Source organism: Streptomyces venezuelae (assembly GCF_008642315.1).
GTDB lineage: Bacteria > Actinomycetota > Actinomycetes > Streptomycetales > Streptomycetaceae > Streptomyces > Streptomyces venezuelae_D.
In genome coordinates this window covers 4,832,981-4,942,794 of the sequence record NZ_CP029192.1, presented here as the reverse complement: position 1 = coordinate 4,942,794, position 109,814 = coordinate 4,832,981, and the positions used below count along the sequence as shown (strand labels likewise).

Here is a 109,814-nt window from a genome sequence, read left to right as displayed (position 1 = left end):
GTGGACCGCACCGAGCTGTCCAAGAACATCGTGCGCGGCCTGCTGGCCTACCGGGAACTCCTGGAGACCCGCCCCGAGTGGCGCGAGCGCGTCGTGCACGTCGCGTTCGCCTATCCCTCCCGGCAGGACCTGGCGGTCTACCGCGACTACACGGAGGAGGTCTCCCGTCTCGCCGCGGAGATCAACTCGACGTACGGGACGGACGGCTGGACCCCGGTGGTCCTGCACGTCAAGGACGACTTCGCGCGCTCGCTCGCCGCCTACCGCATGGCGGACGTGGCCCTGGTCAACCCCATCCGCGACGGCATGAACCTCGTCGCCAAGGAGGTCCCCGTGGTCTCCGACGACGGGTGCGCGCTGGTCCTCTCGCGGGAGGCGGGCGCCCACGAGGAGCTCGGCGAGGACGCGCTCTCCGTGAACCCGTACGACGTGACGGCCACGGCGGACGCGCTGCACACGGCGCTGCTCATGCCGTGGGACGAGCGCGCCGAACGCACCAAGCGCCTCGCGGCGGCGGCGACCGCGCTGCCGCCCGCGCAGTGGTTCCTGGACCAGCTGCGGGCGCTCACGGGCTGACGGCGGGCGGTTCCACCGGCTGACGGCGGGCAGTCCAAGCACCCCTTCCGTTTGTCCATGGGCCCGGCGCGGGGCCCGTCACTACGGTCCACGGCATGACTCCGCGTCGCACGAGCATCGTGGCAGCCGTGGTCCTGGCAGCGGCGGCGGCCCCACTGACCGCCGCCGCCCCCGCCCACGCCGGCCCGGCCGCCAAGGCCGCCACCTACTACGTCGACTGCGCCGCGGGCGACGACTCCGCGCCCGGCACCTCCACCGGGACGGCCTGGCGCACCGTGGCCAAGGCGAGCGGGCACGCCTTCGGGCCCGGCGACCGGCTCCTGCTCAAGCGGGGCACGAGCTGCACGGGGGTGCTGGCTCCCAAAGGTGCGGGTGCGGCCGGCGCCCCCGTGCGCATCGACGCGTACGGAAGCAAGCGGGCCGGCAAGCCGCACATCGAGGGCGGCGGCGCCCGCGCGGCCCTCCACCTGGCCGACACCGAGCAGTGGGAGATCCGGAACCTGGACCTCTCCAACACCGGCCCCGCCACCACCACGCGGCGCCGCGCGGGCCTCTACGTCCAGCTCACCGACTACGGCACCGCCCGCCACTTCGTCGTCGACGGTGTGGACGTGCACGACGTGAACGGCGCCGACTTCAAGGACCCCGACCCCTCCGGCGGCATCCTGTTCGTCGTCCAGGGCACCGCGAAGCCCACCCGGTTCGACGGGGTCCGCGTGGAGAACTCCACCGTGCGTCACGTCGACCGCACCGGCATCGGCGTCATGTCGACGTGGGACGGCCCCGGCAGGTTCTCGACCGGTGTGCGGTTCCGGCACAACAAGGCGTACGACGTGGGCGGCGACGGCATCGTCATCCACGAGACGAGCAGGGCGCGCGTCGAGCACAACCACGTCGACGGCTTCAACACGCGCTCCGGCGGCTACAACGCGGGCGTCTGGGCCTGGGAGTCCGAGGACGCGCTCTACCAGTACAACGAGGTGACCGGCGGACACGGGACACGCGACTCGATGGCGTACGACATCGACGGCGGCAACGTCCGCAACACCTACCGCTACAACTACAGCCACGACAACGAAGGCGGCTTCCTGCTGGTCTGCAACGGCGAGGGCAAGGTCAGCGACGGCAACCGGATCCACGACAACATCAGCGTCAACGACCGGAACACGGCCTCCCCGTACGGCGTGATCTCGGTGGTGTGCGGGGCGGCCACGGACACGCTGATCTACCGGAACACCGTCGTCACCGACCGCCCCGACACGGCCCTCGTCTCCAACAACGGGCCGACGGGCGTCACCTTCCGCGACAACGTCTTCGTCGGCGCGTCCACCGGGCCGGGCTCCCCCATCAAGGACACCGTCAGCACGTACGAGGGCAACCTGTACTGGAACACCGCGCAGCCCCGCGACCCGAAGGCCGTCAACGCCGATCCGCGCCTCGTCTCCAGCGCGCCGCGCGCCCCCGGGGACGTACGCCTGAAGGACGGATCACCGGCGCGGGGCGCGGGCACGCCGACGGCGGACGGCACCACCCACGACTACTTCGGCAACCCGATACCGGACCCGCCCAACATCGGCGCGGACCAGTCGAGGTGAGCGCGTGTCAGTGCAGCTGGGAACCGATCCACGACAGCAGCCGCACCACGCCCGCGGGCCCGTCCACCACCAGATCAGCCCGGCCGGCCAGCTCCGCGACCTCCGAACTGCCGCTGCACACGAGCAGTCCCGCCACACCGTCCGAGCGGAGCTTCTCCACGGCGCCGAAGGCGGGCAGGTCGCCCAGGTCGTCGCCCGCGTACAGGACGGACTCGGCGCCGACCTCCCGCAGGTACTCGGCGAGGGCCACCCCCTTGTCCATGCCGGGCGGGCGCAGTTCGAGGACGAGCCGGCCCGGCTCCACGATCAGGCCGTGCCGGTGCGCCAGCTCGCCGAGCGGCTCCCGCAGCGCGTCGAAGGCGGCCTGCGGGTCCTCCGCGCGGCGCGTGTGCACCGCGACGGCCCGCCCCTTCTCCTCTATCCACGTGCCGCGCCAGGCGCCGATCGCGTCCAGGAATCCGGGGAGCTCGGCGCGCACGGCCGCGACCCCGGGGTGCGGCTCGGCGGCGCGCACCGTTCCCGTGACGGCGTCCCAGCGCTCGGCGCCGTAGTGCCCGAGGACGACGAGGTGCTCCAGGCCCGGCACGCCCGCGAACCCGCCGTAGCGCACGGCGACGCCCGCCGGGCGGCCCGTGACCACGGCCGCCGACCGCAGGCGCGGGGCGAGCGCGGCGAGCACGGGCGCCGCGTCCGGGTGGGCGCGCGCCTGTTCCGGGTCGGCGACGATCGGGGCGAGCGTGCCGTCGAAGTCCAGCGCCACGACCGCCCGCTCGGGCCGCGCGAGCAGCGCGGCGAGGCCGTCGCGCCCGGCGGGCGTCACGGGCTCGGGCGGTCCGGACGGCTCGGGCCGGTCCGACTGCGAGTACGTAGGGTCACCCATGGGCCCGACCTTAGCCGCGTCAGCGCTCGTCGCGCCGGGACTCCCGCACCCGGCGCAGCCGATTGACCGTAATCGGGTCGTGGGCGAGCGCGCGGGTGTCGTCGAGAAGGGCGTTCAGGATTTGGTAGTAGCGCACCGGGACCATCCCGAGCTCCTCGCGGATGGCCCGTTCCTTGGCTCCGGGACCGGGCCACTGCCGCCGTTCGAGGGCGAGCACGGCGCGGTCGCGGGCGGAGAGCTCGACAGCTCCTGCAGGGGCGTCCGGCTCGTCCGGCTCGTGCTCGTCCGGGTCGTGAACGGTCATACCCGCACGCTACTCGGCGTTCTCCTCGGTCATCGCCCGGCTCTGGATCCGGCCGAGCACCGACTTCGGGTCGCCGCCGTCACCGACCGTCTTGCCGATGTCCTTCTTGATGTCGGCGGAGACCTGCGCCCACGACGTCTTGCCCACCGGGTACAGCTCGGACGTCGGGAGCTCTTCGAGGAACTTGCCGAGCTCCGTGTGACCGCGGTCCTTGGCCATCGCCTCGGACGCGGAGGTCGTCACCGGCAGGATGTCGTACTCGTTCGAGAACTCCAGGACGTTCTTCTTGCTGTACGCGTAGTCCAGGAACTTGCCGACCTCCTTGCGGTGGCCGTTCTGCTTGAACGCCATCATCCAGTCGGCGACACCCATCGTGGCCTGCGCCTTGCCGTTGACGCCGGGCGCCGGCACCATGCCGAACTTCACGCCCTTCTTGGCCGCCATCTTCATCAGCGTCGGGTGGCCGTTGAGCATGCCGACCTCGCCGCGCGAGAACGCCGCGAACGCCTCCGCGCGGTTCATCTTCGCGGGCGCCGTCGGGCCGGTCAGCCCCTTGCCGACGAGCTCGTCCCGCAGCCAGGCGAACGTCTTGGCGTTCTGCGGGGAGTCGATGGCGTACGAGCCGACGTTGTCGGTGTAACCGCCGCCGCCGCTGAGCATCCACATCAGCGTCTCGGCGGGCGCCTCCTCGGGGCCGAGCGGCAGCGCGTACGGGATCTTCACGCCGCGCGCCTTCAGCGCCTTCGCGTCGGACTGCAGCTCGCTCCAGCTCTGCGGCGGCGTCAGGTTCGCGTCCTTGAAGAGCTTGGTGTTGTAGAAGAGCAGGCGGGTGGAGGAGGCGAACGGCATGCCGTACTGGATGCGGTTGACCTCGCCGGCGCGCGAGAGGGGCGCCAGGAAGTCGGCCTGCGTGGCGATGGAGAGGAGCTCGTCGGCCTCGTAGAGCTTGCCCTGCGCGGCGTAGTCGGCGTACGCGCCGATCTGCGCCAGGTCGGGGGCGTCGCCCTTCTTGACCATCTCCTTGACCTCGCGGTCCACGTCGTTCCAGGAGTGAACGGTGACGTCGACCTTGATGCCGGGGTTCTCGGCCTCGAACCCCTTGACGACCTTGTCCCAGTACTTCTTGGAGCTGTTCGCCGCGGAGTCGCCGTAGTCGGCGGCCACCAGCTTGAGGGTGACGTCGCCGGAGTCGCCGGGACCGCCGCAGCCGGCGAGCACGCCCGCCATGCCCAGTGCGGCCACCGCCGCGGTCAGTCCTGTCACGCGCCGCTGCACAGCTGTCCCACCCTCATTGCTCTGCTTCTACTTGCTTTGCTTCAACGTTCGCACCTTGCCGAACTGCGATTTTCTCCCGAGTCCGGACACAAGGTCTACACCACCCGAGTCTCACTTGTGCAACGGCGTCCGCCGGGCCCTGAGCGTTGCAGGCCGCGCCGGACGACTGCTATGCACGGCACAACGGATACACCGCTCGGATTCACCGCACTGACGAGGAGCCTTGGCGCATGTCGCGTACCGCAGAAGAGATAGCCACCCAGCCCGCCTGCTGGCGCCGGGCGGTGGAAGCGGCCGCCGCCTTCGACGATCTGCCGAGGCCAGGTGAGCGGGTCGCCGTCACCGGCTGCGGGACGTCCTGGTTCATGGCCATCGCCTACGCGACGCTGCGCGAGGCGGCGGGCCTCGGCGAGACGGACGCGTTCGCGTCCTCGGAGTTCCCGGCGGGCCGCACGTACGACCGCGTCGTGGCGATCACCCGCTCCGGCACGACGACGGAGGTCCTGGACCTCCTGACGTCTCTCAAGGGCAAGGTCCCGACGCTCGCGCTCACCGCCGACCCGAAGACGCCCGTCATGGACGCGGCGGACTCCGTGGCGGTCCTGGACTGGGCGGACGAGGAATCGGTCGTCCAGACCCGCTTCGCCACGACGGCCTTCGCCTTCCTGCGCGCCGGCCTCGGCCACATCCCCGGCCTGAAAACGGTGCAGGACGCGGCGGTGGACGCGGAACTCGCGGTGACGGAGCCGCTGCCCGCGTCGGTGGTCGGCGCGGAACAGTGGACGTTCCTCGGCCGCGGCTGGACCTACGGACTCGCCCTCGAAGCAGCCCTGAAGATGCGGGAGGCGGCGGGCGCCTGGACGGAGTCCTACCCGGCGATGGAGTACCGCCACGGCCCCATCTCCATCACCGGCCCCGGCCGGGTGGCCTGGATGTTCGGCATGCTGCCGGACGGCCTCGCGGAGGACGTGGCCCGCGTCGGCGGCGAACTGGTCGCCCGCCAGGAGGTCGACCCGCTGGCCGACCTCATCCGCGCGCAGCGCCTCGCGGTGGCCCTGGCGGAATCCCGGGGCTACGACCCGGACCACCCCCGCAACCTCACGCGCAGCGTGATCCTGAGCTGAGCCCGGCAGGGGGCGCCCGCGGCCGTGCGGGCGCCCCCTCGGCCAAACGGACACGCCCCCCGAAAAGGACCTCCGTCCCGACACGGACCCCCGAAGTGGACTAGACCTCTCACGGGTGACGAGCGAGACTGTTCCCGTGAGACACGTCATCGCCCTCGATGTGGGCGGCACCGGAATGAAGGCCGCCCTGGTAGGGGCGGACGGCACCCTGCTGCACGAGGCCCGCCGCCCCACCGGCCGCACCCGCGGCGCCGACGCGGTAGTGGAGTCCATCCTCGACTTCGCCGCGGACCTGCGCGCCCACGGCATCGCCCACTACGGCGAGCCCGCGGCAGCGGCAGGAGTGGCCGTCCCCGGCATCGTCGACGCCGACCGCGGCATAGCCGTGTACGCGGCCAACCTCGGCTGGAGCGACGTCCCCCTCAGGGACCTCCTCAGCACCCGCCTGGAAGGCGTCCCCGTGGCCCTGGGCCACGACGTCCGCACGGGCGGCCTGGCCGAGGGCCGCATCGGCGCGGGCAAGGGCGCGGACCGCTTCCTGTTCGTCCCGCTGGGCACCGGCATCGCGGGCGCCATCGGCATCGGCGGCGCCATCGAACCCGGCGCGCACGGCTCGGCGGGCGAGATCGGCCACATCGTCGTGCGCCCGGGCGGCCCGCCCTGCGGCTGCGGCCAGCGCGGCTGCCTGGAGCGCCTCGCCTCCGCGTCCGCGGTCAGCAAGGCGTGGGCCGAGGCGAGCGGCGACCCCGAGGCGGACGCCGCGGACTGCGCGAAGGCCGTGGAGTCCGGCGACCCGAGGGCCGAGGAGGTCTGGCGGAACGCCGTGGACGCCCTGGCCGACGGCCTGCTCACCGCCCTCACTCTGCTGGACCCGCACACCCTGATCATCGGTGGCGGCCTGGCCGAGGCGGGGGAAACGTTGTTCACGCCGCTGCGGGCCGCCGTCGCGGCGCGCGTGGTCCAGTTCCAGACGCTGCCGGAGATCGTCCCGGCGGCGCTGGGCGACACGGCGGGATGCCTGGGAGCGGGCCTGCTGGCCTGGGACCTGGTCGACGGACAGCCCGCGAAGAGCTCCTCCCCCACCACAACCACCCACCCCACGGAGGTACCCACCTGATGGCCACTAGCAAGGTTCTCGCCGGTGCACAGGTGGTACTGCCCACCGGGACCCTCACCAACGGCCGAGTGATCGTCGAGGGCACCCGCATCAGCGGGAGCGCTCCCGCGGACGCGGAGACGATCGACCTCACCGGCCACTGGCTGGTCCCCGGCTTCGTCGACATCCACAACCACGGCGGCGGCGGCGCCTCCTTCACCTCGGGCACCGTCGAAGACGTCCTCAAGGGCATCCACACCCACCGTCTGCACGGCACCACCACGGTCGTCGCCTCCACGGTCACCGGCGAGATGGACTTCCTCGCCCAGCGCGCCGGACTGCTCTCGGAACTCGCCGAGCAGGGCGACCTCGCCGGCATCCACTTCGAGGGCCCTTTCATCTCCCCGTGCCGCAAGGGCGCCCACAGCGAGGACCTGCTCCGGCATCCCGACCCCGCCGACGTCCGCAAGCTGATGGACGCGGCCCGCGGCCACGCGAGGATGTTCACGCTCGCCACCGAACTCCCGGGCGGCATCGACTCCGTACGTCTCCTCGCCGAGCACGGCGTCATCGCGGCCATCGGCCACACGGACGCGACGTACGAGCAGACCGTCGAGGCGATCGACGCGGGCGCCACCGTCGCCACGCACCTGTTCAACGCCATGCCGGGCCTCGGCCACCGCGTCCCGGGCCCGATCGCCGCGCTCCTGGAGGACGAGCGGATCACCGTCGAGCTCATCAACGACGGCACCCACCTCCACCCGGCCTCGTTCGAGCTGGCCTTCCACCACGCGGGCGCCGCCCGCGTCGCCCTCATCACCGACGCGATGGACGCGGCCGGCTTCGGCGACGGCCGCTACATGCTCGGCCCGCTGGAGGTGGAGGTGAAGGACAGCGTCGCGCGGCTCGTCGAGGGCGGCTCGATCGCGGGCTCGACCCTCACCCAGGACCGCGCGTTCAAGCGGTCCGTGACCGTCGACGGGCTGTCCGTGGAGGACACCGTCCGCGCCATCTCCGCCAACCCGGCGAAGCTCCTCGGGCAGTACGACAAGGTGGGCTCCCTGGAGCCCGGCAAGGACGCGGACGTGGTGGTCCTGGACGCGGCCTTCGACGTCAAGGGCGTGATGCGCAAGGGCGAATGGGTGGTCGATCCCTTTTAGCCCCCTCTGGCACCCTGCTGTCACTCTCCGCTGACACCACCTGAACAGAAGGCGGTTGGCCCTCACCCCTGGGCCAACCGCCTTCTGTTTGGCATGATCAGAACCCTGGCGAGGCCCACAGCAAGCGCGAACGAACAGGCACTTCGGGGGTGGTACGAGTGATCCTCACCGTCACGCTGAACGCCGCGCTCGACATCACCTACCGCGTCCCCGCCCTCACCCCGCACGCCTCGCACCGCGTCACCGAGGTGACCGAACGCCCGGGCGGCAAGGGCCTGAACGTCGCCCGCGTGCTCGCCGCACTCGGCCACGACGTCACCGTCACCGGCTTCGCGGGCGGCGACACCGGCCGCATCCTGCACGAACGGCTCGCCGCCGAGCCGCGCGTGACGGATGCCCTCGCCCCGGTCGCGGGCGCCACCCGCCGCACCCTCGCCGTCGTCGACGCGGCGACCGGAGACACCACCCAGCTCAACGAGCCGGGCCCGGCCGTCGCCCCCGCCGAGTGGGCCGCTTTCCTGGACTCCTACGAGGAGTTGCTGCACCGCGAGGGCCTGGCCGCGGTCGCCCTCTGCGGCAGCCTCCCGCCGGGCGTCCCCGTCGGCGCGTACGCCCTCCTCGTACGGTCCGCACGCGCCGCCCGCGTCCCCGTCCTGCTCGACACGAGCGGGGAGCCGCTGCGCCGGGGCGTCGCCGCACGCCCCGACATCGTGAAGCCCAACGCGGACGAACTCGCCGAGCTCACCGGCTCCCACGAGCCCGCACAGGCCACCCGCGACGCCCGCCGCAGGGGCGCCCACGCCGTGGTCGCCTCCCTCGGCGCCGACGGCCTCCTCGCGGTCACCGCGGACGGCGGCTGGCACGCCCGCCCCCCGAAGCGGGTCCGCGGCAACCCGACCGGCGCGGGCGACTCGGCGGTCGCGGGCCTCCTCTCGGGCCTCGCCGAACACCTTCCGTGGCCGGACCGCCTGGCGCGCGCCGTGGCCCTGTCGGCGGCGACGGTGATGTCGCCGGTGGCGGGCGAGTTCGACCCTTCGACGTACAGAGATCTGTTGCCTCGTGTCGCGGTGACCGGGCAGGTCACCGCGGCCTGAACCTCCGCACCGCCTACAGCAATCGGCCCGGAGCGCCGGGCCTGGAGCAACTGGGGAGAACCGTGCCACTGGTCAGCACCGGCGAGCTCGTCTCGGGGGCCCGCGCAGCGGGTCACGGCGTCGCCGCGTTCAATGTCATCACCCTGGAGCACGCGGAGGCGGTCGCGCTGGGCGCGGAGCGGGCCGGAGCGCCCGCGATCCTGCAGATATCGGAGAACGCGGTGAAGTTCCACGGCGGCCGCCTCTCCGCGATCGCGGCGGCGACGGCGGCGGTGGCCCGCGCGTCATCCGCCCCGCTCTCGCTCCACCTGGACCACGTCACGGACCCCGAACTGCTGCGCGCCGCGCACCCGGAGGGCTTCAGCTCGGTGATGTTCGACGCGTCGAAGCTGTCGTACGGCGAGAACGTGAAGGCGACGGCGGACGCGGTCCGTTGGGGCCACGAGCGCGGCATCTGGGTCGAGGCGGAGCTCGGCGAGGTGGGCGGCAAGGAGGGTGAGGCGCCGCTGGACGCGCACGCGCCGGGTGTGCGGACGGATCCGGCGGAGGCGGTCGCGTACGTCGCGGAGACGGGCGTGGACGCCCTCGCGGTGGCGGTGGGCTCCTCGCACGCGATGACGGAGCGCACGGCGTCCCTGGACCACGAGTTGATCGCCGCCCTCGCGACCGCCGTGCCGGTCCCCCTCGTCCTGCACGGCTCAAGTGGCGTACCGGACGACGAGATCCGTCAGGCGATCACGTCCGGCATGGTGAAGATCAACGTGGGCACGGCCCTCAACACGGCGTTCACGGGCGAGGTCCGCGCCCATCTCACCGCCCACGAGACGGGCGTCGACCCCCGGAAATACCTCGCCCCGGCTCGCGAGGCGATGGCCGGGACGGTGGCGGGGTTCCTGGGGCTGCTGAAGTAGTCAGCAGCCCGAGCGGCTAACCGTTGCTTCCCTCGACGAGCCACATCTGGTCGATGTTCGCTCCGGTCGTCCCGCACAGGTCGCTCTGTGCGCAGGTGAGCGTGACGGTGTTGGTCCCCTTGGTGAGCTGGACCACTGCCCAGGTGTTGGTCCAGCCCTTCTCCCAGTTCCCTTCCTCCGCGTGGGCGAAGTTCTTCATGTTCAGGGGACGGGTCTGCTTCTTGCCGTTGACGAGGATGGTGGCGTTGGAGTCCTTGCCGGGCACTCCGTAGTTCACGCGGAGGCTGTACGACCCGGCCTTCGGAATCCCGTCGACCGTCCACGTGATCTGCGCGCCGACCTTGTCGAACCCGGCGACGTAGACCCCGCCGCCCGCCTTCGCGCCCTTCACGTCGGACGCCGTGGTCGTGCCGCCCTCCAGCTTGAGGGCCTTCGCGTCCGTCTCGGGGAGCTCCGCCTTCTTCTCGGGCTTCTTGGTCGGCTCGTCGCTCGGCTTGACGCTCTCGGCCTGCGACGGCGTGCTGCCGGCGCCCTCGTCCTTGCCCTTGTCGTCGTCGTTGCCGGTGATCAGCGCGGCGCCGATGCCGAGCGCGACGACCGCGACGACGGCGACCGCCGCGATCAGCAGACCCTTGGTGTTCGGGCCGCGGCCACGGCCGCCGCCGCCCGCGGGCGCGTACTGCGGCGACGTGACGGGCGCACCGCCGGGCTGCGCCTCGGGGGCGGTGTAGTGGGCGTTGGGCCGGCCGTAGCCCTGCTGGGGCTGCTGGGCCTGCTGGTGCGGGACCTGCTGGCCGTACGCCTGCTGGCCGCCGTAGGTCTGCTGGCCGTACGCCGGGCGCCGGTCGCCGACCGCGCGGACCTGGTTGTACGAGGACCGGGGACCCGGGTACCCGTAGCCGCCCCCGCCACTGGGCGGGGTCGCTCCGGCGGCCTGCCCGTCCTCGTACAGGTAGCCGAACGGATCGTCGTCGCCCTGCGGCGCGCTCGGCGTGTTCTCGCCGTTATTGCCGGGCGTCATTCCCTGGTCACTCCCTCACATCGCTGACGCGGGGAGCCTACCCGGTCCCATGGAGGGCAAGGGGTGGCGTCGGCCTCATCCAGGGCCCTATCCGGCCCGCCGGTGCTGTTTGGCACGGGACCGTTTCTCCACGTACATCCGCTGGTCAGCGGAGTGCAACACTTCGTCGGCGGACATCCCGCAGTGGGCCCATCCGATGCCGAAACTTGCCCCTACACGGACCGCTCTTCCGTCGACGCGGATCGGCGGGATGATCGCGTTCCGCAGCCGGACGGCGAGGTCCTGGGCGTCGGCCCGGCCGAGCCCGTCGGCGAGGACGACGAACTCGTCGCCGCCGAGCCGTGCCACGGTGTCCCCGTCCCGGACCCCGCTGGTGAGGCGGCGGGCGACCTCGATGAGGACGGCGTCGCCGGTGTGGTGGCCGAAGCGGTCGTTGATGGACTTGAAGCCGTCGAGGTCGCAGAAGAGGACCGCGAGCCCCTTCGTGCCGTCGTCCACGTCGTCGTCCCCGCCCTCGGGGGCGACGGTGTGGACGTGGTGGTCGAAGCCCTCTTCCTGCTGGTGCGAGGTGTGCCCGAAGTCAAAGCCGTGTTCATAGGCCGCGTCGAGGGAGTCCACCGCGCTGGGCTGGCCCGCGTGGGGCCTGCGACAGAGACGGGCGCTGAGGCGGGCGCGGAGCTCGGCGGAGTTGGGCAGTCCGGTGAGGGAGTCGTGGCTGGCCCGGTGGGCGAGCTGCAGCTCGCGGCGCTTGCGGTCCTCGATGTCCTCGACGTGCGTGAGGAGGAAGCGGGGCCCGTCGGCGGCGTCGGCGACGACGGAGTTGCGCAGCGACACCCACACGTACGTCCCGTCGCGGCGCGCGAGCCGCAGTTCGGCGCGGCCGCCCTCGGCGCTGGTGCGCAGCAGCGTCCCGATGTCCTCGGGGTGGACGAGGTCGGAGAACGAGTAGCGCCGCATGGCGGAGGCGGGGCGTCCGAGGAGGCGGCACAGGGCGTCGTTGGTGCGCAGGATCCGCCCGTGCTGGTCGCCGCCCATCTCGGCGATGGCCATGCCGGAGGGAGCGTACTCGAAGGCCTGCCGGAAGGACTCCTCGCTGGCCCGCAGTGCCTGCTGTTCCCTCTCCAGCCTGACGAGGGCGCGCTGCATGTTGGCGCGGAGGCGGGCGTTGCTGATCGCGATGGCGGCCTGGAACGCGTACATCTGGAGGGCCTCGCGGCCCCAGGCACCGGGCCTGCGGCCGTTGCGCGGCCGGTCCACGGAGATCACGCCGAGGAGTTCGCCGCCGGCGGCGCCGGTCGCGTACATGGGCGCGAAGAGGCGGTCGGAGGGGTGCCACTCGTCCTCGAAGCGGGGCTCGGGCCCCTCGGTGTACCACTGCGGAACGTCATCGTCATCGAGGACCCAGCCCTCGGTGTACGAGATGAAGCGCAGCGCTCCCCAGGCCTCGCCCATGGCGAGGCGGCGCTCCCAGGCGTCGCGGGAGCCGACGCGTCCGGTGATGAGGGCCTCGGCGGAGGGGTTGCCCGCGAAGGCGGCGACGACGAGGTCGCCGTCCGGGCGCACGAGATTGACGCATGCCAATTCATAGCCAAGGCCGTTGACGACGCCGTCGGCGACGGTCTGCAGCGTGTCCGCCAGGCTCCGGGCCGTGTTCAGCTCCGCTACCACCTGGTGCAGCTGCCGCAGGGTCGCAAGACGGACGTACGGCTCCGACTCGGTCTCCATGCTCGTTCTCCCCGAGACCTCGACAGCAACTCCAGGATGCGCGGCGCCCGCAGTGTTCTTCGGTGTGGACCTCTGTTGGCGGTCGGTCTTCAGCGACCTCGACCTTGTGCCTTTGTGCCCTCAGTGTCTTTCACTGTCGTCCAGTGTCTTATTGCCACCGTCACTGAATCACAGCGAGCAGCTCACTCGGTACACAGGGTCAACAAAATATGGGTCCTGTGACTCAAGTCACAGGTGAGCACCCGCCGTTGGTCCAGTCCCTTGGACTAGTCCACCGCAGGTCACGGCACTCCGTGCCACTACCGCCTCCCTTCCGCCCGCCTCCGGTCCTAGGACCCCTCTGGGCCCAGAGCCCGATGTTTCGGGTGACACGCACGGGCTAGCGTCGACGATGTGGCTCACGTACTCAAAACTCTCCCGGCCCCGCCTGCCCCAGGTTCCCCGTCATCGGATGGGCATGCTGATGGGGTGAGCAACGACGAGTTCCGCGCGGCGATGTCCCGCCTGGCCGCGGGCGTGGTCCTGGTGACGGCGCGCGAGCCCGGCCTGGACCCGGACGACCCGACCGCCCCGATGGGCGAGGACGTGGGCATGACGGCCACGGCCTTCCTCTCGGTCTCCCTCGACCCGCCCCTGGTCATGGTGAGCCTGCGCGAGGGCTCCCGGATGGACGACCTGCTGGCCGAGCAGCCGCTGTGGGCGGTGTCGGTGCTCGCCGAGAGCCAGCGCCACATCGCGGGCCGCTTCGCGATGAAGGGCCGCATCAGCGACCGCCTGCTCTTCGAGGACCTTCCCTACGTACGCGGTGCGGCGTCCGGCGCGCCGATGGTGGGCGGCGCGCTCGCGACGCTGGAGTGCCGCACGGAGCAGACGGTGGCGGCGGGCGACCACACGCTGGTCATCGGCCGCGTCCTGACGGCGTCCGCACCGGGCGGCGAGGCCGGCCCCCTCACCTACTTCCGCGGCCGCTACCGCGCCCTGGGCTAGGGGGGCGCGCCCCGTCAGGGGCGCGGAGAAGTCAGCCCCAGCCCCGCCCCGAGCGCCCCCGCTTGGTCTCACTGCGCTGCTTCTTGTTCCGCAGACGCCGCTCGTTGATGCCGCGAGGAATCTTCGTCGCGCGCCGCGGCTTGGGCGGCGGTGCGGTCGCCTCGGCGAGGAGAGAGGCGAGCCGAGTCGCCGCCATCTCCCGGTTCCGCCACTGCGACCGGTGCTCGCTCGCGCGTACGGCGATGACCCCGTCGACGAGCCGCGGCCCGAGCCGTTCGAGGGCACGCCGCTTCCACACCTCGGGCAGCGCGTCCGTGTTCGCGAGGTCGAAGCGCAGCTCGACCTGGGAGTCACTGGTGTTCACGTGCTGCCCGCCCGGCCCTGACGACCGCGAGAAGCGCCACATGAGCTCGGCCTCGGGCAGGGAGACGGAGCCGCGGATGACATGGGGACCGGACATGCCTCCATGGTCCCGCGTCTGTCGGGCTCACGTCACACGCTTTTCGCGCTTCTCTGCGGAGACGGGTAAAGAAAGTAAAGCGATGCGGAACCCTGGGGACCCTGGTCCGCGTTCTTAGGGGTGACGGTAGCTTCGTCCCCAGTACGAAGCCCGTACGTATGCAACGAGGGAAGGGACTCCCAACAATGGCAGTAAGCCTGTCCAAGGGTGGCAACGTCTCGCTCACCAAGGAGGCTCCGGGCCTGACCGCCGTCACCGTGGGCCTCGGCTGGGACGTCCGCACCACCACTGGCACCGACTTCGACCTGGACGCCTCCGCCATCGCGGTGAACACCCAGGGCAAGGTCTTCTCGGACCAGCACTTCGTCTTCTTCAACAACAAGGCGACGCCGGACCAGACCATCGTCCACACCGGTGACAACGTCACGGGCCAGGGCGAGGGCGACGACGAGCAGATCAACGTGAACCTCGAAGGCCTCCCGGCCGACATCGAGAAGATCGTCTTCCCGGTCTCGATCTACGACGCCGAGAACCGCTCGCAGAACTTCGGCCAGGTGCGGAACGCCTTCATCCGCATCATCAACCAGGCCGGCGGCACGGAGATCGCGCGCTACGACCTCTCCGAGGACGCCGCGACCGAGACAGCCATGGTCTTCGGCGAGCTGTACCGCAACGGCGCCGAGTGGAAGTTCCGCGCGGTCGGCCAGGGCTACGCCTCGGGCCTGGTCGGCATCGCCCAGGACTTCGGCGTGAACGTCTGATCCGACGTCTGACGTCTCGAAGGGCCCCGGCAGCACCGCTGCCGGGGCCCTTCGGCGTCCGCACTCCCGCTCACCGACCGCTGGCCCGGGGCGGTATTCAGATGGCGAAGCGCCATGACTCGTCAGGCGTCAGCAGATGGCTGCCCTCGGGGGAGAGTTCCGCGCGCATCGAGTGCAGAGGGAACCTGCCGTTCTCCTCCCACCTCCTGCGAACACGTTCCAGAGCATTCCAGAGCCGGCGAGGGCCACCCTGGTGCACCACGGGCGACGTACCGCCCTCGGCTCGGGCCCACGAGCCGTCCGCAGCGAGCAGCCAGACCAGGCGGTGCGAGCAACGGTCGTGACGACTCGTCCCTCGGGGCGGAGCGCGCGGAGCCACGAGGCGGGGACGGGCCGTACAGAAACCGTCGCCATGATGCGGTCGTACTCGGCATCGGCGAGTTCCCCCGTCGCGTCGACAGCTTCCGACCGAGGGGTTCGCCCGAACTCGGCGAGACGGGTACGGGCAGCCTCGACCAGGTACGGGTCCACATCCACACTCGTCACGTACTCGTCCCCGAAGCGACGCGCGAACAGACCGGCGGAGTACCCGGAGCCAGTACCCACATCGAGCACACGCTGCCCCGGCTTCACATCGAGTCGGTGGGCCATGGACACGATGAGTCCCGGCAGGGTGCTGGACGAGGTGGGGTCGCCCTTCCGGCACACCAACTTCCATTCCTGCGCTGGACTGTTCGGGATTCGCTGCCACCACCGCGGGACGAGCTGGTGGCGGGGCGTACGGCTGACGGCTTCGTGCCATTCGGGTGCGTTCGCGGTCACCTTGTCGGCGAGGGCACGAGCGGCGTCGGTCCATGCGGGCGCTTCGGTCATGCGGCCTCTCCTTGCAGCGCGTCGGCCATGGCTTCAACGAGCGGCACCCCGGGTGTGACAGCCAGTCGAGCCGCGCAGCCTTGCTGCCCGCGTGGATGGCCACGGTCAAGCGCACCTCGTACGGCTTGTCCACGCACTCTTGGAACGGCACCAAGCCCCCCGCAAGGTCCGGCATTGCGCGATTCGGGGAGCAGCACACCAGGGCCACAGACAGGAACGAGGGCCGTTCGAGATAGAAGCCGTGCGATACGTCCCCGCCCCGACCGAGCCGTTCGACAGCGGAGTTGACCAGTAGCGCCAGCCGGGTGCTGTCGCGGTCCGACTCGGAGGCGAACCGGGCCGTGTACTCGACGAGCCGTTCCCCGAGCCATTCCGCCGCCTTCTTCGGCTCCTCCCAGGTACCCCGGATCAGTTTCTCTGGCTTGATCAGCCAGTACGCCGTTTCGAGAGGCGGGAGGTCTGCGACGGGGAACTCCGCCTTCACTTCCCTGTGCCGATGGATCAGTTCCGGGTTGGCGTCCGCCGGGGGTGGGTCAGGGTGTGGAGGCCGTCTCATCGCCTCGTCGTCGAACCGTTGCTTGGGTCCGGTCCACAGGTAGCCGAGGTGGTGCAACTGTCATCCCGTTCAATGCAGGAAGAAGGGAAGAAGTCCCCAGCCGGCCCCGCCGCTCGGAGGAGCTAGCCGGGGCCGGAGGGCACCAGGAACGGCCGTCAGGCCGAGACGGTGAATCGGGCCGGGTCGATACCGGCCGCGTCCAGTTCGGCGGTAGTGAACCTCAGCGGCTCCGCACTGGGCCGCTTGCTGTCGCCCATCGCCCACGTGTCGGGGCCGATCTTCGCCAGCGTGGCGCAGGACTCGCCGTCCGGATGGGTGTTGCCTCCACACGCCTTGAGGAACGTGGCTCCGCCGATAGGCAAGCTGTACAGGTCGGTTTCGGGCATGGGTGTGCCTTCCTGTGAGGTCAGGGACAGGGGCAGGCTCAGAGCTGGTACTGCTCCGGCACAGCTATATCCTCGGACCGCAGGCATGGGGCCTCTAGCGTTATTCGCGTTGTCGGGTAAAGAGAACGGACCACTCGTTCAGGAGTTCCCGGCACTCGTCGCCGAAGACTGCGTACGACTCGTACCTCTCGAAGTCCTCGCGGTACGCGTTCACGTCGCGATGGTCCCGAAGTATCAAAGCACCGGTTCCGGTTTCCACGGTGGCCAGTCGTCGGTCGTAGACCCTGAAGGTATTCAGCGGCATTTCTGGAATGCGGCCGGCCAATGGGATGACCCCGAGCCGAACATTCGGAATCCGAGAGACCGAAGCCAGTCGGTCGAGCTGCACGGCCATGGCGAGAGGCGGCAAAAGAGGCCAACGAACGGCTTGTTCCATCAGAAGGAACGTGAACGACTTCGATGAGTCGTAGAGGACGCTTGGGCGTTCCAGTTTCTTCGCGATGGTCTTGGACTGGTCGCCAGGAACGTCCGCGATACTGGCACGCACGTAATCCGGCGTAGCCAGAAGACCTGTGATCGCCGAGAGCAGGAAGAAGCGAAACTCTGTGGCAACTGCTTCAAGCCTGCCCAGCTCGTTCTGCTTCTTGTCTAGACCCCGGCGCCGTGAAGACCAATGATCCTGCCACTCGGTATTCGCTGTGCGAACCAAGTCCAGGATCTGCGCGGCTGCCGGATCATCGACCCCAAGCGCTTCCAGTATCAGTTCGACGTCGACAACAGCGGGAGTAAGTTTCCCGCTCTCAATGTTACTGACCTTGGTTTGTGACATGCTGCAGCGGCGAGCGAGCCAGGTCTGGGTTCTCCCGGCTCGCTTCCGCAGGCTTCGCAGTGCTTCCGCTAGGTCCGACCTGGACTGACCTAGCCGCGCAGGCTCAAAGGTCAAGGCCCTTCACGTACTCCTCGAAGGGCAGAGACTCAGCTACCGCAATGCGCTGGTACTCGATGAACTGGGACACGTCGCCGCCCCCGAATACCTCGCGGTTGATCTGCTTCCCGTCCGGCTCATAGTTCATGAGCACGACTTCCGATCGATCGAACATCCAGAAGTCTTGAACCCCTTCAAGAGGGTTGGGTCGGCCGGTCACGTCGAGAATGCGGATCTGCTCCCCGGCCAAGAGGTGCGGCCGGTAGTACTGGGAGAACTCGAACCGCAGATACTGCGACAGAGGGCGAGTGACGACGTGGACGCGCCCTTGAACGCGCCCCTCCGCTGCCTGCCGACGGAGTCGGTCCGTGTACTCGTTGTGGACCGACGAGGGATCGATGCGTACGCCGTCACGGAACGCCTGGAGTTCCTCCGCTTCCTGCGGCATGAGGTACTGCGGCAGGGTCTCGAGGCGCCACGCCTCCCGCTGGAATTCCTCGAAGCGCGCGGCCCACTCATCACCAGCCAAGAGCACGGACAGCCTCCCTCAGAACGTCCTCGGGGATCTCAACAAGCCCTTCCCCCGCTGGGGGTCGGAACGCCTTGGACACGTCGCCCTGCACGACGATGGAGCCGGACGCGGTGCGGTAGACGTTCGGGCAGTCGTCCTTGCCGCACTCGCCGTTCCCGTTTCCGGTAAGCCGGGTCAGTTCCTCACGAGCCATGGTGAAACTCCCTGTCCCGCGCCCCCCATGGGGCGTCTCCACGACCGTACGGAGAGGGCGCCACCGTCGTCTATGCGGGCACGACAATATTGGCGTTGTCGCATAAATCTCCGTGATCGGGAGAGGTCAGCACCAAGTCAGCGCGATCTCCTGGCGTAGCTCAGCGACTGCCGTCGGGGCGGCGGGTCCTCTGCCAGCGGGTCAAGGCGTTCAGGCTCGCGGGCGTGGTGGCTATCACCGTGTCCGGGTCGTCGCTCTCGCGGAGGAGGAGGTGTCCGTTGACTCTGGCCAGTTCGACGCAGTTCGGACCGTCCGCACCCGAAAAGGACGACTTCTGCCACTGCGTGTCAGGCATGTCGGGACCTCTCACAGTTCTCGTACGATGCGGCGGATGAGATGGCGGGACTCCCTCTCGGACAACGAGGACTGCTCGGCCGAGTCCAGAAGCCTTCTGTACTTCGCGAGTTCAGCGGCTGCACCGATGAAAAGACCCCCCACCGGGCTGTCGATCTGCGCGGTATCCAACTGCGGCACGACGCCTCCCGCGTACAGCAGGGGGCTGGTCACCTCGATGAAGCCCTCGTTGGTGAACGGGATGACCCGGACCGTCACCGTCGGCCACTCCGAAGCCTCCAGCAAGTACTCCAACTGCCCCCTGGCGACCTCTCGGCCGCCGAAGCGCATACGCAACGCCGCCTCGTGCACGATCGCCTTGAACGGCGGCGGATCGTCCCGTTCGAAGATCCTCCGGCGCCTCATCCGGAACTCCACGCGTGCTTCGACTTCCGCAGCGGGAAACGTGGAAGCGCTGCTGCCGTGCAGCGCTCGCACGTACTCCTCGGTCTGGAGAACACCTGGCACATTCAGTGTCTGAACACTGCGTAGACACGTCGCGTGGTGCTCCAACTCCGCGATGTTCAGGAAATCCGGTGGCAGCACACCCCTGTACTCATCCCACCAGCCCTGCCCGCGCGACTCCCCCGCGATGACGCACAGCGCATCGACCAGCTTCACGTCGTCGCACGAGTAGAACACCGCAAGGCGCCGGATCCGCTCCTTCGTGACCGACGCCGTGACGCACACCGGCTCACCGACCATCGACCTGGAGACCGTGGTTCTGCACGACGGCGTGCGCGTCGTCGTGTACGACGATCACGCCGCCGCCGAACCGCTCGCCGCGCTCGACGTCTCCCGGGACAGCGAGCACGGGCGTGGATTGCTGCTCGTACAGGCCCTTGCCGACGACTGGGGCGTGGGGCCCGCCGCTCATCCGCGCGGCAAGGGCAAGAACGTCTGGTTCGAGATTCGGCGGGACGGCGGTGGGACGGGGATTTACAGAACCCCGACTATTCTGGATACTTGAATAGTCCGCGAAGCTGAAGACAGGACCTACACACCAAGGAGGGGAAGCCGTGGCCACCCCACCCACCGCCTGGACCCGCGCCGCGCTCCCCCTCTGTCTGCTCGGGATCCTCGACGGCGAGCCGAAGAGCTACGGGTACGCCCTGCTCAGCCGGCTCGGCGACGCGGGGCTCGACGGCGTGAAGCCCGCGACCCTCTACCCCGCCCTCACGCGCCTCGAAGAGGAAGGCGCCGTCGAGGTCGAGTGGGGGGCGGGCGACGGCGGACCAGGGCGGAAGTACTACCGGATCACCGAGGAGGGGCGGGCGCGACTGCGGCGTGACCAGGCCGCATGGGGGGACTTCTCCCGTACCGTCGCCTCGCTCCTGCCCGGCCGAGGGGGAAGCACATGAGCAAGTCACCCGCAGCACCCGAGATCACCTGGGCGCGCAAGGAGGACGAGGACTGGGCCGACACCGTGCTGCTGAGGCTCGCCCTCGACGAGGACGTGCCCGTCGGGTTCGCCGAGGAGGTGCTCGCCGAGGCCCGTCAGCTCGTCGAGGAGGCCGGCGAGCCTGCCCGTGAGGTGTTCGGGGACCCCGCCGCGTACGCCCGGAGCGTCGCCACCGAGCGGGTCGGCGAGACGTACCGGGCCAAGATCGACACGCGTGGACTGCGGCCCGCCGAGCGGCTCGGTGCCGCCCTCGGCTCCATGGGGTTCCTGCTGTTCGCCGTCTTCGGTCTCGTCTGGATCCAGGACGGTCTGTGGGTCGGGGTGAACTGGTCCTCGGTCGCGGGGCTCACGGGGATCGGCCTGGCCGTCGGCGCGGGATGCGTCGCCTTCGTCGCGCGTGCCGCCGGGCTGTTCCGCGGCATGTGGTGGTTCCTCGCGGGGGCGGCGGCCGCGCTCGTGGGCGCCGTCGGCCTCGCCAACACGCTCTCCGACGAGCGGCTGTTCCGCGTGCCCGCGCCGGTCCTGATGCTGGCAGGCGTGCCGTTGGCCGTCGCCGCGTTCCTGCTCCCGGAGGAGAGGATCGATCGTTGGTTCACGCCCGCCCGCCCGGCGGGCGGCCTGGACGACGAGCAGTGGCTCGCGCGTCTGGACGGGCTGCTGCGCGGGCGGCACGGCATGAAGACCGCCGAGGCGCGCGCCCACGTGGAGGAGGTGCGCCAGCATCTCGCCGCGGCCGCGGAGGAAGCGGCCACCGGAGACGGCCGCGCCGAGCACGTCTTCGGCGACGCGGAGATCTACGCCCTGCGCCTCTCCGAAGGCCCGCGCAGGCAACAGCGCGTCACGCGCCAGAAGTTCTACGCCGCCCTGGCCTCGTCCGTGCTCTTCGGCGTCCTCACCGTCGACAGCCTGCTCGACGCGCACGACCGGTCGTCGGGCTGGGCCGCCGCCTACGTGGGGGCGTTCGGCTGCGCCGCCTGGGGCGCCGTCAGCGAATGGCGCACCTTGCGCAAGCAACGCGCGGCTCACACGGACCTCGCGGACCCCGCCGCCCCCAAGCCATAGCCTGCCCCGCATGATCCTCGAACCGCTCGTCGCCGTCGACGGCGCGCTGCCCGGTCACCTCCTCACCGAGGTCACCGGGCTCTACGCGTCGAACCGCGCGTTCTTCGCGCTCAGCGGCGACTTCCCCGACCCCGACGACATCCGCGTCGAGCAGGTCGCCAAGGCCCTCGCGGACGAACTCGCGCACCCGGACGCCGAGGTGCTGCTCGCACGCTCCCGCGGCCGTCTCGTCGGTGTCGCCCTCACGCTCGCCCGCCACCCGGACCCCACCGACCCCGACCCGTGGATCGGGCTCCTCATGGTCGACGCAGGCCTGCATCGCACCCGGGTGGGGCGGGAGTTGGCGGCGCTCGTCGAGGACCGGTTCCGGGCGGCGGGGCGTGACGCCGTGCGCCTCGCGGTCCTGGAGAACAACCCGAAGGCGCTCCGCTTCTGGACCGCGCTCGGCTACCTCGTCATCGGGCACCGCGAGGACCGCGCGCGGCACCGCCCGTGCGCCGTCCTGCGCAAGCGGCTCTGACCCCCGCGTTCACGGCCGATCCGGCTTCCCGTCCCCGTACAGCCAGTCCCCCCAGATCCGGCTCACCCTCGCGCGTGCCCCGTCGCCGCCCGCGTGCTCCTCGACGTACTCCGTGAAGTCGTTCGTGTCCGCGTTCTTGTGCCGGTACGTCTTCGTCCAGCCCTGCACGATGTCGTAGAACGCGTCGTCGCCGACGGCCTGCCGGATCTTGTGGATGACCATGGCGGCCCGGTCGTAGACGGGCGGGTCGGAGATGCTCGCGGCGTCCGTGGGCCTGGCGGGCGGGAACGCCCAGATCGCTTCGTTGTCCGCCTTGTCCTCGTAGTAGTCGCCCTTGTAGAGCGCGTCGAAGGTCTTCTGGGCGCTGTCCCCGTCGTGGTCCTCGTCGTACAGCCACGTCGCGTACGTCGCGAAGCCCTCGTTGAGCCACATGTCGCGCCACGACTTGGGCGTGACGGAGTTGCCGAACCACTGGTGGGCGAGCTCGTGGACGAGGAGGTCCGTGCTGGGGGCGCCGGGGAAGACGGGGCGGTTCTGGGTCTCCAGCGCGTAGCCCGCGTCGTCCTCCCGGTCGACGATCGCGCCGGTGGAGGAGAAGGGGTAGGGGCCGAAGTTGTACTCGGACCACTCGATGACGTCCGGGATCTTCGCGAGGACCTTCTTGCTCGCCTTCGCCTGCGAGGGGTCGACGGCCGTGATGACCGGCAGCCCGTCCTTCGTCGTCGACGTCCGCATCTCGTACTCGCCGATGGCGACGGTCGCCAGATAGCTCGCCATGGGTTCGGCGCTGTGCCAGGCGAAAGTGGTGCGGCCGTTCTTCGTCGACTCGCGGGTCAACTCGCCGTTCGAGACGGCCTTCAGGCCCTTGGGGACGGTGACCTGTATGTCGTACGAGGCCTTGTCGCTCGGGTGGTGGTTGCCGGGGAACCACGCCATCGAGCCGGCCGGTTCGCCGAGGGCGAGCGCGCCGTCGTCCGTCTTGAGCCAGCCCTCCTCGGCGCCGTCGTCGTCGGTGATGGTCTCCGGGGTGCCGGAGTAGCGCACGACCGCGCGGAACGTCTCGCCCCGGTCGAGCTCGTCGGCAGGACGGACCCGCAGCTCGTGGCCCGCGCGCTGGAAGCGGGCCGCCTTGCCCTCGACGGTGATGCCGGAGACGTCCAGGCCCTTCAGGTCGAGGTTGAAGGAGCTGAGGTTCTTGGTGGCGCGTGCGGTGATCTCCGCGGTGCCTGTGAGGTGCCGGGAGTCGGGGTCGTAGCCGAGGGTCAGGCCGTAGTGCGCCACGTCGTAGCCGCCGTTGCCCAGCTTGGGGAAGTACGGGTCGCGCACGCCGTCACGGCCCGGCGTGCCGTCGACGCCCGAACCGTCGCAGCCGCCGACGGCCGCGAGCAGGGCGAGGGCACAGGTGAGGGCGGCGGCTCGGGCGGCCGTAGAGCGCAGTTCCAGTTCCACGCCGGTGATCTTATGCGGCAAATGTTCGGAGCGGGTCGGTATGGCCGCCGCCCGCTGTCGCGGCGGAGCCCCGTCAGAGCACCGCGATGCCCAACGGCCGCTCTCCCGCCGGGAGTCGGCGCACCGTCCCGTCCTCCGTGTCGACGACCGAGATGCCGTTCCAGTAGCCGTCGCGGGTGAAGCCGCCCGTGACGTACGCGGTACGGCCGTCCCCGGACACGGCGACGTCCTCGTGCGGTCCGTCCAGCGGGATCACGCGCTCCTCGCCGCCCTTCGTCCGCACCGTCAGCGAGGGCCCTTCGTCGGCGTCCGGGTCGATGGGCCCGGTGCCGACGGCATAGAGCGTGCCGTCGTCCGTGACCGTCACGCCGTGCTGGTGCGTGTTGGCGGTCATCTTCTCGACGTCGTACTCGCCGGTGCGCGGATCGAGCACGACGAGCTTCTCGCCCTCGAAGGGCAGCAGGAGCTTGCCGTCGGCGGGCCGCACGGCCGTGTAGTGCGGCTTCAGCCAGGAGCCGAGGCCGCCCTCCGTTCCGTAGGGGGCGACTTCGATGCGGCGCGGTTTCGGCTTCGACTTCGGCGAGTCGGTGCGTACGACCGTCACGTCGAAGGAGTCGTGGTCGGTCGCGTAGACCTCGCGGCCGTCCTTCGACACGTCGACGTCGAAGGGCCGCCGCCCGACGGGCACGGCGTCGGTGACCTCCCGCTCGTCCGTGTCGATGACCTCAAGGACCCCGTTGCCGTCCGGCACGTTGACGCCCACGTAGACGTGCTCGCCGTCGGGTGCGAGGGCGATGCCCATGCCGCCGCCGCGGTACTCGCCGGTCGTGACCGGGCCGGTCTCCGTCTCGTACGGGATGCGGTCGACGCGCTCGCGTGCGGCGGTGTCGACGACGGCGACGCCCTCGGCGGTCGCCACCCAGGCACGGCCGTCCTCGCCGACGGTCAGACCGTAGGGCGCCTTGCCGACCTTCACGGAGTCGACGGGGCCCTTCTCCGGGTCGACGAAGGTGACGGTGTCGGAGCCGAAGTCGGCCACGAGGAGGGTGCCTTCGGGGGTCTTGGTCGTGGTGGGGAGGGTGGCGGTGGGGCGTGCGGGTTCGGGGGTCGCGGTGGCGCGGGCCGGGTCCGGGGTGGACGCGGCGGCTCCGTCGTCGCCGGTCGCGCAGCCCGCGAGTACAGCGGCGGCGGCGACCACGGCCGTCGTGGCGGCGAAGACCCGCCGGACCGCCGCGCGCCCCGTCACGGCACGCCCTTCAATGACACGCCCCTTCACGGCACGCCCCTTTCCGCCGCTCCCCTTCACCGCGCGCTCCGCAGCAGCGCCGCGATGCGGTCGAAGCCGCGCCGCTCGGCGTGCGCGAGCGGTGTGACGCCGTCCCGGTCCGCGAGGTCCGGCGTCGCGCCCGCGGCGAGGAGCAGCTCGACGATCTCCTGGTGCGCGCGGCCGCCGTCGCCGAGGATCACGGCCTCCAGGAGGGCGGTCCAGCCGAGGTCGTTGACGTGGTCGACGTCGATGTCGGTGACGCGCAGCACTTCCCGTACGTACGCGACATGGCCGCGCTCCGACGCGGGGATCACGGAGATCCCGCCGAAGCGGTTGCGCAGCTTCAGGTCGGGCCCGGCGGGCAGCAGCGCGTGCAGCATGGCGACGCTGCCCGTCACTCCCGTGACCAGCCAGGGGCTGTCGGAACGGTGGTCCTGCGCGTCGACGTCGGCCCCTGCCGCGACGAGCACGCGGGCCGCCTCGACGTGGTCGCCGATCGCGGCGAGCAGCAGCGGGCTGCGCAGTTCGGTGTCGCGTGCCTCGACGCGGGCGCCCTCGTCGAGGGCTGCGGTCACTTCGGCGGCGTTCCCGGTGCCGGCGGCGTCGAGCAGGCGCCGGTCGGCGGCGGTGGTGTTCATGGCGGATCTCCTCGTCGTGCGGGCCCCCGCGCGGACGGGCGCGGGGGCCGGGAAAAGCCTGTGCATGAAGGAGATCAGCGGTTGAGCGCCGCCACGCCCGCCTTCGCGAACTTCTCGTCCAGGTCGCCGCTCGGGGCGCCGGCGACACCGATGCCCGCGACGGGCGCGCCCTTGGCCGTGACCGGCGCGCCGCCCGCGAGGAACAGGGTGCCGGGGATGTCCTTCAGGTTCGGGGCCTGCTCCAGGCGCTTGGTCAGCTCGGAGGTGGGCGCGTTCCAGGACACGGCGGTGTACGCCTTCTTCACGGCGGACTCGGGGGACTGCGGGCCCGCGCCGTCGCCGCGCAGCTCGACGATGGTGTTGCCGTTGCGGTCGACGACGGCGACGGAGACGCGCTGGTTCTCCTTCTTCGCGGCGTCGAGGGTGGCCTGCGCGGCCTTGGTGGCGGCGGCGACGGTGAGGTGCGTGGACTGCGTCAGGTTCTTGTTGCCCGCGTCGGCGGTGACGGCGGCCTTGGAAGCGGCGTCGGGGGTGCCGGCGGTGGCGGAGACGGCGCCGAAGGTGCCGGCGCCGAGGACGGCGGCGGTGGCGGCGACGGTGAGGACGCGGGTGCGGCGGGAGAGCTTCTGCATCGGGGGCTCCTGGGGTGGTGGTCTCGTGAGGTGGTGGTCTCGTGAGGCGGTCGAGGGAGGGGTTCTTGCCTCTGCCCTCAATGCTGTGGCCGCACCCGGGGCCCACCCCTCCACGTACCGGCTCGCTGCCGCGCGCGACTCGGCCGACACCAGGGTCAACCGATCGGTTGACCCCTGTGGGGTCCCGGCGGGTCACAATGAGGTTGTTTGCCCAGTTCAGGATGGCTGTACGAGCCGTATGAGACATGCGAGACGTACGAGCCGTACGAGAAGGAGGCCCCGCCGTGGGACAGCGCACGCCGGGCCCCACCCCCCGCACTCCCGGCCTCGACCCCCGCACGCCGCCCGACCCGGACGCCCGCTGGCTCGCGGCCGTCATGCACACCGCGTTCTTCCTGCTCCTCGGGTCGTCACTGGCCCGCTTCCTGATGCGGCACCCCGGTGAGCCCCGCACCCCGTGGATCATCGCGCTCTCCGTCTCCCTCGCGCTCCTCTACGTGCTCGGCCCCACCGTCGGCGCCCGCCCCACCGCACCGCGCCGCCTGATCTGGCTGAGCCTCGTCGTGGCCGTCTGGGTCGTGATCGTCATACTCGCGCCGAGTTTCGCGTGGTGCGCGGTGCCGCTCTTCTACACCGGACTCCGTACGCTGCCGCCGCGCGCCGCCCTCTTCCTGGTGGCCGTGCTGACCGCGTTCGTGGTCGTCGCGCAGCTGAAACTCGCGGGCGCCTTCGACCCGATACTGCTGTTCGCGCCGCCCGCGTGGGCGGCGGTCGCGGCGGCCGTGTTCCTGTACATGCAGCGGCAGGCCGCCCGCCAGCGCGAACTCATCGACGACCTCATCCGTACGCGCCGCGAACTGGCCGCCACGGAGCGCCGCGAGGGCACCCTCGCCGAGCGCCAGCGCCTGTCCATGGAGATCCACGACACCCTCGCGCAGGGCCTGTCCAGCCAGCAGATGCTGCTGCAGGCCGCCGACCGCGTCTGGGACACGGACCCGGCGAAGGCCCGCACGCACGTCCGCACCGCGGAGTCGATCACCGAGCACGGACTCGCGGAGGCCCGCCGTTTCGTGCACGACCTGGCGCCGGCCGACCTCGCGGACGGCGGCGGCGTGGTCCAGGCGCTGCGGGCGCTCGCGGAGCGCGAGTCGGACGCGGGACTCACCGTCCGCTTCCACGCGGAGGGCACCCCGCCGCCGCTGCCCGACCGGGTGAGCTCGGCGCTGCTGCGCATCGCGCAGGGCGCCCTGGCGAACGTACGCGAACACGCGGACGCGAACACGGCGGCGCTGACCCTCACGTTCCTCGACGACCAGGTGGTCCTGGACGTCGCGGACGACGGCCGCGGTTTCACGCCGCCGTCCGCCACGGGAGCCGGTACGGGCGTACGCGGACACGGTCTGCCCGCGATCCGCGCGCGGGCCCACCAGCTCGGCGGCACACTGACCATCGAGTCGGCGCCCGGCGAGGGCGCGGTCCTGTCCGTATCGATCCCGCTGGAGACACAGTGACCGGCACAGCCCCCGCCCCCACCCCCGTCCGCCTGCTGGTCTGCGACGACCACGTCGTCGTGCGCGCGGGCCTGCTCGCCCTGCTCGGCAGCGCGCCGGACATCGAGGTGGTCGGCGAGGCGGGCACGGGCGAGGAGGCGGTGGCGCTGGCCGCGAAGCTGACGCCGGACGTCGTCCTGATGGACCTGCAACTGGGCGAGGGCATCGACGGCGTGGAAGCCACCCGCCGCATCACGTCGGCCCCGTCCCCGACGCCCCACGTCCTGGTCCTGACCACGTACGACACGGACGCGGACATCACCCGCGCCATCGAGGCGGGCGCGACGGGCTACCTCCTCAAGGCGGAGCGCCCCGAGGAACTCTTCTCCGCGATCCAGGCCGCGTCCCAGGGCCGCACCGCGCTCTCACCCCCGGTCGCCTCCCGCGTCATGGCCCGCATGCGCGCCCCCCGCCCCACGCTCACCGACCGCGAACGCGACATCCTCGGCCAGCTCTCCCAGGGCCTCGGCAACCGCGAGATCGCCCGCGCCCTCTTCATCAGCGAGGCCACGGTAAAAACCCACCTGGGCCGCATCTACGACAAGCTGGGCGTGGACACGAGGGCAGGAGCGGTCTCCGTGGCGAAGGAACAGCGCCTGCTGCCGTGAGGCGGTTCAGAAATCGCTGGTGTCGAGCTCGAAGCCGAGGGGCTCCGGAAGGGGGACGACCTTGGACAGCTTGAAGATCTCCTGGTGCTCGTACTCCTCGCCGGCGGGCTCCGTGTACAGCACGGCGTTCCCCGCCTCACGGTCGATGAGCAGGTAGACGGGGATGCCCGCGCGGGCATAACCGAGGATCTTCTTGTGCCGGTCGTTGTCGCCGGTGGACCGGGAGGTCACTTCCGCAACGAGGAGGACGGCGGCGGGGTCGTGGTACTTGTCCTCGTTGGCGAAGCTGCCCTTGGGGGCGAGCACCAGGTCGGGCATAACCTGCCCGGTCAACGAGGCGCCCGGCACGTAGAGGCCGATACTCGTGTAGCGCCCCAAATCCTTGCGGTGGTCACGCACCTGCCCGTTGATTTCGGACACGATTTCCTCATGCTCCCCATTGGGCGGAGGCGTCACGTGGATCTCCCCTTCGATCAACTCCACGCGCCACCCCTTGGGGGCAACCGCGTTGAACCAGACGAAGGCTTCCTCCACCGGCATGGCAGGCACCCGGTCCTGGACGAGACTCACCAGAGACCGACGGTCGAACTCCTGGCAGGGCTCGTACTCCGGAAGTGGCAGTGCTGCCATGACGGAACCTCCTTCGCTCAACGCGACACGGTCAGCCTAGGCCTCAACGCCCCTACGGAACGGCGAACCGTTCACCCGAACGCGTGAGCGGCATCGTTTCTGCAGGTCAGCGGCGTGAAGCCGACCCACACGCCCCGCCCATGACACCATCGACCCGTGCTCGACATCGGCTACGCCCTCTCCCGCCGCTTCCCCGACCCCGCCCAGCTGGACTACAGCCGCGCGGACGTCCACGCGCTGCGTCACGACCTGTTCTGCGGGGACGTGTACCTGGCGGACACCAAGGCGGACCGGGAGCTGTCCACAGCCTGGGGATGGGTTCCCGTGCTGGACTTCGCGTGGGCGCTGTGCGACATCGTCGAGACGCTCGACAAGGATCCGATGGGCAGCCGGGCCTCCCGCCCCCAGTACGCGGAGCTCGACTTCACGGAGTCGACGGACCGCATGCTGTTCGCCCGCCGTTTCGGCTGGGTCGACATCGAGGCGGACTGGATGGATCCGGACGAGGCGCCGCTGACCTTCTCGCACAGCGAGCTCCGCCGCGAGGCGCGGGACTTCCTGCACGATCTGGTCGCCGACCTCACGGACCTCCACGACTCGCTCGCGGACAACCCGGCGATCTGGTCCCTGCTGTCCCGCTTCCCCCGCACCTCATAGCTCCCAGGGGAGCTGCCGCTACTCCCCCGGCCCCGCCACCCGCACCCCCACCTGCGCCGCGAACGCCGGAGCCAGTTCCATGAGCTGGGACGGGCTGATCACCGCACCGGCGAGGCGCTCGATGCCCCGCGCGATGTCCAGCTCCGCCGCGTCCCGCAGGTCCACGTCCTTCATCCGCACCCCCGTGAAGTCCGCTCCCCGCACCACGCAGTCCCGGAACTCGACCCGCTCCAGCGACGCCTGCCCGAAGTCCGGCTCGACCAGGACGCACCCCTCGAACACGACGTCCCGCAGCCGCGCCTTCCGCAGGTTCACGTAGTCGATCTTTCCGCCGCGCACCACGACCCGCTCCAGGACGCCCCCGTGCAGCTGCACGCCGCCGAGCCACGCGTCGACGACCTCGACGTCCCGCAGCGACGCCTCGGCGAGGTCCGTCCCCACCCCGCGCGGCTCCGTCAGCACGGAGTCCACGAACCGCGCCCTGACCAGCCGCGTCTCGCCGACCGCGCACCCCGTCACCGCGCAGTCCATGAACAGGGCGCCGCCACCGTCCTGCCCGCAGAGGTCCAGGTCCCGGAATTCCACGCCGTCGTAGTCCCCGTCGGGCCGCAGCTCCCCTCCGTCGAACGGCCGGAGCGGAGGCAACCGCACCTCGGCCCGTCGAACCGCCTCGACCACCCGCACCGGTTTCGTCCTCTGCGCCATTCCCCCATCGTGCACCCCGGCACTGACAACGCCCGCCGACCGCCGGAGCCTCCCACCGGCCCGATGTCACATCCCGACCACCCCGGCACGTCCAAGAGGTGAAGTCCAAGCACCCGGCCCGAGGGAGCCCACCTCCATGCCCACGTACACGCCCCCCAGCAGGCCAAGCCTCAAGCTCACCGTCATCGGCGGCGGCCTCGCCGGCCTCACCGCGGCCATCAGCGCCGCCGAGGCGGGCGCCCGCGTCACCCTCCGCGAGGCCCACCACACCCTCGGCGGCCGCGCCCGCACCTCCGAAGGCACGTACAAGACGAACGAGGGCCCCCACGCCCTCTACAACGGCGGCCCCCTGTGGACCTGGCTCAAGCAGCGCGACCTCATCGGGCCGCTCGCCCCGCTCCCACCCCTCGAAGGCACCCGCCTGCGCCTACTCCACGGGGGCGCACTGCGCCGCACCCCGCCCCTCGCCATGCTCAAACTCCTGCGCCGAAGGACCGAACAGGCGCCGGTGGACCGTGACTTCATGTCGTGGGCCACGGAGGAGGTCGGCGAGGAGGGCGCACGCGCCGCCGCCCACTACGTCGCCGTCGCCACTTTCCACCACGACCCCGGCTCGCTCTCCGCCCGCTTCGTGCACGAGCGGCTGCGCCGCACCACCAAGCTGCCCCCGCAGGCGCACTACCCGCGCGGCGGCTGGGGTTCCGTCGTCGACCGCATGGCCGCGCTGGCGTGGAACATGGGCGTACGCACGGAGACGCTGGACCGGGTGGACACGCTCGACGGCCTCCCGCAGGACGGGCCCGTCATCGTCGCGACGTCCCTGGACGCGGCCCGCAGGCTCCTCGACGACGCGTCCCTGCGCTGGGAGAGCGGCCGCACGACACTCGTCGACGTGGCGTTCCGTTCCCGAAGGGGCGACCTCTTCGCCGTCTCCGACCTGGACAGGACGGGCTGGGTGGAGCGCTTCACCGCCCAGGACCGTACGCTCGCCCCCGCCGGGGAGCAGCTCGTACAGGCGCAGATCCCCCTTTCCCCCGACGAGACCAAGGCCGACGGCGTGGCCCACGCGGAGCGCCTCCTCGACCGCGGCTTCCCGGGCTGGCGCGAACGTCTGACGTGGCGCCGCGCCTCGGTCGCGAACGGCCGTACGGGCGCGCTGGACCGTCCAGGTACGACCTGGCGGGACCGCCCCTCGATCGACCGCGGAGGTGGTGTCTACGTAGTGGGCGATCAGGTCGCGGCGCCGGGGCTGCTGTCCGAGGTGTCGTTCAACAGCGCGGTGGAGGCGGTTTCGCTGGCCCTCACGAAGTCGGCGCTTGACCTCAAGTCCACTTCAGGTTGAAAGGTGAGGGGCACACGGACACACCCTCTAGGAGCCCCTCATGCGCGCCATCCGTCTCCACGCCTTCGGCCCCGCCGAGAATCTCGTCCTCGACGAGATACCGGACCCCGAACCGGCGGCAGGTCAGGTCCGCATCGCCGTGGCGGCGGCCGGCGTGCACCTCCTGGACACCGCGATCCGCGAGGGCATCCAGGGCCCGCTGCCCGAACTCCCCGCCCTGCCCACCGTCCCCGGGCGCGAGATCGCGGGCGTCGTCGACGCACTCGGCGACGACGTCCCGGCGCACTGGCTGGGCAGGCGCGTCGTCGCCCACATCGGCTTCGCCCCCGGCGGCTACGCCGAGCGCGTCGTCACCGAGGCGTCCCGCCTGCACGAGGTCCCCGACGACCTCGACCCCGCGGAGGCGGTCGCCCTGATCGGCACGGGGCGTACGACGATGGGCATCCTGCGGTTCGCCGCGCTGACGCCCGAATCCGTGGCCGTCGTCCCCGCCGCGGCGGGCGGCATCGGCACGCTCCTCACGAAGTACGCCAAGTACCGCGGCGCCACCGTGATCGGCCTGGCGGGCGGCCCGGAGAAGACGGCCCGCGTCCGCGCGAACGGCGCCGACCTCGCCGTGGACTACACCGACCCGAAGTGGCCCGAGGAGGTCCGCGCGTACCTCGCGGAGCGGCTCGACGGCCGCGCGGCCACCGTCGTCTTCGACGGCGTGGGCGGCGACGCGGGACGGCACGCGGTGGACCTGCTCGGCCCCGGCGGCACCCACATCGTCTTCGGCTGGTCCGGGAAGGGTCCGCACGACGGTGAGCCGCTCACGTTCACCGAGGAGGAGCTCGCCGCGCGCGGCATCACGCAGCTCAACGTGCTCGGCCCGGCGATGATGCGGAAGGCGGGCGGCGACAACCCGGTCCGCACCCTGGAGCTCGCCGCCCTCACCGCCGCGTCGCTCGGCCACTTCACCCCGGCCGTGCAGCGCTTCCCGCTCGCGGAGGCGGCCGCCGCACACCGCGCCCTGGAGTCCCGCGCCACGATGGGCAAGGTCGTCCTGGTCCCCTGAGCCTGGCCCCCTGGGCCCGGTCCCCTGAGCCTGATCCCCTGAGCGCACGGAAATACGGATGCCCGCACGGCATGCGGGAACTACCGTCCGTTATATGGGTATGGAATCCGTCCAATCCGTCCGGTTCCGCGACATCCCCGAGGCGGGGATCGACCGCGCGCTCTCCCTCGCCTACCTCGTCTTCCACGAGAACCCTGAGGACGAGAAGCGCAAGCACCACCATGACCTGCTGCGCGGCTGCACCCGCATCGGCGCGTACGAGCACGACGAACTCGTCGGCTTCGTCGCGGCGTTCCCCTTCACCCTGTCCGTGCCGGGTGGCGAACTGCCCTGCCCCTGCCTGACGTTCGTCTCCGTGGCCCCGACGCACCGGCGGCGCGGCGTGCTCTCCGGCATGCTCGCGGAGCTGTTCGCGCGGGCCTCGGCGGACGGCGCGCCGATCGCGGCCCTGTGGGCGTCGGAGGACGCGATCTACGGAAGGTTCGGCTTCGGCCCCGCCACGCACGGCCACACCGTGGAGGTCGACTCCCGGCGCCCGCTCGCCCTGCGCATCGCCCCGGACGAGCGGCCACTGCGCCTGGTCGACCCCTCCGAGGCACCCGGCGTGCTCGGGGAGTACTACGACCGGACCCGCGCCGACCGCGCCGGACGCATCGCCCGCAGTGAGGCGTGGTGGCGCGAGGAGTGGCTCGTGGATGAGGACGAGGAGGACGACGAGCTGTCGCCACCCCGCGTGGTGGTCCTCGGCGCCCCTGACGACTCCGTCGCGGGTTACGCGATCTACCGCACCAGGACCCGCGACGACGCCCCCGGCCTCGTACGCCTCGACGAGTTGGAGGCGGACACACCCGCCGTCGCGGCCGCCCTCTGGCGCTACCTCGCGTCGATCGACCTGACGGGCCTCATCCGCGCATGGGGACGGCCCGTGGACGACCCGCTGCACCTCCTCTCGGCCGACCGCGACCAGGTGCGCGTCACCGGCGAGTTCCCCGCGCTGTGGGTCCGGCTCGTCGACGTGCGCGGGGCGCTGGAGGCCCGCTCCTGGGCGGCCCCGGTGGACGTGGTCCTCGACGTCCGAGACGACCGCCTCCCGGCCAACGAGGGCCGCCACCGCCTGACGGCGTCCCCCGAGGGATGTACGTACGAGAGGACGGAGGACCCCGCGGACCTCACCCTCGACGTGCGCGACCTGGCGGCCTGCTACCTGGGCGGCACGAAGACGGACGCCCTGATCCGCGCGGGCCTGGCCACGGAGCACACCCCCGGCACGGCGGCGGCGCTGGACGCGGCCCTGCACACGCCGCTGCTGCCGCACACGGTGGACGAGTTCTGACGCGCGCCCTATGACCGGCCGCCCAGCGCGTCCAGCGCGCCGTCGGTCAGCCGGTACACGGTCCACTCGTCCTGGGGCAGCGCCCCCAGCGACCGGTAGAAGTTGATCGACGGCTCGTTCCAGTCGAGCACGGACCATTCGAGGCGCTCGTAACCGCGCTCCACGCAGATCCGCGCGAGCTCGGTGAGGAGCGCTTTGCCGTGCCCGCCGCCGCGCGCCTCGGGGCGTACGTACAGGTCCTCCAGGTAGATCCCGTGCACACCGCGCCACGTCGAGAAGTTGAGGAACCACAGCGCGAAGCCGACCACGTCGCCGGACGTGTCGTCCTCGGCGATGTGGGCGAAGGCGGCGGGGCGCTCCCCGAAAAGGGCCTCGCGCAGCTGCTCCTCGGTGGCCTTCGCCTCGTCGGGCACCTTCTCGTACGTGGCGAGGTCGCGCACCAGGGCGTGGATGACGGGGACGTCGGCGGCTGTGGCGGTACGAATCATGAAGGCAGCAAGCCACGCGTGCCGCACCGAGTCAACGGCATCTCACCTGCCGAGCTTGCTGAGCCTGCCGGGCTTGCCGAGTCGGCCGAGCCCGCCCTGTCGGCAGGGTCGGCCGGGTCGGCCGAGTCCGCCGAGCCGTCACCGGCCCAGCAGCCGCCGTGCGATCTCCATGTCGTCGGCCACCATGGGCCGCCCGTCCTCGGCCTCCCACAGCGCGTTCTGCAGGACCCGCCCGAGCGTCCAGGCGCGCGCCCGCTCGCGGTCGAGGGCGAGCACCTCCGTCATCGCGTCGAACCGCCACAGCACCTCGTCGGGCTCGAAGCGGTTGTCGATGGCGGGCCAGAGGTCGAAGCCGGGATCGCCCGCGAGCGGCTTCGGATCGATGGCGAGCCACGGCTCGCGGTCGCTCGCCAGCACGTTCTCGAAGTGCAGGTCCCAGTGCAGCATCCGGTCGCCGGGCTCCCCCATGACCTCGCGCACCGCGCCCCCGCACCGCTCGACCAGAGCCCGCTCGCCCGGGTCGGCGATCGCCTTCAGGGCCTGCGGCAGGTCGTCGACCATCTCGGCCGCGATGTCGCCGAGCCCGCGCATGCCCTCGGGGGCGGGTGTCGCGGTGAGGCGGGCGAGGAGTTCGGCGATGACGAGGACGGCCTTGCGGGTGTCGGCCATCGTCGACAGCATCCGCCCGGAGTCGAGGCGTTCGAGCAGCATCGTGCCGGTGGCGGCGTCGTGGTCGAGGAGCCGGACCGCCCCGCCGCCGTCCCACACCCGCAGCGCGACCGGCTCGCCCTCGGTCTCCTCGTCCAGAAGCTGGAACTTGACCGCGGCGGGCGTGCCGTCCGCGCACACCACGGGCAGCACGAGTGCCGCCATGCCGTGCATCGGGTCGCCGTCGACGGTCAGGTCCCAGCGTTCCACGAACTCCCGTACGCGCGCGGGGAGCGCGGCGATGAAGGCCCGCCCCGGCTCCCCCGCGTACAGGTGCTGCGACTCGACCAGCTCGTCCGGAATGCGAATGTCGATCACGTCCGGGACATTACCGAGGCACCCTCGCCGCCGCACGGGGATTTCCCGGCGGCGCCGAGAGCGAGGGGCGGGGCCCTGGGTCAGGAAATACCCTTCGCCTTCAGCTCCTTGGCGAAGGAGGCCTGGTCGTACAGACCGTCACCGTCCGCCTTCTTGCCGTCGATGAAGACGGTCGGCGTGCCCTGGACGCCGTCGGCGCTGAAGGACTCCATCGCCTCGCCGACCCACTTCTTGTACGTCCCGTTGGTGACCGCCTTGTCGAAGGCGCCGCCGCGCAGCCCCTCCACCTTGTCGGCGATCTTCAGCAGGAACGCGGGAGTGTAGGCGTCGTCCGACTCCTCCTCCGCCTGGTTGGCGAAGACGGCGGCGTGGAACTGCGGGAACTTGCCCGCCTCCACGGAGGCCCGCAGCGCGTTCGCCGCGTTCACCGAGCCGCTGCCGCCGAGGTTCTTGTCGAGGAACGAGGCGATCGTGTACTCGACCTTGACCTTGCCGTCGGCCACCGGCTTGACCAGCGCCTGAGCCCCGCCGTCCTCGAACTTCTTGCAGAACGGGCAGCGCGGGTCCTCGTAGACCTTGACCGTATGCTTGGCCTTCGGATCGCCGACCGTGATCACGCCGCCCTTCACGGAGGCGGGCACGTCGGCGAGCTGCTCAGCGGCCGCCGCCGGGGCCTTCGCCTCCGGAGCGCCGGCGTCCGGGGACTTCTCGCCGGACGACGCGGCGGGCTTCTCGCTGACGCGGTCGCCGCCCTTGGGGTCGTCGTCGCCGGGGCCACAGGCGGACGCGGTCACCCCGATCAGCGCCGCCGCTGCCACCGCGGTGGCGACGCGCGCCGTCCTGCGCCCGGCCTTGTGTACGGCCATGAAAAGCCCTCCATCACATTCGACACGTACCGCTCAAAGTATCGGAATCTATCCCGCGCACTCCCGGCCGAAGGACCCGCCCCCGGGGACTTACGGCCCTCCGCGCGAAACGGCCGCCCCGCCCCCTCCCCACGGCCCCCACCTGCGCAGTAGCGTCCGCCCATGAGCAGCGCGAACAACACGCACCACGGGCCCGGCACGGTCAACGGCGGCATATCGTTCTGGTACGCGGACCACGGACTGCCCACCGCCCGCGAGCCCTTGACGTCCGACGCCACGGCGGACGTCTGCATCGTCGGCGGCGGCTACACCGGCCTGTGGACGGCGTACTACCTGAAGAAGGCCGCCCCCTTCCTGCGCGTCACCGTCCTGGAGCAGAAGTTCTGCGGCTACGGCGCGAGCGGCCGCAACGGCGGCTGGCTCTACAACGGCGTCGCGGGCCGCGACCGCTACGCGAAACTGCACGGCCACGAAGCGGCGGTCCGCCTCCAGCGAGCCATGAACGACACGGTCCACGAAGTGATCAGGATCGCCGCCGAGGAGTCGATCGACGCGGACATCCACCACGGCGGCGTACTCGAAATCGCCTACACGCCAGCCCAGTTGACCCGCCTCAAAGCCTTCCACGCCGCAGAACTGTCGTACGGCGAGAAGGACCGCACCCTGCACGGCGCCCGCGAGACGGCCGAGCGGGTGCGCGTGTCCGGCGCCGTCGGCTCCACGTGGACCCCGCACGGCGCCCGCCTGCACCCGGTCAAGCTCGTCCAGGGCCTGGCCGCGACGGTGGAGGCCCTGGGTGTCACCATCCACGAGTCGACACCGGTCACGGAGATCAAGCCAAAACACGCGACGACCCCGTACGGCACGGTCCGCGCCCCCTACATCCTGCGCTGCACCGAGGGCTTCACGGCGTCCCTGAAGGGCCAGCGCCGCACCTGGCTCCCCATGAACTCATCGATGATCGCCACAGAGCCCCTGACCACCGCCCAATGGGAGTCGATCGGCTGGGAAGGCAGGGAGACACTCGGCGACATGGCGCACGCGTACATGTACGCCCAGCGCACCGCCGACGGCCGCATCGCGCTCGGCGGCCGAGGCGTCCCCTACCGCTACGGCTCCAGGACCGACAACGACGGCCGCACCCAACCGGCGACGGTCGAAGCCCTGCACGAGATCCTCACCCGCTTCTTCCCCCAACTCACCGGCATCGGCATCGCCCACGCCTGGTCCGGCGTCCTCGGCGTCCCGCGCGACTGGTGCGCCACGGTCACCCTGGACCGCGCCACGGGCCTCGGCTGGGCGGGCGGCTACGTCGGCTCGGGCGTGGCCACCACCAACCTCGCCGCCCGCACCCTGCGCGACCTGGTCCAACAGGACTCGGGCCAGGCGGGCCCCACGGACCTGACCACCCTCCCCTGGGTCAACCACAAGGTCCGCCGCTGGGAACCGGAACCCCTCCGCTGGCTGGGCGTCCACGCGATGTACGCCACGTACAACGCAGCCGACCACCGCGAACTGACCACGCACACGCCGGCCTCCTCCCGCCTGGCCCAATGGGCGGACAGGGTGGCGGGCCGCCACTGAACCCTCAAGTCGGCACGCGTACAAGCCAGGAGTCGCGACAGCCCTTCACCGTCGACCCCAGTAACCCCTCAGGCACGCATTGTCACACCCCTGTGCCAGGATCGCCCGAACATCTATCCAGCCTGGGGGGCTACTGATGCCTGAACCACGTCCTGCGGCGAGACCCGCGGCGTCCGCCGCGCTCCTACTCGCCCTGTCCGTACTCTTCGCCCTGCTCGTGCCGTTCACCCTCGCCGCGCCGCCCGCCCACGCAGCGGGGCCGGAGTGCGCGCCGCTCGCCCTCGCCCCGTTCGGAGACCCGGGCACGGCGGTCGGCAGGGCGAAGGTCGCGCCCGATACGACGGCCTGTTACTCCTTCTCCGCCACCGAGGCCGGGCTCCACCAGGTCTTGCTCATCAGCAGCGGCAACGAGTCGTACACGCAGGTCTACGCCGGCGAGACCAGAATCGCCTGCAAGAGCAGCGGCTGCGACCTGCCTGCCGCGGGCGACTACACACTGAAGGTCGTCAACAACGGCTGGGAGGACGAGGAGACCGCTGTCACCGTCGTGCCGCTGACCGGCACCCGCGGCTGCGACGAGCCCGTAGGCACATCCTGGGGCCTGCCGCCGGCCACGCACACCGTCGCCGACGGTCTGGAGCTCGGCTGCCGTCCCTTCGACGCCGAGCCCGGCGACCGTGTCCTGCTCACCGAAGGCACCAAGGCCTACGACGACTCCCACGCGTGGATCACCGACGCCACCGGTGCCGATGTCTGCACCTCCGAGGACGAGGAGATCAGCTGTCTGCTGGGGGGCAAGGGCCCCTATCGCGTGCTGTCCCGCGTCACCACGACCGAGGCGGGATTCCCGGCCGAGTACGGGATCCAGGTCCGCCGCCTGAACAACCCGCAAGGGTGCCACTCCTCCCCGGTACGTCCCTACGGTCCGCTGACGCCCCAGGAAGCCACGAAAACCCCCTGCTTCACCGTCACCACCGAGAAGGCCGGCCGCCACTCCCTCGCATCCGTCGACGCCGAGGGCGACACCGAGGCCGTACGCGTCTACGACCGCGCCGGGAAGACCGTCTGCCGCACCTCCGAACAGGGCTGCCGGCTGCCCACCGCGGGCACCTACACCGCCGTACTCAACGCCTCGTCCCCCTTGCACACCCCCGCACGCGACCTCATCGTCCTGGACCGGGCCTCGGAGCGCGGCTGCCTGAAGAGCGACTTGGGTGTCCACAGGGGCGAGTTCGGCGCGGCGGGCCAATACGACTGCCTGACCCTGCCCGTACCGAAGGACTCACGCATCGCGGCTCTCACCCCGCTCAACGCCTCCGGGCTCGACGCGGACGTGGAGGTCGTCGACAGCGAGGGCACCGAGCAGTGCGACGCGGAGCAGCTGGGCGCGGGCGACTGCGCGCTCACCGGGCCCGCGCCGTACCGCGCGCTCGTCCACGCCGACGGGCCCCCGCACACCGGCCCGTACACGGTCGCCGTCCACCGCACGGATGCCGCGAACGACTGCCCCGTCCTGCCCGCCGGCAGCTTCGCCGCGGATGGCGCCAAGGCGTCCTTCTCCACCGGCGACGGCGTCTTCTCGCACTGCCTGACGATCCCGGCGAACGCGCACACCTCGGCCGAGGTCCTGCAGCTCACCGCCACCTCCGGTGACGTGCCCGCCAAGTTCTCCGTGCTCGACTCCACCGGCAAGCGCGTCTGCGACCGCTACGCCACCACCAACGGCTGGACGCTCTGCGCCCTCACTCCGGGCAAGGCCCACACGGTCCTGGTCACCGGCCGCGACCAGGCCGCGGAGTACACCCTGACGCGGCGCGATGTGACGTCGACGGCGTCGACGGCGGGCTGCGCGAAGACCTCGGCGGGCAAGGTAGGCGGCCCCTCGATCAAGGGCACGTCTGGGGCTCCCGGCGCCCTCGGCTGCCACCAGATCACCATGTCCGAAGCCACCGATGTCGTACACCTGAACGTGCGGGACGCGCTGGGCACCGCCGACATGTACGTCCTCGACGGTGAGGGCGAGAGCGAGTGCGATCTGCGCGCCCGAGCCTGCGCCGCCACCGGCAGCACCACGCACCAGGTCCTCGTCCAGACTCCCGTGGGCCGGGAGGCAGCACCCCAATACCGCCTCGACGCCCTGCGCATCGCCACCGCCGAGGGACCTGCCGCCGAGTGCACCAAGGTTCCCTCGGTCGCCTACGGGTACGGCCCCGTGACCGGCACCCTCGACGAATCGCACACGGCCACGTGCGCGGTCCTGCCCACCGGCCGCAACGACCACTTCGAAGCGGAGATATCCGACACGGCGGGAGCCACCGAAGAAGCGGTCCCGGCCCTCTACAACAGCGCCTGGAAGAACGGCTGTTCCGGTGTCGATCCAGGGGACTACACCTGCGGGGTGAACGACTCGCCCGATACCCCGAAGAAGCCCTCCGTGTTCGTCCTCGGCCTGCCCGAGAAGACGTCGGGCACGTCCTACAGCGCGATGCTGAAGTGCGGGTCCGCCCGCTGCGGCGACGAGAAGGTCACGGTGACCGGCGTGACGCCCACCACGGCGCCCAGCGGTTCCAAGCCCACGCTCACGGTGACCGGCACAGCCCTTCACCCGGACTTCACGGTCCGGCTCACCCAGGCGGGCAAGACGCTCACGGCCAAGACGGACTCTGTGTCGGCCGACAACCGCACGCTCAAGGCGACCCTCGACCTGACGGGCATTCCTGCCGGCGACTGGTACGTCAGCGTCATGGCGAACGGGGAGTACCAGCGCGGCACCTTCACGGTCACGGCCCCGCTCCTGCACAACACCACACCCCCCACCACGACGGGCACCCCCGCCGTCGGCTCCACCCTCACCGCGACCCCCGGAACCTGGACTGGCGCCCCTTCCTCGTACACCTACCAGTGGACGGCGAACGGCGAAGCGATCGCGGGGGCCACGGCGTCGACGTACACCATCCCCGCAGCCCACCTGAACAAGAAGCTGGCGGTGACGGTCACGGCGCACAAGCCGCCCCAGGACACCGCCGCGGCAGCCTCCACCGCCGTCTCTGTCACCAAGGGCAAGGCCCCCAAGGCCACGACGAAGCCGACGATCACCGGCACGGCGAAGGCAGGCAAGACCCTCAAGGCAACAAAGGGCACGTGGTCGCCGGCCCCCGACTCGTACTCCTACCAGTGGTACGCGAACGGCACGAAGATCACCGGCGCGACGACATCCTCCCTGCCCCTGAAGCCCGCCCATCGAGGCAAGAAGATCACCGCCAAGATCACAGCCCACCGCACGGCCCACAACGACGGCACAGCCACAACCAGCCCCACCGCCCCGGTCACCTGACCTGACCCGCACAAGAGAAAAGCTCCAGGCCAGCAGCGCTGCCCTGGAGCTTTTCAGCGGAGCCCCCTGTCGGATTCGAACCGACGACCTACGCATTACAAGTGCGTTGCTCTGGCCATCTGAGCTAAGGAGGCACACCACACGCCCGGCGCCGGCCGCACGTGCCCGTGCAGTGTAACCAACGCCGTCCCCGCCCCCGTCGAAAATTTCCTCGAAGGTCGCGGCACCGCGACTGCTGACAGACCACTGACCCCCGGGGTACGGTCACGAGCAGTTCACTCAGGTGGACTACACCACTCCCTCTACTCGGATCGTCCGGCACGTTCCTGCCGGTGAAGGGGGCCCTCACCATGGCCACTGTTACGTTCGACAAGGCGACCCGGATCTACCCGGGTGGCGACAAGCCCGCCGTCGACGGTCTCGACATCGAGATCGAGGACGGCGAATTCCTCGTCCTCGTCGGTCCGTCCGGCTGCGGCAAGTCCACCTCGCTCCGCATGCTCGCGGGGCTCGAGGACGTGAACGCCGGCGCCATCCGCATCGGTGACCGCGACGTCACGCACCTGCCGCCGAAGGACCGGGACATCGCCATGGTGTTCCAGAACTACGCGCTGTACCCGCACATGACCGTCGCCGACAACATGGGCTTCGCCCTGAAGATCGCCGGTGTGAACAAGGCGGAGATCCGGCAGAAGGTCGAGGACGCCGCCAAGATCCTCGACCTCACCGAGTACCTCGGCCGCAAGCCGAAGGCCCTCTCCGGCGGTCAGCGTCAGCGTGTCGCCATGGGTCGCGCCATCGTGCGTGAGCCGCAGGTCTTCCTCATGGACGAGCCGCTGTCCAACCTCGACGCCAAGCTGCGTGTGTCGACGCGTACGCAGATCGCCAGCCTGCAGCGTCGCCTCGGCATCACCACCGTGTACGTCACCCACGACCAGGTCGAGGCCATGACCATGGGCGACCGGGTGGCCGTGCTGAAGGACGGGCTGCTCCAGCAGGTGGACAGCCCCCGCAACATGTACGACCGCCCCGCCAACCTCTTCGTCGCCGGCTTCATCGGCTCCCCCGCCATGAACCTCGTCGAGGTTCCGATCACCGACGGCGGCGTGAAGTTCGGCAACAGTGTCGTGCCCGTGAACCGGGAGGCCCTCAGCGCCGCCGCCGACCGCGGGGACCGCACCGTCACCGTCGGCGTCCGGCCCGAGCACTTCGACATCGTCGAGCAGAACGGCGCCGCCGCGAAGTCCCTCTCCAAGGAGACCGAGGACGCCCCGGCCGGCCTCGCCGTCTCCGTGAACGTCGTCGAGGAGCTCGGCGCCGACGGCTACGTCTACGGCACCGCCGAGGTCGGCGGCGAGCAGAAGGACCTCGTCGTCCGCGTCAACGGCCGCCAGGTCCCGGACAAGGGCGCGCAGCTGCACGTCGTGCCCCGTCCGGGTGAGACCCACGTGTTCTCGACCTCCACGGGCGAGCGCCTCAGCGACTGACGGCCCCCGGCCCCGAGCCCCAGGCTCCAAGCCTCAAGCTCCAAAGCCCAAGCCCCGTAGGGCCCCGCACCGTACGTGCGGGGCCCTTCGCGTACGGCCGTCCGCCCCGCCCCGGCCCCCACCCCGTTGTCGACAAATACCCCGGCACATCGGTCATTTCGCCTTCACGGCGTCAACAGCGCTCCAGAGGAAACCTCTTCCCTGTAGCTCGACCGAGTGACTAAATGTCGCCAAATCATCACCTAGCGCTACGCTCCTCGCGTGACGCACTCCGCCAACTACACCCAGAAGCCGCGCCGAGCCCACCGGGGCCCCGCCCGCCGCATCGGCCGCACGCTCGCTCTCGTCCTGCCCGTGATGCTGGTGCTTTCCGGGACCCTCGCGGTCACCAGCGTCAACTGGTCGGGGAACGCCTCGGACTCGATGCTCACCGCATCCGCCGACAACCTCTCCAAGCCCGCCAAGTCCCGCGCCCCGCAGGACGTCCTGCGCGACCGGCTCCTCCTGGAACTCCAGGAGAAGAACCCGGGCGTGGCGCTCACGCACCTCCAGCAGGAGGTGAACCGCCACCCCTCGCTCGCCCGGCACTGTGTCGCGCTGGCCCGCGCGCTCGGCCGTGCCGCCGTGCGGGTCTACGGCCCGACACGCGCCCAGTCGTACGCCAGGCCCGTCTGCGACACGTCCTTCGCCACGGGCGTGGCCGCGGCCCATCAGAAGGGCTGAGCGGGCCGCCGAGCACCGCCGCGTAGGGTTTCCGGCATGACCACGCTGAAGCCCACGCAGGCTGTCGTCCTGGCCGGTGGCCAGGGCTCCCGGCTCCGCCCGTACACCGACGACCGGCCCAAGCCGATGGTCGAGATTCCCGGTACGGGGACCCCGATCATCGGCCATCAACTCGCCTGGCTCGCCGAGGAAGGCGTGACGGACGCCGTCGTCTCCTGCGGCCACCTCGCCGAGGTGCTCCAGGAGTGGCTCGACTCCGCCGACCTGCCGCTGAACGTCAGCACGGTCGTCGAGAAGGAACCCCTGGGCCGCGGCGGCGGCCTCAAGTACGCCGCCCGGCACCTGCCGCACGCCGACCAGCCCTGGTACGCGACGAACGGCGACATCTGGACGCGCTTCTCGCTGCGCGACATGGCGGCGTTCCACGCCGAGCGCGACGCCACCGCGACCCTCGCCCTGGCCCGCCCCCGCATCCCGTGGGGTGCCGTCGAGACCGACGCGTTCGGCCACATCACGGACTTCATCGAGGCCCCGCCGTCCCCGTACCTCATCAACGCGGGTGTGTACGTCTTCGCGGCCGAGTTCACCTCGCTCCTGCCGGACCTCGGCGACCACGAGCGCACTACGTTCCCGCGGCTGGCCCGCGCGAAGCGCCTCGCGGGCTTCCCGCTGCCGCAGGGCGCCTACTGGCGCGCGATCGACACCGCGAAGGACCTCACCGAGGCCGCCAAGGAGCTCGCCGCGCAGGGGCGTTGACCCCGGCCCGACACCACGGTTCCGGTACGCCGATGGGCCCCGCACAGCGTGTGTGCGGGGCCCATCGGCGTACGTGAGGAACAACGTGGGGGGACGTGAGGAGCGACGTGCGCGGCGACGCCCTCAGCGGCCGAGCACACCGCCCAGCAGGCCGCCGGGCTGCTCGCCGCCCGAACCGCCGCCGGAACCGCCGGACGCCCCGGCACCGCCCGTACCGCCGCCGGAGCCGCCGCTGGACGGGGGGCCCGCGGTCGTGCCCGCCGCCGCCGGCTGCTGCGGCGCCGACTGCTGCGGCGGGGCCTGGCCCGCCGTGCTGCTCCCCTGCGTCTGGCTGGGCTGCCCGCCCGAACCGACCGTGCCCGTCTCCCGCGCCGTGCCCGGCGCCGTGGCGCCCTGCGTGGGGCTCGCGGAGCCGCGGCCGCGCGTCGGCGAGCTCGACGACGCCGACGGGCTCTGCGACTGCTGCTTCTGCCGCTTCTTCGCGGGGTCCTGGGGAAGCGCGGAGCCCGGCAGTTCGTTGCGCGGCGCCTCGCCGGGGCCGGGCACGGTCACGCGGTCCGCGTCCCGCACCGCGCCGCCCAGCATCGAGCCGATGAGCAGCGTCAGACCGATGACGACCGCGCCGATCAGACCGCCCCGCCGCAGCACGCGCCGCCGCAGGTCCCAGATGTCGGAGCGCGGCCCGAGCGTGCGCCACGCCTCACCGGCGAGACGTCCGTCGATCGAGTAGACGGGCGCGCCCGCGATGATCAGCGGCGACCACGCGGCGAGGTAGATGATGTCGGGCGCGTCGTAGGCGGGAACGGTCTTCCAGCTCACGGTGACGATGAGCGCCGCCGACAGGAGCACGCCGATCGAGGCGGCGACCCGCTGCCAGAGCCCGAGGACCGTCAGGACGCCGACGACGACCTGGAGGAAGGCGATGCACAGGCCGGCGCCCACGGGGTGCTGGAGGGCGAAGTCGCGCAGTGGCTCGGCGAGCGCCCAGGGGTGCAGCGAGTTCAGCCACTTGACCATGGAGCCGCGCTGGCCGCCGTCGAAGTAGACGGGGTCGCAGAGCTTGCCCATGCCGGCGTAGATGGAGATGAACCCGAGGAAGACGCGCATCGGGAGCAGGACGACGCCGAGGTTCATGCGGCGGCCCGGGTAGTAGGCGTGCCGGACCGGGTCCGAGCCGTGCCTGCGCGCCCGCTCCGTGCCGGTGCCGTCGTCGTACGCGTCGTCGTCGGAGTCGTCGTAGTCGCGGTCGGCGTACTCCTGCTCGAGCCGCTCGTCGTAGTCGCTGCCGGGCAGCCGCATCTGCGGCAGCATCCGGGTCCCGGGTTCGGGGGCGCGCGGGCCGATCACGGCGGGCGTCTCGACCGTCTCGGGGCCGTCGTCGACGCCGACGCGGGGGATGACCTGGGTGGCGCCCGCGTCTTCCGCGCCGCCGTAGGGCCCGGCCTCCTCGGCCGAACGGCGCACGCCGCCGCCGCGCACGGCCTGCAGCAGTCTGATGGCGCCCGTGTCGTCCGGGGCGGACTTCCCGCTCCAGACGACGGGCGCGCGGCGCTTGGCGGCCGCGCCGGCGGCGGGCATGCGCGCCGTCTCGCCGGGCGTGCCCAAGTGCCGTGAGATACGCGGGGATTGAGTGCGCCCAGCGGCGGGAAGCTGCACGCGGAAACTCGCGTGATTGACGATGACCTGCGCCGGGTCGCTCGGCACCTTCACCATGCTCAGCGCGGGAGCATCGTCAAAACCTGACGAGCTTCCCCCAGTGGGAGTGCGGGGTGTTCTGGTGTCCACACTCATCTAACCGAGTGATGTGTGTTTAGGACACTGCCTTGACCATGGAGAAATGTCCGGACCGCGTCAAGAGATCACCGCAGCCATCACGCAGCCATCACCGCGGCCCGGACATCACGGAGGATCAGGCGCGACGCCGCGCCGCCTCGTACAGCACGACGCCCGCCGCCACACCTGCGTTCAGGGACTCCGCACCACCGGGCATCGGAATCCGCACGCGGTAGTCGCAGGTCTCGCCGACGAGACGCGAGAGGCCCTTGCCCTCGCTGCCGACGACGATGACGACGGGGCCGCCGAGCGCCTCCAGGTCACCGACCTCGTGCTCGCCGTCGGCGGCGAGGCCGACCACGGCGACGCCCGCCTTCTTGTACTGCTCCAGGGCGCGCGTCAGGTTCGTCGCGCGGGCGACCGGCGTCCGCGCGGCGGTGCCCGCGGACGTCTTCCACGCGCCGGCCGTCATACCGGCGGCGCGCCGCTCGGGCACGAGCACGCCGTGGCCGCCGAACGCGCAGACGGAGCGGACGACGGCGCCGAGGTTGCGCGGGTCCGTCACGCCGTCGAGGGCGACGATCAGCGGGTCGCTGCCCTCGTCGAAGGCGTTGGCGACGAGGTCCTCGGGGTGCGCGTACTCGTACGGCGGGACCTGGAGCACGAGGCCCTGGTGGTTGAGGCCGTTCGTCATGCGGTCCAGCTCGGGGCGGGGTGCCTCCATCAGGTGGATGCCGCCGCGCTCGGCCGCGAGCTGCAGCGCCTCGCGGACCCGCTCGTCGTTGTCGATGAACTGCTGGACGTAGAGCGTGGAGGCGGGCACGCCGTCGCGCAGCGCCTCGAAGACCGGGTTGCGGCCGACGACCATCTCGGAGGTGCCCTTGCCGCCGCGGCCCTTGAGCGTGGCGGGGCGGCGGCCCGCGGCCTTCTTGGCCTTGGCGTTGGCGATGCGGTTCTTCACGTGCCCCTTGCGGGCCTCGGCGGGCGGCGTCGGGCCCTTGCCCTCCAGGCCGCGGCGCCGATTGCCGCCGCTGCCGACCTGCGCGCCCTTCTTGCCGGACATGCGGCGGTTGTTAGCGGCCATGACCTACCTGTCTGTCGTGATGCGTGGGCGCGTACGTGCGTACGCGCACGGGTGTACGTCTATGAAGTGTGCCGCCCGGAAGGCCGGGCGGCACATCAATGGTGTCCGATCAGCGCGGACCGAGCGTCCAGCGGGGGCCGGACGGGCTGTCCTCGATGACGAGGCCCGACTGGTTGAGCTGGTCGCGGATCGCGTCGGCGGTGCCCCAGTCCTTGCGGCCGCGGGCGGCCTCGCGCTGGTCCAGGACGAGGCGGACGAGGGTGTCCACGACGCCGTGCAGGTCCTCGCCGCGGTCGGCCTCGCCGCCGGCCCAGTGCGGGTCGAGCGGGTCGAGGCCGAGGACGCCGAGCATGGCCCGCACCTCGGCGAGGCGCGCCACGGCGGCTTCCTTGTCGTCGGCGGCGAGGGCGGAGTTCCCCTGCCGGACCGTGGTGTGGACGATGGCGAGCGCCTGCGGGACGCCCATGTCGTCGTCCATGGCGTCGGCGAACGCGGGCGGGACCTGGGCGGCGGGCTCGACGACGCCGCCGGCCTTCTCCACGACGCGCTGCACGAAGCCTTCGATGCGGGCGAACGCGGACTCGGCCTCGCGCAGGGCCTCCTCGCTGTACTCGATCATCGAGCGGTAGTGCGGGGTGCCGAGGTAGTAGCGCAGGACGATGGGCCGCCACTGCTTCACCATCTCGCTGACGAGAACCGAATTCCCGAGGGACTTCGACATCTTCTCGCCGCTCATGGTGACCCAGCCGTTGTGCACCCAGTAGCGCGCGAAGGTGTCACCGAAGGCCTTGGCCTGCGCGATCTCGTTCTCGTGGTGCGGGAAGATCAGGTCGATCCCGCCCCCGTGGATGTCGAACTCTTCACCCAGGTACTTGTGGGCCATCGCCGAGCACTCCAGGTGCCAGCCGGGCCGGCCGCGGCCCCACGGGGTCTCCCAGCTGGGCTCCCCCTCCTTGGCGGCCTTCCACATGGCGAAGTCACGGGAGTCGCGCTTCCCGGTCTCGCCCTCGCCCTCGGGCTGGAGCAGGTTGTCGAGCTCCTGGTTGGAGAGCTCCAGGTAGCCGGGGAAGGAGCGAACGTCGAAGTAGACGTTGCCGTCGGCCTCGTAGGCGTGCCCGCGCTCGATGAGCCCGCGCATCATCTCGACCATCTCGGTGATGTGGCCGGTGGCACGCGGCTCATAGGTGGGCGGCAGGCAGCCGAGCGCGTCGTAACCGCTGTTGAACGCGCGCTCGTTCTCGTACCCGATGGACCACCAGGGGCGGCCCTGCTCACCGGACTTCCGAATGATCTTGTCATCGATGTCGGTCACGTTCCTGATGAACGTCACGTCGTAACCGCGGTGGACGAACCAGCGGCGCATGATGTCGAAGTTCAGGCCGGACCGGATGTGCCCGATGTGCGGGGCGGCCTGCACCGTGGCACCACAGAGGTAGATCGAGACGCAGCCGTCGTTGAGGGGGCTGAAGTCACGGATCTGCCGGGCGCTGGTGTCGTACAGGCGAATCGTCACCACTCCAGGGTAGTGGGCGCGGGACAGTGCCCCACGCCCCCCGGCCCCACCGTGCACGCAACTGTGACGTGAGGCCCGCCCTCAGATGCTGCCGACGACCTTCCGCGCGCTCACCCTCACCACGACCCGCTGCGTGTCGTCCTTCGAGCCCGGGTTGAAGTCCGCGTACTTCTTGCCCGTGTACTTCATCGACAGCTCGTCGATCAGCTCCTGCCCGCCCTCCGTCGTCATCTGCGCCGTCCCACGGATCTCCGCGTACGTGTACGGCGCGTCGAAGGGCTGCACCAGCACCGTCACCCGCGGATCCCGCCGCAGATTCTTCTCCTTGCGCCGACCGACCGTCGTCGAGAACAACACATCGTCCCCGTCACGCTTCACCCAGACCGGGGACACCTGAGGACTCCCATCGGGCTGGATCGTCGCGACGTTGATGAAGACCGGGGTGTCGAGCAGGGCCTTGAGGTCGTCGGAGAGCTGGGCGGACATGGTTCGCTCCTTAGTGGGGGTTCGTACGGGTTGTGCCTGTACGAGGCATACGAATACCCCATTGCCCGCTCTACGACGACGTACGTACGACCAACGCGGTGGCGATCGCCGCCAGGCCGTCGCCGCGGCCCGGGAAGCCCAGGCCGTCGGTGGTGGCCCCGGAGACGGAGACCGGTGCGCCCGCCGCCTCGGAGAGCACCTTCTGCGCCTCGTCCCTGCGCTTGCCGATCTTCGGCCGGTCGCCGACGACCTGGACGGCGACGTTGCCGATGGTGAAGCCGGCGTCCCTGACGATGCGGGCCGCCTCGGCGAGGAGGGTCAGGCCGGAGGCGCCGGACCACTCGGGGCGGCCCGTGCCGAAGTGGGCGCCGAGGTCGCCGAGGCCCGCCGCGGAGAACAGCGCGTTGCACGCGGCGTGCGCGACGACGTCGGCGTCGGAGTGCCCGGCGAGGCCGGGTCCCTGGTCCTCCCACTTCAGGCCCGCGCACCACAGCTCGCGGCCCTCTTCGAAGGCGTGGATGTCGGTGCCGATGCCCACCTGGGGGAGGAGGGCGCGCAGGGGCGCCTCGGACGTCTCAGAAGCCATCGTTCGCCCTCCTTCGGGCCAGGACCGCCTCCGCGAGCACGAGGTCCAGAGGACGCGTCACCTTGAACGCCTCCTCGTGGCCCGGCACGCACACGACCGGCAGCCCCAGCTGCTCGACCATGCCCGCGTCGTCCGTCACCGGTCCGGTGGCGCTCTCATGGGCGCGTACGAGCGTCGCGCGGTCGAAGCCCTGCGGGGTCTGCACGGCGCGCAGCCGGGCACGCTCGGGGGTGGCGACGACGGGTTCGGGCGCGCCCTGCTCCGCCCCGGGCTCGACCTGCTTGACCGTGTCGGCCAGTGGGAGCGCGGGGACCACGGCGGGCGCCCCGTCGCGTACGGCCTCGATGACGCCGTCGACCGTGTCGACCGGCACCAGCGGGCGGGCCGCGTCGTGCACGAGCACGATGTCGAAGCCGGGCGGCAGCGCGTCCAGGCCGGCCCGCACGGACTCCTGGCGGCTCTCCCCGCCGGGCACGACGAGGAAGTCGGTGCGCTCGGGCAGCGCGTGGTCGTCGAGGAGTGTCTTGACCCCGGCCGCGCCGTCCGGGGGCGCCACCACGACGACGAGGGAGACCGCGCGGGACTCCGCCATGGCACGCACGGCATGGATCAGCATCGGGGTGCCGTTCAGCGCACGAAGCGCTTTGGGGGCGCCCGGGCCGAGGCGCACGCCCCGCCCAGCCGCGGGAATGACCACCGCGGTACGGGATTCGCTAGACATCGGTTCCGTTCAGGTTTGTGTGCTCGGCCGACGTGGGTATGGCCACACCGTGCCGGGCGGGACGGACGCCTTGACCGGACCCTTCCGTGACATTCGGTCGAGTCAGCCGCAAGAGCCCGGCACGCCAGTAACGGCCCTTCGGGGTCGCCCCACCACATCGGCCCGGGTACGAATCAGCCTGGGTACGAATATCCCGGTGACGAAGACCGGGTACGAACATGCCGCAGCGCCCGGCGACTCCATGAAGGGTCAGCGGGCACCGCGGCATTGCTGCGCCTGGTCGACGCGGGAGCTCCGAGGCATGTCGCACCTCGGGACGTCCGCGTCAGGACGCGAGGACCTCGTCCAGCAGGGCCTCGGCCTTGTCCTCGTTCGTGTTCTCCGCGAGGGCGAGTTCGCTCACCAGGATCTGGCGGGCCTTGGCGAGCATGCGCTTCTCACCGGCCGACAGTCCACGCTCGCGCTCCCGACGCCACAGGTCACGGACGACTTCCGCGACCTTGATGACATCGCCGGAGGCGAGCTTCTCGAGATTTGCCTTGTAGCGGCGCGACCAGTTCGTGGGCTCTTCCGCGTACGGCGCGCGCAGTACTTCGAAGACCCGGTCGAGGCCGTCCTGCCCGACCACATCACGCACACCGACGAACTCCGCATTGTCCGCTGGCACACGCACCGTCAGGTCGCCCTGGGCGACCTTCAGCACCAAGTAGGTCTTGTCCACGCCTTTGATCTGGCGAGTTTCGATGGCCTCGATCAGCGCGGCCCCGTGATGGGGATAGACCACGGTGTCGCCAACCTTGAACGTCATGTGACAGGTACCCCTTCCGTGGCTATCCATCCTAACACGAGAACCGCCTCTTCTGAATGGCGTTTTCGCAGGTCAGGGCATATCTCGGGGCTTGACAACAGCAACAGGAACGTGCTGCGGAGGGCCTGCGGAACGGGGTATTCGCAGGTCGGAGCGGCTCTTCGGGGAGCCGGAAACGCCCCCGCCGCACGCCCCCCGAGGGCGCTCGAAGAGGCTGAACGTCCCGGTTTGCGAGGTTCCAAGCGGTGAACTTTCGATACTCCGTTCGGTGGCCGGAGAGATGTGCCGAGTGACGTCCGGCGCGATTCCTGAATTGATCAAGCGGCCCGATGATCAATTCTCCGGGGCCCCCTCCGTACCCCCATGCATTCCTTACGGGAAATCCGCGGGGCGTGACACCTGCGCTCTCGGCCTCGCTCTTGGTCGCGCCCTTGACCGCGCTTTTGCGAAAGGGGCCGGGCGCGCATTGAAGCGCCGGGGGCGTGGACCCGCCGCCGGGCGGCCGGGGCGCGCTCGTACGTGGTCCCGTGCCCTAAGGGGCGGGTCGGGTGCGGCGGTGCGGGAACGGCTCGGTAATCTAAGCGCGCTGACACACCCTTAGGACGGCTTTACGGCCGCCCGCCCCGTCCTGTACCGCCCACGTTCAAGGAGTTGCCGCCGCCGTGAGCCGCAGCCTTCGACGCGGCGCCCTCGCCGCCACCGCCCTCGCGTTCTCGCTCGCCTCGCTCACCGCGTGCGCCGCGGGCAACAACGCACAGACGATGGAGGTCAAGCCGGACAACGCCGCGACCTCCGTCGGCGACATCAAGATCCAGAACGCCATGGTCATCACGCAGCCGGACCTGGAGTCGAAGGGCCCCGCGGTGGTCGCCGCGACGATCTTCAACTCCGGTGACAAGGCCCAGACCCTGGAGTCCATCTCGGTCGACGGCACCGACAAGAAGGCCAAGCTCACGCGCGGCAAGGACGACAAGGACTCCAAGCCGAACGGTCCGCTGACCGTTCCGGCCGGCGGCTCCATCGTCATCGGTGGCAAGGACAACGCCTCGGCGGTCCTGTCCAACAGCCGCGAGGCGGTCAAGGACGGCAACGCGCAGCGCGTCACGTTCTCCTTCAGCAGCACCGGCGACGTGAAGATGCAGGCGTTCGTCGTGCCGGCGGACAGCTACTTCTCCAAGTGGGGCCCGAGCGCGCTCCCGCAGTCCCCGGACGGCAAGCCCTCGAAGCCCGCGAAGTCGGGCAAGCCGCAGGAGCCGTCCACGGGCTCGTCGGCCGACCCCTCCGGCAAGCCGTCCGGCAGCGCCGGCACGGACCCGTCGGGCAACGCCTCCGACCCGGCGAACGCCGGTGAGCAGGGCGCCGAGGCCGGCACGGGCACGCAGCACTGATCGACGTACAGCTGATCGGCGTACAGCAGCAGGAAGGGCGGGACCCCGGTGGGGTCCCGCCCTTCTTCATGCGTTCAGGGTGCTCTTTACGGCTCGAACTTGTAGCCGAGGCCGCGGACCGTCACCAGGTAGCGCGGCGCCCCCGGGTCCGGCTCGATCTTGGCGCGCAGGCGCTTCACGTGGACGTCGAGGGTCTTGGTGTCCCCCACGTAGTCCGCGCCCCAGACGCGGTCGATGAGCTGCATGCGGGTCAGCACGCGGCCCGCGTTGCGCAGCAGCATCTCCAGGAGGTCGAACTCCTTCAGGGGCAGGTCGACCTTGGAGCCGGAGACCGTGACCACGTGGCGGTCGACGTCCATCCGGACCGGGCCCGCCTCCAGCGCCTGCGGGGTGACCTCCTCCGGCTCGCCGCGGCGGCGCAGCACCGCGCGGATGCGGGCGACCAGCTCGCGGGAGGAGAAGGGCTTGGTGACGTAGTCATCGGCTCCTATCTCCAGACCGACGACCTTGTCGATCTCGCTGTCCTTGGCGGTCACCATGATCACCGGGACGTTGGAGCGGCTGCGCAGCTGGCGGCAGACCTCGGTGCCGGGCAGGCCGGGCAGCATCAGGTCGAGCAGGACGAGGTCGGCGCCGTTGCGCTCGAATTCGTCGAGTCCGTCCGGGCCCGTCGCCGCGATGGCGACTTCGAAGCCCTCCTTGCGGAGCATGTAGGACAGAGCGTCGCTGAAGGATTCCTCGTCCTCGACGACGAGCACTCGGGTCACGGAAGGACCTCCGGGGCAGGAATGGGTTCGTACGTGGTGGTCGCGGCGGTTTCGGCGCTGTCGCCGGGCGTGGTGGTCTCGTCGTCGAGTCCGCCGCCGCGCCCTGATCCGCGGTCGCGGTGCGCGGCCGCCTCGGGCAGCCGCAGGGTGAACGTGGAGCCCTGACCCTCGGAGCTCCACACGGTGACCTCCCCGCCGTGCGAGGCGGCCACGTGCTTGACGATGGCGAGACCGAGGCCGGTGCCGCCGGTGGCCCGGGAGCGGGCCGGGTCGACGCGGTAGAAGCGCTCGAAGATGCGCTCCTTGTCCTTGTCGGAGATGCCGATGCCCTGGTCGGTGACCGCGACCTCGATGAGGTCCCCGCCGGGGACGGAGACCCTGCGGGCGGCGATGCCCACGCGGGTGCGGGCGGGCGAGTAGTTGACGGCGTTCTCGACGAGGTTGCCGAGCGCCGCCGCGAGCTGGCCGCGGTTGCCCCATATCTGGAGGTCGGCGGTGCCGCCGGAGGCCATGGTGATCTGCTTGTGGGAGGCCTGGTGGCGGCTGCGGTCGATGGCCTCCGCCACCAGTTCATCGACACGGACGGGTTCGGCGTCCTCCAGGGGGTCGTCGTTCTGCACCCGGGAGAGGTCGATGAGTTCCTGTACGAGGCTGGTCAGGCGGGTCGCCTCGATCTGCATGCGGCCCGCGAAGCGCTCGACGGCCTCCGGGTCGTCCGAGGCGTCCATGACGGCTTCGGAGAGCAGGGAGAGCGCCCCCACCGGCGTCTTCAGCTCGTGGCTCACGTTGGCGACGAAGTCGCGCCGTACGGCCTCGATGCGGCGGGCCTCGGTGAGGTCCTCCACGAGGAGGAGGACGAGCCGGGAGCCGAGCGGGGCGACGCGCGCGGAGACCGCGAGGGCCTCTCCGCGGCCGGTGCCGCGCCGTGGCAGGTCCAGCTCGACCTGGCGTATCTCGCCGTCGCGGCGGGTGTCGCGGGCCATCTGCAGCATCGGCTCGACGGCGAGCTTCCCGCCGCGTACGAGTCCGAGTGCGTACGCCGCCGAGCTCGCCTTGACCACGCTGTCGGCCTCGTCGAGGACGACGGCGGAGGAGCGGAGCACGGAGAGCACCGTGTCCACGCCGGGTGGCAGTACGGGATCGGTGTGCAGGGAGGTCCGGGTGGGGCGTTTCTGGTCGCGCTCGCTCCATCGGAACGCCAGCATGGCGATGACACCGGTGCACACCCCGGCGATCGCTGCCGCTGCGGCGACCGCCGCGTTCACGTCCATGCCTCAAGGTTATGCGCCGAGTAAGAGCCGGTCACAGCCGTACGGGTACCCGCTCGAACACTCGTCGCCCAGAGTTCACCGTGGGGACGGTGCCGGTTCACTTCCTACCGGCGGTCCGGGGCGCGGTTGATCAAGGAGGCGGTCACGCGTCGCCCACAGTTCACCTTGATGACGGTGGTGATTCATGTGGGGTGCCGGAAACGGACGCGTCCGGGCCGCACCGTGGGAGCGTAGGGGCCAGCCCCCATGAGACGTACCGAGAGGTGTAGGGGCCAGCCCCCTGAGACGTACCGAGAGAGGGACAGCCACATGCGGGACGCGTACCACGAGGAACTTGACTCGATCGGCGACAGCCTGGTCGAGATGGCCCGCCTCGTCGGGTCCGCGATCGGGCGCGCCACGACGGCCATGCTCGACGCCGACCTGAAGATGGCGGAGAGCGTGATCGCCGCCGACCAGAAGGTCGACGATCTGCAGCACGACCTGGAGGCGCGTGCGATAGCCCTGCTGGCGCGCCAGCAGCCGGTCGCCACCGATCTGCGCATCGTGGTCACCTCGCTGCGCATGAGCGCCGATCTGGAGCGCTCGGGCGACCTCGCCCAGCACGTCGCGAAGCTGGCGAGGCTCCGCTTCCCCGACTCGGCGGTGCCGCGGGACCTGCACGCCACGATCCTGGAGATGGGCCAGCTCGCGCAGCGCCTGATGGCGAAGGCGGCGGAGGTCATCATCACCAAGGACGTCGACCTGGCGCTCCAGCTGGAGCAGGACGACGACGAGATGGACCAGCTGCACCGCACGCTGTTCCAGCACCTGATGGATGACCGCTGGAAGCACGGCATCGAGACGGCCGTCGACGTGACGCTCCTCGGCCGCTACTACGAGCGCTTCGCGGACCACGCGGTGTCGGTGGCCAAGCGGGTCGTGTACCTGGTGACGGGTGAGCACGCGGACGAGATACAGCCCGCGGGGCAGGCGCCGGTGGAAGGGGCGTAGGCCCTTTGTTTGCCGTATGTGCCCCGCGTGACGTCAGGTTGTCGCGCGGGGCACGCTCAGTTCTTCCCGTTCCGGCGGGTCAGCCGCAACCGCCGCCGCACTGGCAGGAACCGCCCGACTGGCAGCCGCAGCTGCAGCCCGGGCCGCATCCGCAGGCGCTCAGCGGGACTTCGGGAACGTATTCGCGCGTGGGGGACTCGGCCATGGTCTCCTCCTCGTGGGCGTACGACCTCGTAGGCGTACGACGTACTGCCTGTTGCCCATTCCATGCCCACGGGGGCGGGGCGCATCAACGGCGCACACGCGCGCGGGGACGTCGGGATCTTTGCGGGAACCCGTGTGCGACACGGCCGTCCCGCGCGAACATCCCTCCATGCCCAAGAAGAAGCAGCGAAGCAGGAAGAGCCAGAAGGCGAGCGGCGGTGGCAGCCGCGGCAGACGTCCGGCAGCCGCGCCTGTCGAGAAGGCGATCCTGCTGTACCACGACATGGCGGTGTACGAGAACTTCGAGCGCTGCGCCCGACGCGTCTTCGAGGTCCTGCGGAACGCGGAACGCGGGATGCCCGGCAAGCCCCGGCACCTCTTCCTGAGAGTGCAGGGCCACCGCAACGACGCCGGGGGCTACGACCGCGATGCCATCGAGATCATCCGCGAATTCGCCATGGGGTACCTGCTCCCGTACCTGACCGAGCTGACGACGCCGTTCCACAGACTGGAGAACCCCGCCGGGCAGCGGAACGACGTTCCGGACGAGCTCCACATCACCTACCCCGAGGAGCCCGGAACCGCCGACTCGGGCTTCTGGTACGACGTGACCCTCCTGCCCCTGCGCCCGCGCGGGACGACGGAGAACGCGAGGAAGACCCCACCGAAGCTCACGGCGATAGCCGACTATCTGGGGATGGACCCCGCGTGCCTGATCTGCTGGGGCACCCCGGTGGACCGCGCACACGCGGTCCCCACTTCGCTGGGCGGCTCGATGGACGTCCGCAACTTCGCCCTGCTCTGCCCGGACCACCACCGGCAGGCACCCGACATAGCCGACGCGGAGGCGTTCTGGGCCTGGGTGGACTACGCGGAGATCAGGGACTCGGGCAGCAAGTGGAACGGGGCGGCGCCGGAGGTCCAGGAGTGGGTGCGCGCGCACGGCGGCAGGACGGAGCCGAAGGACCGCGGCGACATGGAGTTCCTGGCCGCCGTACGGTTCGAGCTCCAGCACCTGTACGGCTGGGCCGACGCCGACTTCGAGAACATGTCCTGGGACCTCCTCCAGGAGTACCACCAGGTTCTGGAGGCGGCGACGGGCAGGCACTTCGGGGTGGAGAAGAAGGTCGCCACGCACGCGTGGGCGTACCACATCGCGAGGCGCCGCCTGGCGAAGCGCAAGGGCGAGACCGGCCCGATGCCGTCCGACCACCCGTGGACGGGAATCTGGCCGGTGCCGTGACGCCCGCCTTATGGACCGGTCGAGGACCAGCCCAGCCCCACCTGCGAATCGCTTGAGCCGCGCATCGATTCGGCCCCGAGAGAGCACATTGCTGCCAACTACAGGTAATCGGGCGGCCACGGGCCGGAGTTCTGGGTTACACAGGAAGGCCGGGACGTCACACGTGCAGGGGGCCTGGCCGATGGTGCTGACGATCAACGTTGCGGTGCTCCTGGCCGTCATCCTCTTCTTCCTGCTGCGCCGCAAGGTGCAGGCCAGAAGCCGGGGTGACCAGATGGTGACGGTGGCGCTCGCGGTGGCGTTCGGAGTGGTGGTGGCCCCGACGGACTTCGGCCAGAGCATCCTCAACGCGGTGGGCCAACTCGCGGAGGGCATCACGGATTCGGGGTCGCCGTGATGCCCTCCCCGAGGGGGTTGGTCAGGCGTCGAAGTCGTACTCCAAGACGTACGAGGCGGCGTCCAACGTCATTTCGTTGACCTCGACGGGGCGGCCCTCGGCCGTGAAGGCCGTGCGGCAGATGAGCATGACAGGGGTGCCCTCCGACATGCTCAGGCGTGTCACCTCATCCTTCGACGGCATGCGTGAACGAACCTCTTCGCGGAAGTGCACCGGCTTGTGGCCGAGGTCGGCGAGCCTGGCGTACGTTCCGCCCTCCCCGGTGTCCTCGCGGGTGATCGCGGATCCGGCGACCAGAGGCATGGGCAGATAGCTCGTCGCGAGCAGGACGGGCTTGCCGTCCAGGACGAAACGCCGGCGCCTCACACACGCCGGTTCTTCAGGTCCCAACTCCAAAACGGCACCGACGCGTTCAGGCGCGGCCTCTTCGGACACGGTGAGCTGGTCCACCTCGAGGGAGCGGTCCTCGATGTCCGCCGCCCAGATGGAGCGGCCGTTGCCCCACTGCTGCTCGGCCAGCCGCTGGATGCCTCGGCGCCGCAGCGGGCGAAAGGTGCGGACGAACACACCGGCGCCCTTCCGGGCTTCGGCGAGGCCCTCATCCCGAAGGACGCCCAGGGCCTGGCGTGCCGTCATGCGTGCGACGCCGTGCGTGGCCATGAGGTCGTTCTCACCAGGCAGCCGGTCACCGGGACCGTACTGGCCGGCCTGGATCGCCTCGCGCAAAGTGTCGGCGATCCGCTGGTACTTGGGCCGAGGTCCGTCTTCGGTACGAGCCATCCCGCAGGTCTCCTCCCGCTCATCTCTAGACACCTTAGGCCACAGGTTGGGGGTTCGTTCGCTGCGAGTAGTCACCGGCTCAGTCGTCTAATGTTCCCGCGTTTTCGATTGACGTCTCTAGAGATGTCAGCCAGAGTGAGATGTATAGAGAGGTCGAGCTGCCAGGCCTCGGGAGCGAGAGGTGCGGGACGCTGATGGCCTACACAATCGACCGCAATCCCTGCGAGGAGTCGCCACGTCTCGGCGCGATGACCTTGCACCCCGTCGCGGAGTCCGTTCCTCGGGCGCGGCGCTGGTTCCGGAAGTTCATCGCTCCCTACGACCCCGCCTGCTCCGTCGACGACTGCGTCCTGATGATCTCGGAGCTCGTGACCAACGCCGTCGTCCACGGCAGGTCGGACGAACCATGGGTCGTCCGGGTGGAGTGGTTCCGCGAGGGTGGCTCCCTCCGGGTCGAGGTGCACAACCCGGGACTCCCGGAGAACGTACGACTCAGGCACCCCGACGCCGACGACGCGCACGGCCGCGGACTGCTCCTCGTCGACTCGGTCGCCGACTCCTGGCGCCTTCGGCCGCCAACTCGGCGTACGCACGATCCGATCGGCCGACTTCGACGGCGGCCAGGAGCTGACCGAACGGGCTGTCGCCGCCTACATCGCCAAGTACGCGACCAAGGGCGCGGAGACGGCCACCGGAGCTCTGGACCGCCCACTCAAGTTCCTCGCCGAACTCGCCCAGCTCGACATCAGCGACCACGCCCGCCGCATGATCCGCACCGCCTGGACCCTCGGCGCCCGCAAGGAACTGGAAGAACTCCGGCTCCGAGCCTGGGCCCACATGCTCGGCTTCCGCGGCCACTTCTCCACGAAGTCCCGCCGCTACTCGACCACCCTCGGCGCCCTCCGCGACGCCCGTGCCGAATGGCGCCGCGCCCAAGCTACCGCCGACACCCAGACCGGGCCCGGCACGACTCTCGTCCTAGCCCACTGGGTCTACGCCGGAACGGGCCTCACCGACGCCGAAGCCTGGCTCACCGAAACCCTCGAACCCGCCCCCGGAACAGAAGGAGAACCCACCCGTGGGTAACCGACGCCTCGCTGTCGCCGAACGGTCCGACGCGCCGCGTGCCCTGCCTCCGCGGTACCTGACTCCTGACGACCTGGTGGAGATCTTCGACTTGCCCAGTGTCGAGACGGTCTACCAGTGGCGCCGCAAGCGCACCGGGCCCCCTGGGTTCCGTGTCGGTCGGCACCTGCGCTTCGACCCGGCCGACGTGCGTGCCTGGGTGGACTCCCAGCGCCAGGGGGTGGCTGCCTGATGGCCGGACACATCCAAGACCGCTGGTACAAGACCGAGGTAGCCCCCGACGGCAAGATCCAGAAGGTGAAGAGCGAGCGGTATGGCTCGGGCATGCGCTACCGCGCGCGCTATGTCGGACCGGATGGTACGGAGAAGTCCAAGAGTTTCCCCGATCGGCAGAAGCGCCTCGCTGATCAGTGGCTGGCGCAGACCGAGGCGGACATGGCGCGAGGGCAGTACATCGACCCGCGCGCGGCCCGGGTCACGTTCCAGCAGTACGCGGAGGAGTGGGCGACTCACGCACCGGATCCGAACACACAGGCGTCGATAGAGTCGCAGCTTCGGTTGCACGCCTTCCCGTACCTGGGCTCACGTCCTCTTGGCTCCTTCCAGCCTGCGCACATTCGCACCTGGGTGGGCCAGCTTCAGGAGAACGGTGTCCGTGGCTCGTATGCCCGGACGATCTACTCCAACGTTCGCGCCGCTCTGAGTGCGGCCGTGGACGACGGTCACCTTCCCCGGAACCCGTGCGCTGCTCGCTCCGTCCGGCCGCCGACCGTGGATGACAAGCGCATCGCCCCTTGGACGCCGGAACGGGTCTTCGCCGTCCAGGCCGGCATGCCCGAGCGGTTCAGGGCCATGGTCGATCTGGGCGGCGGTTGCGGACTTCGACAGGGCGAGATCCTCGGCGTTGCCGTCGACGCGATCGACTTCGAGTCGGAGACGCTCCATGTGGTCCAGCAGCTCAAGCTGAGTCGGAGCAAGCCCGTGTTCGCTCCGCCCAAGGGCGGCAAGCTCCGGGACGTCCCGCTCCCTGGCCCGGTCGCCGATGCTCTGCGCGCCCACATGAAGGAGTTTCCACCGGTCGAGGTCACCTTGCCCTGGAAGGTCGTCGACGGGTCTCCCGTGACCAAGCGACTCATCTTCACCGGGCCTCGCGGCGGGCATGTCTGGCGTACCTCGCTCAACGAGGAGGCGTGGAAACGCGCGCTGGCCGCTGCCGATGTGATCCCGACGCCCAAGCGAGGTGAGTCCTACGCGGATTCACGCGAGAACGGCATGCACGCCCTGAGGCACTTCTACGCCTCGGTGCTCCTGGACGCCGGGGAGAGCATCAAGGCCGTTGCCGAGTACCTGGGCCACTCGGACCCTGGCCTGACACTCCGCGTGTACGCGCACCTGATGCCCTCCAGCCGCGAGCGAACCAGGAAGGCTGTCGCCAGCGTTTACAACGCTCTATCAGCCTTGGCACCAACGGACTCGTGAGTGATCTCTGTCAGAGGCGGGCGATAGCTTCCAAGCGTGACTAGGAAGAGAGCGGCGGACCCTGCTGAGCTCGCGGATGACCTCGCTGATGCCGCTTCGGTCTACTCCGCTTGGGTACGAAGTGGCTACCCACGCGACGAGACGGATGACGGTGGAAATCCTGACGAACGCCTGCGGCAAGCTATGCGCCGGTTCAGTGTCGAAACGCGCAGTGGCGTCGTGTACGGACTTTGGGACCCGCATAGCTACGAACTTAGGTACGTAGGCGTGACGACACGAAACCCGATGTCTCGGTTGGCAGAGCACCGTAGAGCCCTCCATTCGCCGGTGGGACGCTGGATAGCAGATCTAAGGCAAGATCCGCTCATGGGTGCCCTGACCTACGGCTTCGGAGCAAAACTCTTCATAGCCGAGAGGGACGAGATCTTCAAACAGACGTGGGCAGGACATGACCTGCTCAACGTTGATCATGATGAGGACCACGCTCTGTGGCATTGGGCTGCCACGAAACACCCCTGGGACGGGGACGTTCCCGACTTTTTGGATTGGCACGAAAATGGGATAGTGCGCAGAGCGCCCTGCCCTGCATGCCGCGTTGGCCCTTGGGAGGACTGCCGCACGCACCCTGATGCGGCAACGGTTGCGCAAGGCGCCAGTCACATACGACGGTGCGCGGCCTACCTACGGCACGTTCGAGGGAAGCGCCCGCCATGGACACCGCCTCAAGCACCTATCAACTACCAAGCCAGATCGACTGACGGCCCCTAGACGGCCCACACAAGACTGAAAGCCCCCTGCCAGCAGAAAACCCGCTGGTAGGGGGCTTCTCCGTTCGGGGCTACTTCTTCTTCTTGCCCTGGTTCTTGACCGCCTCGATTGCCGCCTTTGCGGCCTCCGGGTCGAGGTAGGTGCCGCCCGGGTTCAGGGGCTTGAAGTCGGCGTCCAGCTCGTAGGAGAGCGGGATGCCCGTGGGGATGTTCAGGCCCGCGATGTCGGCGTCGGAGATGCCGTCCAGGTGCTTGACCAGGGCGCGGAGGCTGTTGCCGTGGGCTGCGACCAGGACCGTCTTGCCGGTGAGGAGGTCGGGGACGATGCCGTCGAACCAGTACGGGAGCATGCGGACGACGACGTCCTTCAGGCACTCCGTCTGGGGGCGCAGCTCCGGGGGGAGCGTGGCGTAGCGCGGGTCCGAGAACTGGGAGTACTCGGCGTCACGGTCGAGCGCCGGCGGCGGGGTGTCGTACGAGCGGCGCCACAGCATGAACTGCTCCTCGCCGAACTCGGCGAGCGTCTGGGCCTTGTCCTTGCCCTGGAGGGCGCCGTAGTGGCGCTCGTTCAGGCGCCAGGAGCGGTGGACCGGGATCCAGTGGCGGTCAGCCGATTCGAGGGCCAGCTGCGCGGTGCGGATCGCGCGCTTCTGGAGCGACGTGTGGACCACGTCGGGGAGCAGGCCGGCGTCCTTGAGCAGCTCACCGCCGCGGACCGCCTCCTTCTCGCCCTTCTCGTTGAGGTTGACGTCCACCCAGCCGGTGAACAGGTTCTTCGCGTTCCATTCGCTCTCGCCGTGGCGGAGGAGGATCAGCTTGTACGGTGCGTCGGCCATGCCTCTGAGCGTAATCGAACCTCAGGGCGCCCCGCGCGCGCGGACAAGGGGCGGACAGTTGACGGTCGTCGTCAATTGACTGGCGGTTCCGGGCGCGGGGCTCGTAATTTGTGCTGGCCTAAACCGCCTCTTACAGCTCAGCCGCTTGCACTTCCGGGGGACCTCCATGCCGTACGCCGCCACAGGACGAATGAGACGCGCCGTCAGCGAGAGCGTCTCCGGGCTGCCCCGTGCCTTCTGGTGGCTGTGGATCAGCACCCTGGTCAATCGGCTCGGCGCCTTCGTCGCCACCTTCATGGCGCTGTATCTGACCCTTGAGCGGGGTTACTCGGCCTCGTACGCCGGGCTCGTCGCCGCGCTGCACGGGCTCGGCGGGGTCGTGTCGTCACTCGGTGCGGGGGTGATGACCGACCGGCTGGGGCGGCGGCCCACGCTGCTCATCGCGCAGGCCTCCACTGCCGTGTCGGTCGCGGTCCTCGGATTCATGGAGCACCCCGTCGCGATCGCGGGGGTCGCCTTCCTCGTCGGCATGGCGAGCAACGCCTCCCGGCCCGCCGTGCAGGCGATGATGGCGGACATCGTGCGGCCCGAGGATCGGGTGCGGGCCTTCTCGCTAAATTACTGGGCCATCAATCTCGGGTTCGCGGTCTCGTCCGCGGGGGCCGGGTTCATCGCCTCCTACAGCTACCGGGCCGGGTTCCTGATCGAGGCCGCCATGACCATGGTCTGCGCGATCGTCGTCTTCGCGAAGCTGCCGGAGTCGCGGCCCGTGCGGACGGCGGTGGAGAAGGCCGCCGAGCCGGTGGTGGGGCTCGGGACCGTGCTGCGGGACGGGCGCTTCATGGGTGTGGTCGGGCTGAGCTTCCTGGTCGCGCTGATCTTCCAACAGGGGTCCGTGGGACTGCCCGTCGCGATGGGCGAGGCGGGGTTCACGCCCGCCGACTACGGGCTCGCGATCGCCGTGAACGGCGTGCTCATCGTCGTCATGCAGATCCCCGTGACCCGCTTCATCGAGCACCGCGACCCGCGCCGGCTGCTGGTGATCTCCTCGGTCGTCGCCGGATACGGCTTCGGGCTCACCGCGTTCGCCGGGTCGCTCGGCGTCTTCGCGCTGACGGTGTGCGTGTGGACGCTGGCCGAGATCGTCAACGCGCCGACCCAGACGGGTCTCGTCGTGCGCCTGTCTCCCGTTCATGGACGCGGGCGGTACCAGGGCATGTACACGATGTCCTGGTCCGTGGCCGCGCTGGTCGCCCCGCTGATGTCCGGCTTCATGCTCGACCGGTTCGGCGCGGAGTGGTTGTGGGGCACGTGCGCGGTGCTCGGGACGGGGGCGGCGCTGGGCTACTGGGGGCTGATGCGCGGGCTTCCCGCGGAGGGGGCCGAATCGGGGGAGGCCGCTCCGGGCGGGGTGGTCCCGGGGGTCGCCGACGCGCCCGGTGCCGTCGAGGTCACCGCCGCGGCAGAAGCCGTTGCGCCTCGTGCAGATTCCGTGGCCGCACCGCGTCCGTAGTGCCGTACAGCTCCAGCCGGGCGTCGAGGTCGCCGGTGAAGTCGGGGACGTCGATCTGATCGAACTCGCGTACCGCGTTGAGGCCGACCGTCGCACTGCGGGGCGCGAGTCCGTCGATCTTCGTCAGGCCCGCGCGTTCGTTGGTGACGCGGATGTTCCAGTGCGTGAAGCGGGCTCCGAAGAGGGGGCCCGCGCTCGCGTCGCCGCCGTGCCGGCCGTTGTTCTCGACCGTGATGTCCGTGCGTACGTTCGCGAAGGGCATCCCGCGGTGGCTGTCGAACGTGCCCATCTCCATGTGGCCGCGCGACCAGACGTTGTGGGAGGACAGGCCCTCCACGTTGATGCCGTGCAGTTGGGTGCCGGGCGGCGCGGGAGTGGTGCGGGCGTCGATGCGGAAGTCCTCGACGAGGTTGTCGTGCGCGCCCTCCCGGCAGAAGTACGGGTGGTGGGAGCCGCGACCGGTCACGCGCGTGCGGCGCAGGGTGCAGGCGGACGCGGCGACCAGACCGAAGCCGTTGTCCACGTGGCGTACGACGATGTCGTCGGCCCAGCAGTCGTACGCGCACTGGAACGTGACGCCGTTGAAGCCCTGGTCGAGGAGGTGCGGGGACTGCGGGGTCTCGACGGCCTCCAGGGTGAGGCCCTCGACGCCGGAGCCGGTGAGGGCGGTGACGTGGGTGGTCAGCCGTGGGTCCCACTCCGGGCGTACGTCCAGGGGGAGCGGCCGCTCGAACGTGACCCGGCGCTTTCCGGGGTCGACGGCGGCGATCCGTACGGGCCACTCGTAGGGGACGTACGAGGTGAGCTTCGTCTTGTCGTCCCAGGTGTACGCCTTCGCGCCCGCGCCGTCGCCCGCCATGTGCTCCAGGAGGGTGTGGTCGGGGTCGTCGGAGAGGCGGAGGAGCACCAGGTCGCCCTTGCGGAGGCGGGAGGCTTCGGCGACGGTCACGGACCAGGAGCCGCGGTGGGCGGGGCGGACGGTGGTGAGGGTTTCCCACTCGTCGCGCTTGTTGCCGGTCCAGCCTTCGAAGGGCCAGTCCTTCGCCCTGATGGCCGCGGTGAGCGAGGCCCAACGGTCCTGCGGGCAGAGCCAGATGAGGCCGCCCGCCCAGGACCAGCTGGACTTGTCGCCGCCGTAGCGGGAGCCGTAGGGGCCGATCAGTTCGGTGAGGCTTCTAGTGGCGAGGAGGGTGGTGCGGGTGCTGCCCGCGCCACGGAGGGTGACGTTGTCGTGGGCTATGTGGATGAGGCTGTCGATGCGGTACGTACCGGGGCGCAGCACTACGGTGCCGCCGCCCTCCCGGCCCGCTTCGGCCAGGGCGCGGTTGATCGCGGGGGCGGCGTCCATCTTTCCGTCCGGGGCGATGTCCATGTGGTGGACACGGTCAGGGTGGAGTCGGGGGAAGGGGCGGCGGCCTGTGCGGAAACCGGCTCGGCCTATGTAGGGGATCTGGGGGTGGGTGTAGGGGGTCGCGGTGAACTCTCGCCAGAGGGTGGGGGTTCGGGAGCGGGGGGCGGCGTGGGCCGGGGTCGGGGTGGCGGCGCCGGTCGCGGTGGCGGCGGCGACGGCTACGGCAGCGCCGAGCAGGCCTCGTCTGCTGGGGCGGGGGTGGGGGTGCGGGTGCGGATCCGTGGGGGTTCGTTCTTGCTCCATGGGGTGGTGCCGCCTTCCATCAACCAACAGTGAGCACATATGTGAACCTTGTTCATGTCTGCGGTAGGCGGGAGCATGCCATGGTGCTGCGCCGGGCGGAAGGGGTGGAGCGGGTGGTGCGGAGAACGGAGAGGTGACGGGCCCTCAGCGAAGGCGTCCCGGCCGCACCCGGTGCAGGTGGATCAGGATGTCGCAGGAGCGGGCCAGCGCCGTACGGGGGCGTGCTGTCGTCCGGGGTCGAGTCGTCGTCCGGCGCTGGCCAGTACGAGGCAGAGCGCTACGAAGCGCTGTGGGCCGCGGTCATCCAGTCGTTCACCGACGACCGCTCCCTGTGGCTCGCCACCCTGGAGGCCCTCGTCCAGGCGGAGCACTCGGACGACCTGCGCCGCTATCTGTCGGGCGGCCAGGTCGAGGGCCGCACGGACCTCGCCGCACTGTTGCGCGGAACGCCCGAGGACGAGGTCGACGACGCCACCGCCCGTACGCTGGGCGCGACTCAACTGGCGCTGTTCACCGGCCTGATGACCCAGTGGCTCACCGACCCGGACCAGGCTCCGCGCGCGCCGGAAGTCGTCACCGGCCTGCGCGCGCTCGGCGGGATCGTGGGCCCACGGACGTGGAGCTGCGTCAGCTCGGATGAGTCAGATGCCTGAACGCATCGAGGTTGCGTGTGGACTCGCCGCGCGAGACCCGCCACTCGTACTCCTTGCGGATCGCCGACGCGAAGCCCAGCTCCAGGAGCGTGTTGAAGGAGTCGTCCGAGGCGGAGAGGACCGCGCCGAGGAGGCGGTCCAGTTCGGCGGAAGTGACCGCGGAGAGCGGCAGCTTGCCCGCGAGGTAGATGTCGCCGAGCGAGTCGATCGCGTAACCGACGCCGTAGAGGCGGAGGTTCCGCTCCAACAGCCAGCGGTGCACCGCCTCGTGGTTCTCGTCGGGGTGGCGGATCACGAAGGCGTTCAAGGAGAGGGAGTGGTTGCCGACGCGCAGCGACAGGGTCGTGGAGAGCTTCCGGGTGCCGGGGAGCTTCACGACGTACGAACCGGGCTCGGGGGACTCCCATTCGAGCTCGGCGTCGTTCAGCGTTCCCTCGATGACCGACGCGGTGTCTGCCGGTTCCGCCCGCTCCGTCTGCTCAGCCCGCTCAACCATGGTGCGAGCGTACGTGACGGCGCGAGCTGCGGAAGTCGTGCATCGCCGCGGTGTAGACGTCCGCCGTCGCGGACGCCGCCGTGTCCCAGCCGAAGGACTGCGCGTGCGCGGTGGCGGCCGCGCCCATGCGGTCCACGAGCTCGGGATGATCGGCGAAATCGCGGAGCACGCGCGCGTAGAGGGCCGGTTCGTGGCCGGGGACGAGGAATCCGGTGACCTCGTCGCGTACGGCGACGGGCAGCCCGCCCACCGACGCGGCGAGGACCGGCGTGCCGGCCGCCTGCGCCTCGATGGCGACGAGACCGAAGGACTCGCTGTAGGAGGGCATCACCAGGACCGAGGCCGCCCTGAACCAGTCCGCCAACTGCTCCTGCCCGACGGGCGGCTGGAAGCGGACGACGTCCGCGATGCCCAGCTTCGCGGCCAGCTTCTGCAGCCCTTCGGGCTTCGCGAGGCCGCTGCCGCTCGGGCCGCCGACTATGGGGACGACGATGTTCGAGCGCAGCGCCGGACGCTCGTCCAGCAGGACGGCGACGGCGCGCAGGAGCAGGTCGGGGGCCTTCAGAGGCTGGATGCGGCCTGCGAAGAGCGGTACGAGGGCGTTCTGCGGCAGGCCGAGGCGGTGCCGGGCGGCGGCGCGGCCGTCGGCGGGGCGGAACCGTTCGAGGTTGACGCCGGGGTGGACGACGGCGACCTTGCCGGGCTCCGCTTCGTAGTGGCGTACGAGCTCGTCGGCCTCTTCGGAGGTGTTGGCGATGAGGCGGTCGGCGGCCCGGACGATCTGGGTCTCGCCGATGACGCGGGCGGCGGGCTCGGGGGTGTCGCCCGCGGCGAGCGCCGCGTTCTTGACCTTCGCCATGGTGTGCATGGCGTGGACGAGGGGGACGCCCCAGCGTTCGGCGGCGAGCCAGCCGACGTGGCCGGAGAGCCAGTAGTGGGAGTGGACCAGGTCGTAGTAGCCGGGTCGGTGGCCCGCCCAGGCCTGCATGACGCCGTGCGTGAAGGCGCAGAGCTGGGCCGGCAGCTCCTCCTTGGCGAGCCCTTCGTAGGGGCCCGCGTCGACGTGGCGCACGAGGACGCCGGGCGCGAGCTCCACGGTGGGCTGGAGCCCCCCGGTGGTGGCGCGCGTGAAGATCTCGACCTCGATGTTGATCGCGGCGAGGCGCTTGGCGAGCTCGACGATGTAGACGTTCATGCCGCCCGCGTCGCCCGTGCCGGGCTGGTGCAGGGGCGAGGTGTGCACGCTCAGCATCGCCACGCGGCGCGGCCGCCGCTGGGAGCCGGGAATACGGAGTCTCGGGGGTGCCGCCTGGGAGCGACGCCCGAGCCTGGACACGTACTGGCTCACGGGGCGGTCCTCCTTGCGTACGTGCATGGCTACGGGCACAGCTTTGGGCACAACTTTTGGGAGGGCGTACGTTCCTCCAGAGGGAGAACACCGGAGCTTGCTGCTCCATTTCCACCTTGTCCGTTTTTACCAAAGCATTACGCGGCGTCCCTCGACCGTCATCCCCGCATACCCTTTCCCCATGACCCCACGCACCTCTTCCCGCCCCGTGGGAACGGTGACGCGCGGGACCACGAACCCGAACCGGCTGCGCCGCATGGACCGCTGGATCGCCGCCTTCCACGGCGCCGCGCTGCGCCGCTCCGCGGACCCCGTCGCCGTCGACCTGGGATACGGCGCCTCCCCATGGACCGCCGTCGAGCTGCTCCTGAGGCTGCGTACCGTCGCTCCACGCGCGCGTGTCGTCGGCATCGAGATCGACCCGGCGCGGGTCGCGGCCGCCGCGCCCTACGCGCGCGAGGGGCTCACCTTCCGGCACGGCGGGTTCGAGGTCCCGCTGCCGGGTCCGGGCGGCGGCGGGGTCTCGACGCCGCCCGGCACGGGCCCGGATCTGATCCGGGCCGCGAACGTCCTGCGGCAGTACGACGAGGACCAGGTCGCCGCCGTCTGGGAGCGGCTGTGCGCCCGCCTCTCCCCCGGCGGGCTGCTGGTCGAGGGCACCTGCGACGAGATCGGGCGGCGGCACGTGTGGGTCGCGCTCGGGCCGGAGGGCCCGCGCACGGTGACCTTCGCGACGCGGCTCGGCTCCCTGGAGCAGCCGTCCGACCTCGCCGAGCGGCTGCCGAAGGCGCTGATCCACCGGAACGTGCCGGGTGAGCCGGTCCACGCGTTCCTGCGCGACTTCGACCGGGCCTGGGCGGCCGCGGCGCCCTACGCCTCGTACGGGGCTCGGCAGCGGTGGATCAGGGCGGTGCGGGACCTGGCCGCCGACTGGCCCGTTCTTGACGGCACGTCACGGTGGCGGCAGGGCGAAGTGACGGTGCGGTGGGAGGCGTTGGCGCCCCGGTCGGGGTAAGTCCGGCTCCTCGCATGCTCGATGCCGGGGTGCCCCCGCGCCCCTCTCCCCGGCGTCGGGGTGAACCCCGAGGTCACTCCGGGGCCACCCGGGCGCCACCCGGAGATGTTCGGGTGAACGCGTCGGACGGGAACGAACGCCGCGTGCGGTACGTCACATGGGGCGTATGGGGGTCGGAGTTGCTGTCGAGCTCTGTCGTATCGAGCGCTGACATGGCACTATCCCGATGTCGACCGGAAGTTACTGACGGTAAATCAGCTTTGGGGGTGGCGGGGCGTGACTGGGAAGCGATACCCGACGGCGGCAGCCGTGGCACTGGTCTGCGCGGCGACGGTGCTGGCCGCACCGGGGACGGCCTTTGCGAGCCCGAGCCCGAATCCGAGCCCGACACCCCACTCGGACACATCCCTTGAGCAGGTCCGCAAGGAGATCGACGATCTCTACCACGACGCGGGCGTGGCCACGGATGCGTACAACGCGGCCGAGGAGAAGGCCGAGAAGCAGTCCGAGCAGATCGTGGAGCTGGCCAAGGACATCGCCAAGGGCCAGGCGAAGCTCAAGAAGCTGAAGGCCCGCGCGGGCGCCGCGGCCCGCGCGCAGTACCGCGCCGGTGGCATGCCCTCCGAGGCCAAGCTGATGCTCAGCGAGGACCCGGGCCAGTTCCTGGACGGCGCGGGGCGCATGCGGGAGGGCGAGAAGGCCACCAAGGGCATGCTGACGGAGCTGCAGAGAACGCAGGAGGACCTGCGGATCTACGCCAAGGACGCCACCGCGCGCTGGACGAAGCTGGAAGCCAACCGCAAGTCGAAGGCCGCCGCGAAGAAGAAGATAAAGAAGAAGATCGCGGCCGCCGAGAAGCTCGAGTCGACGCTGGAGAAGGAGGAGCGGGAGCGGCTCCGGAAGCTGGAGGAGGAGGCCGCCCGCAAGAAGCAGTCGGCGTGGGTGAGTTCGGGCGTCCTGAAGGACGTCGACGGCAAGGCGACCAGCCGGGGCCAGAAGGCCGTCGCATTCGCCACCGCCCAGATCGGCAAGCCGTACGTGTGGGGCGCCGAGGGCCCGGGGTCGTACGACTGCTCGGGGCTCACCTCCCAGGCCTGGGCCGCCGCGGGGCGCGGCATTCCGCGGACGTCGCAGGAGCAGTGGAAGCAGCTGCCGCGCGTCGACATCAAGAACATGCGCCCCGGCGACCTGATCATCTACCACGCGGACGCGAGCCACGTCGGGATGTATCTGGGCGACGGAGCGATCGTGCACGCACCGCGCCCGGGCCGGAACGTGACGATCGCGGGCGCGGGCTCGATGCAGATACTCGGGGTCGTGCGCCCCGACAAGTAGCCACCGCCCCGGCTCCTCCCCTCCCCGTGTGACCCAGCGCACGCCGTGGCGCCCCTCTCAACCCTCACGGCGTGATGTTCGTCATCCCCTGCGGGACCGCGCCGTGCCCAATTGCGTTCCTGGATGCGGCATATGACGGTGGCCGTTTGCCGTACGGCATTCCAATGGAGGCACGGCTACCGCTATGGTCCCCGTCGGTGCTGCGTCGACCTGCGCGGCACCATGCCCTCGGGGGGAGGGAAGGAATCCAGACGATGCCCGTACCCATACCGCGGCAGAGAGCGATACCGGCCGCGGAAGGCGGTCAGGCTCATGCGGCGCCCCCGCACGACACGACGGCGCCGCCCCTGGGAGGCCCCCGCGTCAACGGCTTCAGCAGCGCCACGGACACCGGCGCGGACACCGGCACCGCCATCGGCGGCAACGGCTCCGGGCTCACGCTGCTGGTGATCGAGGACGACCCGGCGGGTTCGCTCAGCGTGCCCGAGCTCCTCGACTCCGCGGGCAAGCCCATCCGTATCCGTACCGCCCGCAACCTCACCGAGGCCGAGCGGCTGCTCACCGACGACGTGCACTGCATCCTGCTCGACCTCGCCCTGCCCGCCCCCGGCAGTACCGGCACCACCGAGGGCGACGAGGACGAGTTGGTCGCGCTCAAGCACGTGCTGCGGCTCGCGCCCCGGCACGCCGTCCTCGCGCTCACCGCGAACGACGACTCCGAGCGCGGCGCCGAGGCCGTGCGCGTCGGCGCGCAGGACTATCTGTTCCGGGACGAGCTGGACGGCCGGCTGCTGAGCCGCGCCATCCGGTACGCGGTCGAGCGCAAGCGCGCCGACGCCGCCCAGCGCCAGCTGACCGAGTCCCGGCTGCGCGCGCAGGAGAACGCCCGCCTGGAGCGCGGCCTGCTGCCGACGCCGCTCCTGGAGGGCTCCCCGCTGCGCTTCGCCGCCCGCTACCGTCCGGGCCGCTCCCGCGCGCTGCTCGGCGGCGACTTCTACGACACCGTGCGCACGCCCGACGGCGCCGTGCACGTCATGATCGGCGACGTCTGCGGCCACGGACCCGACGAGGCGGCGCTCGGCGTGGAGCTGCGCATCGCCTGGCGCGCGCTGACCTTCGCGGGCCTGTGCGGCGACGAGCTGCTGTCCACGCTCCAGAAGGTCCTGGAGCACGAGCGCGCCGACGACGAGATCTTCGCGACCCTCTGCACGGTCGACATCGCCCCGGACGGCCGCAGGGCCGGTCTCTGCCTCGCCGGGCACCCGGCACCGCTGATCGCACGCGAGGGCCGGCTCGCCGAGCTGCTTCCGTACGAGGACGGGGGCCCCGCCCTGGGGCTCCTGCCGCGCGCCCGCTGGCCGCGCCGCCAGGTGGAGCTGGGCGGCAAGTGGAGCCTGATGCTCTACACGGACGGCCTGATCGAGGGCCGCATCGGCCAGGGCAACCAGCGCCTGGGGCAGGAAGGCATGGTGGACATGGTCCGCCGCCAGATCGCGGCGGGGCTGCAGGGCGACGAGCTGCTGGAGGCGGCGGTGAACGAGGTCCGCGACCTCAACGGCGGGGACCTGACGGACGACGTGGCCGTACTGCTCCTGGACCGGACGCCCGGCGCGCGCTGAGCCGGGCGCCGAGGGGCGGTGACGGCCTACCGATCACCGAGGGGCGGTGACGGCCTGACGGCCTACCGACCGCCGTTGTACGGCCCGTACGGCCCGTCGCTGCTGGAGCCGCCGCGGCGGCCACCGCCCGAGATCTGCCGGATCGCGGGGCGCACGTCGACCATGTACACGATGGTGGCGACGAGCCCGATGATCGGCAGGAACGACAGGATCGGGAAGAGCAGGTTCACCACGAAGGCGAGACCGAGGATGATCAGCCAGAACGGCTTCGTCTTCTTGTCCGCCGCGCGATAGGCGTCCTCGCGCCGGACGGCGGCGTCGATGAGCGCGAATCCGCTGAAGACGATCAGGGCCAGCGACAGCAGCCACATGAAGTTCGCGAACCCTTGCATCAGCACAACGTCCACCACCAGTCTCGGCTCATCGATTACGCGGCCACGGTACCCGCTACCCAGCCGCCCGTTACCCAGTCAACGGGGCGGACACTCGGTGAGTGCCCGCCCCGCCGCACGGCCCGCCCCTACTTGGCGGGCGGCGTGGTCTTCTTGGCGGCCGGCTTCTTGGCCGGGGCCTTCTTCGCCGCCGGCTTCTTCGCCGGGGCGGCGGCGACCGCGCTCTTCGGCGCGACGGCGACGGGACCCTTGGGCTCGGCGGACTCCGCCGACGCGGGCTTCGGCTCCTCGTCGGGCTCGACGGTCTCGGCCAGGTCGAGGATCTCCTCGGCGGCCTCGCCGCGCCACGCCTTCACGGCCTGCTCACCGTGCTCGGCGACCTCGTCGTACTTCTCGCGCGCCTTGACGGCGAGCTCGGCGGCCACGCCGACACCGCGCAGCGCGAGGTCCTGAGCGGTCTCGCCGAGCTTCTTCAGGTCGGTGTCGATCGTGCCGAGCACCTCGGTGACCTTGGCCTGGAGCGTCTCCTGCGCCTCCTTGGCGCGGGCGCTCGCCTTGTCCTGGACGGTCTTCGGGTCGGTGTTGCGCACCGCGTCGATGCGGGACGGGGCCTCGGCGATCAGCTGCTCGACGAGACCCGGAACCTTCTTCGCCTGCTGAAAGGCGAGGTCCGCGGACCCGGCGACGAAGTACGCGGGGGTGGGGTTGCTCAGGGTCTTGCGCAGGTCATCGGTGATGGCCATGACGAGGGTCCTCCCGGATTCGCGTCGGCGTGTGAGGCGTATGAAACGTGTGGCGCGTGTGAAACGTATGGAGCGTTCAGCTCAGGTGTGGTGCCTGCTCTGGACCGGCATCACTGCCGTTGTCGTACGTATCCGTATCCGCATCCGTGTGCGTCGGCGTCTCGAAGCCGTTCTCCTTGCGGAACGACTCGTAGATCTGCAACAGCACTTGCTTCTGGCGCTCGTTGATGGACGGGTCGGCGAGGATGACGGCGCGCGTCTCCAGCTCGTCCCGCTCCTTCTCGTCGAGGATCCCGGCCCGCACGTACAGCGTCTCGGCGGAGATCCGCAGGGCCTTGGCGACCTGCTGCAGAACCTCGGCGCTCGGCTTGCGCAGGCCGCGCTCGATCTGGCTCAGATACGGATTGGACACTCCCGCGGCATCGGCGAGCTGCCGCAGCGACAGCTGCGCACTGCGCCGCTGTTCGCGCAGATACTCACCGAGGTTGCCGACGTTGAGTGATGCCATACGCCGATGGTGCAACACCCCCGCTAACTATTGCAAGCAGATGCTTGCAATAGTGCGCCACGCCACTTCGGCCGGGCTTACGCCCCGCCGCCCGACTGCCTACCGTGGTGCGACCGGTGGTGAGGCGACGGGAGTGGCGATGCGTATCGCGGTGACGGAGGCGGCGGGCCGGCTGGGTGGGCGGGTCGTGCGGTTGCTCGCGGATCGGGGCGACGTGGACGTCGTGGCGGTGACCAGGCGGAGGGTGCCTGCCGGGACGTTCCCGGCGCGGGTGGAGGTCGCCGTCGCCGACTACGCCGAACCACCCGCTCTGCGTGCGGCGTTGAAGGGTGTGGACACGCTCGTCCTCGTCTCCAGTGACGGGCCCGACGCACAAGTGCTGGCGCACCACCGCAATCTCGTCGACGCCGCGGCGGCGTCGCGCGTCGGCCATGTCGCGGCGCTGAGCAGCGTCGACGCCCACACGCGGGAACAGCGCTGGGACCGGGTACGGAACGACTGCGCCCAGCTGACCGGCCGCCCCCCTCTCGCCCTGAGCGAGGTCCTGGCAGCACACAGGTGAGAGTCGGTCAGCCGTCACCCCGCAGCGGGTCCGCGGGGAGGCGGACCGGTGCCGCGAGCGCGGCCTCGTAGGCGGGGCGGGCGAAGACGTAGGGGCCCATGGGGAGTTCGCCCCACTTTTTACGGAAGGGCTGTCGGAAGGCGGACCAGGTCACCGTGTCGGGCGTGGTGGTGATCGTGGTCCGCAGGGGCCAGCACGCCCAGACTCCGCACGAGCAGCCCAGCACGGGAGTGGTGCCGGCGGAGGGATCGGCGAATTCCGGGGCCGGGTCGCCCAGGAAGTGGCGTGCGGGGTCACCGACCTCGTCCAGTGTGAGGCCGTCGTGCTGGTCGAGCAGGAAACGTTCCTCCGCGGCCGGGTCCTTCTCCTCGCGCTCCCGGCGCCAGAGGTCGCGGGTCGCGTCGGCGGCGTACACGCGCAGATCGGTGCCGTCGATGCGGTAACCCCACTGGTGGATGGGCACTTCGCCGCCGATGGGGTAGTTCAGGAACTCGATGCGCCGCATAGCCGTCATTTTCTCCTGCCGCCTCCCACGCGGTTCTTTCGTCGGCTCCGGTATCACGCCGCCCTGTAGCGGTCCCGTGTCTCCTCGCGGCGTTCGAAGCCCGCCGACTCGTACGTCGCCACCGCGGCCGTGTTCGAGGACGGGGTGGCGACGAGTGCGCTCGACGCGCCCAGGTCGCGGAGCGCGGCCGCCGCGGCGAGGGTGATCTGTTCGCCGTAACCGCGGCGGCGGTGGTCGCGGTGCACCCCCATCGGTTCGAGGATCCCCGGTCTGCCCGGGCCCGCCGACCAGACCGTCACCGCCGCGACCGCGTCGCCCCCACCGTCGCCCCCGTCGTCGTACGCGAGCAGACAGCGCGCGTCCGCGTACGGAACGCCGGACGCCATCACGTGCCAGCTGTCCTCCGTGAACCTCGAACCGTCGAACGCCGCACCGAGCAGCGCCGCGAAACCGTGGGCCCGCGCCGACCCGACCTCCTCGATGCGCAGGTCCGGGGCCGGGCCCGGGGCGGTGAGGTCGCGGCGCAGCGGGGTCCACGGGTCGTCGAGGGGCCAGCCCTCCTCGGCGCCGAGGAGGTCCGGGAACAGGGTGTTCGGGGGTGCCTCGATGTTCACGCGGCCCGCGGGCAGTACGCCACGCGCCGGGTCGGTCACGTCGGAGACCAACTGCCGTGCCAACTCCTCGTCCTGGCGGGCGTCCGGTGCGGTCGTCAGGCGCAGCAGGTCCGGGCCGTCCAGCAGGCCCACCGCGAGGATCCGTCCGGCCCGGCTCCACGTCCTGACCGCCGCCGCGGTCGCCTCCGCGCCCGCGCGCCAGAACCAGCCCAGGTCCCCCGGATGCAATTGCGTCGGCGCCCCTTCGTACTGCCACTCGCGCAGTACGCCCACGGCGTCGGCCAGTCCGTCGATCTCCGGCTTGTTCAGCACGATCGTCATGGCAGCGATCACACATCATCGTGCCGGACCGCCGCATCCCCTTTACTCGGGGCGAGCGGCCAACGGGCGGTGTCGCGGTCCGCGCAGGGACTGCCGGGCCCGCGCCAGCGTGCTGTCGCCCGCCCCCCGGCCGGTTACGCGGCCGCCGCGTCGCCGAACCACCTGCGCAGTGCCACCGCCAGCTCCCCCTGCTCGTCGCCGGCCCAGGCCACATGCCCGTCCGGGCGGAGCAGCACGGCCGGTACGTCCAGCTCCTCGCTGACGTCGACCACGTGGTCGACCCGGCCCTCCCAGCCCTCGGCCGAGAGCCGGCCCGTCTGGTCGAGCAGCAGGCCGCGGCCGCCGTGCATCAGCTCGAAGAGGCGGCCCCGCTTCAGGCCCACGTCCCGCAGACGGCGGCCGAGCAATTCGTGGCTGTCCGGGGCGGTGCCGAAGTCGTAGCGGACACCGATGCCCGTGATCTTCTCGATCAGGTGCCGGTTCACCTGCTCGTAGTCGATCAGCTCCGCCATCAGCCTGCGCACGGCCTGCGCCCCCGGCTCGACCGACATCAGCTGCATCTGCGCGCGCGTGTTGTCGAGCACCTCCGCGGCGACCGGGTGCCGTTCCGCTTCGTACGTGTCGAGCAGGCCGTCCGGCGCCCACCCGGTCACCTCGGCGGCCAGCTTCCAGCCCAGGTTGAACGCGTCCTGGACGCCGAGGTTCAGCCCCTGCCCGCCGGTCGGCGGGTGGATGTGCGCCGCGTCCCCGGCCAGCAGCACCCGGCCCACCCGGTAGCGCTCGGCGAGCCGCGTGGCGTCGCCGAAACGGGAGAGCCAGCGCGGCGAGTGCACGCCGAAGTCGGTGCCCCCGAACGCCCGCAGCTGCTTCCGGAAGTCCTCCAGGGTCGGCGGGGCCGTCCGGTCCTCCGCCACACCGTCGGCGGGCACGATGACCCGGTACACCCCGTCGCCGAGCGGCATCGCGCCGAACCGCATGTGGGTCTTGCGGACCTCGGCGACGACCTGCGCGAGCTCCTCGGGCGACGCGGTCATCTCCATCTCGCCCAGCAGCGTCTCGACCCTGCTGGGCTCCCCCGGGAAGTCGACGCCGAGCAGCTTGCGCACGGCGCTGCGGCCGCCGTCGCAGCCGACGAGGTAGCGCGAACGCAGCCGCGTGCCGTCGGCCAGCTCGACGGTCACGCCGTCGTCGTCCTGGTCCAGGCCGACGACCTCGCGGCCGCGCAGGACCTCGACGCCGAGTTCCGCGGCGTGCTCCGCCAGCAGGCGTTCGGTGATCTGCTGCGGAACGGCGAGTACGTAGGAGTGCGCCGTGTCCATGCGCTCGGGCCACTCCTTGGCGAGGCCCGCGAAGAAGCCACCGGCCGTGATCCGCTGACCGTGCTCGTTGAAGCGCTCCAGCAGACCGCGTTGGTCCATCACCTCGATGCTGCGCACGTGCAGGCCCTGAGCACGCGACTGCTTGGTCGGCTCCGTCTCCTTCTCGAGGATGAGGACGTCCACGCCCTGCAGGCGCAGCTCAGCCGCCAGCATGAGACCGGTCGGACCGCCGCCGGCGATGATTACGTCAGCCATGAAAATCCCCCATTTGACGAGCTCGGAAGGGAGATTGTGCGGGACGACCGGGGCCTTGCCGCAAGGCCCCCTGTGCGCTATAAGTTAAGAGTGGCAAGGGGTGAGTTTTCCTCCTTGCCTTTCGTATTTCCCCTTGCTTGCCATTCGTGGCTTCCCTCGGGCGTGCGTCAGGACGCGGTTGTCAGACCCCCCGGCTAGCGTGAACAAGAGCACCGCATTCACGCCAACTCCCTCCCGTACGACGCCACGTACGGGACTCGCTGCCCCGCGGAGACAACGATGAGCAAGGCCAGGAAGCCCGATGCGCGGGCGAACGCCCCGCACACCGCCGACAGCCACGACCTGATCCGTGTGCACGGCGCCCGCGAGAACAACCTCAAGGACGTGAGCATCGAGATCCCGAAGCGCCGTCTGACGGTGTTCACCGGCGTCTCCGGCTCCGGCAAGAGCTCGCTGGTGTTCGACACGATCGCCGCCGAGTCGCAGCGGCTCATCAACGAGACGTACAGCGCCTTCGTGCAGGGCTTCATGCCGTCGCAGGCGCGCCCCGAGGTCGACGTGCTCGACGGGCTCACGACCGCCATCACCGTCGGCCAGCAGCGGATGGGCGGCGACCCCCGCTCCACGGTCGGCACCGCCACCGACGCCAACGCGATGCTGCGCATCCTCTACAGCCGGCTCGGCAAGCCGCACATCGGCCCGCCCGGTGCGTACTCCTTCAACACCGCGTCGGTCCGCGCGAGCGGCGCGATCACCGTCGAGCGGGGCAACAAGACCGAGGCGCAGAAGGCGACGTACCAGCGCACCGGCGGCATGTGCACGCGCTGCGAGGGCCGGGGCAGCGTCTCCGACATCGACCTGACGCAGCTGTACGACGACTCCAAGTCGCTGGCCGAGGGCGCGTTCACCATTCCCGGCTGGAAGTCGGACAGCCAGTGGACCGTGCAGGTCTACGCCCAGTCGGGCTTCGTCGACCCGGACAAGCCGATCCGCGCGTACACGAAGAAGGAGCTGCGCGACTTCCTCTACGGGGACGCGGTCAAGGTGAAGGTCAACGGCGTCAACCTCACCTACGAAGGACTGATCCCGAAGATCCAGAAGTCGTTCCTGTCCAAGGACAAGGAGTCGATGCAGCCGCACATCCGGGCGTTCGTGGAGCGCGCGGTCACGTTCACCGTCTGCCCCGAGTGCGACGGCACGCGGCTCAGCGAGGGCGCCCGCTCCTCGAAGATCAAGCGGAAGAGCATCGCCGATCTCTGCGCGATGGAGATCAGGGACCTGGCCGAGTGGATCCGCGGCCTCGGCACGAGCGGGGTGTACGCGTCGGTGGCGCCGCTGCTCACCGCCCTGCAGCAGACCCTCGACTCGTTCGTGGAGATCGGGCTCGGGTACCTCGCGCTCGACCGGCCCGCGGCGACCCTCTCCGGCGGCGAGGCGCAGCGCGTCAAGATGATCCGCCACCTCGGCTCCTCGCTCACCGACGTCACGTACGTCTTCGACGAGCCCACGATCGGTCTGCACCCCCACGACATCCAGCGGATGAACGACCTGCTGCTGCGCCTGCGCGACAAGGGCAACACGGTGCTCGTCGTCGAGCACAAGCCGGAGACCATCGTCGTCGCCGACCACGTCGTCGACCTCGGGCCCGGCGCGGGCACGGCGGGCGGCACCGTCTGCTTCGAGGGCACGGTCGAGGGCCTGCGGGCGTCCGGCACCGTCACCGGCCGCCACTTCGACGACCGGTCGACACTGAAGGAGTCCGTGCGCAAGCCCACGGGTGCGCTGGAGATCCGCGGCGCGGACGCGCACAACCTGCGCGGGGTCGACGTCGACATCCCGCTCGGGGTGCTCGCCGTCGTCACCGGCGTCGCCGGGTCCGGCAAGAGCTCGCTGGTGCACAAGTCCATCCCCGCGGACGCGGGCGTGGTCGCCGTCGACCAGACCCCGATCCGCGGTTCGCGGCGCAGCAACCCCGCGACGTACACGGGCCTGCTCGACCCGATCCGCAAGGCCTTCGCCAAGGCCAACGGCGTGAAGCCCGCGCTGTTCAGCGCCAACTCCGAGGGCGCCTGCCCGACCTGCAACGGCGCCGGGGTCATCTACACCGACCTCGGTGTGATGGCGAGCGTCGCCACGCCCTGCGAGGACTGCGAGGGCCGGCGGTTCCAGGCGTCGGTCCTGAAGTACCGGCTCGGCGGCCGCGACATCAGCGAGGTCCTCGCGATGTCCGTGGAGGAGGCCCTGGAGTTCTTCGGTGGCGGTTCCAGTGCCGGTGGCAGCGAGGCCAGGACGCCCGCGGCCCACCGCATCCTGGAGCGCCTCTCGGACGTCGGCCTCGGCTACCTCAGCCTCGGCCAGCCCCTCACCACCCTCTCCGGCGGCGAGCGCCAGCGCCTCAAGCTGGCCACGCACATGGCCGACAAGGGCGGGGTCTACGTACTGGACGAGCCGACCACCGGTCTCCACCTCGCCGACGTCGAGCAGCTCCTCGGCCTCCTCGACCGGCTCGTCGACGCGGGCAAGTCCGTCATCGTCATCGAGCACCACCAGGCGGTCATGGCGCACGCGGACTGGATCATCGACCTCGGCCCGGGCGCGGGCCACGACGGCGGCAAGATCGTCTTCGAGGGCACGCCCGCGGATCTGGTCGCCACGCGGTCCACTCTCACCGGTGAGCATCTTGCGGAGTACGTGGGCGGCTGACGGGCCGCGGTCCCGCACCGAGGGCCGGGTGGTCGGTGAAGCCGTCCGCCCCGCCCTCGTACATCAGGCCCTTGTCCCGTACGGGGTTGAGCGGCGCCCGGCCCTCATCCGCTCGACCAGGTCGGGGTTGGCGAGGAACGCGCGGCCCAGCGAGGTCAGGTCCGCGCCCGCGGCGAGCAGCCGTTCGCCCGCGCGCCGGCCGCCGTCGGCGGGCAGCGGGCCGCCCCGGCCGAGGACCGGGTTGGCGACAAGCGTGCCGGACCAGTCCGCGCGGATGCGGCGGGAGAGGGGGCTGTCGGGGTCGGCGAAGACGACGTGGAGGCAGGCGAGGCCGCCGATGGTGTCGAGGGCGTCGATGAGTGCCGGGTGGCTGTCCTCGGTGTCGCCCTCCTCGATGCCGTTCACGGTGATGCCGGGGGCGATGCGCACGCCGACCCGCTCGGCGCCCATCTCGTCGGCGACGGCGCGGACGACCTCGACGACGAAGCGGATGCGGTGGGCGACCGGGCCTCCGTAGGCATCGGTGCGGTGGTTGGTGTTCCGCGCGAGGAACTGCTGGAGGAGGTGGCCGTTGGCCGCGTGCACCTCCACTCCGGCGAAGCCCGCGTCGACGGCGCGACGGGCGGCGGCGAAGTCGGCGACGGCGCGGTGGATGTCGCCGACCGTCATCTCCCGCGGCACGACCGCCGGTTGCGGCCCGGTGGGCGAGTGGATGGTGTCCGGGAGCGGGATCGGGGACGGGGCGACGGGGATGAGTCCGCTGTTGTCTGTCAGGCGGGCGCGGGTGGCGTCGGGTCCGACGGCGCTGACGAAGGCGAGGACGGCGTCGGTGGCGACGGCGGTGGCGACGGCGCCGGTGACGACGGCCGGGTGGTCCTTTCGTGCGGGTGCGCCGGTTCGACGGGGGCGTCCCCGCCCTGCCGTTCGGTCCAGCCCAGGGCCAGCAGGACACCGGCCAGAGCCGCCGCGAGCGCGAGCAGGGTCAGCGCGGTCGCACGGACCGGAATACGCCTGCCCACCTGCTCGGACGGCGGGATCGCGCGCCGCAGGGACTCGGGGCCGACCGTGCGCGCCCGTGCGTCCAGCGCGTCCCGCAACCGGGCTTCGAGCAGCTCCTGCCCGGGACCGGGGCCGGGGCCGGGGCCGTGCCCGTCCTTCAGGGTCATCGGGAACCTCCCAGCTGTCTGCTCAGTGCGTCCAGCGCCCGGCTGGCGGTGGACTTGACCGCGCCGCGCGAGAGACCGAGGGTGGCGGCGATCTGGGCCTCGGTGAGGTGGGACCAGTAGCGCAGCACGAGCACCTCGCGCTGGCGCCGGGTGAGCCGCTTGAGCGCGTCGAGCACCTCGCGGTGTTCCTCGCGCAGCAGGACGTGCTCGTCGACAGGCGGGGCGTGGCCCTCTCGCTCGGGTGTGTGCGCGCGGACCGTTCTGCGGCGGCGCAACACGGAACGGGAGCGGTTCACCACGCTCGTCCGCAGGTACGCCTCCGGGTCGTCCACTCCTTCCAGGCGGGCGCCGTGTCTGCGGAAGAGCGCCGCGAACGCGTCCTGCACGACATCCTCGGCGGTCGGGAGGTCGTCGACGAGGAACAGCGCGAGACGGACGAGGTCCAGGCGGCGGTAGTGGTAGAGGTCGTCGATCCCGGGGCTCTCGCCCCGCGTGGAGAGGGGCGCGGTCGGCACGGGGGCCGGCTGCCGGATCCCTTGTGACGGTTGGCCCCCGCGAGTCAGGAGCCCGCACAGCAGACGCTCCCACCCACGGCGCAGCGCGCCGGTGGCGGGGAAGGCGGGGAAGGCGGGGACGACCGGGTACGTCGCTGTCCTCATGGCTCTCCTGGACGCGGGGCGTGCGGGCCGCCGGGTGATCAGCCCGGCGGCCCTCCTACGGCTTGCGGCTACTGCCGACGCTGCGGCATCACTTCGTAGCCGGAGGAGCCGGAGCCGCGGTCGGCTCCTCGTGCCCCGGAACAGACGGAGGCTCGGTCGGCTCCTCGTGACCGCCCTTGGCCGGAGCAGGAGCAGGAGCAGGAGCGGAAGCGGGAGCGGGCGCCCTGTGCTTGCCCTTGCCGGGTGTCGCGGACGGACCGTTGTCGGGCGCCGCCTGCTTGGCCGGGGCAGGGGCAGGGGCAGGGGCAGGGGAGGAATCGGCGGTGGCGGCGTGTGCCACCGCGCCACCTCCCAGGGCGAGCGCCGCGATGGCCGCCGCCGCCCCCAGGGCCTTGCGGGGCGAGACATGACGCAGGGACATGCGGTTCCTCTATTCGTGATTCGTGATCGTGGTCGTGCTCGGAGTCGGTGGATCGAACGAAGGCGCCTTCACCCCGACAGACGTCCGGGTCCCGGGGAGGTTGCAGGTCCGCCGCGGTCTTTTTCAGCGCAGGGGCCCGATGGCGCGGAGCCACACCCCGCGGCGCCCGCCTGTGGCCCCGGACCACCTCGTCTCCCCCTCCGACGGCCGCCCAGAATGACGGCCCCCACACCGCCCGGATCCCGGAGGTACGCATGGCCCACGGAACGTCCTGCGGAAGGACCCGTGGAAAGACCCGCGGAAGGCCTCGTGGAAAGACCCCCTCACCCTGACCACCACCTTCGCCCTCGCCCTCACCGGCGCCCTCACCCTCGGCGGCACGACCGACGCCGCCGCGGCCGCCCCCACCCCCACCCCCACCCCCACCCCGGTGAACTGACACCGCACGCCATCGAGTCGACGTACGTCTCCGGCGTCTCCTCCGGCGGCTACCTCGCCGATCAACTGCACGTCGCGCACTCCGCCGTCTTCGAAGGGGCCGGCATCTTCAGTGCGGGGGCGTACGACTGTGCGCAGGGGAGCGTCAGGGTCTCCCCGCTGGGCAAGGTGGCCTGCGCCGCCACCGCGTCCCCGTACGTCAACACCTGCGGCACCGATCCCGAACGGTCCATGCTCAGCCATCTCTTCGGCGCCCCGGTGAACCCCCGCGACCACCGCCCCACTGGACGGCACCCTCGTCCGCTTCGACCAGAACCGCCACGCCCCGGGCGGCAACGCGGCCGCCGTCAGCATGGGCAGGGACGGCTTCGCGTACGTCCAGACGTACGGCCAGATCGGCGACACGCACTACGCCGACAAGGCCGGCAAGCAGATCACCGCGATCATGAGCATGGTCAAGCAGCTGGGCGGCTGAAGAACGAGCGCCGGTAGTCGGCGGGCGACACCCCGACGTGCTTGAGGAAGTGGTGCCGCAGGTTGTTCGCCGTGCCCAGGCCGCTCAGCTCGCCCACCCGCTCCACCGGCAGGTCCGTCGTCTCCAGCAGAGTCTGCGCCCGCGCGAGCCGCTGGTTGAGCAGCCACCGCAGCGGGGTCGTACCGGTGGCCGCGTGCAGGCGCCGGTAGAAGGTGCGCGGGCTCGTCGCCGCCCGGCGTGCCAGGTCGTCGACGGTCAGCGGCCGGTCCAGGTGCGCGCGGGCCCACTCCAGTACGGGCCCGAGGCCCGTGTCGTCCGTCTCGGGCACGGACAGGTCGATGAACTGGGCCTGCCCGCCCGGACGGTGGGCGGGCACGACCATCCGGCGCGCCAGCTGGTTGGCGACGTGCGCGCCGAGGTCGCGGCGGACCAGGTGCAGACAGAGGTCGAGGCCCGCGGTCAATCCCGCGCTGGTCAGGACGTCACCGTCGTCCACGTAGAGGACGGAGTCGTCGACGGTGACGTCGGGGTAGCGGGCGGCCAGTTGAGCCGTGTGCATCCAGTGGGCGGTCGCCCTGCGGCCGTCGAGGAGGCCCGCCTCGGCGAGCGCGAAGGCACCGGTGCAGAGGGAGACCATGCGGGCGCCCTCGGCGTGCGCGGCCCGCAGCGCGTCGGCGAGACCCGCCGGCAGCGGCGCGCCCTCGTCGATGCAGGCGTCCGGCACGGAGGTGACGACGACGGTGTCGGCGCCGGCCAGGCCTTCGAGGCCGTAGGGCGTGCGGAGCGAGATCCCGAACTCGCCCATCGCCGCCTGCCCCGGCTCCCTCGTGGCGCACAGCCGCAGGTCGTACCAGTGGTCGGACAGGTCGGGCTGCGGCTTGCCGAACACCGTGAAGGGGATGCTCAGTTCGTACAGATCCCAGGACGGGACCCCGATCTCGTCGGCCACGACGACCGCGACGGAACCTGCTCTCATCGGGCGAGCGTACGCCGGTCCCGGCGCCCCGCGGCGGCTGGCAGGAATTTGGTGATCACCGTCACCGCTGTCACTGTCGACGGCGGCCGCCCGCTGCGAGCGTGGACCCCATGAACGCCACCAGCGACTCCAATGAGAACGCCACCCCCGTCACGGTCCCCGTCTCCGTCCCCGTCACCGTCATCGGCCTCGGTCTCATGGGCTCCGCCCTCGCCGCCGCCCTCCTGGACGCCGGTCACCCCACCACCGTATGGAACCGCTCCCCGGAGAAGGCGAAGCCCCTGGCCGACCGGGGCGCGCAGGTGGCCGCCACCCCGGAGGACGCCGTCGCGGCGAGCGACCTCGTACTCGCCTGCGTACTCGACTACGACGCCCTGCACGCCGTGCTCGACCCCCTCGCCGCGACCGGCGGACTCGCCGGGAAGTCCCTGGTCAACCTCACCTCGGGTGCGCCGGAGCAGGCCGAGGAGATGGCGCGGTGGGCCGCTTCGCACGGCGCCGGGTATCTCGACGGCGGCATCATGACGACCCCGCCGGGCGTCGGCAGCCCCGAGATGATGTTCCTCTACAGCGGCTCGGAGTCGGTCTTCGAGGCGCACCGCGCCACTCTCGCCACGCTCGGCGACCCGCTCCACCTCGGCACGGAGCCGGGCCTCGCCTCGCTCTACGACTCCGCGCTGCTCGGCCTGATGTGGGCCGCGTTCACGGGCTGGCTGCACGGCACCGCGCTGGTCACCTCGCAGGGGACGTCGGCCGCCGCTTTCACGCGGGTGGCGCTGCGCTGGCTGAACGGCGCGGTCTCCGGGTTCGTGACGACGTACGCGCCGCAGGTGGACGCCGGGCGCTATCCGGGCGACGACGCGACCGTCGACGTACAGATCGCGGCGATCGGTCATCTCATCCACGCCGCGGAGGCGCGCGGCATCGACAACGCGCTGCCCGAGCTCCTGAAGTCGACGATGGAGCGCGCGGCCGCGGCGGGCCACGGCGGCGACAGCTACGCGAGCGTGGTCGAGGTGCTGCGCGGCGACAGTCGGTAGTTCGGCGGCAGACGGTGACCGGCGGCAGACCGGCGATGGATCACCCGGTGATCCATCGCCGGGTTTCCCCCCGTTTCTCCGTCGCAGCGGCGAGGATGGGCGGGAACGATTCGTCGTCGGCACCGGGGGAGCCACCCATGAACCGTCCGCTGCGGCACATAGCCGTCTTCTGCGGGATCCTCACTCTCGCCCTGCTCCTGCGGGCGAACTGGGTGCAGTTCGCGCAGAACGACGACCTCGCGAACGACAAGAAGAACCGCCGCGTGCAGATCGAGGCGTTCTCCCACCCCCGGGGCGACATCATCGTCGGCGGCAAGTCCGTCACCGGCTCGAAGGAGACCCCCGGGTCCGACTTCAAGTTCAAGCGGGTCTTCAAGGAGGGCCCGATGTACGCGCCGGTGACGGGCTACTTCTCGCAGGCCCAGGGCGCCACGTTCCTGGAGGGCGTGCACAACGGCGTCCTCAGCGGCAACGACGACCGGCTCTTCATCAAGCGCACCCTCGACATGCTGACCGGCAAGAAGCAGCAGGGCGGCGACGTCATCACGACCATCGACCCCAAGGCGCAGAAAGCGGCCTACGAAGGCCTGGTGAACCTGAACGCCAAGGGTGCGGTGGTCGCCCTGGACCCGCGCAGCGGCAAGGTGCTCGCGATGGCCAGCACCCCGTCGTACGACCCCTCGTCCTTCTCCGGCATCTCGCTCGCCGAGGGCAAGAAGTTCAAGGCGCTCGGCGACCGCAAGGACAAGCCGCTGAGCAACCGCGCGCTGCGCGAGATCTACCCGCCCGGCTCCACCTTCAAGATCCTCACCGCGGCCGCCGCCCTGGAGCACGGCGTCGTGACGGACATCGACAAGCCGACCGGTGCGGAGACCCCGTACAAACTCCCCCTCAGCTCCACCCGCATCGGCAACGACGTGCCGGACTCCAACTGCGACAAGGTCTCCGTGAAGACCGGCATGCAGTGGTCCTGCAACAACGTCTTCCTCGACCTCGCGGACAAGCTCGGCAAGGACAAGATGCGGGAGACGGCGGAGAAGTTCGGGTTCAACGACGAGCAGTTCATTCCCGTACGTGCCGTCGCCAGCAGCTATCCGGAGAAGCTCGACAAGCCGCAGACCGCGCTGACCGGCATGGGGCAGGGCAGCCTGACCAGCACGCCGCTGCAGATGGCGATGGTGACGGCGGGCCTCGCCAACGACGGGAAGGTCATGAAGCCGTACCTGGTCGAGGAGTTGCGCGGGCCCGACCTCTCGACGATCGAGAAGGGCGAGCCGCACGAGCTGAACCAGGCCGTATCCGAGAAGACCGCGAGGACCGTCCAGGAAATGATGGAGAACACCGTCGAGAACGGCACCGCGAACAAGGCGCGGATCGACGGCGTCACGGTCGGCGGCAAGACCGGCACGGCCCAGCACGGCGCCGATGTCAACGACGAGCGTCCCTTCGCGTGGTTCGTCTCGTACGCGAAGAACAGCGAGGGCGAGTCGCCCGTCGCCGTCGCCGTGTTCGTGGACCCCTCCAACATGGACATCCCGCGCTCGGAGATCGCGGGCGGCAAGCTGGGCGCGCCGATCGCGAAGGCGGTCATGGAGGCGGTCCTGGAACGCTGAGGCCTCTCAGGACACCTCAGGCACTCAGGCACCGCAGGCACCGCAGGCCTCTCCGGCGGACCACGGCAGCGGTCTGCTGTGCAGTACGTCGAGACGTGACACGGCGCGGGTCAGCACCACGTACAGACGGTGGAGCCCGCGCGCCTCGGCCTCCGCGATGTCCGCGGGTTCGGCGGCGACGACGTGGTCGTACTCCAGGCCCTTGGCGACGGACGCCGGGAGCACGGTGACGCGCGCGCCCAGCTCGTCGGGGCCCGCGCTGCCGATGCCGGCCGCGTCCAGTGCCGTACGCAGCCGCTCGACGGCGTGGTCGGCGGCGATGACCCCGATCGACCCCTCCCGACCGAGCGCCTCGCGCACCGCCCGCACCACTGCTGCCGCCACGTCCGCGACCTCCCGCACCCGCAGCTCGCCGTCCCCGCGCAGCGAACGGGCGGGCGGTACGTCCACGTCGAGCCGTCCGAGCAGTTCGTTGGCGAGCCCGACGACGGCACGCGGCACCCGGAACCCGGTGGTCAGCGGCGTCACCACGGCATCCGGCTTGCCCAGGTGCGTCAGCACTTCCGCCCAACTCCGCGCCGCCCACGGCGTGGTGGCCTGGGCGAGGTCGCCGAGCACCGTCAGCGAGCCGAAGTCCGAGCGGCGCGCGATGACCCGGCACTCCATGGGGGAGAGGTCCTGCGCCTCGTCGACGACGATGTGCCCGTACCCGGCGGGCCGTTCGAGGAGCCCCTCGACCTCGTCGAGCAGCACCAGGTCGGCGGCGCTCCACTTCGCGGACTTGTGGGAGCGGGGCGGCCTGGCCCACAGGATCGCCCGCTGTTCCGCGTCCGTGAGGATTCCGTCGGCCGCCGCGGCGAGCGCCTCCGCGTCCCCCAGCACCTCCGTGAGCACCTCGTCCGCCCGCACGCGTGGCCAGACCGCGTCGAGGAACCCTTTGACGGCCCCGGCCCGCCCCACCTTCTGCACCCACGCGTTGTTCTGCGGCCCCGCCCGCCGCTCGGCCCGCTCCTGAACGGCCCGCACGACGCGGCTGCGCACCCGCTCGCGCCCGACGGCGTACGGCGGCTCCTCACTCCTCACCGTCGCCACGATCCGCTCCAACTCGCCGACCGGAACCCGCCACCGGTACGCCCCGTCGGCCACGGCGACCTCGCCGTCCGCGTGCGGGGCGGCGACCCGCGCGTACAGCGCACGGCGCAGCACCTCCGCCATCCGGGCGTCGTGTTTGACGACGGCGGCGGCCTCGTCGTCGTGGGCGCGGACCGGATGCCGTCCGCCGATCTCGTCAGCCACCGTGGACTGCCGTACGCCGGTCTCCCCGAGGGAGGGGAGCACCTCGGCGATGTAGCGGAGGAAGGTGCGGTTGGGGCCGAGGATGAGCAGTCCGGAGCGCTGGACGCGGTGGGGGTGCGTGTAGAGGAGGTAGGCGGCGCGGTGCAGCCCGACGGCGGTCTTGCCGGTGCCGGGCGCGCCCTGCACGCAGACGGATGCGGCGAGTTCGCCCCGTACGAGGTCGTCCTGTTCGGGCTGGATGGTGGCGGCGATGTCGCGCATGGGGCCGACGCGGGGCCGCTCGATCTCCCCGGCGAGAATGCGGCTGCCCGTCCCGGCCAGGCAGTCCCTGCTCCGCTCCCCGCCCCCGTCCCTCTTCCCCTCCCCCAGGGGCTCGTCCTCCATCCCGGTGAGGTCGGCGGAGTCCCCTTTGCTGCCGGGCGCCCAGCCGAACCGCCGCCGGACGGCGACGCCCTGCGGGTTCCGGGCGCCTGCCTGGTAGAAGGCGCGGGAGACGGGGGCGCGCCAGTCGACGACGAGGGGCGGGGCGGAGGGGTGCTCGCTGACGCGCAGCCGCCCGACGTAGTAGCGCTGCCCGCGGTGGTCGCCGGCCCCGGCGTCCTCCTCGCCGGCGAAGTCGAGCCGCCCGAAGAACAGCGGGGCCCGCGGGAGCTCGCGCATGGCTTTGGCGTGGCTGCGGAACTCGTACCCGAGCACTTCGGCGTCGGCACCGGACGCGGACACGTCCGCCCCTCCGACGACCCGCTCCTCGGCACCCTCGACCATGCGGGCCAGGGCGGCGCGACAGGCGTCGTGGTGGCGGCGTTCCTGGGCGAGGGCGTCGGTGGGTGGTGTCGTCATGGGGCCAGAATAATGTAACCGAGTTAAATTCGTAACCAAGGCACCTTCATGACCGCGTCTCACCCACCGGCTACACTCGGCCCATGCCCCCAGCCACCGAGAGCGCGAACGCGAGCGTGAGCGCGAGCGCAGCCGAGATCCAGCAGCCCGGTCTCCGCGCCCGCAAGAAGCAGCGCCGCTTCGAGGAGATCTCCGAGACGGCGATCGCCCTCTTCCTGGAGAAGGGGTTCGAGAAGGTGTCGGTGGCGGAGGTGGCGGCGGCAGCGGAGGTCTCCAAGCCGACCCTGTTCCGCTACTTCGACTCGAAGGAGGACCTGGTCCTCCACCGCTTCGCCGACCACGAGGACGAAGCGGCCCGCACGGTCGCCGCCCGGCCCGCCGGACTCACCGCGCTCGACGCCCTGCACCGCCACTTCCTGGCCGGCCTGGACCGCCACGACCCGGTCACGGGCCTCAACGACGCCGAAGGAGTCCTGGCCTTCCACCGCCTCCTCTACGGCACCCCGTCCCTGGTCGCCCGCCTCCACGGCTACCAGAACCGCTCCGAACAGGCCCTGGCCACGGCCCTCCGCGACGCCCACGGCGGCACCCCCCTGGCCGCCCGCCTGGCCGCGGCCCAGATCATCGCCGTCCACCGCGTCCTGGCGGAGGACAACTGGCGCCGCGTCGCGGCGGGCGAGCCCGTGGCCGAGATCGAACCGGAGGCGGTGAGGTCGGCGAACACGGCATTCACCGACCTACGCACGGGCCTCACGCGCTACGCGTGACCGGACCGCGGCCGGCGCACGGGGGGCCTCAGGCGCCGCTCGCGTCGGGCAGCGGCGAGGACAGCCGCCACAGCGTGTCGAAGAGGTCCTGCCGCTGGGCGACCTTCTCCCGCCCGGCGGCCCCCGACTCGGCACGCCAGTGGGTCAGCACGGCCTGATAGCCCTTGAGGTCGAGGATCTGCCGCTCCGGCGGCACGGGAGCGGACTCCTGCACCACCTTGTCGTAGATGCCGTCGAACAGTTCGTCGCCGTTGATCAGGCAGAACTTCAGGAGGGGCGTGATGCGCAACATGCGGAACTGCACGTCCATGTCGGCCCGGCGGGACCCTCGCAGAGTGCGGGTCACTCCCCCGAACTCGCGCACGTTCCACCGCACCCGGTCCAGCTGATACGCGCGGTACGCGGGGTCGTCGACCGCTCTGCCCCGCGCGTCCAGCGTCCCCGGTATCGCCATCGGAACGGTGAAGTCCGGTACGAGGATGCGCACCCGCACGCTGCGCCGGGCCCCCTCCTCCAGGGCTTCGAGGCACCGCGTGACCGGCGTCTTGACGGTCTCCCCCGTGTAGCCGATGGCGTCTATCCGGACCCGCCGCGCCCTTCGGTCTCCCACCACACGCTCGATGTGCTCGCTCAGCTCCGCCGTGCGTATCTCGGAACCGGCCTCGGGACGCGTCCTGCGGTTCAGCTCGCGCACCTCGTTGTAGAGCACGTAACCGACCAGGCTGACGATGGAACCGCCCACGAAGGCCTTGCCCTCCAGCGCGTCCCCCACCGGCCCCACGAACTGGGCGACAAGGCCGAGGACGAACACGCCGAGCAGCAGCGCCTTGGTCAGGGCGCTCTCCGCATCGGCCCAGCGCTCCCGCCCCGAACCACGACCTCTCACAGCCATCGGACTCCCCTCGCGTCACGGGAGTTGTCCGGCGCATGCCGCCACGTCGGTCATGCCCCGCCGAACGGCCCCTCGTACCACTCCCGAAGAGCCTTCTCGGCAACTCCCTCATCCGGCACCGAGACCAGCTTCAGTGGTTCCGCCGCCCGGCGCACCGCCCGGCACACACGTGCCGCCGCGCCCGCGTAGTCGGCCAGGTCCGGGGCGCCGGGCAGGGCCGTCAGGTCGAGGGCGGCTCGCATGATGTCGGGGAAGACCGACTGGGCGTACTCGAAGTCCAGGTAGACGGGGAGGTCGACGGTCATCCCGGCCGTCATGTCGGCGTGGCCCGCTCGTTCCATCGCCTCGGCCCACAGTTCCTTGACCCGGGTCTGTTCGTCCTTCTCGTAGTCCATGCGGACGACGTGGACGGCGAGGTCGTGCAGGGGGTCGCCGTACATGGCCAGCTCCCAGTCGATCACCGCCAGTTGCTTGCGGTCGACCACGACGTTCGCGCGGTGCACGTCGGTGTGGAGGAGGCAGAAGGGGCGCGGTGTCAGCCGCGGGCGCTCCGGGTCGTCACGGAAGGCGGCCAGGGCGTCGGGGCGTACCCCGACCGCCGAGAAGAGGGAGTCGAAGCGCCGGCGGTTCGGGGCGTGCACCCGGTGCTCGGTGAAGTCGACGAGCCACTGGAGGAACTCCTCGGACCGGCCCGACTCGGGCCATCCGCGTGGGCGGGGCGGGAGTTCGTCCTCGGGTACGGCCGCGGCACGTGCGAAGAACTCCGCGAAGGAGCGCATCAACGGCTCCCCGATGGAGCCTTCCGGCACGAGGTCGGAGAGTGCCTGGCCGGCCCGGTAGGAGTGCAGCGACCAGTCGCCGAAGTCCCGCAGGCAGCGCGGGACTTCCTTCAGATGGCGGCTGACCACCGCGAGCAGTTCGGGCTCGCTCGGCCAGATGCGGGGCACCACTTCCACCGTCTCGCGCGGCATCCGGCACTTGACCCGCGCACGGAACGGCATCGTGCCCAGCAGCACGGCGAGGGACCAGCCGAGCGGCACGACGTGGTTGATGTTGTGGTGACCGGCCACGACCTGGCGCTTCGGGTGCTCCCGGTGCAGTTCGGCGAGGCGTCGGATCCACGTCTCGCGGAGCCCGGTCTTCGGCGCCTCGTGGGGGGTGCGAGGCGGAGGGGACGGCATGAGCGCAGAGGGTATCCGGATCACGGAACCGTTCCTGCCACATGCCACATAGTGGACGTCGGCGTGGCGCTTGCTTGTTCGGCCTGCTGCTTTACGGCGCCTTCATGTCCCCGATGGCGTATACAACCCTGGAGAGACGTTCGAGAGAGTCGACCAGGTGTCCCGCGCCCGCCTCGCGCAGCAGGCGCGCCTTGCGGTCGTTGCGCGCGTACCCGAGGAAGCGCACGCCTGCCTGCCGTGCCGCCGCGTAGTCGGACGGCGCGTCACCGATCATCAAGGTCGCCCGCGGATCCGCCCCCAAGGCGCGCAGGGCCCTCTCCACGCAGTCCGGGTCGGGCTTGAGCCGGCTGAGGTCCTGGGTGCGGCCGTATATGTGGGGCGCGAAGCATTCCAGGATGCCGCGCCGCTCCAGGTACCTGCCCACCGCGCAGGGCGCGTTGTTCGTCGTCACCGCGAGCCGGGCGCCGACCGCCGACCAGGTGCGGATCAGCGGGTCGACGTACGCGGTCGGCATGGCCGTCGTCACGGCGTTCAGCTCCTGACGGGTGAGCCACCGCTCCAGCTCGACGACCAGGTCACTGCGGGGGTGACGGCGGTGGACGGCGCGCAGTACGACGTAGGGGTCGGGCTGCTGCTTCTCCTCGGCGGTGAGCAGGCCGCGCAGCCCTCGCTCCTTCAACCACTGGACCAGGTCCCGCGCCACGTCCGCCGCCGGGCGTCCGGCGAAGAGGCGGCAGATGGGTCCGTCGAAGTCGAAGAGCACGAAGCGGATGGGAGCGACCACGTCCCGAAGACGTTCGGTCTCATCCGCCGCCGATTCGGTCGGCGTCGCGTCGGACTGCGTCGAATCAGATGTCATTTAAGAGAGTGTCAGGTCGGAAGTGATCGTTTCCCAGAGGGCGTCGAACCAGTTCTGCGACTCCTGGACGAAGACCGTGTCGCGAGAGGTGTCCGCGGCTTTCTCGAAGGAGAAGACCGGGGCCTTGATGCCTCCCGCGTCCCAGATGTCCATCACCTCGTTCGCCCCGTCGGGCGCCTCCAGTTCCACGGACGTGGGCGCCAACGTGTAATACGCCAACAACGCCTCCCGCCCGTTCAGCAGATAGAGCTTCACCGGCGTCGTGAACGGCAGCGCGCGGAACGTGACGTCGACGTCGATTCCGTGGGAGGCGCGCAGGGCGCGCAGGTTGTGGCGGAGGACCTGGCCCTGGGCGTTGCGCTGGGCGTGCCAGCGCTGGTGGAGGCGTTCCCGGCCCTCGTCGCCGCCCTCCATCGGCACGGGGAACGCCAGCTCGATGTCGCTGCTCGGCAGGAGGATCCGCGCGGTGATCGACTGGGGGCGCAGGCGACCCTCGTGGATGAGTCGCACCGGCTCTCCGAGCGCGATCATCAGCGTCTCCGCGGTGTACGAGACGACGTCGATCCGCACGTGCGGCTCGGCGAAGGCCGCCGCGAGCCTCGGGGCCAGGGCGACCATGGACGGCTGGGGTTCCTTGCCCACGGGGGGCGGCGCCGACTGGGCCACCCGGGGCGGGCTGCCCTTGCTCACGTTGGACAGCAGGCCCTCGGCCTGGAGCTTCTTCATCGCCTGGCGTACGGCGCCTCGTTCGACGCCGAACTCCCCGGCGAGTTCCGCCTGGGTCGGCAGGCGTTCGCCCGCCTTGAGTTCGCCCGCCCGGATGCGGTCGCGGAGGGTGTCGGCGATGTCCTGTGGGGTGAGTCTTCTTCTGCTTCTGCCGTTCACTGCCACGTTCTCCTGGGTCACGACCAGACGATACAACTGACCGCCATCTCTGGGGAGTTGCAGGGAAGTTGTTTTGGAGATCTCGCCAAGTGGGGACAACTCAAACAGAGTTGGTTGCCAACTGGCTCAAGATGGCAGAAGGAGGAACCACCATGCCCGCCATAGCCCTCCTCGCAGCCGTGGTCGCTGTCGCCCTGGAACAGCTCGTGCAGTGGAAGTACGGACCGATGGGCATCGTCGGCCTCCTTCTGCTGACCGTGGGCGTCAAGGCGAAGAACGCCACCTGCAGTTCCATCGGAGCCGTCGTCCTCGCCCTGATGGTGACGGGTCCGGCCGGCTGATCCGGCGGAGCCGGCGGTCGGCATCACCCCTCGCGGGCCCCGCGAGGGCCCCGGGACGCTCAGCCCGCCGCCAGCTCCAAGTCCTGACTGATCGTGTTCCAGAGGGCGTTGAACCACAGATGGGACTGTTCCACGAACGTCGTGTCCCGCAACCCGTCCCCCTCCTTGAACGGGAAGAGCATCGACTGCGTGCCCTGCGCGTCGTACATCTCCAGGGACTCCTTGCCGATCTCCTCGTCCCGCTTGGTGAGCGTGTAGTAGGCGAAGAGCGCCTCCGTGCCGTTGATCAGGTACAGCTTCACGGGCGGCGTGAACGGCAGCGCGCGGAACTGCACCGATACGTCGATGCCGTGCGACGACCGCAGCGCGAGGAGGTTGTGGCGCAACACCTGCCCCTGCGCGTTGCGCTGGTCGAGCCAGCGGCGGTGGACCCGGTCGCCCTGGAGGTCCCCGCCGTCGACCGGCGCGGGGAAGGCGAGGTCGATGTCGCGGCTGGGCAGCAGCACCCGGACGTCGACCTTGGCCGGTTTACGCCGTCCCGCGTGGATCTGGCGCAGCGGTTCACCGATGGCCATGGTGAGCGAGATGGACGTGAGACAGAGGGCGTCTATCTCCACGTGCGGCACGTCGAAGGCGGCGGCGATCCGCGGGGCGAGGCCGACCATCGTGGGCTGCGGCCGCACCTCGCCGGGACCGGCCGAAGCACGCTCCGCGGCGTCCGCGACCGTGGCGGGGCTCCCCTTGGACACGTTGGACAGCAGATGCTCACGGTGCAGGATGCGCAGCGCTTCCCGCACGGCTCCCCGTTCCACGCCGAACTCGTCGGCCAGCTCGGCCTGCGTCGGCATGCGCTGGCCGGGCCGCAGCGACCCGGTTCTGATCCGGTCGCGCAGCACGTCGGCAACCTCTCGGTGGCTCCGCTGCGCTCGCTTGCGCCCGTTGACGGCGGCGTGTTCGGTGCTCACAACCAAACAGTACAACTTCGCGCCATCTTAGGGGAGTTGCAGGAAAGGTGGTTATGAGTCGACTCCCAGCGGAGATAAGTCAGTTGAAGTTGGTAGCCAACTTCGGCGACCTGGTCAGACCCCTCCGGGGTTGGCCACCAGCCCGATATGGGGGAACGTCATGCCGCTCATCGCCATCGCCGTCGCCGCCCTCGCCATCGCCTTCGAGCAGCTCATCCAGTGGAAGTACGGACCGCTCGGCATCGTCGCCTTCGTCCTGCTGACCATCGGAATCAAGGCCAAGAACGTCAAGCTCAGCGGCGTCGGAGCGGGCCTGCTCGTCCTGCTCCTCGCCCAGTCGGGCTGACCCCGCCCGACCGCACGAGACCCGACCGCACAAGGCCCGGCTGACCGGGCTCCCATCCGGAGGGGAGCCGGGAGTCCGATCAGTCGTATGGGGGGCTGGGCCCCGGTCCATTTGCTACGGAGGGCCGGGGCTCAGAACAGGTCCGGGGGCTGTGGCTGGCCGCCCGGACATGCGGAACCGGGCGTCGGACACCGTGCCGGCGCCCGTCCGCTCCTCCCCCACCCGAGCCCGAGCGCCGAATCCCGCGGCACTGACGCGTCAGCCATCGCCCGCCACGGAAGCGTCAGCCGCCCGCGCCACGGGCCGACCGCTCACAGCAGCAGGTCGTCGACCTGCGCCTCGCCCACTCGATACCGCCGCGCGATCTCCGCCGAGCAGTCGTCCGCCGTGCGCTGCAGACCCTGTCTGCGCCGGGACACCTGCTGTTCGTAGCGGACGAGGCGGCCCATGGCCGCGTCCAGTTCGTCGTCGGTGCGTGCCGCCAGGTCGGAGAGTTCGACGTCGGCGAGCATCTCCGTGGCCAGCAGGCGGGACTCCTCGCCGAGCGGCGTGCCGAGCGTGACGTGCCGGGCGGAGGAGCGGTGGCGGGCCGGGGCGTCCTTCAGGATCTCCGCGAGCCGGTCCACGACCGTCGACTCCGGAGCCGGCGCCGGTGAGTCCGGCGAGCCGGGCGTCCCGCGGCGTGCGATCTCGGCGCGCAGGATGTCGATGCGCCCCTGCAGCAGCCGCCGCACATAGCTGAGGTCGGCCTCGTCCTGCTGCGCGGACCTGCGCAGCTCACGGAGCTCCGGCAGACGGAGCGCGGCCAGGTCGTGCTGGGGCACCTCGGGCAGCAGCCGACTCCCCGTGCGCTGCGCCGGCGGCCGCGCGCTCTGCGTGCGCCGCAGCGAGATGCGCCCCGGTGTCTGCCCCGTACTCGATGTGCTCATCATCTGGCTCTACCCGTCCCCTCGACCGGCCGACGCGGTGCACCGCGTGTGAGCATCGTGCCACCCCGAGTGGCCGCTATGTGGCCGAGTGCCCGGAATCGGCCCCGGATGGGGGGATCGCGGGCCCGTCCCGGGCGCCTCGTGCGGCACGGCATGATGGCCGTATGCGAGCAGTGGTGCAGAGGGTCGACGGAGCGAGTGTGGTCGTCGACGGCGAGACGGTGGGCGAGATCAACGGCGAGGGCCTGTGCGTCCTGGTGGGCGTCACGCACGACGACACCAAGGAGAAGGCCGCCCAACTGGCCCGCAAACTGTGGTCGGTGCGCATGCTGTCCGACGAGAAGTCGTGCAGCGACATCGACGCGCCGCTCCTGGTCATCAGCCAGTTCACGCTCTACGGCGACGCACGGAAGGGCCGCCGCCCCACCTGGAACGCGGCGGCCCCTGGACCCGTGGCCGAGCCCCTGGTCGACGAGGTGGTGTCGCAGCTCCGCGCCCTGGGGGCGACGGTCGCTACGGGCCGCTTCGGGGCGCAGATGCGAGTGGGCCTGACGAACGACGGCCCGTTCACGGTGCTGCTCGAGATGTGACCCCGCCGCAAACCCTGAGGCCCTACGGCTCCACGACCACTTCCTGGGCCGCGGCGGTGTCCCCCGCCACGAGCCCCGCGTCCAGCGGCACGTTGCGCTTGACCAGGCCCAGCGCGATCGGCCCGAGCTCGTGGTGGCGTACGGCCGTGGTGATGAACCCGAGCTTGCGTCCCTCGACGCCCTCGCTCGCGAGGTGCAGCGGCGTCCCCGCCGCGGGCAGGTGCACCTCGCTGCCGTCCAGGTGCAGGAATACCAGGCGGCGCGGCGGCTTCCCCAGGTTCTGGACGCGGGCGACGGTCTCCTGGCCGCGGTAGCAGCCCTTCTGCAGGTGCACCGCGGAGCCGATCCAGCCCAGCTCGTGCGGGATGGTGCGGTGGTCGGTCTCGAAACCGAGGCGCGGGCGGTGGGTCTCCACGCGGAGCGCCTCGTACGCGAGGAGGCCCGCGGCGGGGCCGTTCCCCTCCGCGTACGCCTCCAGGTCGGTGCGCGGCAGGAACAGGTCGCGGCCGTGCGCGGTCTCGCGTACGACGACGCCGTCCGGGACCGGCGCGATGGAACCGGCGGGCAGGTGCACGACGGCGATGTCGTCGGTGCGGTCGGCGACCTCGACGCGGTAGAAGAACTTCATGCTCTCCAGGTACGCGATGAGGGCGTCCTGCGTGCCGGGCTCGACGTGCGCCCAGACGGTCTCGCCGTCGTCGACGAGGGAGAGGTGGTGCTCGATGTGGCCGTTGGCGGAGAGGATCAGCGCTTCGGTGGCCTGGCCCGCGGGCAGCTCGGTGAGGTGCTGGGTGAGCAGCAGGTGCAGCCAGCTCAGCCGGTCGGATCCGGTGACGGTGACCACGCCGCGGTGCGAGAGGTCGACGAAGCCGGTGCCGTCGGCGAGGGCGCGCTGCTCGCGGAACAGTTCGCCGTAGTGGGCGGCGACGCCTTCGTCCACGCCCTCGGCGGGGACGGCGCCGGGCAGGGACAACAGGGGGCTCTTCATGTTCACAAAGACTACGACCAGCCCGCGCCCGCGCTTATTCCGAGCCCCTACTCCGTGTCCGAGCCCTTGCACTTCCCGCACTGCCCGAAGATCGCGAAGTGCTTGAGGTCGGTGTCGAAGCCGAAGGTCTTCCGCAGTTTGTCGGTGAACTCCGCGGCGATCTCGGTGTCGGCCTCGATGACGTCCGTGCAGTCCCGGCAGACCAGGTGGATGTGGTGGTGCCGGTCCGCGAGGTGGTAGGTCGGCGCGCCGTGCCCGAGGTGGGCGTGGCTGACCAGGCCCAGCTCCTCCAGGAGCTCCAGGGTGCGGTAGACCGTGGAGATGTTGACCCCCGACGCCGTCTTGCGCACTTCGCAGAGGATGTCGTCGGGGGTCGCGTGTTCCAGGGTGTCGACGGCTTCGAGGACAAGCTGTCGCTGCGGCGTCAGCCGGTAGCCGCGCTGACGCAGGTCGCTCTTCCAGTCGGAATCGGTGCTCGCCACACCACGAAGTCTAGGCTTACTTGAAGAAAGCGATGCCGTCGTCGGGGAGATCGCCGAGGTTGCGGGCCATGTCGGCGACCTCTTCGGGGGTGACGACCTTCTTCAGCTGGGCCGACATGTAGGGGCGCAGCGGCACCTCGGGGGTCTGCTTCTCGCCGACCCACATCAGGTCGCCCTTCACGTAGCCGTACAGACGCTTGCCGCCGGTGTACGGGCCGGAGGCCGCGGTGCGGGCGACGGCGTCGGTGGCCAGGTCGATCTGCGGCTTCTTGTCGGCGAGCTCGCCGTACCAGACCTCGACGACGCCGTCGTCGCGGACCATGACGACCTCGACCTTGCGGTCCTTGTCGATACGCCAGAACCCGGACTCGGTCTCCAGCGGCTTCACCTTGTTGCCCTCGGAGTCGAGGATCCAGCTGTACGAGCGGTACTCGATGAAGTCCCGCCCGTCATGGGTGAAGGAGACCTCCTGGCCGAAGTTCGCCTTCTCGGCGCCGGGGAAGTCGGTCACGCCCGCGCCCGCCCAGTTGCCGAGGAGCCAGGCGAGGGGGACGAGGTCGGGGTTCAGGTCGGACGGAATCTCGATCATGGGAAGCTCAGGCGATCTGTGGAGGTGGCGTGGGCGGGGGTCAGCGCTGGCCCTGGTACAGCTTCTTCACGGTCAGCCCGGCGAAGGCGAGAACGCCGACGCAGACGAGAACCAGCAGGGCGGAGAAGAAGGCCTCAAGCACGGGGTGCTCCTCGGTGAGCGATTGGGGCAGGTATCAGAGCCGGTCCCACTGTAGTCGGGCGGCGCCCGTCCCTCTCTGTGAGGTCCCTCGCGACGTACGCTGGATGTATGTACGCGCGAAGGCGCCGTCTGTACTTCGCCATGATGGGGACCTGCATCGGTCTGTTCGTCCTGGCCTGGGGCGTCGTGCGCCTCTGGTCGGTTCCCGTGGCCGTCGGAATGTGCGTCGTGGCGATGGTGATCCCGCCGCTGGCCGCGATGACGGCGAACCGCCGGGGACCCGACGACCGCTGGTGGGACGATCCCAGCGGGGACAAGAAGTCCGACGAGTGGTGGGACGAGCTGGACGGCAGACGCAGACGGCAGGGGTAGCCGGAGAAGAACGACGCAGCCGAAGGGCCGCACCCCGTTCCAGTGGCGTCCAACCCCCTGGGGTGCGGCCCTCCGGCCGTTCTCAGTGCGCTGTCCGGTCAGACCGCGATGGCGACCTCCGCCAGACCGCCCGTCCGGGCGACGACCGTACGGTCCGCGGTGCCGCCGGGGATCAGCGCCCGGACGGTCCACGTGCCCTCGGCGGCGTAGAAGCGGAACTGTCCGGTGGCCGAGGTGGGGACCTCGGCGGTGAACTCGCCGGTCGAGTCGAGCAGGCGCACGTATCCGGTGACGGGCTCGCCGTCGCGGGTCACCTGGCCCTGGATCGTCGTCTCACCGGGCTTGATCGTCGAAGCGTCGGGGCCGCCGGCCTTTGCTCCACACATGTGTACTCCTAGGGGATGAAAGGGCGGGCGGGCTTACTTGTTGGCACCGAGCTCGATCGGCACGCCGACGAGCGAGCCGTACTCGGTCCAGGAGCCGTCGTAGTTCTTGACGTTGGTCTGGCCGAGCAGCTCGTGCAGGACGAACCAGGTCAGGGCCGAACGCTCACCGATGCGGCAGTAGGCGATGGTGTCCTTCGCCAGGTCGACCTGCTCGTCCTCGTAGAGGGCCTTGAGCTCGTCGTCGGACTTGAAGGTGCCGTCGTCGTTGGCGTTCTTCGACCACGGGATGTTGCGGGCGCTCGGCACGTGGCCGGGGCGCTGCGACTGCTCCTGCGGGAGGTGGGCCGGGGCGAGCAGCTTGCCGCTGAACTCGTCGGGCGAGCGCACGTCGACGAGGTTCTGCGCGCCGATGGCGGCCACGACGTCGTCGCGGAAGGCACGGATCGAGGTGTCCTGGGCCTTCGCCTTGTAGTCGGTGGCGGGACGGTTCGGGACCTCGGAGCCGTCGACCAGGTCGCGGGAGTCGAGCTCCCACTTCTTGCGGCCGCCGTCGAGGAGCTTCACGTCCTGGTGGCCGTAGAGCTTGAAGTACCAGAAGGCGTACGACGCGAACCAGTTGTTGTTGCCGCCGTAGAGGACGACGGTGGAGTCGTTGGCGATGCCCTTGCCGGAGAGGAGCTTCTCGAAGCCCTCCTGGTCGACGAAGTCACGGCGGACCGGGTCCTGGAGGTCCTTGGTCCAGTCGATGCGGATCGCGTTCTTGATGTGGTTCTTGTCGTACGCGGAGGTGTCCTCGTCGACCTCGACGATGACGACCTTCGGGTCCTCGATGTGGGCCTCGACCCAGTCGGCGTCTACCAGGACGTCGCTGCGGCTCATGCTTCTCTCCTCCGGGGCAGTTACGGCGGTGCAAAGGGGCGTGCGCGGTACGGGAGGTGCGGGGAGGCACGGCGTACGTACGCACGGGGGAGGCCCTGACGGATGACGTCAACAGGCCGGGGGAAATGCGGGGATGGGGCGTCCCGCTAGAAGGTGCGACAGAGCATGGCGGCGACGCGGCACAGGTCCACTGCCCGCCGCTTCGTGAGGTCCGCCTGTCGGTGCATGGGTCCGATCGTAGGGACGGAGGGGTGGCCGTGTCACCGGCGCTCCGCATGTTGAGACACGATCGTCCGGAATGTGGGAATCGTTGAAGCCCGCAGCCGCCCCGGTGGCGCCGCGGACTGCCCCGCACCCGTGCCGCATCCGCCCCCCGGACGCCTCCGTCTCGTACTGCGGACGAGCCCCCTGGGAGAGGCGGTTCAGCCCGCCAGGCGCACGTGGGAGCCGGAGACCGACATGTCGACGCCGTCCGGTGCCGCCTCGACCTTCTCCAGCTTGATGCCGGCGGGCAGGTCCTCGATCTTCTGGTCGAAGTCGGTGACGTCGCGGGCCGTGCCCTCGGGGAGCGGGATGGAGACGCCGAGCACGTTCAGGCTCTTCGGGATCCGGTCGGCGTGGACGCGGATGTTGTCGCCCTCGACGCGGACCGAGCTGAGCACGTGGACCGGCTTGGGGAGCTTCGCGCCGCCCTTGCTGACCTCGATCTCGACCTTGATCTTGCCGTTGCCGCCGTCGGAGAGGCCGACGACCTTGCCGGTCGCGCCGAGCGGCAGCTCGACGGGCTCGGACTTGCTGGCCTTCAGGAGCTCGTCGTACGAGACGTGGGCGGTGCCCGTCGCCGTCGCGGCCGTCGCCGAGCTGTAGTCGCCGGAGAACTCGACGCCCTTCATGTGGGCGGTCAGGTCGGCGATGCGGATGGAGTCGGAGCCGGACTTGGCGTCGTAGTTCTTGATGCCGACCTCCACGTCGTCGAGCTCACCGCCCATCACCTGGGTGAGGAAGGGGAAGCCCTTGATGGAGACGTCGGGCGTCTCGCTCAGCCCTTCGCTGGTGCGCATCTTGTCCGCCGCCTCGCCCTCGGCGAAGTTCACGGCGAGCCGGTCGGCCGCCACGAACAGACCGCCGAGGATGACGACGACGATCAGAAGTGTGCGTATCGCGCGCTTGCTCATGTCCGGTGTTCCCCCACCTGGTCCCCCGAGTCAACTGTCGTTTCCGCGAGCCTAAAGGACAGGTCCCCGGCCGGAGAGCCCGGCGGGGGACCTGTCGATCAGCTGTGACGATCAGCCGATGGCACGTCCGAGGACGTAGACGGCCGGAGCGGCTGCCGCTAGCGGCAGCGCGACACCCGCCGTCATGTGCACGAAGCGCGACGGATAGTCGTAGCTGGCGACGCGGTGGCCGATCAGCGCGCAGACCCCGGCGCCGAGCGCGAGCAGCGCGCCCTCGCTGCCGTAGTCCGTCGTCCCGCCGACCGCGATTCCGGCGCCCGCGGCCGCGAGCAGCGCGACGACCACCGAGGCGGCGGTGGGCAGCGGCAGCGCGCGGGCGAGGATCGCGACGGCGACGGCGATGCCGCCCACGGTCACGGCGTCGGCCGCGGCCGCGAGGTGTCCGGCCGCGACGATCGCGAGCGCCGACGAGGCGACGGTGGCCATCAGCCCGTACATCCGCTCGTCGGCCCCCGCGTGGCTGCGCAGCTGCAGCACGAGGACGAGCAGCACCCACACGCCGAGCGTGCCGAGGACGGCGGCGGGCGCGTTCTCCTTGCCGACGGCGAGCAGCGCGACGTCCGCGACGACACCGCCGAGGAAGGCGAGCGCGATGCCCTGCCGCGCGGGCCACATGCCGTTCAGCCGGAACCATCCGGCGGCGGTCACGGCCTGCAGGAGCACGAGCGGTACGAGCAGCGCGTACTGCCCGACGGCGGCGCCCGCGGCGAGCAGGAGCCCGAGCACGGCGGTGAGCGCGGCGGGCTGCATCCCCGGCTCGATGATCGGCGAGCGGCCCTCGGCGCGGGCGCGCTGGGCGTCCGTGATGCGGGGGTTGCCGGTGGTGGTGGCGGGGCCGTACGAGGACGAGTCGGCGGCGGGGTCCTGGGCCGGCTCCGGTTCCGGTTCCGGCGTGGGCGCGGGGGCCGGAGCGGCGCTCTGCGGCGGCAGGTACGCGGTCTCCGTCACGTCCACCGCGGCGGGCTGGTGCCCCACCTGCGTCTCCCAGGTCTGCCCCTCCCACTGCTGGGTGTGGTGCTCCTGGCCGTAACTCTGCTGGGGCTCGGCGTAGTACTGCTGCTGCGGGTGGGGCTGCGGCTGGGCGTACGGCTGCCCGTACTGGTCCTGGCCGTACTGGTCCTGCCCGTACTGATCGTGCCCGTACTGCTGTTGTTGCGCGTAGTACTGCTGCTGGTCCGGATACGGCTGCTGCTGATGCGGCGCTTGTTGCTGTTGCTGCTCCGGGTACGGCTGCTGTCCGGGGTACTGCTGCGGATACGGCTCGTACCCCTCGTACCCCTCATAGGGCTGATCGGACATGGCGCTCATCCTCCTGCGAACGGCGGGAGCACCTCGACCGTGCCGCCCTCGGCCAGCCGTACGGTCTCATGCCTCCGGGTCCCGACGGGGGCCCCGTCGACCAGGAAGGAACAGCGCTGCAGGACCCGGACGAGCTCACCGGGATGCCGCTCGCGTGCGGCGTCCAGCGCTTCGGCGAGCGTCGCCGCGTCGTACGGCTCCTCGGCGACGCCCGCGGCCGCCTTGGCAGCGGCCCAGTAACGAATGGTGCCGTTCACCATGCGACTCCCCTTCCTCTCAGTCGGCGGTTGCCGACGTCCATGATGCCGTGGCCCACGAGGCGATCCGTCCGACGAGGGCGTCGGACGCCGCGTGCTCCGCGTGTCCCATGCCCTCTTCCAGCCACAGCTCCGCCCCGCCGTCGGCGGCCGCGGCGAGCATCCGCGGATGGTCGAGCGGGAAGTACGGGTCCCGGTCGCCGTGGACGACGAGCAGCGGCGTCGGGGCGATGAGCGGGACGGACTCGACGGGCGAAAGGGGGACGGGGTCCCACTCGTGCGGGTGGATTCGCGTCCGCAGTCCGAAGCGGCCGACGGCGCGTCCGGCGGGCCGGGTGACGACCCAGTGCAGCCGCCGCATCGGCGCCGTCCCCCGGTAGAACCACCTCGCCGGGGCACTCACCGCGACCACCGCGTCGGTCCGCGCTTCCGTGCGCCCCCTGTGCAACGCGGCGTGACGGAGGACTACCGAGCCGCCCATCGAGAAACCGACGGTGACCACGCGCGCGTACCCGAGCGACCGCGCCCACTCCACCGCGGCCGCCAGGTCGAGGACCTCGCGGTCGCCCACCGTGGAGTGCCCGCCCGAGCCGCCGTGGCCCCGGAACGAGAAGGTGATCACGGCCGCACGCTGGGCGAGGACGCCCGCGATCCGGCGCACGTGCGGGCGCGCGAGGTCCCCCGAGAAGCCGTGCGCGACGACGATCGCGAGCTCCCCCGAGGGGTCGGGTCCGGGGTCGTGGGCGGCCTCGACGGCCACGCCGTCCTGTGTACGGAGCGTGGCCCTCTGCTGAACGCTGTGCTGACCGCGAGTGAGCGGAGGCACAGAAGATCGCGCCTCTTGACCTGCCGGACCGGAGTTCATGTGGGCTATTCTGCTGGGCAGAGGATCCGGGCAGCGCAGCCCCCGGGTCCTTTCGTGCTTTCCGGGACCCCGGGCGCGGGCCCGCGGACAGCACGGTTTTCCAGCAGTACGAAGCAGTGCCGTAAACGTCCTCGCAGGGACCGAGGAGGAACCAGACGTTATGGGCGAGCGAAACGTGCACGACAGTCGGACGACCCGGGCAGGTGGTCGGCGGTGAGCTCACTGCTGCTTCTGACCAACGCCCTCCAGCCGTCGACGGAGGTGCTCCCCGCTCTCGGCCTGCTCCTTCACCACGTGCGCGTCGCCCCCGCGGAGGGGCCCGCTCTCGTCGACACCCCCGGCGCCGACGTCATCCTGATCGACGGGCGCCGCGACCTCCCGCAGGTCCGCAGCCTCTGTCAGCTCCTCCGCTCCACGGGACCCGGCTGTCCGCTGGTCCTCGTCGTCACGGAGGGCGGCCTCGCGGCCGTCACCGCGGACTGGGGCATCGACGACGTGCTCCTCGACACGGCGGGCCCCGCCGAGGTCGAGGCGCGGCTACGGCTCGCGACGGGCCGCCAGTCGATCACCGCCGACGACTCCCCCATGGAGATCCGCAACGGCGATCTCTCCGTGGACGAGGCGACGTACAGCGCGAAGCTGAAGGGCCGGGTCCTCGACCTGACCTTCAAGGAGTTCGAGCTCCTGAAATACCTGGCGCAGCACCCGGGGCGGGTCTTCACGCGCGCCCAGCTGCTCCAGGAGGTCTGGGGCTACGACTACTTCGGCGGCACCCGCACGGTCGACGTGCACGTGCGGCGCCTGCGGGCGAAGCTCGGCGTCGAGCACGAGTCGCTGATCGGCACCGTCCGCAACGTGGGCTACCGCTTCGTCACGCCGGAGAAGGTGGACCGCGCCGCCGACGGCGAGAAGGCGAAGGCCGCCACCCCGCGGGCCGAGCAGAACGGGCGGGGCGCGGACCGGAACGGCGCGGGCCCGGTGGCCGCTCCGAAGGAAGCTGCCGTACGCCCTGCCCAGCGGTAGTTCCATCCGCGTAGACTCCGCGCGTGGCCAAGGTGACTCGGGATGACGTGGCAAGACTTGCGGGTACTTCGACCGCGGTCGTCAGTTACGTCATCAACAACGGACCGAGGCCGGTCGCCCCGGCCACGCGCGAGCGGGTACTCGCCGCGATCAAGGAGCTGGGCTACCGGCCCGACCGTGTTGCCCAGGCCATGGCCTCGCGGCGCACGGACCTCATAGGCATGATCGTGCCGGACGCGCGCCAGCCGTTCTTCGCGGAGATGACGCACGCCGTCGAACAGGCGGCGTCCGAGCGCGGAAAAATGGTCCTGGTCGGGAACACCGACTACGTGGAGGAGCGCGAGACGCACTACCTCCGCGCCTTCCTCGGCATGCGGGTCTCCGGCCTCATCCTCGTCAGCCACGGTCTGACCGACCAGGCCGCCGCCGAGATCGACGCCTGGGACGCGCGCGTGGTGCTGCTCCACGAGCGGCCCGAGGCCATCGACGACGTCGCGGTCGTCACGGACGACGTGGGCGGCGCCCAGCTCGCCACCCGCCACCTCCTGGAGCACGGCCACGAGTACGTCGCCTGTGTCGGCGGCACGGCCGAGACCCCGACCGTCGGCGACCCCGTCTCCGACCACGTCGAGGGCTGGCGGCGCGCGATGCGGGAGGCCGGGCACTCGGTGGAGGGACGGCTCTTCGAAGCGCCGTACAACCGCTACGACGCGTACCAGGTGGGCCTGGAGCTCCTCGCCCGCCCGGACAGGCCGACCGCGATCTTCTGCTCCACGGACGACCAGGCGATCGGCATCCTGCGGGCGGCGCGCGAGCTGCGCATCGACGTGCCGGGGGAGCTCGCGGTGGCCGGCTTCGACGACGTGAAGGAGGCGGGGCTCACGGACCCGCCGCTGACGACGGTCGCGTCGGACCGGCCCGCGATGGCGCGGGCGGCGGTCGACCTGGTCCTGGACGACGGGCTGCGGGTGGCCGGGTCGCGCCGTGAACGCCTGAAGCTGTTCCCGTCCCGGCTGGTGGTGCGGCAGTCCTGCGGCTGCCAGTAGAAACGTAGGCATCACGGGCGCCTTTATATCGGGCATACGCACTTCTGCCGGGCTTCTCAGGACGTACTCAGGCAGCTCTCATGTACGCCGGACAGTCTCGTAGTCATGACCGAGACCTTCCGCCACAGCGGCGAGTACCCCCAGCAGCAGTCGTCAGCGCCTGTGCCGCCCGGCGGTACGCAGGGCGCCTACCCGCCCCCGCCCTACTACGCGCCGGAAGCACCTCAGGGCCCCCCGCCGCCGCAGGGCCACGCCCCGGCCCGACGCCGCCGTGCGAAGGGCCCGGTCGCCCTCCTCGCCGCCGTCGCGATAGCCGCGGCCGCGGTGGGCGGCGGCACCGCGTACGCCGTGCAGTCACTGACCGACCGGGGCGGCGGCTCCTCCGCGACCAGCACCGACGTCGTGCCGACGAGCAGGAAGGGCACCGTCTCCGGGGTCGCCGAGGCGGTCAGCCCCAGCATCGTCGAGGTCAGCGCCGCGACGGCCGAGGGCAAGTCGACGGGCTCCGGGGTCATCACGAAGAGCGACGGCGAGATCGTGACGAACAACCACGTCATCGCCGGCGCCACGTCGATCAAGGTGCGGACGAACGACGGCAAGACGTACGACGCCGAGGTCGTCGGCACCGACAGCAAGAAGGATCTCGCCCTCATCCAGCTGAAGGGCGCGTCCGGGCTCAAGCCCGCCACCCTCGGCAACTCCGACAACGTCAAGGTCGGCGACGAGGTCGTCGCCATCGGCTCCCCCGAGGGCCTCACCGGCACGGTCACCAGCGGCATCGTCTCCGCGCTCGACCGCGACGTCACGGTCCCCACGGGCGAGGGCCAGGAGCAGCCGCAGAACCCGCAGGACGGCTGGCCGTTCGAGTTCGACGGGCGGCAGTTCAACGGCGACACGGGCGCGTCGAAGACCACGTACAAGGCGCTGCAGACCGACGCCTCGCTCAACCCCGGCAACTCCGGCGGCGCCCTCATCGACATGAACGGCAACATCATCGGCATCAACTCGGCGATGTACTCGCCCAGTTCCTCGCAGGGCGGCTCGGAGTCCGCGTCCTCCGGCAGCATCGGCCTCGGCTTCGCCATACCGATCGACACCGTCAAGGACGACCTCGGCAAGCTCCGCTCGGGCTCGAAGACCTGACGCCCGAAGACCTGGCCCGGGGCGCTCGGCCCGCCCTCGCGTGCGAGGCTGATACCGGCCCCGTTCCGTCCGCCGACCCGAGGAAGTCCACATCCCATGAGCCCCGCCGAAGGCGACCGCACCGGTGACCGCGAGCAGCTGCGCATCCTGATCGTGGACGACGAGCCCGCCGTGCGGGAGGCGCTCCGGCGCAGCCTCGCCTTCGAGGGATACGGCACGGAGGTCGCGGTCGACGGCGCCGACGCGCTGGAGAAGGCCGCGGCCTACCGCCCCGACCTCGTCGTCCTCGACATCCAGATGCCCCGCATGGACGGCCTGACCGCCGCGCGCAGGCTCCGGTCCACCGGATCGACCACCCCGATCCTGATGCTGACCGCGCGCGACACCGTCGGCGACCGCGTCACGGGACTCGACGCGGGCGCCGACGACTACCTGGTCAAGCCGTTCGAACTGGACGAGCTCTTCGCCCGCATCCGCGCGCTGCTGCGCCGCAGCTCGTACGCTCCCGGGGCGGGGCAGGACGCGGAGGGCGACACGCTCGCCTTCGCCGACCTGCGGATGGACCTCGCGACGCGCGAGGTCACGCGGGGCACGCGGACGGTGGAGCTGACCCGCACGGAGTTCACCCTCCTGGAGATGTTCCTCGCCCACCCACGCCAGGTCCTGACCCGCGAGCAGATCCTGAAGGCGGTCTGGGGCTTCGACTTCGAGCCGTCGTCCAACTCCCTCGACGTGTACGTCATGTACCTGCGCCGCAAGACGGAGGCGGGCGGCGAACCGCGCCTCGTGCACACGGTGCGGGGCGTCGGGTACGTGCTGCGGGGCGGCGAGTGAGCAGGGTGCTGCGACGGTTCCGGGGGCTGCCGCTGCGGTCGCGGCTGGCTTTGCTGGTGGCCACGGCGGTGGCTCTGGCGGTCGCGGCGGCGGCGGTGACGTGCTGGTTCGTGGTGCGCAACGCGTTGCTGGACTCGTTGGACGACGCGCTGAGCAGCAACCGCCCGAAGCCGGGCGAGGTGATCCAGCAGATCGACATCGACGCGGCGGCGGGCGGCGCGCGCTGTCTGCGCGAGATCCCGAGCCGCGACCAGCCGGACCTCTACAAGCAGATCATCCAGGTCGTCGCCAAGAACGGCTCGAACTGCATCGTGCTCGGCCGCCATTCGATCAAGGTCGACGCCCCGGACACCGCGGTGGCCTCGCGCGAGCGGACGGCGACGTACCACGACACCACCGCGTCGAACGGCGAGAAGTACCGGGTCTACACCTACCCGCTGGAGGACGTCCCCCAGCTGCAGCTCGCCGTCTCCGTGGCCCGCCCCTACAGCGAGATCGACGACACGCTCGACACCCTCGCCCTGATCCTCCTCGTCGTCGCCGGCGTCGGCGTCCTGGGCGCGGGCGCCGCGGGACTCTGGGTGGCCCGCACGGGACTCCGCCCGGTGAACCAGCTGACCGCGGCCGTGGAACACGTGGCCCGCACCGAAGACCTCTCTCTCCGCATCCCCGTCGAGGGCGACGACGAGATCGCCCGTCTCTCGGAGTCCTTCAACTCCATGACCGCCTCACTGGCGTCCTCCCGCGACCTCCAGCAGCAGCTGATCGCCGACGCCGGCCACGAGCTCCGCACCCCGCTCACCTCCCTGCGCACGAACATCGAGCTGCTGGCCCGCAGCGAGGAGACGGGCCGCGCCATCCCGCCCGACGACCGCAAGGCGCTGCTCGCGTCGGTCACCGCGCAGATGACGGAACTGGCCGCGCTCATCGGCGATCTTCAGGAACTCTCCCGCCCCGACACAGGCACCGGGGAAGGAGACGGGGACGGCGGCGGCAAGATCCACGTCCTCGCCTTCCACGACCTCACCAGGACCGCCATCGCCCGCGCCAGGCTGCGCGGCCCCGAGCTGACGATCACCGCGGAACTGGCCCCCTGGTACGTGCGCGCGGAGCCCCCCGCCCTGGAGCGCGCCATCGTCAACGTCCTGGACAACGCGGTGAAGTTCAGCCCGCCCGGCGGCACGGTGGAGGTCACCCTGGACCGCGGCCGCCTCACGGTCCGGGACCACGGCCCCGGCATCCCCGCGGACGAACTCCCCCACGTCTTCGACCGCTTCTGGCGCTCCCCGTCGGCCCGCTCGCTCCCCGGCTCGGGCCTCGGCCTGTCGATCGTGGCCCGCACGGTCCGCCAGTCGGGCGGCGAGGTGACGCTGGAGGCTGCGGAGGACGGCGGAACGGTGGCGACAGTACGCCTGCCGGGGGCGGCGACACCGCCACCGGAGTCGCCGTCTCTGTAGCGCTACTGCCCGATCCCGATCCCCGACCCCGCGATCCGCACCCGGATGCCCTCCTTCTCCACCGTCACGTCCCGCAGGGACACCGTCCCGGCGCCCGGCAGCTTCGGCAGCTGGAAGGCGAGGGTGAGGCGGTCGGCGAGGACGGGGCGGGTGAGTCGGGAGAGGCCGTTCAGGAGGGCGGGGTCGAGGCCGAGCTTCTTCAGGAGCTCGGGGTGGCCCATCGCCACGTCGATGAGGTTCAGGCCCATGACGTCGTTCACGAAGCGCGGCGAGCCGGTGAGCTCGTTGAGCTTGGCGTCGCTCTTCAGGGCCTCACGGACCACGTTCCGCGGGACGCCGAGCCGCTCGACGATCGCCGGGACGGACAGCAGCGCCTTCGCCTTGGAGGTCTCCTCGGCGACGCGGTCGGCGGACTTCTGCGAAAGGTGCAGGCCTTCCTTCTCGCGCGTACCCGGACGG

116 protein-coding genes, 1 tRNA gene and 3 pseudogenes (2 of these 120 running past the window's edge) are annotated in these 109,814 nt (G+C 70.9%); 52 read left to right on the top strand and 68 right to left on the bottom strand.

The annotated features are described in order from the left end of the window. Together DEJ48_RS21660 and DEJ48_RS21655 are read left to right on the top strand one after the other, a co-directional pair. On the top strand, positions 1-576 hold the 3' end of the coding sequence (locus DEJ48_RS21660) for a trehalose-6-phosphate synthase (protein WP_150217760.1). The gene continues 831 nt to the left of window position 1, outside the view; 576 of the gene's 1,407 nt are visible here — the last part of the coding sequence; its start codon lies beyond the left edge, outside the window; it ends in the stop codon at positions 574-576. Positions 577-671: 95 nt separating this feature from the next. Then, positions 672-2,171 carry a right-handed parallel beta-helix repeat-containing protein gene (locus tag DEJ48_RS21655; protein WP_150217759.1) on the top strand — a complete coding sequence of 500 codons (1,500 nt, stop codon included), beginning with the start codon at positions 672-674 and terminating at the stop codon, positions 2,169-2,171. Positions 2,172-2,178: 7 nt separating this feature from the next. Here the strand turns inward: DEJ48_RS21655 and otsB are convergent, their stop codons facing one another. From otsB to DEJ48_RS21640, 3 genes are read right to left on the bottom strand one after another with little or no spacing between them, the layout of a single operon-like run. Further along, positions 2,179-3,051, bottom strand: coding sequence for a trehalose-phosphatase (gene otsB, locus DEJ48_RS21650; protein WP_150217758.1), 873 nt, complete (start codon positions 3,049-3,051; stop codon positions 2,179-2,181). A 19-nt stretch (positions 3,052-3,070) separates the two neighbouring features. Then, positions 3,071-3,355 carry a DUF3263 domain-containing protein gene (locus DEJ48_RS21645; RefSeq protein WP_150217757.1) on the bottom strand — a complete coding sequence of 95 codons (285 nt, stop codon included), beginning with the start codon at positions 3,353-3,355 and terminating at the stop codon, positions 3,071-3,073. Positions 3,356-3,364: 9 nt separating this feature from the next. Then, positions 3,365-4,582, bottom strand: a complete 1,218-nt coding sequence (locus DEJ48_RS21640; RefSeq protein ID WP_150221297.1) for an ABC transporter substrate-binding protein — start codon at positions 4,580-4,582, stop codon at positions 3,365-3,367. 278 nt (positions 4,583-4,860) lie between these two features. Between DEJ48_RS21640 and DEJ48_RS21635 the strand changes: the two genes are divergently transcribed. From DEJ48_RS21635 to DEJ48_RS21615, 5 genes are all read left to right on the top strand, one after another. Further along, complete coding sequence (locus DEJ48_RS21635; protein WP_150217756.1) at positions 4,861-5,754, top strand: SIS domain-containing protein; 894 nt, start codon at positions 4,861-4,863, stop codon at positions 5,752-5,754. Between the two features lie 136 nt (positions 5,755-5,890). Further along, a complete protein-coding gene (locus DEJ48_RS21630; RefSeq protein ID WP_150217755.1) occupies positions 5,891-6,871 on the top strand; it encodes an ROK family protein in 981 nt (326 codons plus the stop codon). Next, positions 6,871-8,010 (top strand): N-acetylglucosamine-6-phosphate deacetylase, encoded by a 1,140-nt coding sequence (nagA, locus tag DEJ48_RS21625; protein ID WP_150217754.1) that lies wholly within the window; start codon positions 6,871-6,873, stop codon positions 8,008-8,010. The genes DEJ48_RS21630 and nagA overlap by 1 nt, the downstream gene beginning before the upstream one ends. A 158-nt stretch (positions 8,011-8,168) precedes the next feature. Beyond that, positions 8,169-9,104 carry a 1-phosphofructokinase family hexose kinase gene (locus tag DEJ48_RS21620; RefSeq protein WP_150217753.1) on the top strand — a complete coding sequence of 312 codons (936 nt, stop codon included), beginning with the start codon at positions 8,169-8,171 and terminating at the stop codon, positions 9,102-9,104. Between the two features lie 62 nt (positions 9,105-9,166). Continuing rightward, entirely contained in the window at positions 9,167-10,015 is an 849-nt protein-coding gene (locus DEJ48_RS21615) for a ketose-bisphosphate aldolase (protein WP_150217752.1), read from the top strand. Between the two features lie 16 nt (positions 10,016-10,031). On the opposite strand, the gene DEJ48_RS21610 is transcribed toward DEJ48_RS21615, so the two are convergent. After that, positions 10,032-11,036 (bottom strand): carbohydrate-binding protein, encoded by a 1,005-nt coding sequence (locus tag DEJ48_RS21610; protein ID WP_150217751.1) that lies wholly within the window; start codon positions 11,034-11,036, stop codon positions 10,032-10,034. A gap of 87 nt (positions 11,037-11,123) precedes the next feature. Beyond that, positions 11,124-12,761: a diguanylate cyclase CdgB gene (gene cdgB / locus DEJ48_RS21605; protein ID WP_150217750.1), complete on the bottom strand. Its 1,638-nt coding sequence runs from the start codon at positions 12,759-12,761 to the stop codon at positions 11,124-11,126. A gap of 495 nt (positions 12,762-13,256) precedes the next feature. Between cdgB and DEJ48_RS21600 the strand changes: the two genes are divergently transcribed. Beyond that, positions 13,257-13,748, top strand: coding sequence for a flavin reductase family protein (locus DEJ48_RS21600; RefSeq protein ID WP_150221296.1), 492 nt, complete (start codon positions 13,257-13,259; stop codon positions 13,746-13,748). Positions 13,749-13,779: 31 nt separating this feature from the next. On the opposite strand, the gene arfB is transcribed toward DEJ48_RS21600, so the two are convergent. After that, positions 13,780-14,208, bottom strand: coding sequence for an alternative ribosome rescue aminoacyl-tRNA hydrolase ArfB (gene arfB / locus DEJ48_RS21595; RefSeq protein ID WP_150217749.1), 429 nt, complete (start codon positions 14,206-14,208; stop codon positions 13,780-13,782). A 185-nt stretch (positions 14,209-14,393) separates the two neighbouring features. On the opposite strand from arfB, the gene DEJ48_RS21590 reads away from it, so the two are divergent. Then, positions 14,394-14,969, top strand: coding sequence for a TerD family protein (locus tag DEJ48_RS21590; RefSeq protein WP_125513572.1), 576 nt, complete (start codon positions 14,394-14,396; stop codon positions 14,967-14,969). Positions 14,970-15,098: 129 nt separating this feature from the next. Here the strand turns inward: DEJ48_RS21590 and DEJ48_RS21585 are convergent, their stop codons facing one another. The 8 genes and pseudogenes from DEJ48_RS21585 to DEJ48_RS21550 form a co-directional block, all read right to left on the bottom strand. Then, positions 15,099-15,842: a methyltransferase domain-containing protein gene (locus tag DEJ48_RS21585; protein ID WP_223832139.1), complete on the bottom strand. Its 744-nt coding sequence runs from the start codon at positions 15,840-15,842 to the stop codon at positions 15,099-15,101. 163 nt (positions 15,843-16,005) lie between these two features. Next, positions 16,006-16,455: pseudogene (locus DEJ48_RS40400) on the bottom strand (hypothetical protein); the annotation flags it as partial. 98 nt (positions 16,456-16,553) lie between these two features. Beyond that, positions 16,554-16,784: a DUF397 domain-containing protein gene (locus DEJ48_RS21575; protein WP_150217748.1), complete on the bottom strand. Its 231-nt coding sequence runs from the start codon at positions 16,782-16,784 to the stop codon at positions 16,554-16,556. 100 nt (positions 16,785-16,884) lie between these two features. Continuing rightward, positions 16,885-17,727, bottom strand: coding sequence for a helix-turn-helix domain-containing protein (locus DEJ48_RS21570; protein ID WP_150217747.1), 843 nt, complete (start codon positions 17,725-17,727; stop codon positions 16,885-16,887). Next, the gene (locus DEJ48_RS21565; protein ID WP_150217746.1) at positions 17,717-18,244 is read right to left on the bottom strand and encodes a DUF6879 family protein; all 528 of its coding nucleotides are present in this window, start codon (positions 18,242-18,244) and stop codon (positions 17,717-17,719) included. The genes DEJ48_RS21570 and DEJ48_RS21565 overlap by 11 nt, the downstream gene beginning before the upstream one ends. Then, positions 18,228-18,434, bottom strand: coding sequence for a hypothetical protein (locus DEJ48_RS21560; protein WP_150217745.1), 207 nt, complete (start codon positions 18,432-18,434; stop codon positions 18,228-18,230). The genes DEJ48_RS21565 and DEJ48_RS21560 overlap by 17 nt, the downstream gene beginning before the upstream one ends. A 160-nt stretch (positions 18,435-18,594) precedes the next feature. Then, complete coding sequence (locus DEJ48_RS21555; RefSeq protein ID WP_150217744.1) at positions 18,595-18,789, bottom strand: DUF397 domain-containing protein; 195 nt, start codon at positions 18,787-18,789, stop codon at positions 18,595-18,597. 11 nt (positions 18,790-18,800) lie between these two features. Next, positions 18,801-19,517, bottom strand: coding sequence for a DUF5753 domain-containing protein (locus DEJ48_RS21550; protein WP_223832138.1), 717 nt, complete (start codon positions 19,515-19,517; stop codon positions 18,801-18,803). Here DEJ48_RS21550 and DEJ48_RS40395 point away from each other — a divergent pair. The 4 genes from DEJ48_RS40395 to DEJ48_RS21535 are packed head-to-tail and all read left to right on the top strand — an operon-like array spanning position 19,495 to position 21,811. Beyond that, the gene (locus tag DEJ48_RS40395) at positions 19,495-19,797 is read left to right on the top strand and encodes an ATP-binding protein (protein ID WP_223832137.1); all 303 of its coding nucleotides are present in this window, start codon (positions 19,495-19,497) and stop codon (positions 19,795-19,797) included. The genes DEJ48_RS21550 and DEJ48_RS40395 overlap by 23 nt on opposite strands. A 49-nt stretch (positions 19,798-19,846) precedes the next feature. After that, complete coding sequence (locus DEJ48_RS21540) at positions 19,847-20,188, top strand: PadR family transcriptional regulator (protein WP_150217742.1); 342 nt, start codon at positions 19,847-19,849, stop codon at positions 20,186-20,188. Beyond that, positions 20,185-21,291: a hypothetical protein gene (locus tag DEJ48_RS39790; RefSeq protein ID WP_190537515.1), complete on the top strand. Its 1,107-nt coding sequence runs from the start codon at positions 20,185-20,187 to the stop codon at positions 21,289-21,291. Before DEJ48_RS21540 ends, DEJ48_RS39790 begins: the two co-directional genes overlap by 4 nt. A gap of 10 nt (positions 21,292-21,301) precedes the next feature. Next, complete coding sequence (locus tag DEJ48_RS21535; protein WP_150217741.1) at positions 21,302-21,811, top strand: GNAT family N-acetyltransferase; 510 nt, start codon at positions 21,302-21,304, stop codon at positions 21,809-21,811. Between the two features lie 9 nt (positions 21,812-21,820). Here the strand turns inward: DEJ48_RS21535 and DEJ48_RS21530 are convergent, their stop codons facing one another. The 4 genes from DEJ48_RS21530 to DEJ48_RS21515 all read right to left on the bottom strand — a co-directional run bounded on the left by DEJ48_RS21530 (position 21,821) and on the right by DEJ48_RS21515 (position 25,797). Beyond that, positions 21,821-23,260 carry a M1 family metallopeptidase gene (locus DEJ48_RS21530; protein ID WP_411757471.1) on the bottom strand — a complete coding sequence of 480 codons (1,440 nt, stop codon included), beginning with the start codon at positions 23,258-23,260 and terminating at the stop codon, positions 21,821-21,823. A gap of 73 nt (positions 23,261-23,333) precedes the next feature. Next, positions 23,334-24,506, bottom strand: coding sequence for a YncE family protein (locus DEJ48_RS21525; RefSeq protein WP_150221294.1), 1,173 nt, complete (start codon positions 24,504-24,506; stop codon positions 23,334-23,336). A 56-nt stretch (positions 24,507-24,562) separates the two neighbouring features. Beyond that, positions 24,563-25,165, bottom strand: coding sequence for an ankyrin repeat domain-containing protein (locus tag DEJ48_RS21520; protein WP_150217740.1), 603 nt, complete (start codon positions 25,163-25,165; stop codon positions 24,563-24,565). Between the two features lie 74 nt (positions 25,166-25,239). Then, positions 25,240-25,797, bottom strand: coding sequence for a GlcG/HbpS family heme-binding protein (locus DEJ48_RS21515; protein ID WP_150184792.1), 558 nt, complete (start codon positions 25,795-25,797; stop codon positions 25,240-25,242). 245 nt (positions 25,798-26,042) lie between these two features. Between DEJ48_RS21515 and DEJ48_RS21510 the strand changes: the two genes are divergently transcribed. Together DEJ48_RS21510 and DEJ48_RS21505 are read left to right on the top strand one after the other, a co-directional pair. Then, positions 26,043-27,308 (top strand): sensor histidine kinase, encoded by a 1,266-nt coding sequence (locus DEJ48_RS21510; RefSeq protein ID WP_150217739.1) that lies wholly within the window; start codon positions 26,043-26,045, stop codon positions 27,306-27,308. Beyond that, a complete protein-coding gene (locus DEJ48_RS21505; RefSeq protein ID WP_150217738.1) occupies positions 27,305-27,955 on the top strand; it encodes a response regulator in 651 nt (216 codons plus the stop codon). Before DEJ48_RS21510 ends, DEJ48_RS21505 begins: the two co-directional genes overlap by 4 nt. Before the next feature lie 6 nt (positions 27,956-27,961). Here the strand turns inward: DEJ48_RS21505 and DEJ48_RS21500 are convergent, their stop codons facing one another. Beyond that, entirely contained in the window at positions 27,962-28,585 is a 624-nt protein-coding gene (locus DEJ48_RS21500) for a Uma2 family endonuclease (RefSeq protein ID WP_150217737.1), read from the bottom strand. Positions 28,586-28,741: 156 nt separating this feature from the next. Between DEJ48_RS21500 and DEJ48_RS21495 the strand changes: the two genes are divergently transcribed. Further along, a complete protein-coding gene (locus tag DEJ48_RS21495) occupies positions 28,742-29,242 on the top strand; it encodes a hypothetical protein (protein WP_150217736.1) in 501 nt (166 codons plus the stop codon). A gap of 18 nt (positions 29,243-29,260) precedes the next feature. Here DEJ48_RS21495 and DEJ48_RS21490 read toward each other — a convergent pair whose 3' ends face one another. Further along, a complete protein-coding gene (locus tag DEJ48_RS21490) occupies positions 29,261-29,947 on the bottom strand; it encodes a pentapeptide repeat-containing protein (protein WP_150217735.1) in 687 nt (228 codons plus the stop codon). Positions 29,948-30,083: 136 nt separating this feature from the next. Here DEJ48_RS21490 and DEJ48_RS21485 point away from each other — a divergent pair, with 136 nt between their 5' ends. From DEJ48_RS21485 to DEJ48_RS21475, 3 genes are all read left to right on the top strand, one after another. Then, positions 30,084-31,289: an NAD(P)-binding protein gene (locus DEJ48_RS21485; RefSeq protein WP_150217734.1), complete on the top strand. Its 1,206-nt coding sequence runs from the start codon at positions 30,084-30,086 to the stop codon at positions 31,287-31,289. Positions 31,290-31,329: 40 nt separating this feature from the next. Next, positions 31,330-32,346 (top strand): zinc-binding dehydrogenase, encoded by a 1,017-nt coding sequence (locus DEJ48_RS21480; protein ID WP_150217733.1) that lies wholly within the window; start codon positions 31,330-31,332, stop codon positions 32,344-32,346. A gap of 94 nt (positions 32,347-32,440) precedes the next feature. Then, entirely contained in the window at positions 32,441-33,679 is a 1,239-nt protein-coding gene (locus DEJ48_RS21475; RefSeq protein WP_223832136.1) for a GNAT family N-acetyltransferase, read from the top strand. Positions 33,680-33,687: 8 nt separating this feature from the next. On the opposite strand, the gene DEJ48_RS21470 is transcribed toward DEJ48_RS21475, so the two are convergent. The 3 genes from DEJ48_RS21470 to DEJ48_RS21460 form a co-directional block, all read right to left on the bottom strand. Continuing rightward, a complete protein-coding gene (locus DEJ48_RS21470) occupies positions 33,688-34,167 on the bottom strand; it encodes a GNAT family N-acetyltransferase (protein ID WP_150217732.1) in 480 nt (159 codons plus the stop codon). A gap of 138 nt (positions 34,168-34,305) precedes the next feature. Next, the gene (locus DEJ48_RS21465; RefSeq protein ID WP_150217731.1) at positions 34,306-35,193 is read right to left on the bottom strand and encodes an aminoglycoside phosphotransferase family protein; all 888 of its coding nucleotides are present in this window, start codon (positions 35,191-35,193) and stop codon (positions 34,306-34,308) included. 80 nt (positions 35,194-35,273) lie between these two features. Next, on the bottom strand, positions 35,274-36,059 hold the full coding sequence (locus DEJ48_RS21460) for a DsbA family protein (RefSeq protein ID WP_150217730.1): 786 nt from the start codon (positions 36,057-36,059) through the stop codon (positions 35,274-35,276). 162 nt (positions 36,060-36,221) lie between these two features. Here DEJ48_RS21460 and DEJ48_RS21455 point away from each other — a divergent pair, with 162 nt between their 5' ends. Beyond that, complete coding sequence (locus tag DEJ48_RS21455; protein WP_150217729.1) at positions 36,222-37,643, top strand: NAD(P)/FAD-dependent oxidoreductase; 1,422 nt, start codon at positions 36,222-36,224, stop codon at positions 37,641-37,643. Between the two features lie 136 nt (positions 37,644-37,779). After that, on the top strand, positions 37,780-40,977 hold the full coding sequence (locus tag DEJ48_RS21450) for a Tat pathway signal protein (protein ID WP_150217728.1): 3,198 nt from the start codon (positions 37,780-37,782) through the stop codon (positions 40,975-40,977). A gap of 60 nt (positions 40,978-41,037) precedes the next feature. On the opposite strand, the gene DEJ48_RS21445 is transcribed toward DEJ48_RS21450, so the two are convergent. Then, positions 41,038-41,111, bottom strand: a tRNA-Thr gene (locus tag DEJ48_RS21445). 216 nt (positions 41,112-41,327) lie between these two features. On the opposite strand from DEJ48_RS21445, the gene DEJ48_RS21440 reads away from it, so the two are divergent. The 3 genes from DEJ48_RS21440 to DEJ48_RS21430 all read left to right on the top strand — a co-directional run bounded on the left by DEJ48_RS21440 (position 41,328) and on the right by DEJ48_RS21430 (position 43,943). Beyond that, the gene (locus tag DEJ48_RS21440; protein WP_150217727.1) at positions 41,328-42,464 is read left to right on the top strand and encodes an ABC transporter ATP-binding protein; all 1,137 of its coding nucleotides are present in this window, start codon (positions 41,328-41,330) and stop codon (positions 42,462-42,464) included. A gap of 261 nt (positions 42,465-42,725) precedes the next feature. Continuing rightward, entirely contained in the window at positions 42,726-43,187 is a 462-nt protein-coding gene (locus DEJ48_RS21435; RefSeq protein WP_150217726.1) for a hypothetical protein, read from the top strand. A gap of 36 nt (positions 43,188-43,223) precedes the next feature. Further along, the gene (locus DEJ48_RS21430) at positions 43,224-43,943 is read left to right on the top strand and encodes an NDP-sugar synthase (protein ID WP_150217725.1); all 720 of its coding nucleotides are present in this window, start codon (positions 43,224-43,226) and stop codon (positions 43,941-43,943) included. Positions 43,944-44,066: 123 nt separating this feature from the next. On the opposite strand, the gene DEJ48_RS21425 is transcribed toward DEJ48_RS21430, so the two are convergent. The 7 genes from DEJ48_RS21425 to DEJ48_RS21395 all read right to left on the bottom strand — a co-directional run bounded on the left by DEJ48_RS21425 (position 44,067) and on the right by DEJ48_RS21395 (position 50,914). Then, positions 44,067-45,734: a DoxX family membrane protein gene (locus DEJ48_RS21425; RefSeq protein WP_223832135.1), complete on the bottom strand. Its 1,668-nt coding sequence runs from the start codon at positions 45,732-45,734 to the stop codon at positions 44,067-44,069. Between the two features lie 118 nt (positions 45,735-45,852). After that, positions 45,853-46,800: a 23S rRNA (guanosine(2251)-2'-O)-methyltransferase RlmB gene (gene rlmB, locus DEJ48_RS21420; protein ID WP_150217724.1), complete on the bottom strand. Its 948-nt coding sequence runs from the start codon at positions 46,798-46,800 to the stop codon at positions 45,853-45,855. Between the two features lie 109 nt (positions 46,801-46,909). Continuing rightward, entirely contained in the window at positions 46,910-48,313 is a 1,404-nt protein-coding gene (gene cysS / locus DEJ48_RS21415) for a cysteine--tRNA ligase (protein ID WP_150217723.1), read from the bottom strand. Between the two features lie 81 nt (positions 48,314-48,394). Continuing rightward, positions 48,395-48,799, bottom strand: a complete 405-nt coding sequence (locus tag DEJ48_RS21410; RefSeq protein WP_150217722.1) for a PPOX class F420-dependent oxidoreductase — start codon at positions 48,797-48,799, stop codon at positions 48,395-48,397. A 70-nt stretch (positions 48,800-48,869) separates the two neighbouring features. Continuing rightward, positions 48,870-49,385 (bottom strand): 2-C-methyl-D-erythritol 2,4-cyclodiphosphate synthase, encoded by a 516-nt coding sequence (gene ispF, locus DEJ48_RS21405; RefSeq protein WP_150217721.1) that lies wholly within the window; start codon positions 49,383-49,385, stop codon positions 48,870-48,872. Further along, complete coding sequence (gene ispD / locus DEJ48_RS21400; RefSeq protein ID WP_150217720.1) at positions 49,375-50,106, bottom strand: 2-C-methyl-D-erythritol 4-phosphate cytidylyltransferase; 732 nt, start codon at positions 50,104-50,106, stop codon at positions 49,375-49,377. The genes ispF and ispD overlap by 11 nt, the downstream gene beginning before the upstream one ends. Positions 50,107-50,431: 325 nt before the next feature. Next, positions 50,432-50,914 carry a CarD family transcriptional regulator gene (locus DEJ48_RS21395; protein ID WP_003953493.1) on the bottom strand — a complete coding sequence of 161 codons (483 nt, stop codon included), beginning with the start codon at positions 50,912-50,914 and terminating at the stop codon, positions 50,432-50,434. A gap of 662 nt (positions 50,915-51,576) precedes the next feature. Between DEJ48_RS21395 and DEJ48_RS21385 the strand changes: the two genes are divergently transcribed. Continuing rightward, positions 51,577-52,302: a DUF461 domain-containing protein gene (locus DEJ48_RS21385; protein WP_150217719.1), complete on the top strand. Its 726-nt coding sequence runs from the start codon at positions 51,577-51,579 to the stop codon at positions 52,300-52,302. Positions 52,303-52,388: 86 nt separating this feature from the next. Here the strand turns inward: DEJ48_RS21385 and DEJ48_RS21380 are convergent, their stop codons facing one another. Beyond that, the gene (locus DEJ48_RS21380; RefSeq protein ID WP_030682312.1) at positions 52,389-53,069 is read right to left on the bottom strand and encodes a response regulator transcription factor; all 681 of its coding nucleotides are present in this window, start codon (positions 53,067-53,069) and stop codon (positions 52,389-52,391) included. Beyond that, positions 53,066-54,340: a sensor histidine kinase gene (locus DEJ48_RS21375; protein ID WP_150217718.1), complete on the bottom strand. Its 1,275-nt coding sequence runs from the start codon at positions 54,338-54,340 to the stop codon at positions 53,066-53,068. The genes DEJ48_RS21380 and DEJ48_RS21375 overlap by 4 nt, the downstream gene beginning before the upstream one ends. A 309-nt stretch (positions 54,341-54,649) precedes the next feature. Between DEJ48_RS21375 and phoU the strand changes: the two genes are divergently transcribed. The 3 genes from phoU (at position 54,650) to DEJ48_RS21360 (ending at position 57,177) form a co-directional block, all read left to right on the top strand. Next, positions 54,650-55,333, top strand: coding sequence for a phosphate signaling complex protein PhoU (gene phoU / locus DEJ48_RS21370; RefSeq protein ID WP_150169429.1), 684 nt, complete (start codon positions 54,650-54,652; stop codon positions 55,331-55,333). 373 nt (positions 55,334-55,706) lie between these two features. Continuing rightward, positions 55,707-56,780: a hypothetical protein gene (locus DEJ48_RS40390; protein WP_223832134.1), complete on the top strand. Its 1,074-nt coding sequence runs from the start codon at positions 55,707-55,709 to the stop codon at positions 56,778-56,780. Positions 56,781-56,961: 181 nt separating this feature from the next. Next, entirely contained in the window at positions 56,962-57,177 is a 216-nt protein-coding gene (locus DEJ48_RS21360) for a hypothetical protein (RefSeq protein ID WP_150169433.1), read from the top strand. Positions 57,178-57,198: 21 nt separating this feature from the next. Here the strand turns inward: DEJ48_RS21360 and DEJ48_RS21355 are convergent, their stop codons facing one another. Then, complete coding sequence (locus DEJ48_RS21355) at positions 57,199-57,957, bottom strand: GntR family transcriptional regulator (RefSeq protein WP_150217717.1); 759 nt, start codon at positions 57,955-57,957, stop codon at positions 57,199-57,201. Positions 57,958-58,097: 140 nt separating this feature from the next. Between DEJ48_RS21355 and DEJ48_RS21350 the strand changes: the two are divergent. The 4 genes and pseudogenes from DEJ48_RS21350 to DEJ48_RS21335 all read left to right on the top strand — a co-directional run. Then, positions 58,098-58,469: pseudogene (locus DEJ48_RS21350) on the top strand (ATP-binding protein); the annotation flags it as partial. After that, positions 58,396-59,043, top strand: coding sequence for a replication initiator (locus tag DEJ48_RS21345; protein WP_317850925.1), 648 nt, complete (start codon positions 58,396-58,398; stop codon positions 59,041-59,043). The pseudogene DEJ48_RS21350 and the gene DEJ48_RS21345, both read left to right, overlap by 74 nt. Further along, positions 59,036-59,275, top strand: coding sequence for a helix-turn-helix domain-containing protein (locus DEJ48_RS21340; protein WP_150217716.1), 240 nt, complete (start codon positions 59,036-59,038; stop codon positions 59,273-59,275). The genes DEJ48_RS21345 and DEJ48_RS21340 overlap by 8 nt, the downstream gene beginning before the upstream one ends. Next, a complete protein-coding gene (locus tag DEJ48_RS21335) occupies positions 59,275-60,522 on the top strand; it encodes a tyrosine-type recombinase/integrase (RefSeq protein ID WP_150217715.1) in 1,248 nt (415 codons plus the stop codon). The genes DEJ48_RS21340 and DEJ48_RS21335 overlap by 1 nt, the downstream gene beginning before the upstream one ends. A gap of 838 nt (positions 60,523-61,360) precedes the next feature. Here DEJ48_RS21335 and DEJ48_RS21330 read toward each other — a convergent pair. Continuing rightward, complete coding sequence (locus tag DEJ48_RS21330) at positions 61,361-62,125, bottom strand: phosphoglyceromutase (RefSeq protein WP_150217714.1); 765 nt, start codon at positions 62,123-62,125, stop codon at positions 61,361-61,363. Positions 62,126-62,291: 166 nt separating this feature from the next. Between DEJ48_RS21330 and DEJ48_RS21325 the strand changes: the two genes are divergently transcribed. Beyond that, a complete protein-coding gene (locus DEJ48_RS21325; protein ID WP_150217713.1) occupies positions 62,292-63,638 on the top strand; it encodes an MDR family MFS transporter in 1,347 nt (448 codons plus the stop codon). Here DEJ48_RS21325 and DEJ48_RS21320 read toward each other — a convergent pair. After that, positions 63,577-65,292 carry a glycosyl hydrolase family 28-related protein gene (locus tag DEJ48_RS21320; protein ID WP_150217712.1) on the bottom strand — a complete coding sequence of 572 codons (1,716 nt, stop codon included), beginning with the start codon at positions 65,290-65,292 and terminating at the stop codon, positions 63,577-63,579. The two genes, DEJ48_RS21325 and DEJ48_RS21320, sit on opposite strands and share 62 nt — an antisense overlap. Before the next feature lie 221 nt (positions 65,293-65,513). Here DEJ48_RS21320 and DEJ48_RS21315 point away from each other — a divergent pair, with 221 nt between their 5' ends. Next, complete coding sequence (locus DEJ48_RS21315; protein ID WP_223832132.1) at positions 65,514-65,945, top strand: TetR family transcriptional regulator C-terminal domain-containing protein; 432 nt, start codon at positions 65,514-65,516, stop codon at positions 65,943-65,945. Here DEJ48_RS21315 and DEJ48_RS21310 read toward each other — a convergent pair. Both DEJ48_RS21310 and mshA read right to left on the bottom strand, forming a co-directional pair. Further along, the gene (locus tag DEJ48_RS21310; RefSeq protein ID WP_150217711.1) at positions 65,920-66,441 is read right to left on the bottom strand and encodes a YbjN domain-containing protein; all 522 of its coding nucleotides are present in this window, start codon (positions 66,439-66,441) and stop codon (positions 65,920-65,922) included. The genes DEJ48_RS21315 and DEJ48_RS21310 overlap by 26 nt on opposite strands. Beyond that, the gene (gene mshA / locus DEJ48_RS21305; protein WP_150217710.1) at positions 66,434-67,789 is read right to left on the bottom strand and encodes a D-inositol-3-phosphate glycosyltransferase; all 1,356 of its coding nucleotides are present in this window, start codon (positions 67,787-67,789) and stop codon (positions 66,434-66,436) included. Before mshA ends, DEJ48_RS21310 begins: the two co-directional genes overlap by 8 nt. 181 nt (positions 67,790-67,970) lie before the next feature. On the opposite strand from mshA, the gene DEJ48_RS21300 reads away from it, so the two are divergent. The 3 genes from DEJ48_RS21300 to DEJ48_RS21290 all read left to right on the top strand — a co-directional run bounded on the left by DEJ48_RS21300 (position 67,971) and on the right by DEJ48_RS21290 (position 71,758). Further along, entirely contained in the window at positions 67,971-68,804 is an 834-nt protein-coding gene (locus DEJ48_RS21300; RefSeq protein ID WP_150217709.1) for a class I SAM-dependent methyltransferase, read from the top strand. A 276-nt stretch (positions 68,805-69,080) separates the two neighbouring features. Beyond that, a complete protein-coding gene (locus DEJ48_RS21295; protein ID WP_150217708.1) occupies positions 69,081-70,139 on the top strand; it encodes a C40 family peptidase in 1,059 nt (352 codons plus the stop codon). A gap of 254 nt (positions 70,140-70,393) precedes the next feature. Then, on the top strand, positions 70,394-71,758 hold the full coding sequence (locus tag DEJ48_RS21290) for a PP2C family protein-serine/threonine phosphatase (protein ID WP_150217707.1): 1,365 nt from the start codon (positions 70,394-70,396) through the stop codon (positions 71,756-71,758). Positions 71,759-71,820: 62 nt separating this feature from the next. On the opposite strand, the gene DEJ48_RS21285 is transcribed toward DEJ48_RS21290, so the two are convergent. The 3 genes from DEJ48_RS21285 to DEJ48_RS21275 form a co-directional block, all read right to left on the bottom strand. Then, positions 71,821-72,150 (bottom strand): DUF2516 family protein, encoded by a 330-nt coding sequence (locus tag DEJ48_RS21285; RefSeq protein WP_190329367.1) that lies wholly within the window; start codon positions 72,148-72,150, stop codon positions 71,821-71,823. Positions 72,151-72,278: 128 nt separating this feature from the next. Continuing rightward, a complete protein-coding gene (locus DEJ48_RS21280) occupies positions 72,279-72,893 on the bottom strand; it encodes a hypothetical protein (RefSeq protein ID WP_150217706.1) in 615 nt (204 codons plus the stop codon). A gap of 76 nt (positions 72,894-72,969) precedes the next feature. Next, the gene (locus DEJ48_RS21275) at positions 72,970-73,401 is read right to left on the bottom strand and encodes a helix-turn-helix domain-containing protein (protein WP_223832131.1); all 432 of its coding nucleotides are present in this window, start codon (positions 73,399-73,401) and stop codon (positions 72,970-72,972) included. A 139-nt stretch (positions 73,402-73,540) separates the two neighbouring features. Here DEJ48_RS21275 and DEJ48_RS21270 point away from each other — a divergent pair, with 139 nt between their 5' ends. Beyond that, on the top strand, positions 73,541-73,963 hold the full coding sequence (locus DEJ48_RS21270; protein ID WP_190537512.1) for an SDR family oxidoreductase: 423 nt from the start codon (positions 73,541-73,543) through the stop codon (positions 73,961-73,963). Positions 73,964-73,970: 7 nt separating this feature from the next. Here the strand turns inward: DEJ48_RS21270 and DEJ48_RS21265 are convergent, their stop codons facing one another. The 3 genes from DEJ48_RS21265 to rox form a co-directional block, all read right to left on the bottom strand. Continuing rightward, complete coding sequence (locus tag DEJ48_RS21265; protein ID WP_223832130.1) at positions 73,971-74,468, bottom strand: hypothetical protein; 498 nt, start codon at positions 74,466-74,468, stop codon at positions 73,971-73,973. 53 nt (positions 74,469-74,521) lie between these two features. Next, positions 74,522-75,403 (bottom strand): GNAT family N-acetyltransferase, encoded by an 882-nt coding sequence (locus DEJ48_RS21260; protein WP_150217703.1) that lies wholly within the window; start codon positions 75,401-75,403, stop codon positions 74,522-74,524. Positions 75,404-75,537: 134 nt separating this feature from the next. Next, complete coding sequence (gene rox / locus DEJ48_RS21255; RefSeq protein ID WP_150217702.1) at positions 75,538-76,977, bottom strand: rifampin monooxygenase; 1,440 nt, start codon at positions 76,975-76,977, stop codon at positions 75,538-75,540. A gap of 279 nt (positions 76,978-77,256) precedes the next feature. Here rox and DEJ48_RS21250 point away from each other — a divergent pair, with 279 nt between their 5' ends. After that, on the top strand, positions 77,257-79,680 hold the full coding sequence (locus tag DEJ48_RS21250) for an ATP-binding cassette domain-containing protein (RefSeq protein ID WP_150217701.1): 2,424 nt from the start codon (positions 77,257-77,259) through the stop codon (positions 79,678-79,680). Here the strand turns inward: DEJ48_RS21250 and DEJ48_RS21245 are convergent. The 5 genes and pseudogenes from DEJ48_RS21245 to DEJ48_RS39775 form a co-directional block, all read right to left on the bottom strand. Continuing rightward, a pseudogene (locus tag DEJ48_RS21245) lies at positions 79,643-80,448 on the bottom strand (alkene reductase); the annotation flags it as partial. The gene DEJ48_RS21250 and the pseudogene DEJ48_RS21245 overlap by 38 nt on opposite strands. Positions 80,449-80,450: 2 nt before the next feature. Further along, on the bottom strand, positions 80,451-80,846 hold the full coding sequence (locus DEJ48_RS40385; RefSeq protein WP_223832129.1) for a hypothetical protein: 396 nt from the start codon (positions 80,844-80,846) through the stop codon (positions 80,451-80,453). Then, on the bottom strand, positions 80,843-81,505 hold the full coding sequence (locus DEJ48_RS21240; RefSeq protein WP_150217700.1) for a sigma-70 family RNA polymerase sigma factor: 663 nt from the start codon (positions 81,503-81,505) through the stop codon (positions 80,843-80,845). Before DEJ48_RS21240 ends, DEJ48_RS40385 begins: the two co-directional genes overlap by 4 nt. A gap of 88 nt (positions 81,506-81,593) precedes the next feature. Beyond that, entirely contained in the window at positions 81,594-81,926 is a 333-nt protein-coding gene (locus DEJ48_RS39780) for a hypothetical protein (RefSeq protein ID WP_190537510.1), read from the bottom strand. Positions 81,927-82,426: 500 nt separating this feature from the next. Continuing rightward, complete coding sequence (locus DEJ48_RS39775) at positions 82,427-82,597, bottom strand: hypothetical protein (RefSeq protein ID WP_190537507.1); 171 nt, start codon at positions 82,595-82,597, stop codon at positions 82,427-82,429. Positions 82,598-82,716: 119 nt separating this feature from the next. Between DEJ48_RS39775 and DEJ48_RS40795 the strand changes: the two genes are divergently transcribed. Further along, positions 82,717-82,839, top strand: coding sequence for a hypothetical protein (locus tag DEJ48_RS40795; RefSeq protein ID WP_263399448.1), 123 nt, complete (start codon positions 82,717-82,719; stop codon positions 82,837-82,839). Here the strand turns inward: DEJ48_RS40795 and DEJ48_RS21230 are convergent. Continuing rightward, positions 82,820-83,815 carry a helix-turn-helix domain-containing protein gene (locus DEJ48_RS21230; protein WP_150217699.1) on the bottom strand — a complete coding sequence of 332 codons (996 nt, stop codon included), beginning with the start codon at positions 83,813-83,815 and terminating at the stop codon, positions 82,820-82,822. The genes DEJ48_RS40795 and DEJ48_RS21230 overlap by 20 nt on opposite strands. A 110-nt stretch (positions 83,816-83,925) precedes the next feature. Between DEJ48_RS21230 and DEJ48_RS21225 the strand changes: the two genes are divergently transcribed. Together DEJ48_RS21225 and DEJ48_RS21220 are read left to right on the top strand one after the other, a co-directional pair. Then, positions 83,926-84,855, top strand: a complete 930-nt coding sequence (locus tag DEJ48_RS21225) for an NAD(P)-dependent oxidoreductase (protein ID WP_150217698.1) — start codon at positions 83,926-83,928, stop codon at positions 84,853-84,855. A 137-nt stretch (positions 84,856-84,992) separates the two neighbouring features. Continuing rightward, positions 84,993-86,468: a peptidoglycan D,D-transpeptidase FtsI family protein gene (locus DEJ48_RS21220; protein WP_150217697.1), complete on the top strand. Its 1,476-nt coding sequence runs from the start codon at positions 84,993-84,995 to the stop codon at positions 86,466-86,468. 24 nt (positions 86,469-86,492) lie between these two features. On the opposite strand, the gene DEJ48_RS21215 is transcribed toward DEJ48_RS21220, so the two are convergent. Beyond that, a complete protein-coding gene (locus DEJ48_RS21215; protein WP_150217696.1) occupies positions 86,493-88,604 on the bottom strand; it encodes a HelD family protein in 2,112 nt (703 codons plus the stop codon). A gap of 83 nt (positions 88,605-88,687) precedes the next feature. Here DEJ48_RS21215 and DEJ48_RS21210 point away from each other — a divergent pair, with 83 nt between their 5' ends. Further along, positions 88,688-89,371 carry a TetR/AcrR family transcriptional regulator gene (locus DEJ48_RS21210; RefSeq protein ID WP_190537505.1) on the top strand — a complete coding sequence of 228 codons (684 nt, stop codon included), beginning with the start codon at positions 88,688-88,690 and terminating at the stop codon, positions 89,369-89,371. Between the two features lie 28 nt (positions 89,372-89,399). Here DEJ48_RS21210 and DEJ48_RS21205 read toward each other — a convergent pair whose 3' ends face one another. From DEJ48_RS21205 to DEJ48_RS21190, 4 genes are all read right to left on the bottom strand, one after another. Beyond that, a complete protein-coding gene (locus DEJ48_RS21205; RefSeq protein WP_150217695.1) occupies positions 89,400-90,263 on the bottom strand; it encodes a hypothetical protein in 864 nt (287 codons plus the stop codon). Between the two features lie 50 nt (positions 90,264-90,313). Beyond that, a complete protein-coding gene (locus DEJ48_RS21200) occupies positions 90,314-91,444 on the bottom strand; it encodes a phosphotransferase family protein (protein ID WP_150217694.1) in 1,131 nt (376 codons plus the stop codon). A gap of 91 nt (positions 91,445-91,535) precedes the next feature. Further along, on the bottom strand, positions 91,536-92,303 hold the full coding sequence (locus tag DEJ48_RS21195; protein ID WP_150217693.1) for an HAD family hydrolase: 768 nt from the start codon (positions 92,301-92,303) through the stop codon (positions 91,536-91,538). Beyond that, positions 92,304-93,215 carry a winged helix-turn-helix domain-containing protein gene (locus DEJ48_RS21190; protein WP_150221289.1) on the bottom strand — a complete coding sequence of 304 codons (912 nt, stop codon included), beginning with the start codon at positions 93,213-93,215 and terminating at the stop codon, positions 92,304-92,306. Positions 93,216-93,340: 125 nt separating this feature from the next. Between DEJ48_RS21190 and DEJ48_RS21185 the strand changes: the two genes are divergently transcribed. Continuing rightward, on the top strand, positions 93,341-93,529 hold the full coding sequence (locus tag DEJ48_RS21185; RefSeq protein WP_150217692.1) for a hypothetical protein: 189 nt from the start codon (positions 93,341-93,343) through the stop codon (positions 93,527-93,529). Between the two features lie 59 nt (positions 93,530-93,588). On the opposite strand, the gene DEJ48_RS21180 is transcribed toward DEJ48_RS21185, so the two are convergent. Next, positions 93,589-94,500: a winged helix-turn-helix domain-containing protein gene (locus DEJ48_RS21180; RefSeq protein ID WP_150217691.1), complete on the bottom strand. Its 912-nt coding sequence runs from the start codon at positions 94,498-94,500 to the stop codon at positions 93,589-93,591. A gap of 154 nt (positions 94,501-94,654) precedes the next feature. Between DEJ48_RS21180 and DEJ48_RS21175 the strand changes: the two genes are divergently transcribed. Next, entirely contained in the window at positions 94,655-94,840 is a 186-nt protein-coding gene (locus DEJ48_RS21175; RefSeq protein WP_150217690.1) for a hypothetical protein, read from the top strand. A gap of 311 nt (positions 94,841-95,151) precedes the next feature. Here DEJ48_RS21175 and DEJ48_RS21170 read toward each other — a convergent pair whose 3' ends face one another. Next, positions 95,152-95,769 carry an ABC transporter substrate-binding protein gene (locus tag DEJ48_RS21170; protein ID WP_150217689.1) on the bottom strand — a complete coding sequence of 206 codons (618 nt, stop codon included), beginning with the start codon at positions 95,767-95,769 and terminating at the stop codon, positions 95,152-95,154. A gap of 164 nt (positions 95,770-95,933) precedes the next feature. Here DEJ48_RS21170 and dtd point away from each other — a divergent pair, with 164 nt between their 5' ends. Next, the gene (dtd, locus tag DEJ48_RS21165; protein ID WP_150217688.1) at positions 95,934-96,359 is read left to right on the top strand and encodes a D-aminoacyl-tRNA deacylase; all 426 of its coding nucleotides are present in this window, start codon (positions 95,934-95,936) and stop codon (positions 96,357-96,359) included. A gap of 22 nt (positions 96,360-96,381) precedes the next feature. Here dtd and DEJ48_RS21160 read toward each other — a convergent pair whose 3' ends face one another. The 3 genes from DEJ48_RS21160 to DEJ48_RS21150 are packed head-to-tail and all read right to left on the bottom strand — an operon-like array spanning position 96,382 to position 98,418. After that, positions 96,382-97,347 carry a YgfZ/GcvT domain-containing protein gene (locus DEJ48_RS21160; RefSeq protein WP_150217687.1) on the bottom strand — a complete coding sequence of 322 codons (966 nt, stop codon included), beginning with the start codon at positions 97,345-97,347 and terminating at the stop codon, positions 96,382-96,384. A gap of 47 nt (positions 97,348-97,394) precedes the next feature. Beyond that, entirely contained in the window at positions 97,395-97,829 is a 435-nt protein-coding gene (locus DEJ48_RS21155) for a Fur family transcriptional regulator (RefSeq protein WP_150217686.1), read from the bottom strand. Positions 97,830-97,845: 16 nt separating this feature from the next. Then, a complete protein-coding gene (locus tag DEJ48_RS21150) occupies positions 97,846-98,418 on the bottom strand; it encodes an FABP family protein (RefSeq protein WP_150217685.1) in 573 nt (190 codons plus the stop codon). Between the two features lie 249 nt (positions 98,419-98,667). On the opposite strand from DEJ48_RS21150, the gene DEJ48_RS21140 reads away from it, so the two are divergent. Continuing rightward, positions 98,668-98,931: a DUF3099 domain-containing protein gene (locus tag DEJ48_RS21140; RefSeq protein WP_150217684.1), complete on the top strand. Its 264-nt coding sequence runs from the start codon at positions 98,668-98,670 to the stop codon at positions 98,929-98,931. A 98-nt stretch (positions 98,932-99,029) separates the two neighbouring features. Here DEJ48_RS21140 and DEJ48_RS21135 read toward each other — a convergent pair whose 3' ends face one another. The 7 genes from DEJ48_RS21135 to DEJ48_RS21110 all read right to left on the bottom strand — a co-directional run bounded on the left by DEJ48_RS21135 (position 99,030) and on the right by DEJ48_RS21110 (position 103,852). Continuing rightward, on the bottom strand, positions 99,030-99,317 hold the full coding sequence (locus tag DEJ48_RS21135; protein ID WP_062773190.1) for a DUF1416 domain-containing protein: 288 nt from the start codon (positions 99,315-99,317) through the stop codon (positions 99,030-99,032). A 33-nt stretch (positions 99,318-99,350) separates the two neighbouring features. Continuing rightward, a complete protein-coding gene (locus tag DEJ48_RS21130) occupies positions 99,351-100,196 on the bottom strand; it encodes a sulfurtransferase (RefSeq protein WP_150217683.1) in 846 nt (281 codons plus the stop codon). 146 nt (positions 100,197-100,342) lie between these two features. Then, positions 100,343-100,423 carry a putative leader peptide gene (locus tag DEJ48_RS41085; RefSeq protein WP_350893136.1) on the bottom strand — a complete coding sequence of 27 codons (81 nt, stop codon included), beginning with the start codon at positions 100,421-100,423 and terminating at the stop codon, positions 100,343-100,345. Positions 100,424-100,618: 195 nt separating this feature from the next. Next, a complete protein-coding gene (locus tag DEJ48_RS21125) occupies positions 100,619-101,371 on the bottom strand; it encodes a DUF2993 domain-containing protein (RefSeq protein ID WP_150217682.1) in 753 nt (250 codons plus the stop codon). A gap of 111 nt (positions 101,372-101,482) precedes the next feature. Beyond that, positions 101,483-102,730 (bottom strand): hypothetical protein, encoded by a 1,248-nt coding sequence (locus DEJ48_RS21120; RefSeq protein ID WP_150217681.1) that lies wholly within the window; start codon positions 102,728-102,730, stop codon positions 101,483-101,485. A gap of 5 nt (positions 102,731-102,735) precedes the next feature. Continuing rightward, positions 102,736-102,990, bottom strand: coding sequence for a MoaD/ThiS family protein (locus tag DEJ48_RS21115; RefSeq protein ID WP_150217680.1), 255 nt, complete (start codon positions 102,988-102,990; stop codon positions 102,736-102,738). A gap of 16 nt (positions 102,991-103,006) precedes the next feature. After that, complete coding sequence (locus DEJ48_RS21110; protein WP_150217679.1) at positions 103,007-103,852, bottom strand: alpha/beta hydrolase; 846 nt, start codon at positions 103,850-103,852, stop codon at positions 103,007-103,009. A gap of 213 nt (positions 103,853-104,065) precedes the next feature. Between DEJ48_RS21110 and DEJ48_RS21105 the strand changes: the two genes are divergently transcribed. The 5 genes from DEJ48_RS21105 (at position 104,066) to DEJ48_RS21085 (ending at position 109,355) form a co-directional block, all read left to right on the top strand. After that, on the top strand, positions 104,066-104,875 hold the full coding sequence (locus tag DEJ48_RS21105; protein ID WP_150217678.1) for a winged-helix domain-containing protein: 810 nt from the start codon (positions 104,066-104,068) through the stop codon (positions 104,873-104,875). A gap of 23 nt (positions 104,876-104,898) precedes the next feature. Next, a complete protein-coding gene (locus tag DEJ48_RS21100) occupies positions 104,899-105,921 on the top strand; it encodes a LacI family DNA-binding transcriptional regulator (RefSeq protein WP_150217677.1) in 1,023 nt (340 codons plus the stop codon). 105 nt (positions 105,922-106,026) lie between these two features. Beyond that, positions 106,027-107,064, top strand: coding sequence for a S1C family serine protease (locus DEJ48_RS21095; protein ID WP_150217676.1), 1,038 nt, complete (start codon positions 106,027-106,029; stop codon positions 107,062-107,064). 96 nt (positions 107,065-107,160) lie between these two features. Further along, positions 107,161-107,898, top strand: a complete 738-nt coding sequence (locus tag DEJ48_RS21090) for a response regulator transcription factor (protein ID WP_150217675.1) — start codon at positions 107,161-107,163, stop codon at positions 107,896-107,898. Next, positions 107,895-109,355 (top strand): sensor histidine kinase, encoded by a 1,461-nt coding sequence (locus DEJ48_RS21085; protein ID WP_150217674.1) that lies wholly within the window; start codon positions 107,895-107,897, stop codon positions 109,353-109,355. Before DEJ48_RS21090 ends, DEJ48_RS21085 begins: the two co-directional genes overlap by 4 nt. Positions 109,356-109,357: 2 nt before the next feature. Here the strand turns inward: DEJ48_RS21085 and DEJ48_RS21080 are convergent, their stop codons facing one another. After that, positions 109,358-109,814: the final stretch of a DUF2993 domain-containing protein gene (locus DEJ48_RS21080; RefSeq protein ID WP_150217673.1), read on the bottom strand. Its footprint extends 818 nt past the window's final position; 457 of the gene's 1,275 nt are visible here — the last part of the coding sequence; its start codon lies off the right edge, out of view; it ends in the stop codon at positions 109,358-109,360.

Coding starts and splice junctions, on each gene's coding strand:
- otsB (WP_150217758.1), bottom strand. CDS start 3,051: ATGGGTGACCCTACGTACTCGCAGTCGGACCGGCCCGAGCCGTCCGGA.
- DEJ48_RS21375 (WP_150217718.1), bottom strand. CDS start 54,340: ATGGACGTGAACGCGGCGGTCGCCGCAGCGGCAGCGATCGCCGGGGTG.
- DEJ48_RS21300 (WP_150217709.1), top strand. CDS start 67,971: ATGACCCCACGCACCTCTTCCCGCCCCGTGGGAACGGTGACGCGCGGG.
- DEJ48_RS21635 (WP_150217756.1), top strand. CDS start 4,861: ATGTCGCGTACCGCAGAAGAGATAGCCACCCAGCCCGCCTGCTGGCGC.
- DEJ48_RS21285 (WP_190329367.1), bottom strand. CDS start 72,150: ATGCAAGGGTTCGCGAACTTCATGTGGCTGCTGTCGCTGGCCCTGATC.
- DEJ48_RS21360 (WP_150169433.1), top strand. CDS start 56,962: ATGGTGCTGACGATCAACGTTGCGGTGCTCCTGGCCGTCATCCTCTTC.
- DEJ48_RS21135 (WP_062773190.1), bottom strand. CDS start 99,317: ATGTGTGGAGCAAAGGCCGGCGGCCCCGACGCTTCGACGATCAAGCCC.
- ispD (WP_150217720.1), bottom strand. CDS start 50,106: ATGTCTAGCGAATCCCGTACCGCGGTGGTCATTCCCGCGGCTGGGCGG.
- DEJ48_RS21140 (WP_150217684.1), top strand. CDS start 98,668: ATGTACGCGCGAAGGCGCCGTCTGTACTTCGCCATGATGGGGACCTGC.
- DEJ48_RS21175 (WP_150217690.1), top strand. CDS start 94,655: ATGCCGCTCATCGCCATCGCCGTCGCCGCCCTCGCCATCGCCTTCGAG.
- DEJ48_RS21575 (WP_150217748.1), bottom strand. CDS start 16,784: ATGCCCGAAACCGACCTGTACAGCTTGCCTATCGGCGGAGCCACGTTC.
- DEJ48_RS21480 (WP_150217733.1), top strand. CDS start 31,330: ATGCGCGCCATCCGTCTCCACGCCTTCGGCCCCGCCGAGAATCTCGTC.
- DEJ48_RS21150 (WP_150217685.1), bottom strand. CDS start 98,418: ATGATCGAGATTCCGTCCGACCTGAACCCCGACCTCGTCCCCCTCGCC.
- DEJ48_RS21090 (WP_150217675.1), top strand. CDS start 107,161: ATGAGCCCCGCCGAAGGCGACCGCACCGGTGACCGCGAGCAGCTGCGC.
- DEJ48_RS21430 (WP_150217725.1), top strand. CDS start 43,224: ATGACCACGCTGAAGCCCACGCAGGCTGTCGTCCTGGCCGGTGGCCAG.
- DEJ48_RS21120 (WP_150217681.1), bottom strand. CDS start 102,730: ATGTCCGATCAGCCCTATGAGGGGTACGAGGGGTACGAGCCGTATCCG.
- DEJ48_RS21125 (WP_150217682.1), bottom strand. CDS start 101,371: ATGAGCAAGCGCGCGATACGCACACTTCTGATCGTCGTCGTCATCCTC.
- DEJ48_RS21335 (WP_150217715.1), top strand. CDS start 59,275: ATGGCCGGACACATCCAAGACCGCTGGTACAAGACCGAGGTAGCCCCC.
- DEJ48_RS21170 (WP_150217689.1), bottom strand. CDS start 95,769: ATGAGCACATCGAGTACGGGGCAGACACCGGGGCGCATCTCGCTGCGG.
- DEJ48_RS21330 (WP_150217714.1), bottom strand. CDS start 62,125: ATGGCCGACGCACCGTACAAGCTGATCCTCCTCCGCCACGGCGAGAGC.
- DEJ48_RS21185 (WP_150217692.1), top strand. CDS start 93,341: ATGCCCGCCATAGCCCTCCTCGCAGCCGTGGTCGCTGTCGCCCTGGAA.
- DEJ48_RS21425 (WP_223832135.1), bottom strand. CDS start 45,734: ATGAGTGTGGACACCAGAACACCCCGCACTCCCACTGGGGGAAGCTCG.
- ispF (WP_150217721.1), bottom strand. CDS start 49,385: ATGGCTTCTGAGACGTCCGAGGCGCCCCTGCGCGCCCTCCTCCCCCAG.
- DEJ48_RS21460 (WP_150217730.1), bottom strand. CDS start 36,059: ATGGCCGTACACAAGGCCGGGCGCAGGACGGCGCGCGTCGCCACCGCG.
- cdgB (WP_150217750.1), bottom strand. CDS start 12,761: ATGGAGACCGAGTCGGAGCCGTACGTCCGTCTTGCGACCCTGCGGCAG.
- DEJ48_RS21260 (WP_150217703.1), bottom strand. CDS start 75,403: ATGACGATCGTGCTGAACAAGCCGGAGATCGACGGACTGGCCGACGCC.
- DEJ48_RS21095 (WP_150217676.1), top strand. CDS start 106,027: ATGACCGAGACCTTCCGCCACAGCGGCGAGTACCCCCAGCAGCAGTCG.
- DEJ48_RS21210 (WP_190537505.1), top strand. CDS start 88,688: ATGCCCCCAGCCACCGAGAGCGCGAACGCGAGCGTGAGCGCGAGCGCA.
- DEJ48_RS21215 (WP_150217696.1), bottom strand. CDS start 88,604: ATGACGACACCACCCACCGACGCCCTCGCCCAGGAACGCCGCCACCAC.
- DEJ48_RS21560 (WP_150217745.1), bottom strand. CDS start 18,434: ATGGCTCGTGAGGAACTGACCCGGCTTACCGGAAACGGGAACGGCGAG.
- DEJ48_RS21115 (WP_150217680.1), bottom strand. CDS start 102,990: ATGGTGAACGGCACCATTCGTTACTGGGCCGCTGCCAAGGCGGCCGCG.
- DEJ48_RS21225 (WP_150217698.1), top strand. CDS start 83,926: ATGAACGCCACCAGCGACTCCAATGAGAACGCCACCCCCGTCACGGTC.
- DEJ48_RS21600 (WP_150221296.1), top strand. CDS start 13,257: ATGTCCCGCCTGGCCGCGGGCGTGGTCCTGGTGACGGCGCGCGAGCCC.
- DEJ48_RS21535 (WP_150217741.1), top strand. CDS start 21,302: ATGATCCTCGAACCGCTCGTCGCCGTCGACGGCGCGCTGCCCGGTCAC.
- DEJ48_RS21205 (WP_150217695.1), bottom strand. CDS start 90,263: ATGGCTGTGAGAGGTCGTGGTTCGGGGCGGGAGCGCTGGGCCGATGCG.
- DEJ48_RS21275 (WP_223832131.1), bottom strand. CDS start 73,401: ATGGCATCACTCAACGTCGGCAACCTCGGTGAGTATCTGCGCGAACAG.
- DEJ48_RS21410 (WP_150217722.1), bottom strand. CDS start 48,799: ATGTCCGCCCAGCTCTCCGACGACCTCAAGGCCCTGCTCGACACCCCG.
- DEJ48_RS21270 (WP_190537512.1), top strand. CDS start 73,541: ATGCGTATCGCGGTGACGGAGGCGGCGGGCCGGCTGGGTGGGCGGGTC.
- DEJ48_RS39775 (WP_190537507.1), bottom strand. CDS start 82,597: ATGGACCGTTCGGGATCGGTGCCGCAGGTGTTGACGTACGGGGACGCG.
- DEJ48_RS21320 (WP_150217712.1), bottom strand. CDS start 65,292: ATGGAGCAAGAACGAACCCCCACGGATCCGCACCCGCACCCCCACCCC.
- DEJ48_RS21520 (WP_150217740.1), bottom strand. CDS start 25,165: ATGAACACCACCGCCGCCGACCGGCGCCTGCTCGACGCCGCCGGCACC.
- DEJ48_RS21220 (WP_150217697.1), top strand. CDS start 84,993: ATGAACCGTCCGCTGCGGCACATAGCCGTCTTCTGCGGGATCCTCACT.
- DEJ48_RS21200 (WP_150217694.1), bottom strand. CDS start 91,444: ATGCCGTCCCCTCCGCCTCGCACCCCCCACGAGGCGCCGAAGACCGGG.
- DEJ48_RS21110 (WP_150217679.1), bottom strand. CDS start 103,852: ATGAACTCCGGTCCGGCAGGTCAAGAGGCGCGATCTTCTGTGCCTCCG.
- DEJ48_RS21590 (WP_125513572.1), top strand. CDS start 14,394: ATGGCAGTAAGCCTGTCCAAGGGTGGCAACGTCTCGCTCACCAAGGAG.
- DEJ48_RS21355 (WP_150217717.1), bottom strand. CDS start 57,957: ATGGCTCGTACCGAAGACGGACCTCGGCCCAAGTACCAGCGGATCGCC.
- DEJ48_RS21230 (WP_150217699.1), bottom strand. CDS start 83,815: ATGAGAGCAGGTTCCGTCGCGGTCGTCGTGGCCGACGAGATCGGGGTC.
- phoU (WP_150169429.1), top strand. CDS start 54,650: ATGCGGGACGCGTACCACGAGGAACTTGACTCGATCGGCGACAGCCTG.
- DEJ48_RS21280 (WP_150217706.1), bottom strand. CDS start 72,893: ATGGCCATCACCGATGACCTGCGCAAGACCCTGAGCAACCCCACCCCC.
- dtd (WP_150217688.1), top strand. CDS start 95,934: ATGCGAGCAGTGGTGCAGAGGGTCGACGGAGCGAGTGTGGTCGTCGAC.
- DEJ48_RS21195 (WP_150217693.1), bottom strand. CDS start 92,303: ATGACATCTGATTCGACGCAGTCCGACGCGACGCCGACCGAATCGGCG.
- DEJ48_RS21490 (WP_150217735.1), bottom strand. CDS start 29,947: ATGGCGCAGAGGACGAAACCGGTGCGGGTGGTCGAGGCGGTTCGACGG.
- rlmB (WP_150217724.1), bottom strand. CDS start 46,800: ATGGCCGCTAACAACCGCCGCATGTCCGGCAAGAAGGGCGCGCAGGTC.
- arfB (WP_150217749.1), bottom strand. CDS start 14,208: ATGTCCGGTCCCCATGTCATCCGCGGCTCCGTCTCCCTGCCCGAGGCC.
- DEJ48_RS40385 (WP_223832129.1), bottom strand. CDS start 80,846: ATGACCCTGAAGGACGGGCACGGCCCCGGCCCCGGCCCCGGTCCCGGG.
- DEJ48_RS21645 (WP_150217757.1), bottom strand. CDS start 3,355: ATGACCGTTCACGACCCGGACGAGCACGAGCCGGACGAGCCGGACGCC.
- rox (WP_150217702.1), bottom strand. CDS start 76,977: ATGGCTGACGTAATCATCGCCGGCGGCGGTCCGACCGGTCTCATGCTG.
- DEJ48_RS41085 (WP_350893136.1), bottom strand. CDS start 100,423: ATGCACCGACAGGCGGACCTCACGAAGCGGCGGGCAGTGGACCTGTGC.
- DEJ48_RS21250 (WP_150217701.1), top strand. CDS start 77,257: ATGAGCAAGGCCAGGAAGCCCGATGCGCGGGCGAACGCCCCGCACACC.
- DEJ48_RS21310 (WP_150217711.1), bottom strand. CDS start 66,441: ATGGTTGAGCGGGCTGAGCAGACGGAGCGGGCGGAACCGGCAGACACC.
- DEJ48_RS21455 (WP_150217729.1), top strand. CDS start 36,222: ATGAGCAGCGCGAACAACACGCACCACGGGCCCGGCACGGTCAACGGC.
- DEJ48_RS21485 (WP_150217734.1), top strand. CDS start 30,084: ATGCCCACGTACACGCCCCCCAGCAGGCCAAGCCTCAAGCTCACCGTC.
- DEJ48_RS21470 (WP_150217732.1), bottom strand. CDS start 34,167: ATGATTCGTACCGCCACAGCCGCCGACGTCCCCGTCATCCACGCCCTG.
- DEJ48_RS21475 (WP_223832136.1), top strand. CDS start 32,441: ATGGGTATGGAATCCGTCCAATCCGTCCGGTTCCGCGACATCCCCGAG.
- DEJ48_RS21640 (WP_150221297.1), bottom strand. CDS start 4,582: ATGGCGGGCGTGCTCGCCGGCTGCGGCGGTCCCGGCGACTCCGGCGAC.
- DEJ48_RS21130 (WP_150217683.1), bottom strand. CDS start 100,196: ATGAGCCGCAGCGACGTCCTGGTAGACGCCGACTGGGTCGAGGCCCAC.
- DEJ48_RS21510 (WP_150217739.1), top strand. CDS start 26,043: ATGCGAGACGTACGAGCCGTACGAGAAGGAGGCCCCGCCGTGGGACAG.
- DEJ48_RS21555 (WP_150217744.1), bottom strand. CDS start 18,789: ATGCCTGACACGCAGTGGCAGAAGTCGTCCTTTTCGGGTGCGGACGGT.
- DEJ48_RS21610 (WP_150217751.1), bottom strand. CDS start 11,036: ATGACGCCCGGCAATAACGGCGAGAACACGCCGAGCGCGCCGCAGGGC.
- DEJ48_RS21265 (WP_223832130.1), bottom strand. CDS start 74,468: ATGCGGCGCATCGAGTTCCTGAACTACCCCATCGGCGGCGAAGTGCCC.
- DEJ48_RS21160 (WP_150217687.1), bottom strand. CDS start 97,347: ATGAAGAGCCCCCTGTTGTCCCTGCCCGGCGCCGTCCCCGCCGAGGGC.
- nagA (WP_150217754.1), top strand. CDS start 6,871: ATGGCCACTAGCAAGGTTCTCGCCGGTGCACAGGTGGTACTGCCCACC.
- DEJ48_RS21290 (WP_150217707.1), top strand. CDS start 70,394: ATGCCCGTACCCATACCGCGGCAGAGAGCGATACCGGCCGCGGAAGGC.
- DEJ48_RS21395 (WP_003953493.1), bottom strand. CDS start 50,914: ATGACGTTCAAGGTTGGCGACACCGTGGTCTATCCCCATCACGGGGCC.
- DEJ48_RS40390 (WP_223832134.1), top strand. CDS start 55,707: ATGCCCAAGAAGAAGCAGCGAAGCAGGAAGAGCCAGAAGGCGAGCGGC.
- DEJ48_RS39780 (WP_190537510.1), bottom strand. CDS start 81,926: ATGTCCCTGCGTCATGTCTCGCCCCGCAAGGCCCTGGGGGCGGCGGCG.
- DEJ48_RS40795 (WP_263399448.1), top strand. CDS start 82,717: ATGGGCAGGGACGGCTTCGCGTACGTCCAGACGTACGGCCAGATCGGC.
- DEJ48_RS39790 (WP_190537515.1), top strand. CDS start 20,185: ATGAGCAAGTCACCCGCAGCACCCGAGATCACCTGGGCGCGCAAGGAG.
- DEJ48_RS21515 (WP_150184792.1), bottom strand. CDS start 25,797: ATGCAGAAGCTCTCCCGCCGCACCCGCGTCCTCACCGTCGCCGCCACC.
- DEJ48_RS21240 (WP_150217700.1), bottom strand. CDS start 81,505: ATGAGGACAGCGACGTACCCGGTCGTCCCCGCCTTCCCCGCCTTCCCC.
- DEJ48_RS21440 (WP_150217727.1), top strand. CDS start 41,328: ATGGCCACTGTTACGTTCGACAAGGCGACCCGGATCTACCCGGGTGGC.
- DEJ48_RS21655 (WP_150217759.1), top strand. CDS start 672: ATGACTCCGCGTCGCACGAGCATCGTGGCAGCCGTGGTCCTGGCAGCG.
- DEJ48_RS21325 (WP_150217713.1), top strand. CDS start 62,292: ATGCCGTACGCCGCCACAGGACGAATGAGACGCGCCGTCAGCGAGAGC.
- DEJ48_RS21585 (WP_223832139.1), bottom strand. CDS start 15,842: ATGACCGAAGCGCCCGCATGGACCGACGCCGCTCGTGCCCTCGCCGAC.
- DEJ48_RS21500 (WP_150217737.1), bottom strand. CDS start 28,585: ATGGCAGCACTGCCACTTCCGGAGTACGAGCCCTGCCAGGAGTTCGAC.
- DEJ48_RS21450 (WP_150217728.1), top strand. CDS start 37,780: ATGCCTGAACCACGTCCTGCGGCGAGACCCGCGGCGTCCGCCGCGCTC.